This is a genomic window from Actinoplanes sp. DH11 (assembly GCF_020873875.1).
Classification (GTDB): Bacteria; Actinomycetota; Actinomycetes; order Mycobacteriales; family Micromonosporaceae; genus Actinoplanes.
Map to the genome: position 1 here is coordinate 228,608 of NZ_JAHWGU010000010.1, position 81,605 is coordinate 310,212.

Below are 81,605 nucleotides of genomic sequence, written 5' to 3' on the forward strand. Positions count from 1 at the left end.
CTCCGTCAGATACCACATCAGCTCGTGCAGCTGCCGCATCACCGGCAACGCGGCGAACATGTCACCGGCGATCCCCGGCTCCGACCGCCAGTCGCGGCCACCGAACGTCTCCTGGGTCAGTCGCTGCCCCGCACCGAAACAGTCGAACACCACGCAGCCCGGGAAGCCGCGCCTCGGCAACTCCTCGTGGATGCCGCAGCTGAAATCGTCACGCAGGTTGCGGCAGGCCTGACCGGCCGGCTTGTCGACGGCGAAATCGGAGGACTTGGCGAACGCGGGGGCCACGCAACAGAGTGCGGCACAGCGGGAACAGTCGGCGGCGAGCTTCATCGCGGTCCATCGTACCGGCCGGTCGAGCGCTCCCAACTGGGCGAACAGGCCGTCCGGCCGCGGCACGCCACGTAACGTCGAGACATGGGCGCCCCGGATCCGACCGCCGCGCCACGCGACAACCTGACCGCCCGCACCTTCGCGGCGATCACCGCGCCGATCAACCAGAACCCGGGCGGCGGCAGCCGCTTCTGGTTCACGCTGCCCCAGCCCTCGCACTGACGCGGCCGGTACCCTGTCCACGAAGAAGGGCCGCGGCTCGCATCGCGAACCACGGCCCTTCTCACTCGTAGCGGGGACAGGATTTGAACCTGCGACCTCTGGGTTATGAGCCCAGCGAGCTACCGAGCTGCTCCACCCCGCGTCGGTAGATAAAGCTTAGCCGGTGCCGTTCCAGGCGACTTCACCGCCCCCTCCCCAAGAGCCGCAACACCAAGAAACCCCAGCTCAAGACGGTCGGCCGTCAGCAACAGGACCCCCGACCACCGCGCCCACCCGAGCCCAACCGGTGCCCCACACCCAACCGGTGCCCGCCACGCCCGAACCGGTGTCCCCACACGCCCGAACCGGTGTCCCCACGCCCGAACCGGTGTCCCCCACGCCTGAACCGGTGTCCCCCGCTCCGCCCCGGTGGCACCGAGAAAGCCGCCCACGTCGAGATGTTGATCTGCTAGCGATGCGAAATCGCGGTCAAAGCCCCTTGATCACCGCGATTTCGTAGCGCTAGCAGATCAACATCTCAAAAGGACGCGCTGGCCGAGGCGGATCGCCGCCGGCCCAGGGAGCGCGGACGGGTGGCGGTTTCCTTCTCGGGTACGGGGTCATCATCAGGGTGCCGGCCCAGAGCGGCAGGGTGCGGCCCAGAGCGGCAGGGTGCCGGCCCAGAGCTGCGGCCCGGCTGGACGCAACGCAGAGGGACATCTCAGGCGGCCGGGGCGGGCCGGCGATATCGCACGAGCCCGAGGGCCGGGCGTACCGTGGCAGCCCGGCGCCCCCGGACGGCGGCCGCAGGCTGGTTGAGCCTCAGCCCATCCCGGAATGATCGACGACCGCAGGACCCCGGGCTGCGGACGAGAAAGCCCCGGGACGACAAGGGCCGCAGGAACAAGAGGGCCGCAGGAAGGAGAAAGGCCGCAGAACGAGAAAGGCCGCAGAACGAGAAAGGCCGCAGAACGAGAAAGGCCGTGGTTCGCGATGCGAACCACGGCCTTTTCCACTCGTAGCGGGGACAGGATTTGAACCTGCGACCTCTGGGTTATGAGCCCAGCGAGCTACCGAGCTGCTCCACCCCGCGTCGGCTCGTTAACACTAGCGCACCGTCTCCGGGAGCTGCAAAACGGCTCCCGGAGACGGTGGACACATCAGCTTCCGGCGCTTGCCGTCGGCGCCACGGAAGGCGGCGCCGAGGTGCCGTTGCCGCCGCCCTCGGCGGCCTGCAACTGCTGGAAACGGGTCACCGCGTCGTCGAGGGCCTTGAGGGCCTCGCCCTGCTTCACGAAGTCGCCGGCCTGCTGTGCGGCACGGAGGTTCTCGATGGCCTGGTCGACGGCTGCCGCGGCCTCACCCAGGTCGCCGGTGGGCGGTGGCGGCGGGGTCGCGGGCGTGCTCGGTGTGGCGCCCGGCGTGGTGGGCCCGGGTGTTCCGGGTGTGCCGGTGCTGGGTGTGCCGCCGGTCTGGCCGAGCTTGGCGAGGGCTTCGAGGCCCTGGGTCAGGTTGTCCTCCAGGACGACGTAGGTGCCGCCGTCACCGTAGGACATCAGGACCTTCTGCAGCAGCGGGGCCGCGTTGGCCTGGCTGTTGCTTCGCACGTAGACCGGTTCGACGTAGAGGATGTCCTTCTCCAGCGGCAACGAGATGAGGTTGCCGTAAAGCACCGTGGCCTGCCCCTGCCGGCTGAGCAGTGCCAGCTCGGACGCGACGTTCGAGTTGTTGACCATCCGCTGGTGCACCTGGACCGGTCCGGACACGACCGTGTCGTCGGGCAGTTCCAGGATTTCCAGCTTGGGTTGCCCGTCGATGTAGGAGCCGGACACCAGGGCGGACATGTTCTCCCGGTTTGCCGGTGTGAGTCCCGCGGTCAGCTGGAACCGCGTGTCGTCCTGCTCGGGCAGCTTCACGTTCAGGTAGAACGGTGGCTGCTTGACGCCGTTCTGCGGCGCGTCAGGCGCGTTGGGCACCTGCCAGAAGTCGTCGCCGGAGAAGAACGTCCGCGGGTCGGTGACGTGGAACTTGGTCAGCAGGTTCCGCTGGACCTTGAACATGTCGGCCGGGTAGCGGAAGTGCGACGCCAGGTCGGCCGGGATCTCCGCCTTCGGCACGACGAGGTCGCCACCGAACGCCTTGTTCCACGCCTTGAGGACCGGGTCCTTCTCGTCGAACTCGTAAAGCGTGACGGTGCCGTCGTAGGCGTCGACGGTCGCCTTCACCGAGTTGCGCATGTAGTTGACGTCGTCCCGGGCCAGGGCGAAAGACCCCTGACCGGTCAGTTCGTCGCGGGTTTCCGTCGCCAAGTTGATCTTCTGGGCGTACGGGTACGTCTGCGCGGTCGTGTAACCGTCCAGAATCCAGACGATTCTCCCGTCCACGACGGCCGGGTAGGGGTCGCCGTCGACGGTGAGGAACGGGGCCACCTTCTCCACCCGGGCCCGCGGTTCGCGGATGTACATCAGCCGGGAGTTGTCGTTGACCGCGTCGGAGAGCAGGAAGTTGCTCTCAGTGTTCTTGATCGCGAAGACCGCGCGCTTGAAGAACGAGCCCATCGGCACGCCACCCTTGCCGGTGTACGTGTAGAGCTCGGAGGCGTCGCTGTTCTGCTCCTGCGGCCGGTCGAACTCGACGTTCTTGTTCTTGTCGACCTGGCCGACGATCGCGTACTCGGAGGACTGTTCGCCGTAGTAGATCCGCGGCTGGTCGGCCTCGAGGGCGTCGGTCGACGTGACGCACTTGCGCGTGGTCTCGTTCTGGGCGTCGGCGGCGATGGAGCCGGACACGAAGTACGGCAGGCCGGTCTCGCAGACCTGGTTGGCCGGCGCCGCCACCAGACCGTAGCCGTGGGTGTAGACGGTGTGCCGGTTGAGCCAGTTGCGCTGCTGCGCGGTCAGCTTCTCGTCGTTGATCTCACGGGCGCCGACCACGTAGTCCTGGGTCTTGCCGTCGACCGTGTACCGGTCGACGTCCAGCTTCTCGCCGAAGTCGTAGAAGCCGCGGGACTGCTGGGACTGGGTGAAGCCTTCCGAGACCAGCTGCGGGTCGATGACCCGGACGTTCTGCGCACTGGAGTCCCCGGCCAGGTTCGGCGGTGGGCTGCCGGTGCTCGCCCGGTACTGGGTGATCTCGGTCGTGTCCAGCGCGAACGCTCCGCGGGTGGCGTCGATCGACCGTTTGATGTACGGCGCTTCCTTCTCCGACAGGCTCGGCTTGACCTGGAAGTTCTGCACCGCGAGCGGGTAGATGCCGCCGATCGCGACGGCCGAGATGGCCAGCAGCGCCAGCGAGACGCCCGGCCAGACCAGGTTCCGCATCACCGCGTTGGAGAACACGATGATCGCGATCGCCACCACCACGGAGATGTAGGCGAGGATCTCCTTGGCCGGCAGCAACGCGTTCACGTCGGTGTAGCCGGCGCCGTAGAGCCCCGGCGAGACGTGCTGCTCGAGCAGCAGCGCGCGGCGGTCAAGGATGTAGGCCACGGCTTTGAGCAGCACGAAGACCGCCACCAGGGTGGTCAGGTGTGCGCGGGCCGCGGCGGTCATCCGGTCGCCGACGCCCTGCAGCCGGACGCCACCGAACACGTAGTGCACGGCGAGCGCGCCCAGCAACGACAGCACCACAGCGGTGAAGCCGACGCCGAGCAGGTAGCGCAGGAGCGGGAAATCGAAGATGTAGAAGGAGATGTCCACCTTGTGTTCCGGGTCCTGGACGCCGAACGATCCGCCGTTGCGGAACAGCATCCAGTCGGCCCAGCGGGCCTGCGCGGAAAGGCCGGCGAAGAAGCCGACGATGAGGCCCACCACGGCGATCCAGGTGCCCAGGCGGGGCGCCAGGATCATCCGGTAGCGCTCCAGGGTGGCCTGTTCCGCGGAGTGCGGACGCAGGAGGGGACGCAGCCGGTACGCCAGATAGAGGTTGCCGGCCACCACGAGGGCCATCAATGCACCGATCACCAGGAACAGCATCAGCTTGGTGAGCAGAACTCCGGAGAAGACCTGGGTGAAGGAGACCTCGGAGAACCACAGGTAGTCGGTGTACGCGTCGATGCCCCATCCGAGCAGCGTGAAAAGAATGAAGACCCCGACCAGGACGCCGACGGTGACGCGACCGCGCCGGCTCATCCTCGGTAGAGGACTGTTACGCATGACCAACGTTGGCTCCACACTTCGTCTGGCCGGTGATTCACCTTACGATGTCGCATCCGACTTCTATACGCGGCAGAACTGACTCGTCACCACCGGCGCGGGGTTCACGATGCCGTACAGGGCTTGGGAGTCCCGCCGGCGGTGAAGCTGGTGAGCGCGGCGAGGGCGTCGTCCACCGTGGCGACCTCGGCCATGGGCAGGCCGGGCACCGCGCTGCGAAGCGCCTCCGCGCAGTTGTCCTTGGGCACCAGGAACAGATCGGCGCCGGCTTTCTCGGCTCCCACGAGTTTCTGCGGGATTCCGCCGATGGGTCCAACGTTACCGTCGTCGTCGATGGTTCCGGTGCCCGCGATGACCTTGCCGCCGGTCAGGTCCTCCGGCTTGAGCTTGTCGATGATGCCGAGCGAGAACATCAGACCGGCGCTCGGCCCGCCGATCTTGTCGAGGTCGATCTCGATGTCGAACGGGTTCGGCTGCTTGGTCTCGATCTCGATGCCGAGCCGCGGGGTGTCGTCACCGTCGGTGGCCTTCGTGGTGATCTCGGTGCTGCCGGCCTTGTCGCCCCGCAGGTAGCCGACGGCCATCGTGGTGCCGGCGGGCTTGGCCCGGACCAGGTCGGTGACCTGGGACGGCCGCTCGATCGTCGTGCCGTCGACGGAGGTGATCCGGTCGCCGGCCTGCAGCTTGCCGTCGGCCGCGCCACCGTCGGTGACCTTGAGCACGTAGGTCAGCACCGGGTAGCCCAGCTCGCGCAGCGCGACTGTCTCGGCGCTGGTCTGCGACTGCTTCCACTCCTGCGCGTTCTGCTCCTGGACCTGCTTCTCGCTCTGGTCCGGCGGGTAGATCAGCTCACGGGGGACGACCGCGTCGGACCCGCTCAGCCAGCCCTGGATCGCCCAGACCAGCTCCACGTGCGACTGCACGTTGACGGTGGTGAGACGCAACTCCCCGGTGGACGTCGAGGTGTCACCCTTCTTGACCTGGATGACCTCGGTACCCTGTTCGGAGCCGAGGGTGTTGACCGTCGGCCCGGGCTTGAGCACCACGTAGGGCAGGGGTGCGACCATGACACCGGCTGCCAGCAGAGCGGTGATCAGGGCGCCGAGGATGACAGTGACTCCGCGACGTCTCATGCGCGTGAGCGTACCCACCGACCCTGAGTTCTCTCTGAGCTGATACCTCCCTCGGTCCGCTGGGAGCTTTTCGCGCGTACCGTTGGGGGCGTGCCTGATATCCCGTTCGGCTTCTCCCTGCCGGGCGCTCAGCCGCCCGACCCCTCCGACCCGCAGCAGATGCAGCAGTTCATGGCGCAGCTGCAGCAGATGTTCGCCGCGCCCGGCAGTGGCCCGGTCAACTGGGACCTGGCCCGGCAGGTCGCCGCCAGCCAGCTCTCCGCGACCGGCGACCCCTCGGTGAACATGCTGGAACGCCACCAGGTCGAGGAGGCTCTGCGGCTCGCCGACCTCTGGCTCGACCCGGTCACCGCCCTTCCGAGCGGCATCCACAAGGCCGTCGCGTGGAACCGCAACGAGTGGATCTACAACACCCTCGACGTGTGGAAGAAGCTGTGCGAGCCGATCGCCGGCCGCATGGTGGGCGCGATGGGCGACCTCGTTCCCGAGGAGGCCCGCGCCCAGCTCGGCCCGATGCAGTCGATGGTCGCCACCCTCGGCGGCGCCCTCTTCGGCGGTCAGCTCGGCCAGGCCTTCGGCCAGCTCGCCGCAGAGGTGCTCTCCGCCGGTGACATCGGGCTCCCGCTCGGACCGGCCGGCACGGCCGCGCTGGTGCCGGCCAACATCAAGGCGTACGGGTCCGGCCTCGAGCTGCCCGAGGACCAGGTCCGCCTCTACGTGGCTTTGCGCGAGGCCGCCCACCAGCGGCTCTTCGGGCACGTCCCGTGGCTGCGGGCGCACGTGCTGAGCGCTGTCGAAACCTACGCGAACGGCATCACCGTGAACCGCGAGGCGATCGAGGACGCGATGAGCCGCGTCGACCCGAGCGATCCCGAGTCGATGCAGCAGATGGCGCTCGAGGGCATCTTCACCCCCGAGGACACGCCGCAGCAGAAGGCCAGCCTGGCCCGCCTCGAGACCGCGCTCGCGCTGGTCGAGGGCTGGGTCGGCCACGTGGTCGACGCGGCGGCGGGCGACCGGCTGCCGTCGGTGGCCGCGCTGGGTGAGGCGTTCCGGCGCCGCCGGGCCGCCGGTGGCCCCGCGGAGCAGACCTTCGCCGCCCTGGTCGGCCTGGAGCTGCGGCCACGCCGGCTGCGCGAGGCCGGCGCGCTCTGGACGGCGGTCGCCGCCGACCGGGGCACCGCGGGTCGCGACGCGCTCTGGGACCACCCCGACCTGCTGCCCACCGACGAGGACTTCGCCGACCCGGCGGCGTTCGCCCGCGGCCGGACCGATTGGGACATCAGCGAGCTGGACAACCTCGGCGACGCCCCGAAGGAGAGTGGCGACACACCGCCGGAGACCGGCGAGACGCCGACGGAGAAGTAAACGCCGGCGTCGGCGTCAACCGCCCAGGAGGGCTCGGGTGTTCTCCCAGCCCTCCAGGGCGAGGTCCAGCGTGGCCAGCTCGGCCGGGCCGCGCAGCCGCCGCCACGGTGCGGTCGAGGTCACGTCGCCCGGTGCCGGGGCGGTCCGGCGCAGCCGCTGCGGTGTCGCGGTGTCCAGGTCGTGGTCGGCGAGCCAGTCCGGGGCGGGCAGGGTCGTGGCGACACCGAGCAGCCCGCCGCCCGGCCCGCCGGACGCCACCGCCACCGGCCGGCTGTCCAGCGGCTGGAGCAGCTTGCCGAGTGTCATGCCGGGCACGTCCGGCGCGTCCGCGGCGATCACCGCCGCCTGGTCGTAACCGTCCGCCGCGGCGGCGGCCAGCACCGGCAGCACGGTGGGCGCCGGCACGTCGTAGATCTTCATCCCGGGCCAGGCGATCTCCTCGGCCAGCTGCCGGTCTCCGGGCGCCGCCGCGATCGCGGCATCGGCCGCGGAGAGACGCGCGAGCAGATCCACCACGTCCTCGGCGAGGGCCGCGCGCCAGGCGCTCAGCTCCACGCCGGGCGGGCTCCACGGAACCGGGACGAGCAGGGTCACCACCACACGGCGCAGCACGAGCTCGAGCTTAGTGCTCGGCCATCTCCAGGTTGCCGGCCGCCGAGACGCCCTCGAGGTATCCCCTGGCGCGCTCCGCCTTGGGGAACCGGCTCACCAGCTCCCAGAAACGGGCGTTGTGGCTGGGAACGACCAGGTGGGCCAGCTCGTGCAGCACCACGTAGTCGACGACCCAGTCGGGCATCTCCTGGATCCGATGGGAGATCCGGATGGTCGCGTCGTCGGGAGTGCACGAGCCCCAGCGCCCGTTCTGGTTGGTCACCCACCGGACGCTCGCCGGGAGTACCAGGTCGGCGTGGTCGGCGAGGTAGCGCGCCGTGAGGCGGCGGGCGCGGGCCAGCAACTCGTCGTCGGTGGAACGCAGCCGTTCCTCGCGGGCGGCCAGCCGGGCGAGCATCCGCTCGACCCACTCGGTCTCCTCGGCCCGCGAGAAGCGGTCCGGGATGAGCACCACGACTCGCTCGCCGTCGCGATACGCGGACACTGTCCGGCGCCGGCGCTGACTACGCCGCACCTCAACGACAGGCTTGCGCGTGCGGGCGGCCATTACCGGCTCGCGCAGCCCAGATTCGGGTTCACGTTGAGACGCTAATCCGCCAGCCCCTGGTCACCGCAAGAGTACGGGCAATGACCGTCTCCGAAAATGCGCGCTTCCGCCGCATATACCCGAAAAAATTTTCCTCACCGGTAACACCTGAGACATCCGTCAACCTAGACCATCTTCAACTCAGCCACTCAGGGACCCGGTTGTCCGTTTCATGCCTTTCTGAAGGGAATCGTCGGCGTGTCCCGGCAAATCTGGCCCAAAAGGACCTTTCGCACCGGCACACTCACGACGTCGGCGACACCGCCGACACTGCGTTGACATGGAACCGACCTGACCTGGGTAAGTGACCGCCCCGGACGGGTGGCCACATCCGCGTGGCCGCGAGCGGTCCAGCGCCGCAGAAAGGTTCGCACCCGTAGCCGCGAACAAGGCACCGGGCTGAGCGGCCGACGACACGACGAGGAGGAACCGTGGCCGACACCACTTACAACGGCTACTGCGTGAAGTGCAAGGAAAAGCGCGACTTCCAGGGCGAAGTGGCAGTTTCCAAGACCGGCATGAACATGGCGAAGGGCAAGTGCCCGGTCTGCGGGACCACCATGAACCGGATCCTGGGCAAGGCCAAGGCGTGACCCGCCCGTCCGGGGAGGCCGGCCGCACGGTCGTCCTCCCCGGCGGTTTCGCCGGCACAGCCGTAACCGTGTCCGCGCGACCACGTTGAGTAGACCGGACCGGTCTCCACCTACCTGTGGATAACTCGCCTCAGGCTGTGGACAACCCTGCACCGTGACCTTGCCCGCCTGTGGATAACATCACCGCTCCGCATCGTGCCGATGACACCCTGTCAGGATGTCCCGGATACCGCTCCCCCGCCCGACCCTCATCCCCGGGCTCCCGCGCATCTGGCGGACCCCGGAGGAGCTGCAGCTCGGCCTCGATCCCGCGCACGCCGTCCTGCTTCGGCTGCCCGATCCCAAGGCCGCCCAGCTCCTCGATCTTCTCGACGGCGCACGCTCCGAGCGTCTGGTCCTGCTGCGCGCGGCCGAACTGGGCGTCCCGCCCGCGGAGGCCCGCGAGATCCTCGACCTGCTCTACCAGTCCGGCCTCGTACTTCCCGCCGGAACCCTGCTGCCCACCGCCCTCCCGGCGTCGTCCCGTGCCCGGCTGACCGGCGAGGCCGCCGCGCTGGCCCTGTGTGCGGCCGGTCCACCGGGCCCGGTCACCGGCGACGCACCCTCGCCCGCCCGGTTGCTGCGCCGGCGGCAGTCCGCCCGGGTGGTGCTCAACGGCCGCGGGCGACTCGGCGCCCCGATCGCGGTGGCGCTGGCCGAGGCCGGCGTCGGTCACGTCCAGCCGGACCTGACCGGTTCCGTCGCACCCGGCGAGGTCACCGGCGGCCCGCTCGGCACCGGCGACGTCGGCAGCCCACGCCGCGCCGCGGTCACCGCCGCCATTCTGCGCGCCGCGCCCGGCACGGAGGTGCACGGCGCCCGCCGGGCCGCCGCCACCCTGGTCGTCCAGCTGGCACACGACGAGCCCACCGCCCTGGTCGCCGCCGGTCATGCCGGCCGGCGCCAGCCGCACCTCGCGGTCACCATCCGGGACGGCGCCGCGGTGATCGGTCCCCTGGTCCCGGCCACCGGAGCACCGTGCCTGCACTGCCTCGACCTGCACCGGCAGGACCGGGACGCCGGCTGGCCGGGCTCCTTGGGCGCGGCCGGCACGGATGCCGAGCCGTGCGCCGTCGCCACCCTGCTGGCCGCCACGGCGTACGCGACGGCCGAGATCCTGGCGTATCTGGACGGCCGGATCCCGGACACCCTCGGTGTCGCCGTCGAGATCTCGGCAGCCGGCCGGTTCCGGCGCCGCACCTGGCCACCGCATCCGGCCTGTGACTGTCAGCGGCACACGGGAACCTTCACCCGACCTTCACCGCATAAGCCCAAAACCACCAGACGACGGGCAGAGTAGCGGCCCGGCGTCGGTCACAATGATCTGGTGACCGACATACCCCGCCGTGCGGCTTCCCGGACCGCCAAGCTGGCCGCACTGCCGCTCGGCTTCGCCGGGCGGACCGCGCTCGGCCTGGGCAAGCGCGCCGTCGGCATCGCCTCCGACGTGATCTCCGCGGACATCCAGCAACGTACCGCCGAACAATTGTTCAGTGTCCTGGGCCAGCTCAAGGGCGGCGCGATGAAGTTCGGCCAAGCGCTGTCGGTCTTCGAGGCGGCCCTGCCCGACGAGATGGCCGGGCCGTACCGGCAGGCCCTGACCAAGTTGCAGGAAGCAGCGCCGCCGATGCCGGTGGCGAACGTGCACAAGGCCCTGGCCGAGCAGCTCGGCCCGGACTGGCGGGACAAGTTCGCCGAGTTCGACGACAGCCCGGCTGCCGCGGCCAGCATCGGCCAGGTGCACCGCGCGGTCTGGAAACTGCCGCCGGCCCGCCGCAACGCGAAACCCAAGCTGCTGCCGGTCGCCGTGAAGGTGCAGTACCCGGGCGCCGGCGACGCGCTGATCGCCGACCTCAAACAGCTCTCCCGGCTGGCCGGCATGTTCAAGATCATTCAGCCGGGCATTGACGTGAAACCGCTGCTCGCCGAGCTCCGTGACCGGATCACCGAGGAGCTCGACTACGAGATGGAGGCGCAGACCCAGCAGGCCTTCGCCGAGGCGTTCCACGACGACCCGGACATCTACGTGCCGCGGGTGGTGGCGTCCGCGCCGCGGGTGCTGGTCACCGAGTGGGTGGACGGCAGGCCGCTGGCCGACGTGATCGCCTCCGGCACCGTCCAGGAGCGCGACGAGGCCGGCCGCCTCATGGCGATCCTGCACTTCTCGGCGCCGGCCCGGGCCGGGCTGCTGCACGCCGATCCGCACCCCGGCAACTTCCGGATCCTTGCCGACGGGCGGCTCGGAGTGATCGATTTCGGCGCGGTCGCCCGGCTGCCCGACGGCCATCCGGAGCCGATCGGCCGGCTGGTCCGGCTGGCCCTGGACGGCCAGGCGCAGGCGGTGGTCGACGGGCTGAAGGACGAGGGTTTCATCAAGCCGGACGAGGAGATCGACGCGGAGGCGGTCCTGACGTTCCTGCTGCCGATGATCGAGCCGGTCGCGGTGGACCGGTTCCGGTTCACGCGTGCTTGGCTGCGCGGTGAGGCTACCCGGCTGGCCAGCCCGAAATCGCCCGCCTACCAGCTCAGCCGCAAGCTCAACCTGCCGCCGTCCTACCTGCTGATCCACCGGGTGACGCTGGGCTCGATCGGCGTGCTCAGCCAGCTCGAGGCCGAGGCGGCCTACCGCGAGATCCTCGAGGAGTGGCTGCCGGGATTTGCCCCGGCCGAGGAGAAGTAGGGCCGGGGAGAAGCCCCGGCCGAGGAGAAGTAAGGGCTGGGAGAAGCACCAGCCGAAAGAAGTAAGGCCGGGAAGAAGCACCGGCAGGGCGCGGCGGGATGGAACCGGAGAAGGCCCGTCCGCAACGGCGGACGGGCCTTCTGTTCAGTGCGGTTCAGAGTCCGCCGAGTTCGCGAGCTGCCCGCTTGCGGGCCTCCATGGCGACACGACGGGCGGAGCGGTAAGCCTCAGGTGCACGGTCACTCTGAGGCTGAGGCATTCGAGCCCTCGAGAGCGCTTCGTGGATGAGTCTCATCTTGTTACTTACGTTCGACGTCATTTCGGAACTCGGCTTTCGCTGATCGATCACGGTCAGGGACAGGGTGGTCATTTCTCAGGCCGCCAGGCGGACCGAATTGCGGGTCTCCAGGCCGTTCGCGGCGAGCCGCTCCTCGACCTCGACGGCGAGCTCGGCGTCACGGGCGACGTCGGCCTTGCGCGGACGGCCACGGGGCCGCTTGCGCGGGACCACGGCGCCACGCTCGAAGATCTCGCCACCCCAGACACCCCAGGGCTCACTCCGCTCGACCGCGCCGGCGAGGCACTCGACGCGCAGCGGGCAGTCCCCGCAGAGCGACTTGGCCAGCTCCAGCTGAGCCGGGGCGTCGGAGAACCAGAGGTCAGGGTCGAACTTCCGGCAGGGCAGGTTCGCCTCGATCTCGACGGTCACGTCGATCGGGGCCAGCGCCAGACTCATAAAGCCCGGTCACCTCTCTCTTTTCTCGATCTTCTGGATCGCATTACGGGTGGAACACCGGCCGGTGAGCCGGCAAAAAAATTAGGCCGCGGATCCCGGGTTAGCGGGTTCCGCGGCCTCGAAGTAAGCCGGTGGTCTACTAGACCGGCCTTCCTCGAGGCGGGACACCGCTGCCACCATCCGTGTAGCGCTTACGGGAGATGGCGTTGCCACTGAAGCCAGTGGTCCCCTTGTTTCCGTCGACGAGCACCAGAACGGCTTTGCCCAGCTCGGTCTGGGTCGGGGCCTGGTGCGCCCACGGAGCCACGGTCCGCTCGGCCGCCAGCAGAGCCAGCGGAGCGGTCGGGACAACAGTGGCGGGCAGAGCGCAGGCAGCGGCCGGCAGCATCGACGGAATCGTCATGTTGAGCTCCATTTCGGCCACCCCCTCCATCTGCATGCACTCGTGTCCTGATCTCGGCGAGCGGGGTCGCTCGCTGAGGTGTGTTCTGAGGCTATGCCTGCCCTACAGCGGAGGGCAAACGAATTAACGGACTAGTTTTCGAAGTTTTTCCGGGCGAGATCATCGGGGTCCGCTCCGGCCACCAGAGCGAAGACGGCGTCGCCGTACTGGCCCAGCTTGCGCGGGCCGATCCCGGCGATCGCCAGCAACTGTGCGGGCTCCGCCGGGCGGCGCTCCGCCACAGCCACCAGAGTGGCGTCGGTGAATACCACGTAAGCAGGGACTTTCAGTTCCGCGGCGGTGTTCGCGCGCCACACCTGGAGACGCTGGTGCAGGTCCTCGTCGAGGTCCGACGGACAGGTCTGGCAGCGGCCGAGCTTGCGGTCCGCACCGGCCAGCAGGGTGGCGCCGCAGATCCGGCAGGAGGACACCTGCGGGCGGCGGCGGTCGGGTTTCCGACTGCCCCGCTCACCCCGGTCGACGGTGGACGAGGACCCGCCCGAGCGTTCCAGCTGCGGCAGGAACCGGCACGGGCGGCGCTGCCGGCCGCCGGGGGCGCGGGACTGCCCGTACGACAGCCACAGCCACTGGCGCGCCCTGGTCACTCCCACGTAGAGCAGCCGGCGCTCCTCCTCGAGCTGGTCGGGCGTCTTCGCGTACGTCGTCGGCAGTGTCCCGTCGGCGAGACCGACCAGGAAGACCGCGTCCCATTCCAGGCCCTTGGCCGAGTGCAGCGAGGCCAGGGTGACCCCGGCGACCGTCGGCGCGTGCTGCTGCTCGGCTCGGCGGGCCAGCTCGTCGTTGAAGGCGGCGAGCGACACGTCCCGCTGCACCCGGCCCGCCTCGCCGATCGGCAGCAGGTCGGGCGAGGCCGCGTACTCCTCGGCGAGGGTGACAAGCGCGGCGAGCGCCTCCCACTGCTCGCGTGCCGCACCGCCCGGCGGGGGCTGGGTACGGCTCCAGCCGGTTGCGGCAAGCGCCTCCACGACCGCCTCGACCAGCGGCGTCTCACCCGGGATCGAGCGCACCGCGGCGCGCAGGGCGATCATCGCCTGACGGACCTCGGGCCGCTCGAAGAACCGTTCGCCGCCCCGGACCACGTAGGGCACCTCGGCCTCGGCGAGCGCCTCCTCGTACGCCTCGGACTGCGCGTTCGTCCGGAAGAGCACCGCGATCTCCGCCGCCGGTGTGCCCGCCGCGATGAGTTCCCGGCAGCGTCTCGCCACCGCGGCGGCCTCCCCCGGCTCGTCCGGGAAGATCTTGAGTTCCGGCTCCGGCCCGGCCGGCCGCTGGCCGACCAGCTCCAGGCGCAGCTTCGCCTCGGTGCCGCGGGCCTGCCGGATCACCGCGTTGGCAAGCCCCACCACCTGCGGCGTGGAGCGGTAGTCGCGGACCAGCCGGACCACCACGGCGTCGCGGCGCCGCCGCGGGAAGTCGATCAGGTAACCGGCCGTCGCACCGGTGAACGAGTAGATCGTCTGGCTGGCATCGCCGACCACCGTGACGTCGTCGCGGCCGCCCAGCCAGGCCTCCAGCAACCGCTGCTGCAGCGGGTTGACGTCCTGGTACTCGTCGACGACGAAGTGCCGGTACTGCGCGCGGATCTGTTCCGCCACGTCCGGGTGCTCCTCGATGCCCCAGACCGCGGCGCGCAGCAGGTCCTCGAAGTCGATCACGCCCTGGCGGCGCTTGAGCGACTCGTAGGCGGCGAACACCTCGGCCACCCGGGCCGGCTCGAACGGCGGCTCGCGGAGGGCCTTGGCCGCGGCGACCGCGTACTCCGCGGGTTCCACCAGCGACGACTTGGCCCACTCGATCTCGCTCGCCAGGTCGCGGGCGGCGGCGCGGTCGGCGCGCACGCCGGCCCGCGCGGCCGCCAGACCCACCACGCGGATCTTGCTCTCCATCAGCTCCGGCATGCCCCGGCCCTCGAGCAGCCGGGGCGCGAAGTAGCGGACCTGCCGCAGTGCGGCGGCGTGGAACGTCCGGGCCTGCACGCCACCAGCGCCCAGCGCGGTGAGCCGGGCCCGCATCTCGGCGGCGGCCCGGGCCGTGAAGGTCACGGCGAGCACATGCCGGGGGCTGATCTCGCCGGTCGACGTCCGGTACGCCACCCGGTGGGTGATCGCCCGGGTCTTCCCGGTGCCGGCGCCGGCCAGGATGCAGACCGGGCCGGCGGGGGCGGTCACCGCCGTCCGCTGTTCCGGATCGAGCCCGGCCAGCACCGCATCAGTCAGCACGGTAGGGAATCATGACACCCCGTGCGGGCGTTGTGCTTCTCAGCCGCACCGACGTGTGACCTGGATCGAAGGAGCCTGACCGATGCTGACCATGTACTCGACGTCCTGGTGTGGGTACTGCCACCGCCTGAAGAGCCAGCTCGATCGGGAGGGCATCGCCTACGACGTCGTGGACATCGAGCAGGACGAGGCCTCGGCCGCGTTCGTGCGCAGCGTGAACGGTGGCAACCAGACCGTGCCCACGATCCGCATCGTTCCCACCAACGGCGGCGACGAGATCGTAATGACTAACCCCTCGATCGTGCAGGTCAAGGAGGCCCTCACCGGGGCAGGCGCTCTGTAGCTGATAGACCTCACGTTGATGAAGTGACTGCTTCAAGCCAGACAGAGCCCCGGCCACCGCCGGGGCTTTTCTGCTCTCGCCTTCAGTAAGAGACACGCTCAGCGATGCTCGCCATCCGTGCAGCTTGGGCGTATGACGTAGAGATCTGTAGCCGGCAGGCCCGGCAAGCAGCACAGCCAGCGCGAGGTGAAGTCACCTACGCTCGACGCGAGGAGGCCTGCTGGACATGCCAGGTAGATCAGGGCCGCCGCACCTAGCGGATGCGACGGATGTAGAACGCTGGGCAGACCAACGCTCTGCGCAAGCCGATCTTCCGAGACTCATCCGCCGCCTGGTGCGTCACGAGAACGACCAGGTACAGCGCGTAGAAATGCGCGGCGGCGAGGGGGTGGGGCTACCGGGCTACGACGGCGTCGTCCAGGCAGGCCGGGCCACCCCTTTCGTGCCAGAGGGCCTCAGCGTCTGGGAAATGGGCACAAGCGAAGATCCTGCCGGGAAAGCAACCGACGACTACAAGACGCGCACGGCGGATCCGCTAGGAATCGAGAAGAGCACAACAACCTTCGTCTTTGTGACGCCCCGCCGCTGGCGGAAGAAGAAGGATTGGGAGCAGAAACGGCGGAAAGAGGGCGTCTGGGCTGACGTGCGCGTGCTTGACGCGGACGACATTGAGCAAGCCCTTGAAGAATCCGCAGCGGTCCGCGTTTGGCTCTCCGAGCTGCTTGGCATGCCCGCTCACGATGTGGCGACCATCGAAGACTGGTGGCGTCGGTTCTCTAATACTTTCGACCCAAGGTTAACAGAAGCTATTGTGCTCGCTGGCCGTGAAGATCAGGCGGCCCTCCTGCTCCGACGTCTATCCGTGGATGTGGGCAGCACCTTAATCAAAGCTGCCAGCGTCGATGACGGGCTCGCCTTTGCCGCATGCGCAATGATGGCTCAGGCCAAGGACGCCTCGGAGCCCATGCTCTCCCGTTCCCTCCTCGTTCACGAGAGCATCGCCCTTAGACGGCTAGACGGGTCAACAAGCTTGCTGATCTTGCTCCCGTATGAGGAGCACCTGTATCGCGAAGCCCAACTGGTAGAGAACCATCACGTTGTATTTATTATCACTGACGGCGACGCGCATATCGAACTACCGTCGCTCGAACATAGGGCGCTTCAAGAGGCCCTTCGCCACGCCGGCGTTCTCGAAGCGGACCTCCCGCGCTTTTCTCGCGCAGGAAACAAGAGTTTGCTAGCTCTGCGACGAGTTGCCACAAAGTTCGCCCTACCTGACCCTGAGCAGTGGTCGAGCGACCTCTCGGACCGCATTGTGCGTCGAGCATGGCTCGCCGGAGCCTGGAGCCGTCTGAGAAGCGGCGACGTAGAGGTCCTGGAAGGCCTCACGGAAGGCCCCCGCGACCTGCTAGAGGAGAGGCTCGATCTGGTCATACGCCAGCCCGATCCCCTCTTCACCCGTGTCGGTGCAACGTGGGCTGTTGCCGCTCCCGGCGAGTCATGGCGCAGTGCAAGGTACGCGGTCAAAGACATCGACCTAGTACGTCTTGAGCTAGCGGTTCAGACCGTGCTTGGCTCCATTGACCCGCGGCTGGAGCTTCCCGTAAGCGAACGCTGGCGGGCTGCGATCCACGGGAAGTCCCGGGTGCATTCAACCGACCTCCGTAGAGGACTCGCTCGTTCCATCGCTTTGCTGGGAGCACGAGGTGACGATATCCGCCTACCAGGTGGGCGCACGGCGCGTCAGTGGGCGGAGCGGGTCGTCTGGAATCTTCTCGGACGCGCGAACGAGGACGGCTCAGCCGATCTTTGGGTGTCCATCGAAGACGTGATGCCTTCACTGGCAGAAGCAGCGCCGGACGTCTTCCTTCGGGCCGTAGCCCAAGGAGCTACGGGAGCACGACCAATCCTCCGCGCGCTCTTCCAGGATCATGATTCTGAGTGGAGCGCCGGGAGTCCTCATACGGGACTGCTGTGGGCGCTTGAGGGCGTGGCATGGTCCAACCAACATGTGGGCTACGCCGCTGAACTTTTAGCTCAACTGGCGGAAATCGATCCCGGAGGCAGACTCAGCAACCGCCCCGCCGCGAGCCTCAGAGATATCTTTCGCCCTTGGCATCCGCGAACCTCCGCACCCAACGACACCCGCATAAAGACAATCGACGCGATGCTTCTTCGTCACAGAGAGGTTGTCTGGAGGCTGCTCCTTGACCTGCTGCCGGGCCCTTCTGAAGTTGGCATGGAGACCCATAAACCACACTTTCGTGAATGGGCAGCAGATTCCGACAGGTCCGTTACTTACAGCGAGCTTTCGGATATGGTTGACGCTCTCTCAGAAAGAGTTATCCGGCTCGCTAAGCAGGAGCCAACGCGTTGGATCGAAGTCGTACCGCTATTCGATCGCATGCCGAATCGATGGCGACTTGAATTAATCTCGGCTCTTGGAGAGCTCGATCATAAAGAAATAGCCCCCGACGCTCGGGCGAGGCTCTGGGATGCGATCGAAGAATTCGTTCGCAGACATCGCCGCCACCCGCAAGCCAAGTGGTCTCTGACAGAACAGTGGCTGGACCCTTTGGCGGCAATCGCCGAACGCTTCCGGCCGGCGCGTGACAAGGATGTGTACCGCTGGCTATTTGACGACTGGACTCCAGACATCGGCGTCTCAGTACGTGAAGACTTCGGAGCTTACCAACGGGCCGTAAAGCAAGCCCGCGAAAGCGCAATCACTCAAGTCCTAGAGGACGAAGGGTTCGCCGGAGTTACCAGCCTTGCAAGCACGGTAGAACTTCCACAAGCAGTCGGCTCTGCACTTGCATATATCACTCTGTCCCATGACTACGAGGCGCTTTCACACCTCGACAACGAAAACGAACGTCTCGCTCGTTTCGGAGAAGGCTTCGCACGTGTTCGAGGGGAAGGCGACCTTGCGAAGATTCGACCCTGGATGGAAAGATTCGCCGGACGCCCACTCACGCAGGCACGGCTCCTCCAAACCGTCATCAACCCCGCAGAAGCTTGGAATCTCCTTTCCACTCTAGACACTGAGGTTGATGATGCATACTGGAAAGAATTTCTTCCATACGGACACGGCGCCGACTTCGCAGATATCAGCGAGGCAGCGAGGCAGTTGATCCTCCATGGCCGCACCGCAGCTGCAGTGGATGCATTGAGCATGTATGCCGACACTAATGAAGTTAGTGTCGAGGTCGACGTAGTCATTCAAGCCTTGGAACGCTTCGGAACGACAGAAGATCCCGAGGTAAGTCGAGTTTCTGGGCACGACCTTGCGCGACTCTTGGAGTTCTTGAGGGTCCGTAGGGTAGACGAAGATAAGGTCGCCACCCTCGAATGGAAGTACCTGCCGGCACTTCAGTTCGATACCAGAACACCGTCTCTCGAACGGCTGATCTCACGTGACCCGGGCTCCTTCGTGCAACTCGTCGAGCTGGCCTTCAAACCCGCGAACTCGACAAGCTCTGACGTTCCTCGCGTCGCCCAGGATCTCGCGACGAAGGCTTACCGCCTTCTCCACGATTGGCAGACGATACCTGGCACTCAGGAGGACGGCGTCGTCAACGCAGACGCGCTTCGTGAGTGGCTCGATCAAGCGCGGTCCTTGCTGGTCGCTTCCGACCGCCTTGAAGTTGGTGAGTTACAAATCGGCGGAGTCTTCGCCCACTCGCCAGAGGACCCTGACGGCACATTTCCTACCCTGGCCGTGCGCGAGATTCTAGAAACCGCCTCTAGCGATCGGCTAGAACGTGGCTTCACGATCGGCTTGTACAACAAACGAGGCGTTACTTGGCGTGGCCTAACAGACGGCGGAGTACAGGAATACGATCTGGCGGAAACTTACGATCAATGGGCAGAAGCTATACAGGCATCGCATCCTCGAACAGCTAGTGCCTTGAGGTCAGTTGCGGAGTCCTACCGCGAAGATGGTCGACGTAACGATGAGGAAGCGAGGCGCTTCTTAGAAGGACTTGACGGTTAGCCCGCTAGATCGATCAAACCGAGTTGGAGTCAGCTCCCGCCAAGTGCCGGTGCAGGGTCGCCCTAGAGATGCCGAGCGCCTTGGCGATCGAGTTGACGCTCTCGCCCTTGGCTTGCCGAGCGCGGGCAACAACAAGGATGTCGTCGTTCATAACCGACGGCCGGCCACCTGTTCGCCCCTGGGCCCTGGCCGCCTCAAGCCCAGCCCGCGTCCTTTCGCGGATGATGTCGCGCTCTAGCTCGGCGAACGCGGCCATCATCGTGAAAAAGAACTTGCCCTCACCCGTCGGCGTGTAGTTGCCCGCGAGTTTGCCCGTGAGGATACGGAGCCCCACGCCACGCCCGTGCAAATCGTCCGCGATCGTCAGCACGTCCTTGACCGATCGTCCAAGGCGGTCGAGCTTCCAGACACACAGGGTGTCCCCGGACCGCGCGTAGTCAAGAGCAGCGGTCAAGCCCGCGCGGTCGGCGTTCTTTCCGCTGGCCTTGTCCTCGAACAGCCTGGCGCAGCCAACCTCGTTGAACGCATGCCGCTGCAGCTGGGCGTCCTGCGAGTCGGTGGAGACTCTGGCGTAACCGATGAGCTGGCCATTCGCGTGGTTCTTGATCATGAAAAAACTGTCTCATAACTCGTCTCAAAACAACAAGCGTCTGAGACAGCTTTTGAGACGGGTTTTGGTTAACACTTGGGCACCGAACCCGGCTCCGCGCTTGCCATCTCAGAACCCTTCGTTTTTGAGCAAGCCAAGGATGGCTCACGTCTGAGATCGCTTGTGCTCGCCTCGTTGTCCAGACATGTGTTCAAGAGGGAAGAGTGGATCAAGCGCCAGCTGGCAAAAGCCCCGACGCTGACCGTAGACCGATGGTTTGCAGCCAACCTCTGCCTCGGCATCGAGGTTCCACCCCACGCCGTTCAACACATGAAGCGTGCAGAGCTGCCAGGCAAGCCGGAAGGCGCCCCGCCGCCGAAGCAGGAGGGGGATATGACCCCCTGAGCATCGAATTGAGAACCGGCGGGTGATAGCACCCAAAATCTTGCCACGGTTTAAGAGCCGTCTGGAGACCACACGGCGAAGACTTGATCACCGCCCGAGCGAAGGTCGGTAGAACCAGTCCCACGCGCAAGCAAATTCCGACCCCTTGACTCCGTGAATCCGCCAGACCTACTTTTACTTCAAATCTCGCAGCCTCGCAGCTCCGCTGACGCCTCCATCGGCTTTCATCGGGAAGGGATCGCGTGGCGAATGAAGATCAACATCTTCTCTGTTCCCCCTGATAATCTCGCGGCGCTTGAAGAGAAGTTCGAAACGGTAGGCCTTGAAGTACTGGCCCAGGACCAACAAGACGGATGGGAAGCGAAATTCTACTTCTCGCAAAACGAAGAGCCGAACCCGATTCCTTGGGTTGAGACCTTCAGCGACTTCTTCAAAGGGAAGGAACCCAGCAACCTCATCTACTTTGCGGCTTACGTGTTCTCTAAGAGCGATCACTGCTTCGTGCTGACGTATGGCAAGAGCCACTTCTATGTTCGCCAACACTGTGACCACGACTTTGGCATCGAGATGGCCAAAAGGATCGGCACCGAAGGCGACATCAAGCAGACTGGGTCAAAGAGATTCGCCGGCCGAAAGCGCAAGGAGATCAGAAGCTACACGCGCAACTCACCGCTCGACATAGAAAGCGGGGAGTCTGTCGACTACCTTCGAACGACAATCCACGGAGAAGCAAGGAAGAGATTCGGCCAGGTTGGAAAGTTTGGCTCGTCAGCCCTTCTCAATGTCCCGATGACCAAGGATCAGATCGGCTCGCTCCTCAACGAGGTTGTCGAATTGTTGAAGCAGGACGAGAACTTCAAGCTTCCGCGCACCACAGTGATCCGCGATGAAGAAGAGTTACGCACCTACAACGAAGCGCTGCTTGACGCCATCCTTGACGATGACAGTGCAGCAGAGTTCTCGCACGACATGCATGATCTAGTGGGTGTTGACTTTGTATTCACTGGACACGAGCGCTACACGTTATCGCTTCGCGGTAAGAAGCGTGAGTTTCTCGGCGAGCGCGAACTCGATGTCGCCGACCTGCGGCAGTACATAACCTCTGAACGAATCCCTCGTGAGGACGTACTTGACATCAAAATCAAGGTTGAGGCGGAAGATCGCAAGCCATACACCAAGGCACTTGGAGACGCGATCGAGTTCGTGGTGGATGGCGAGAACGTCATGCTCGCGCAAGGAAGATGGGTGCGTTTCAATGAAGATTACGTTGACCAATTAGATTCCTCCATCGATTCAATCACTATCGAGGCAACCGAACTAGACCTTCAAAGTATCGCGAAAACCGAGGGCGAGTTCAACGACTCAGATGTCGTCAAGAATCACGGCTATCTAAACGCCGACAAGGATTTTACTAAGATCGTGACGTTAATGTCCGTACCGGTCGAGGCGTGGGATCTCTACAGAAGCGGCGTGGTGTATGCAGTAAAGTTCGGCACCGCGCAGAAGCTTGGTTATGTTTGCGATCAAGCTAGCAATGTCTTAGAGATTTTGCGCAACAACGCAAATATCAAGAAGCTCGATCAAGAGGTAATGAGTTATTGCCTATGGTTTGGATTTAAGACAGTAAGCGTTCCTACTCGAATATCTCAAACCGGCTCTATCATCTTGAAGCAAAAGATCGATGCTTGGGCACGAAGGTGTCGCGACTTGAAGATTGAGCCGAAGCTGAAGTTTTCCCTGCGTGTCTAAGATCGGCGCTAGATCGCCTGGCTGGTGAGAGCGTTCGACTACGCAGACGTGTAAGAGATGAACCAAGGCGCCCCAGCCCTAGGAACCACGCGGGCTCGTCAACACATGCCGCAGGCTACATCTCTGATCTCGGCTACTTTTTTTTCGCCGAACTAGATATAAGAGAGAATCTGCGTTTCCCCAGGTAGATGGGCATGCAGCTTGCTCTAAGAGCGAAACAGCTTTGCGCTCCCGTCGAAAAACTGCACACGGGGCGCCCGCTTACATCCTTCCTACCCCATGTGTCCGACACGCCCTGCCGCCTCGACCACCGCTTCGCTGGAACTGGTTCTCAGGAAGCACCAAGCACCGAGCGCCCGACTCGTCGTGCAGCAAGCCAAGTTCCTTGGCTCGCCTGATGGCCTGGGACACGCCCGTCGCGCTCGCCGGCTTGCCGTCCTTATCCGCCAGCATCCACTCGAGCCGACCACTGCTGAACTCCGCATGCCCGATCAAGTTCGCGTAGCCCATGGCCAGGTAGTGCAACCGAACCGGACGCTGATGGTTCGGGTCTTGGCCAAACCGCTGAAACTCGTTCTGGGCGACACCAGCCCACGTAACGCCATCACCAAAGTAGATCGCCAACCTCGCGCTCACCCTCCTATGACTCTCAGGCATCCCCTACGGCCCGTAGAAGCAGCCAACGCCACGGCGCAGGCTCGGACCAAAGGCACCGAAAAGGCGGCTGAGCATGGCTCTCAGCCGCCTTACGATGCCGGTAGTTGATCTAGGTCAACTCATGCGTCCTCAGCCGCATTTCCGGCTGCCCTGGAGTGTGGTCCTCGTCATGAACCTTCGTGTCGAGGGATCCATAGGTTGTCGCTCAACTCTGCAATAGCACGAGGTGCACCGGCCGGGACATCTCCGAAGAATCGGGAGAAGAAGCCCGAGGCGTAGAGCTTCGCCTTCGCCTCTTCGACATCCTCGTGATCGCCTCGGTCCCACCAGACCTGTGGCTTGCCGAAGGCTTCGGCGGGCAAGCCACCGAAGCTGATCGCTTGACGTTCCTGGAGGTATCCGAGCAAGTCGCCAGGGGTGATCACGAGCAAGCCCATTCCGGCGAAAACCTTAACTCCACGCCTGATCAGGAACTCCCTGCGTTCCTCCACCGTCGAGCGGTTCCACCATGCGCTGTAGGTTTCGCCGGTCGGGATCCACTCGGTCACAGGCTTGGCTTCGCCCGACTTCAGAACCAGTTCCCTGTCGCTTGCCAGTCTGGTGACCTGCGAGCTGAAGGCGACCGCTTCGAGGCGACCAGCCTGCAGTTCCTTCGTCAGCTGGTTCATCTCCCCATCGATGATGGCCAGCTTCCTGGAGCGCTCATCGTCGGCGACCCTGGTCACCGACTCCATGACCTCCATGTCCCCGATCTGGAGAAGAAGCACCTCCTCCAACCATGGGTACAGGCGCTCTGCGGTCACCGCCGTGCCCTTGCAGGGCGGCTGTCCGATGCTCTTGTTCCCATGGCACCGATACCGGGCCTTCCTGCTACGGGCCGGCTCCTCCTTCGTGAAGTAGAGGGGGCTTCCACACGTGAGGCAGAACGTGACGCCCAACAGCGGCGAGGATGACCCTCGCGGCTTCTTGTACTTCACGGAGTTCACAGCGTCCTGGAGAATCGCCCACTCTTCAGGCTCAAGGACCGGTCGTGACCTCATGATGGAGGAGCCGTCGTCACCGCGAAGAACGGAGCCGTCTGCCGTCTGGTACTCGCCAAGCAAGGATCGGTTGGTGAGGACCGACTGCACCGCAGTCGGGAGCCACTTCCTCCCCCTCGCTTCAGGAGCCACCAAACGCGTTGTGCTCTCGCCCTTGGCCGACCGCATGCGGGCGATGTCCTGGACGGTGGGCATTCCCTGGTCGTTGAGCCACTGCGCCACCCCGGAAAAGCTGGGCTTCTCGATGAACCGTCGGATCATCTCCTTGAGGACAGGTCCGTACTCGGGATCCAGCTCCAGTCTGAAACCGTCCGAGCCCTTGACGGCTCGTCGGCCGAAGGGGACCAGGCCACCAGGCCAACGCCCCTGTCTCCGCATGGCCTCGCGTGACGCCCTGATTCGAGCGGTGATCGCATCCAGCTCAGCTTCTGCCACAACGGCGAGAATCTGGACGACCACCTTGCCCCACGGCTTGGAGAGATCGAAGCCCTCCTCGCACGAGATCAGGCCCTTCCCGTTGGCCTCGCACCACTCCATCAGCTCAGTGAGGTGACGAACCGACCGAGCGATCCGGTCGATCTTCAAGACGATGATGTGGTCGAACTCGTCCCGACGGTTTGTGAGCCAGTCACCGAGCGAAGGACGCATCCACGGCGACGTAGAGCCGGACACGTCGATGTCGGTCGCCCAACCGACCAGTTCCATCTCCTCGCTGTCGGCGCGCTTGGCGATACGCTTCCGCTGCGTCTCTTCACCTGTCTGGTTCTCGTTCGAGACTGAGAGCCGGACGACACCCAAGGCCCTGGGTTGGTTCATCGGTTCCTCCCCCATGCCTGGCTGATCCACTCAATCAACCAGAGGGGGCAACTCTACAGACCGTGCCCACGCTGAAGTTCGCCGACGGGTCGGCGCTGACCAACCCGTCGATCGTGCAGGTCAAACAGCACCTGGCCGCCATCTCCGCCTGACCTTGTCCGGGCAGGGACGAAAGGGCCGTCCCGCTCGGGGCGGCCCTTTCTCCTCGTCAGGGAATCACGTCAGGGAATCGTCAGGGAATCAGTGCCGGGATGCTCGAGTCGAGCAGGCCCCGCTCCTTGAGCGCGCCGTAGAGCGGCGTCGACTCCGGGTAGTGCCCCCACTGGTGGTCGCCGTCGCCCTTGCCGAACCCGCCGAGCAGCTGCTGCTGCACCGGGTTCAGGTCGTTCCAGAACGGCTTCTCCGGCAGGTCGGCGACCTCGTCCCGGATCGCGATCCAACGCGGGGTGTACCCGAAGAACGCGCCGACCCGGGTGATGTCGGAGTAGTTGTCCGACCGCGCGTGCCAGATGCGGCGGTCGAAGACGACCAGGTCACCAGCGTTCGCGGTGATCTGGGTCGCGCCCTCCGGCTGCGGCCACGACACGCCGCGGCTCGGCGGTCCGGGCAGCCAGTTGGTCTTGTGGCTGCCGGGCAGCACGGTGAAGTTGCCGCGCCCGGTCTCGCTGACGTCGGAGAACCAGTACGCCAGCTTCACTGACAGCATCGGCCGCGGGTCGGTCTCGATCTCCCGGTTCTGCCGGCCGCCGTCCTGGTGCCAGTGCCACCAGTCCTTCTGCTTCTCGTGGATCTGCGGGTGCACGTCGATGTGCGAGTGGTACACGTGAATGTTCCACCCCAGCAGCGACCAGATGTACTTGAACGCTTTCGGGTGATCCAGCAGGAACGCCAGCTCCGGAACCCCGGCGATCGGCGAGAGTTGGTGCAGAGCCCCCGTAGGCCCGAGCGTCCCGTTCCGCTTGCCGTTCTCGTACGCACCGAGGATCGCGGCCCGGCCGGCCTCGACCTCGCTCTCACTCAGCACCGACGGGACGACGATGTAGCCGTCACGATCGAACGCCTCCCGCTCCTGGGCGGTCATCGGCGTCCACGCCGGGGCTTCCACCTGGGTCATCGGTTCTCCCTACTCGTCTTTGTATCCAAGACGCGGTGGGACACCGGATTGGTTGCCGGCCGATCAGAGGAATTTTCTTTTTCCCGGCGGTCTACCCGTTCGTCGCCCGGCGGCTAACCGTGCAGCCAATTTTCGATCAGGTAGAAGGCGATCGAGGACCGCATCGGCAGGCTCATCGGCACGCCGCTGTCCGGGTCGACGTAACCACCGGCGATCATCTTGGCGATCGCGTCCCGGGAGAACCAGTGCGCCTCGTCGATCTCCTCCGGATCGAGCACCAGCGGCTGGGCGGCGTCGGCAACAGCGTGAAAACCGAGCATCAACGAGCCGGGGTACGGCCAGGACTGGCTCCCCTCGTACCGCAGCGCACTCAGCCGGATGCCGACCTCCTCCTGCACCTCGCGGACCACCGCGGCCTCGGCCGACTCGCCCGGCTCCACGTAACCGGCCAGGCAGGAGAAGCGCCGGACCCCGTCCGCGCCGGGACCCCAGGCCGCGTTGTGCCCGAGCAGGCAGCGACCGGCCGGCCCGGCGACGCCGTCGTGCACCAGCACGATCATCGCCGGGTCGGTGCGCGGCCACATCAGCTGACCGTTGCCGTCGGCACGCGCCCAGCCGGCCTCCACCGTCGTGGTGGCCTGGCCGGTTCGCGGCGAGAACCCGTGGCTGCGGTGCCAGTTGCCGAGCGCGGCGGCCGCGGTGAACAGGCCGGCGTCGCGGTCGTCGAGCAGGTGACCGATGTCGCGCAGGGTTGCCGCCCGCTCGTCGCCGGACGCCTCGACCGGCGCGTCCATGGTCCAGAGTGGGGTGCCGTCGGCGTCGACGCCGAGGAACCAGCGCTCGGCCTCGGGCGCCTCGGCCGACGGCAGCAGGACCAGGGCCGCGCCGCCGTCCGGCCGATCGGTGACCAGGGCACGGCCGCCCTTGTCGAGGTCGACGACCAGCACCCGGCCGCGCGGCCAGGCCTCGGCCAGCCAGGCCTCGTCCTTGCGCCGGTGCGCGGCACGGTCCAGGGTGGTACGGGCCAGCGGCGGGGTGCCGGGTTGCTCCCCGAGGTCTGGCTGTTCTGCTTCGGTCACTCTGTGCTGCGCTCCACGGCTGTCAGGACGGACAACTGCGACTCGATCTTCTCGGCGTCGCCCAGGACCACGGTAACCGCCCGGGAGGGTGCGAGGTACTTGGTGCCGGCCGCGAAGACCTCCTCACGAGTGACCGCGGACAGGGCCGCCGAGTGCTCGCGCAGGTGGTCGAGGCGCAGGCCGAAGCCCGCGTAAATGCTGGCCAGCCCGGCCAGGCCGGCCTGGGTGGACATGCCGAGACGCAGGGTGCCCAGCGCGTACCGCCGGGCCTGCTCCAGCTCCTCCTCGCCGGGCGGGAGGCTGGAGATGCGGCCGAGCTCGTAGAGCGTCTCGAGCAGCGACGGGCCGGTCACCTCGGTGGCCACCTCGGCCACGCCGACCCAGGCGGACCCGGCCACGAAGTGCTCGATCGCCGAGTGCGAGCCGTACGTGTAGCCCTTGTCCTCCCGGATGTTCTCCACCCAGCGGGACGAGAAGTAGCCACCGAAGATCAGGTTGGCCACCGTGACGGCGGCGTAGTCCGGATCGGTACGGGTGACGCCCGGCATCGCCAGCCGCAGCGACGACTGCACCGAGCCGGGCCGGTCGACGAGCAGCAGCGGGCCGGTCTCGATCGCCGGGGTGGGCGGGATGACGCCGTCCGGCGCGGAACCGGTCCAGCCGCTCAGCACCTTCTCCGCGACGTCGATCGCCTGGTCCGGGTCGATGTCGCCGACCAGCACCAGGGTGGCGCCGGCCGGGCGGACCCGCTGGGCGTGCAGGTCGCGCAGCGCCGCCGGCTCGACGGTGCGGACCTCGTCGGGCGTGGGGGTCTGCACCGCGTACGGATGGGTGTCGAAGATCCGCTTGAGCAGGGCGACCCGGGCCAGGTGTGCGGGCTGGCTGAGCGCGACCTGGATCTGGTCGACGAGGCGCTCCCGCTCGGTGGCGACCTCCTCGGCCGGGTACGTCGCGTCGGTAAGCACACCGGCGAGCAGCTCCAGCGTCCGGTCCAGGCCGGCGGCGAGGGCGTTGCCGCTGATCAGGAGCCGGTCCGGGTCGAGACCAGCGGCCAGGCTGCCGCCGACCGCCTGGAGCTCGGCCGCGAGCTCGATGCTCGACAGGGTGCCGGTGCCGGTGAACAGTGCCTGGGACAGCACCGTGGCCGGGGCCAGCGGGGCCCGGCCGAACGGGATGCGCAACCGCAGCTCGACGAGCGGCACCGCGGAACGGCGGATGGCGATCACGGTCAGCCCGTTGGGCAGCCGGCGCTCGGCCTCGTGCGGCAGGTGCAGTTCGGCGTCCGGAACCAGGTCCGGCAGGGTGGTGACGCTCATGCGGAAGCTCCCGGGATGACCTCGACACTGGCACGGTTCTCCGGCCGCAGGGTGGCCGCGGCGGCGACGATCTGCTCGGCGGTCACCTCACTGACCAGCTTGGGCAAGTCGTTGAGCAGGCCCGGGCGGCCGCGTTGCAGCTCGAGAACGGCCATCGGCTGTGCCCGGCCGAGGACGTCGTCGGTGCCCTGGAGCAGGCGGGTCGCCATCCGGGCCTGTGTCCGGTCGAGTTCGCCGGGCTTGAGGCCGTCGGTGACCAGCCGGTCGAGTTCCTCGTCGATGGTCTGCAGCACCTTGCCGGCGTCGCCGCCGGGCGGCAGGAAAGCCTGCAGGAGCAGCGCGGTGGGGTTGCGCACCTGGTACTCGTCGCCCATGAACCCGAGGTACCCGCCGAGGTTGGTGGCCGTCCGGTCGCGCTGGACCAGCCGCTCCACGAGCCGGGAGGCGTCGCCGTCGGTGAGCACCTCGGCGAGGACCGAGTACGGCAGGTAGCCGTCGAAGTCGCCGATCGGGTCCGGCACACCCCAACCCGCCGCCACGGCGGGCAGCGGGGCGATCCGGTCGATGTAGGTCTCCCGCTTCTCCGCGGTGAGGCCGGGCTCGGCGAAGTCCGGCAGCGCCGGCGCGGGCCGGGCCGGCACGTCGCCGAAGTGCCGTTCGATCATCGCGGTGGCCTCGGCCACGTCGAAGTCGCCGGCCACCGAGAGCACCGCGTTGCCGCAGGCGTAGTAGCGGTCGAAGAAGCCCTGTGCGTCCTCGACGGTGGCGCTCTCCAGGTCCTCGAAGGAGCCGTAGCCGTCGTGGGCGTTGGCGAACGTCTCGAACATCACCGGTGGCAGCTTGAGCCAGGGGAACCCGCCGTACGGCCGGTTCAGCACATTTACCCGGATCTCCTCCTTGACCACGTCCACCTGGTTGCGCAGGTTCTCCTCGGTGAGCCGGGGGCCGCGCATCCGGTCCGCCTCGAGGAAGAGCGCGCGCTCGAGGCCGCCGGCCGGCAGCTCCTCGTAGTAGTCCGTGTAGTCGAGGTGGGTGGATCCGTTGAAGGTGCCGCCGGCGCCCTGCACGTGCCGGAAGTGGGCAAGCTTCTCCAGGTTCGCCGAGCCCTGGAACATCAGGTGCTCGAAGAGGTGGGCGAAGCCGGTCCGGCCTTCCGGTTCGCTGCGGATGCCGACGTCGTAGACGACGGCCACGCCGACCACCGGGGCGCTGCGATCCGGGGAGAGGACCACGCGCAGACCATTGCCGAGGGTGAATCGCTCGACCGGATATTTCGTCGCGGGGATCTTGATTCTGGGCGCCACGGTACGAATCTAGCGTGTCGGCACGGATCCGCGCGGTAGTCGCCTGCCGGACAGGGCGGTAGCGGGCCGATGACGCGGAGTAAATGCGTCGATGTCCGATCTGCCGATCTTTTCGCGCCGCGGCCGGGCGGTAACGCCGATCACCCGGCCGGGGGCGGGCTTGACGCAGTACGCCCGCATGACCCACTATTCCCATCCAACAGATAGGTGAAGGGGGTGTGCGTCGTGTTCGTCTCGGCCCGCACGGACTATGCCGTACGCGCGATGCTGACCGTCACCGCCGAGGACCCCGACCTGGTCAAAGCCGCCGTCCTGGCGGCCGCCCAGGACATCCCGCTCAGCTTTCTCCAGGGCATTCTGCTGGACCTGCGCCGCGCCGGGCTGCTGCACAGCCACCGCGGCGTGGACGGCGGTTACTCCCTGGCCCGCCCCGCCGAGGAGATCACCATCGGCGACGTGGTCCGCGCCGTCGGGGGCGCACTCACCACGGTCCGGGGACTGCCCACCGCCACGACGACCTACCACGGTGCGGCAACGGCGCTGCACGACGTGTGGATCGCCGTCGAGGCGGCCATCGAAGGCGTCGTCGACCACCGGACCCTCGCCGAGCTCTCTCAACAATCAGTGAAGACGACCTAGGAGTGAGCATGACCTCCCGCACCAGACGTGCGCTCGTCCTTGTCACCGCCGCCGTCGCGGCCTCCACCCTGCTGGCCGCCTGCGGCTCGGCGGACGAGAACACCGCGGCGGGCACCAGCGGCGCCACCGCCGAGGCCAAGAAGATCAACCTGGGCTACTTCCCCAACATCACCCACGCCCCGGCCCTGGTGGGCGTGAACAAGGGCCTGTTCGCCGAGGCCCTGGGCAGCGGCACCGAGCTCTCCACGAAGACCTTCAACGCCGGCCCGGCCGCGATCGAGGCGCTGCTCTCCGGAGCGATCGACGCCACGTACATCGGCCCCAACCCGGCGATCAACGGCTGGTCCACCTCCAAGGGCACCGCCCTGAAGATCATCGCGGGCAGCACCTCGGGCGGCGCCGGCCTGGTCGTCCGGGACGGCATAAACGCACCGGCCGATCTCAAGGGCAAGAAGATCGCCACCCCGCAGCTCGGCAACACCCAGGACGTCGCGCTGCGTGCCTGGTTGAAGGAGAACGGCCTGGCTGCCGACACCAACGGCGGCGGGGACGTCTCGGTGCTGCCGCAGGACAACGCCACCGCGGTGCAGGCCTTCGCGCAGGGCACCATCGACGGCGCCTGGGTGCCCGAGCCCAACTTCAGCAAACTGATCCTGGAGTCGAAGGCCAAGGTCCTGGTCGACGAGAAGACCCTGTGGCCGAACCAGGAGTTCGTGACCACCCACCTGATCGTCAGCCAGAAGTTCCTGACGGAGTACCCCGGCACGGTCAAGAAGCTCCTGCAGGGCCACGTCGCGTCGGTCAAGTACGTCAACGCCGACAACGCCGAGGCGCAGAAGGCCGCGAACGCCCAGATCGAGGCGCTCACCGGCAAGCCACTGAAGGACGAGATCCTCGCCGCCGCGTTCAAGAACCTGAAGTTCACCCACGACCCGGTCGCGTCCTCGCTCTACACCAGCGCGAAGCACGCGGAGGACGTCGGACTGCTCAAGCCGGTCGACCTGAACGGGATCTACGACCTCGGGCCGCTGAACGAGCTGCTGAAGGCAGACGGTCAGCCCGAGGTCAGCGACGCCGCGGCGGCCTGAACCATGAGCACGGTGGTACGGATCGACGACGTCTCCAAGCAGTACGGCACCGGCAGCAGCGCCCTACTCGCGCTGGACCACATCTCGCTCGACGTCCGGCAGGGCGAGTTCGTCTGCCTGCTGGGCGCGTCCGGCTGCGGCAAGAGCACCCTGCTCTCGCTGGTGGCCGGCCTCGACCGGATCACCAGCGGCACCCTGGACATCGGCGGGCGCCACGTCGCGCTGATGTTCCAGGAGGCCGCGCTCTTCCCGTGGCTCTCGGTGGCCGGCAACGTCGAGTTGCCGCTGCGGTTGCAGGGCGCCGGCCGGGCCGAGCGCCGGGAGCGTGCCCGGGAGCTCCTCGAGGTCGTCCGGCTGGGCGATTTCGCCGACAAGCGGCCGCACGAACTCTCCGGCGGCATGCGGCAGCGCGTCGCGCTGGCCCGGGCCCTCGCCCAGAAGGCCGACGTGCTGCTGATGGACGAGCCGTTCGGTGCCCTCGACGCGATGACCCGCGACATCCTGCACGACGAACTGGAACGGGTCTGGCGCGAGCAGCGGCTGACCGTCCTGTTCGTGACGCACAACGTCCGCGAGGCGGTCCGGCTCGGCGACCGGGTGATCCTGCTCAGCAGCCGCCCGGGCCGGGTGATCGAGGACTACGCGATCACCCATCCGCGTCCTCGTCGCATCGACTCCCCCGAGGTCTCCGGCCAAGCCGCCGAGATCACCGATCGGCTCCGTGCGGAGGTGGCCCGTCATGCCGGCTGAGACCGTCACACAGGATCGTTCGGCAGCCGAGGTCAGCGGGCTCGACGCACTCGAACTGGGCCCGCGGACGCAGAAGACCCGGCGGATCTGGAACAGCGCCTGGCCGAAGCTGCTCGCCGTCGCGATCGTCGTCGCGATCTGGCAGGCCGCGGTGCTGGCCGAGTGGAAACCGGTCTACGTGCTGCCCCCGCCGGCCGACGTGTTCACGGTGCTCCGGGACCTGGTCATCACCGCGGACTTCTGGGACGGTGTCCGGCTGACCATGACCCGGGCGATCACCGGCTTCCTGCTGGCCGTGCTGATCGGCACGATCATCGGCGCCGCGGTCTCCCGGTTCCGGCCGCTGCGGGCGGCGATCGGCTCGCTGATCACCGGCCTGCAGACGATGCCGTCGATCATGTGGTTCCCGCTCGCCATCCTGCTCTTCCAGCTGGGTGAGAGCGCCATCCTGTTCGTGGTGGTGCTGGGCGCCGCCCCCTCGGTGGCGAACGGCCTGATCAGCGGCATCGACTACGTGCCGCGAACCTGGCTGCGGGTGGGCCGGGTGATGGGCATGCGCGGCCTGGCGGAGTACCGGCACCTGATCCTGCCGGCCTCGCTGCCGTCCTTCGTCTCCGGCCTCAAACAGGGCTGGGCCTTCTCCTGGCGCAGCCTGATGGCCGGTGAGCTGCTGGTCATCGTGCCCGGCACGGTCTCCATCGGGGTGCGCATGCAGAACGCCCGGGACCTCTTCGACAGCGCCCTGGTGATCAGTTACATCATCGTCGTGCTGATCATCGGCATCCTGATCGACCAGCTGTTCAACGCCGCCGACAACCGGCTGCGCCGCCGCTGGGGTCTCACAGAGGCCTGACCGACTCCAGCACCTCACCGACCACGCGGTCGAACTGCCGGTGCGTGCCCGGGATGGAGACGTACAGGATCGCGGCCGTCGGCTTGCCGACGTCGATGACCGCCACCGCGGAAAGTTCCTCGGTGGCGGTCAGCCCGCTCGAGGAGAAGCTCAGCCGGAACTCGCTCACCCAGGCCGGCCGGCCGCCCAGCGTGGTGACCTCGTCCCGGATCGGCTTCATGGTGTTGGGCTGGGGGTAGTACTCGGCGCGCACGTCCGCCGCCACCTGCCGGCCCACGCACTCCAGGTCCAGCGAGACCGCGTCGTTGTCCGCCGCCGGCACCGCCGCCGACAGGATCGACGCGTGGTACTCCCCGCCGCTGTACACCTCGGTCACGAAGTGCTGACCCATCCGGTACGGCACCTCGAGCGTGCCGGCCTTCCACACCTCGTCCCAGTCCTGCCACGGCGCACCGTACTTACGGTAGGAGATGCCGGCCTCCTCGTCGACGGTCCGCTCCCCGGTCACCGGCGGCACCGAGGCCGGCGGGCGGGACGGCGCCGCACTCGGTGCCCCGGTCGGCGCCGGGCAGGCCTGCGCCAGCGGCGGCCGCAGGTCGGCGGGACCGCTCTCGTCATCGTCGAACGGGTTGCCCGCACCGCCGAAGAGCACGATCAGCAGCACGCAGAGGCCGACGGCCAGGATGCCCCCGGCCACCCCGCCGAAAATCATCAACTGCCGCCGGCGCTGTCGTGGTCCGTCCGGCGGAGGCGCCCCGGGCGGCGCGGGCGGTGGCGGCGGGATCAGTGGGGGTACGCCCGAAACGGTGACCGCCCCCGACGCCCAGGCACCGCCGGGCCGGTGGGACGCGTTCGGTTCCGACATCCCCCAAGTGAACACCCTCGGCGGTTCCCGGAGCGGTACCGGTGCCCGGATCGTCCGGAGCCCGTCGCACGCGATTTCCAGGAAGTTCGGTTACCGTGCTGCCATGGAACTGGTGTATCCCCCGGTCGTCGGCCTAGCGAAGACGATGTTCCGCGTACTCGACAACAAGATCGAGATCGACGGCGCCGAGCACATCCCGGCCAGTGGCGGGGCGGTGCTTGCCAGCAATCATTCGAGCTACCTGGATTTCATCTACTGCGGCCTCGGCGCACAGCCCGCCAAGCGGCTGGTCCGGTTCATGGCGAAGAAGGCGGTCTTCGACCACAAGATCAGCGGCCCGCTGATGCGCGGCATGAAGCACATCCCGGTCGACCGCAAGGCCGGCACCGCGGCGTTCCGCGAGGCGATCGAGGCGCTGCGCCGCGGTGAGATCGTCGGCGTCTTCCCGGAGGCGACGATCAGCGAGTCGTTCACCGTCAAGGCGCTCAAGTCGGGCGCGGCCCGGATGGCGCAGGACGCCGCCGTCCCGCTCATCCCGATGGCGGTCTGGGGTCCGCACCGGCTCTGGACCAAGGGCCGCAAGAAGGAACTGACGAAGCGGCACGTGCCGGTCCTCATCAAGATCGGCGAGCCGATCCCGCGGCCGGAGGGCGCCACCCCCGAGGCGGTGACCGCGCTGCTCAAGGAGCGGCTGTCGGTCCTGCTGGACGCCGTCCAGCGGGCATACCCGGAGAAGCCGGCCGGCCCGGACGACCGCTGGTGGCTACCCGCCCACCTCGGCGGCACCGCACCGCTGCCGCACCCTTCCGCCGCCGTCTGACCGAAACCGATCAGCAAGGCCCTCGGCGCGCCGCGCCGGGGGCCTTTCCCGTCGGCCCTCACGCCGGCTTTTCTCCTCAGCCGAGCTACGCCGCGTTCCCGCGCGGCGACCAGGGGACCGCTCCCGCACCGCGAGCCGGCCGGCCGGCCGGGAACGACAACGGCGTCGCACCCGGAAGGGCACGACGCCGAAGTACTCAGGCGACATTCACGGCTGCTGGAGGCAGCCGATCATCGGCTCAAATCAGACAGAGCGGATGTTGGCGGCCTGCGGGCCCTTCTGGCCCTGGGTCACCTCGAACTCCACCCGCTGGTTCTCCTCCAGGCTGCGGTAGCCCGACATCTGGATTGCGGAGAAGTGGGCGAAGACGTCGGCGCCGCCGTCGTCCGGGGTGATGAACCCGAAGCCCTTGTCCGCGTTGAACCACTTCACAACGCCGGTAACCATGCTCGTCTCCTCGACGGTCGATCGTTCCCGACCATTATGGACGGGAACGAGGTGGTAAGTCCCGCACTCTGCGGGGCTCGTGTCGCCGTACTGATCGCCCGTACCGGAGAAACCCGGGTTACGACAAAGAGCGCCTGGGGCAGACTTCCCCACAGGCGCTCCTGAGTACTTGGGAACCAAACTGACAACGCTCGTGAGCGTATCACGACGAGAGGGGACTTCGAAGTGCTCGGCGTACACATGGCGCAGCACCTGAAAACCGCCGGACTGACCTGGAAACCACGGCTCGGCGACCGGTTCTCGGTGCCCGACCGCGACCTCGACGACGAGGTGTTCGTGCTGAGCAACATGACGATTCAGGTGCACGAGCGGCCGGACGGGCGGATCATCGGATTCAACGGGACGACGGAGTGGGCGCTCGACGATGTGGATCTCGACGAGGCACTCTGGCTGCCCCGTGAGGATCAACTGCGGGAACTCCTCGGCGGCACGTTCCGGGAACTGCGGCGCGAGCCGGGCGGCTTCCGGGTACGCGTCGACGTGCTCGGTCAGGAGCACGAATTCGGTGCGGGCACGGCCGAGGAGGCGTACGCCCAGGCCCTGATCCATCTTCTCGCCGCCGCAGGCGTTTTCCACCCGTCAGAGTGACACCTCCGGCACCTGCGCGATGAGCGCGGCCAACTCGGCGGCGCCCAGCAGATCCGCCGGACGCACCGTGACCTGCTCCCGGACGTAGTGGAACCCGGCCCGCACCCGGTTGACCGGCACGCCGGCCAGGGCCGCCCAGGCGAGTCTGTACGCCGAAAGCTGAACCGCCGCGGCCTCCGCCTCCACCCCGGACGGCCGCCGCCCGGTCTTCCAGTCGATCACGTCGAACCGGCCGCCGGGATCGGCGAAGACCGCGTCCATCCGGCCACGCACCACCACCCCGGCAACGGTCGTCGCGAACGGCACCTCCACCTCGACCGGGGTGCGGTCCGCCCACTCCCCGGTCAGGAACGCCTCCTGGAGGGCGGCCAGTTCCTCGTCACCGGCCGCGCTGTCGTCGGCCGCACCCGGCAGCTCGTCGATGTCGATCAGGCGCGCCGCGCCGAACCGCTGCTCCAGCCACGCGTGGAACGCGGTACCGCGGCGAGCCTGCGGCGCCGGCCGGTGCGGCAGCGGCCGGCGCAGCGACCGGGCCAGCGCCTGCGGGTCGCGCCGGAGCACGACCAGCTGCGAGACCGACAGGTGCGGCGGCAGCGCCACGTCGGCCGGTCCGTCGCTGCTGTTGCGCTCGGCACGCTCGGCCAGCAGCAGCGACGCCTCCCGCCGCCACCGCGCGATGTCCGGATCCGCATCGCCGGCATCCCCGGCGCCCGCCGCATCCGCCTCCGAAACGGGAGCCACCGCCGACGCGGGAGCCGCCGCCGACGCGGGAGCCGCCGCCGACGCGGGAGCCGCCTCGGACGTGGGAGCCGCCTCGGCCAGACCGGCCGCGTCGGCGGCGAGGCCCGCCCGGGCCGCCACCTCCGGGTCGCCCGCCGCCAGGTCGGCGAACGCCTCGGCCGTCGCCGCGTCCGGGTTCGCTATCATCCGGCGGATCAGGTCGGCGGCCGCCGCCATCGCCGGCCGGCGCAGACCCAGCGGGTCCGACGGCCACTCCGCGCTCGCCGCCGCCTGCTCGCCGGGATTCGACTCACCCGGCGCCGGTTCCGGCGTCCAGCGATCCACCACACCGGACCCGTCCGCGCACACCGCCCGGATCTCGTCCAGGAAGACCGACGGCCCGCGCGGCCGCTTCACGCCCTCACCCCACCAGTACCCGGAGCAGAGCAGCAGGCGCCGCGGCCGGGTCACCGCCACGTATGCCAGGCGCCGCTCCTCCCGCTCGTCGTGTTCCCGCCAGGCCCGGCCGAACGCACTGAGCGCCGCCGCCACGTCCTTCTGCTCGACCGCGTCGGACAGGTCCAGGTCCGGTAGCCCGGACGCGTCACCCCGCAGCGGGAACGGCAGCACCCCGATCCCGCCGAGATAGTGGTCGGACGCGCGGGACTGACCCGGCCAGACGCCCTTGCTGAGGCCCGCCACCGACACCACGTCCCACTCCAGGCCCTTCGCGGCGTGCGCGGTCAAGATCTGCACCGCGCCCTCGACCACGTCGACCTGGCCCGGTTCCAGCCCGCGCTCCTCCTCCTCGGCCGCCGTCAGGAACGCGAGGAAACCAGCCAGGGTGCCGCTCTCGTTCTCACCGGCATAGCGGGTGGCGGCCTCGCCGAGCGCGTCCAGGTGCCCGCGCGCCAGACCGGCGTCACCGGCCGCCCAGCCGCGGACCGCGACCTCCACGTCCAGGCCGATGGTCCGTTCGATGTCGGCGAGCAGGTCGGGCAGCGGCTGGTCGAGCCGCTGCCGCAGCGCGCTCAGCTCCTGACCGTACGCGCGAAGCCGCGCGTACCCCTCCGCCGAGTACTGCGCGGCGATGCCCAGGTCGGCCATCGCCTCCACCAGGGTCGCGTCGTCGAGCCGGTCGGCGGTCACGTCCTCCGCCTCCTCCGGGCTGCGCGCCGAAACCCGGGCCGACGCGATCGTGCGGGCCCGCCGGTGCAGCGCCACCAGGTCGCGGGGGCCGATCCGCCAGCGGGCGCCGGTGAGCAGCCGGAGCAGCGAGGCCCCGTCGGCCGGGTCGGCCAGCACACGCAGGGTGCAGACGACGTCGCGTACCTCCGGGGTGTCCAGCAGACCGCCCAGGCCGACCACCTCCACCGGTAGCCCTCGCGCCCGCAACGCCTCCTCCAGCACCGGGATCTGGCTGCGGACCCGGACCAGGACGGCGCTGGTGGGCCGGCGCTCCAGCGGGATCTCACCGGCCGGCGCGTCAGGCGTCCCCGCCGCCAGGCGCCATGCGGTGAGCATCGAATCGGCGATCCAGCCGGCCTCGTCGGCGAACGTCGGCAGCAGCGCACACGTCACCGTTCGCCCGCCGACCGCCTCGGCCACCCGCTCCGCCGAGGTCAGCTCGGTCACGCCGGCCCGCAGCGGCGCGGAAATCGCGTTGGCCACGGCGAGGATCTCCGGCCGGTTGCGCCAGCTCTTGGAAAGGCTCTGGACCCAGGCCGGATGCCCCTTCCGATCGGTGAACTCGGCGGGGAAACGTTCCAGCGTGCCGGCCGACGCGCCCCGCCAGCCGTAGATCGACTGGCACGGGTCACCGACCGCGGTCACCGCGTGCCCACCCCCGAAGAGGTTGTTCAGCATCATCACCTGGGCGTGGCTGGTGTCCTGGTACTCGTCCAGCAGCACGATCCGGAACCGGCCGCGCTCCACCTCGCCGACCTCGGGATGATCCCGGGCCACGATCGCGGCGCGGGCCAACTGGTCACCGAAGTCCATCGCCTCCAGGTCCAGTTTGCGCTGCTCGTAGAGGCGCACCAGGGGCAGCAGCGTGAGCCGCTGCTGCTGGCGGCGCAACACGTCCGCCACGTCCTTGTAGACCCGGCCCGGGAACTCGGTGAGCTCGGCGTAGAACCCGCCCGTCCAGGCGGCCACGTCGTCCGGGGTCTTCAGATGCTCGGCGATCTCCGCGGACAGGGCCAGCACGTCGTCGGTGACCGTGCCGGGCGCCCGGTTCAAGCCGGTCATCTCCCCGGTGTACGCCCGGACCAGCGAATCCACGATCTGCCAGCGGGCGGCCTCGGTGAGCAGCCGGGCCGACGGCTCGTAACCGGCGCGCAGGCCGTGCTCGGTGACGATCCGGGCCGCGTACGCGTGGTAGGTCGAAATGGTGGCCTCGCCGGCGAACGCGTCGTCCCGGCCGAACCGGCGGACCAGCTGGCCGACCCGGGTCCGGACCCGGTGCGCCAGCTCGCCGGCCGCCTTGCGGGTGAACGTGAGGCCGAGGATCTCGCCGGGGTGCGCGTACCCGTTGGCGACAAGCCACACCACCCGCGACGCCATCGTCTCGGTCTTGCCGGACCCGGCGCCCGCCACCACCAGCAGCGGCGCCACCGGCGCGGCGATGATCGCCTCCTGCTCGGCGGTCGGCGGCGGCAGGCGCAGCATCCGGGCCAGCTCACGCGGCGTGTACCGGGGACCGGAATCGGCGCGGCGCCGCGGCCGCGACTGATCGGGGAAGAGCGTCGGCTGACTCATGTCGGTTCGACGACCTGCCGCCCCTTGCCGGAGATCGGGCAACTGGTACGGACGGGACAGACCCGGCATCGGCTGTTCGCCACCGCGGAGAACGTCGAGGCCGCCATGGTCTCGGCGGTGCGACGAACCATCTCGTACGCCCACTGCGGATCCGTGGCCTCGTTCAGCGGCACCTGCATCTGCTCCCGGGCCTCCTTGCCCGGACCGAGCTGCACCAGCGCCGCACCGCCACTGCTGCTCCCGTAATCCGCGAAAGCCCCCGAGTCCACCGCCGCCTGATAGCCGCCGAGCTGCGGGTTCTCCGCCAGATCACCGGCCGACACCGCGGTCGTCTTCCCCGTCTTCAAATCGATCACCACGAGTCGGCCGTCCTCGTCGATCTCCAGCCGGTCGACGCGCCCGGTCAGCTGGATCGGCCGCCGCTCGTCCTCCAGCCGCACCGTGAACTCGTGCTCGATCGCCAGCAACCGCCGCGGGTTCACCGCCAGCCACCGCAACAACTTGTCCACCATGCCCTGGGCCCGCTCCTGCTCCGGCCCGGCCAGCCACCGCGCCGCCAGCTCGATGGAATCGAACCGGGCACTGACGTACTCGACAAGTTTCTCCCGATCCGCGTTGGCATCCTCGGCCAGCATCGCCGCCGCGTGCACCAGGTTCCCGATCCCCTGCGCCGGCCCGGCCGGTGCCGCGCCGCCGTGCCGTTCCAGCAGCCACCGCAGGCTGCACCGCAACGCGCTCTCCATCGACGACGGCGTCACCTTGACCAGGTCACCCTCCTCGACGAGCGGCCGGTCGTCGGAGAGCGGCCGCAACCCCCACCACTCGTCCGGATGCGCCCCCGGCACACCTGCGGCGGCCAGCCGGGCGAGCTCCGCCGCCGCCGCGCGCCGCCGGCCAGGCGTCTGGACGGCGGCGACCACGACGGTACGGAGTTCCGCCACGAGCGACGCCAGGGTCAGCGCCCGAGGCGCCCGCCCCACCGGAAGCTCAGCCTCCCCGTCGTCCGCCCCCTCTCCCGCATCGCCCGGCGCCCCCTCAACCGCCACCGGCTCACCCGGTTCGCCCTCGACCGACTCGGGCAGCGACCCGCCGTCACCGTCCGACTCGGGCACCGACCCGCCATCACCGTCCGACTCAGGCAGCGACCCGCCGTCGGCATCCGTGTCCGCGAGCGGCCCGCCGCCCGCATCCGGGCCGGTGGGTGGGCCGGTGTCCCACGGATCCGGCTCCGGCGGGCCGTCCGGGGATGGCGTGTCCGGGCCGGCGGCCGGGGGGCGTCCCGGGCCGGGGCCGCCCGCGGCCAGCTCGGTGAGGAAGCGGCTCGGTTGTTCCTCGCCGCCGATGCCGCCGGAACCGGCCGACGCGACAGCGGTGACCACCAGTCGGCGCCGGGCGCGGGTGATCGCCACGTAGAAGAGCCGTCGTTCCTCGTCGAGCAGTGCCGACGTCTCGGCGGCGACCGCGGCCGGGCCTGCGGCGGGGCGGCCGGCGAGCACGTCGACGAGGCGTTCCGAGCCGAGCAGGCTGCCGCGCAGGCGCAGGTCGGGCCAGATGCCTTCCTGCACGTCGGCCAGGACCACGACGTCCCATTCCAGGCCCTTGGCGGCGTGGGCGGTGAGCAGCCGGACCGCTTCGCCACGGTCGGCGCTCGGTGCGATCGAGTCGGCCGGGAGGTCCTGGCCGAGGACGTGTTCGAGGAAGGTCTCGGTGCGCGCGCCGGGCAGCCGGTCGACGAAGCGGGCGGCCGCGTCGAAGAGCACCACCATCGCGTCGAGGTCGCGGTCGGCGGCCTCGGCACGCCAGCGGCGGGCACGGCCGGCTTCACGGTGGTCGGGGAGGGGGGCGGTGCCGGTGCTCATCGCGTACCACCGGTCGGCCAGACCACTGGCCCGCCACACCTCCCAGAGCACGTCCTCCGCGCTGGCGCCGGGCTCGGCCGCGGCTTTCCGCACCACGTCGACCAGGTGGGCGACGGCTTTGGCGGGGCGGGCCCAGCGGCGCTCGACCAGGTCGAGCCCGGCCGGGTCGCGGAGCGCGTCGACGAGCAGTTCGCCGGAGGGCCGCCGGTCGCCGGCGGCGAGGGCGAGCGCGCGCAGCCCCTGCCGCAGCCGCCGCTCGGCGAGCGGGTCGGCGCCGCCCAGCGGTGAGTGCAGCAGGGCGACGGCGGCTTCCTCGTCGAGCGCCTCCGGGTCGAGGGCACAGCGCAGGAGCAGCAGGAACGGGGCGACCGCGGGTTGCAGGTGCAGCGGCAGGTCCTCGGCGTGGGTCACGGTCGGCACCCCGGCGGCCGTGAGTGCCCGCTGCACCGACGGCTGCTGCAACGTGGTGGACCGCATCACCACTGCCATCCGCGACCACGGGATCCCGTGCAGCAGGTGCGCCTCCCGCAGGGCGTGTGCGATGAAAGCGGTCTCGGCGGCGGGTGACCGGAATGTCCGGACCACCGACTCCGAGACCAGAGCGCCGATGCCGCTCTCCGCCGGGACACCGGGCGCGGCGGACGGCTCCGGCCCGGGAGGCGCAAAAGGCTCAGCGGGCGCAGAAGGCCCGGCTGGCGCGGAAGGCCCGGCTGGCGCGGAAGGTCCAGCGTGCGCAGAAGGCCCAGCAGGCGCAGGGCCGGCGGGTACAGAACGCCCGGCGGGAGCGGAAGGGCCGGCGGGAGCGGAAGGGCCGGCGGAGCTGGCCGGCACGGCGGGGGGCTGGGGCGGGAACATCAGGCGGTGCGTGATCGCGCCGCGCATGCGGCGGGCGACCCGGCCGGTGGCGGCCAGCAGTGGGGGCGCGAGGCGATGGTTGGTGTGCAGGGTGATGGTTGGCGCGGGGGCGCCGGTGGGTGTGCGGAACCGGCCCGGGAACGCGGCGACCTGGGTGGGGTCGGCGCCGCGGAAGCCGTAGACCGAGGAGTCGGGGTCGGCGAAGGCGACCAGGGGCTTGCCGCCGCCGGCGACCTGGGCGAGCAGGTCGAGCTGGGCGGGGTCGGCCTCGGCGAGCTCGTCGACGTAGACGTAGGCCAGGCGGCGGCGCTCGGCGGCCAGCAGCTCGGGTTCGTCGGCGAGCAGGCCGGAGGCGGCGCGGACCAGCTCGGCGGGGTCGTAGGCGGTGGAACCGCGGGTGGTCACGTCGCGCAGGGCGAGGACCGACACGTACTGCCGGAGGAAGCGGGCGGCGGCCGGCCAGTCGTCGCGGCCGAGCCGCTCGCCGAGGCGGGCCAGCTCGACCGGGCCGACACCGCGCTCGGCGGCGCGCTGCATGAGGTCGCGCAGCTGCTGCGCGAAGGCGCGGGTGGGCAGGGCCGGGCGCAGCGCCTCCGGCCAGCCGATGTCGTCGGTCGCCTCCTGGTCACCGACGACGGCGAGCAGCTCCCGGATGATCAGATCCTGCTCGGGCCCGGTGAGCAGGCGCGGCGAGGGCTCACCGCGGTCGGCGGCGGCGCGGCGGAGGAGCCCGAAAGCGTACGCATGGAAGGTGCGCACCAGCGGCTCGTGCACGATCCGCCCGGCGTCACCGGCGATGCGCGCCTCGATCCGGTCGCGGAGCGCCGCCGCTCCCCGGCGCCCGAAGGTGAGCACCAGGATCCGTTCCGGGTCGGTGCCCGCGGCGATCCGGGCGGCGACCGACTCGACGAGGACTGTGGTCTTGCCCGTGCCCGGCCCGCCGATCACCAGGAGGGGGCCACCGTCATGGGCGACGACCCGGCTCTGCACCTCGTCGGGACGCAGCTCGGGCACGGCCGGACGGGGGCGCCGGACCAGGCGATAGGCGGGCCGGCGCACCGGAGATCGGGGGGCCGGCGTGCTCACGGCATCAAGGAAAGCACGAGGGTACGACGATTACGCACCTCAGGCGGCGAGCGTCTCCTCGATCAGGTCGATCGCGGCCGGCACCGTCCGGGCCACCAGGATCATCTCCATCGCCGCCGGCCGGACGAACTTGTCGTCGACCAGTTGCCCCAGCCAGCGCCACAACCCGTCGTAGAAGCCGTCCGGGTCGAGCAGCACCATGGGTTTGCGGTGCACGCCGAGGGTCGCGGTGGTCCACACCTCGAAGAGCTCGTCGAGGGTGCCGAGGCCGCCGGGCAGGGTGATGAACGCGTCGGACCGCTCGATCATCAGGTTTTTCCGGGAACTCATGTCGTCGGTGACCACGAGTTCGTCGGACGTGAGGTCGGCCACCTCCAGGTCCATCAGGCACTGCGGGATGATCCCGAGGGTGGGCCCGCCGCCGGCCCGGGCACCGTCGGCGACCGCGCCCATCATGCCGACGCAGCCGCCGCCGGAGACCAGGGTGTGCCCGCGCTCGGCGAGGACCCGGCCGGTTTCTTCGGCCAGGTCGAGCCAGCGCTGTTCGAGAGAGGTCGAGGAGGCGCAGAAAACGCAGACGGCAGCCACGTCACCGGTCCCCGTCGGCGAGGTCGGCCAGGGCCGCGTCGGCGTCCACGATGATCCGGACGGCTTCGTCGACGTCGTCGGTGACCTGGAGAAGTTCGAGATCCATGGCACTGATTTTGCCTTCGTCGAGCATCCGGCGCTTCATCCAGTCGAGGAGACCGCCCCAGTACTCGGTGCCCATCAGGATCACCGGGAACCGGGTCACCTTCTTCGTCTGCACGAGAGTTATCGCCTCGAAGAGCTCGTCCAGCGTGCCGAAGCCGCCGGGCAGCACCACGAAGGCCTGCGCGTACTTCACGAACATGGTCTTGCGGACGAAGAAGTAGCGGAAGTCGATGCCGACGTCGACCCAGTCGTTGAGGCCCTGCTCGAACGGCAGCTCGATGCCGAGGCCGACGGACATGCCACCGGCCTCGGTGGCACCGCGGTTGGCCGCCTCCATCACGCCGGGACCGCCGCCGGTGATGACCGCGTACCCCGCCTCGGCGAGGGCCGCTCCCAAGCTCTCGGCCAGCTCGCACTCGTAGCTGCCGGCGCCGCTGCGGGCCGACCCGAAGACGCTCACCGCCGGCGGCAGGTCGGCCAGGGTGTCGAATCCTTCGACGAACTCGGAGAGGATGCGCAGTGCTCGCCAGGCGTCCTTGGTCTTCCACTCGCCACGGTGGTGTGAATCGAGAAGTTTTTCGTCGGCGGTGCTCGGCGGAACCGAGTCACGGCGCAGAGTGACACCGCCGCGGTGACGCTCCGGTCCTGGTGGCGGTCGCTCGTTGGTGCTCTCCGTCATGCCACCAAGGTAGTGCGGACGGTCAGTACCCGGTGAATAACCGGCTGCGTTTCGGTAAGGGCATTGCGACCGGCAGACCTTTTTGCCAGATTGAAGCAACCGACGGTAGCCCTGCGACGTCTGTACAGTTACCTACCTCGACCACACGGCAGGCTCGGCGCCCGGCATCGGGTGCCCGGCGAAGGAGCAGCCACCGTGACGAACCGATACGAGCGACTGAAGATGCAGCGCCGCATGCAACGCCGGATCCGCCTGGTGGTGGAGGAACGGCGGATGGCTTTCGCGGCCCGAGAGGCCGAGCCGGCCGTGGACCCGGAGGCCACGATGGAGATTCCGCCACCGGCGCTGCCGCAGCGCGCCGTCGGACGCGTGGCCGTCCGGCCGGCCTGAGGAAGGTCCGGGCCCGGGAAGGAGCAGCCGGGCCCGGCTCCGAGACCCGGGTCAGGGGGCCAGCCAGCGATAGAGGGTGGCGGCGCCGTCCCGGATCTTGCCGATTTCGACGTGCTCGTCCGGCGCGTGCGCGAGCCCCGGGTCACCGGGACCGTAGTTGAGGGCCGGGATGCCGAGCGCCGCGAACCGGGCCACGTCGGTCCAGCCGAGCTTCGCGGCCGGCTCGATGCCGATGGCGTTCAGGAAGTCCCGGGCCGGTGCGGCGTCCAGGCCGGGCAGGGCGCCGGGTGCCGAGTCGGTGACCTCGAGGTCGTACCCCTCGAAGACCTCGTGCAGATGCTCCAGCGCCTGCTCCTCGCTGCGGTCGGGCGCGAAGCGCAGGTTGACGTCGATCCAGCACTCGTCGGGCACCACGTTGCCGGCGATGCCACCGGAGATCCGGACCGCGCTCAGCCCTTCCCGGTAGGTGCAGCCGTCGATCGTCACGGTCCGCGCGTGGTAGTTCTCGAGCCGCCGCAGCACCTCGGCCATCCCGTGGATCGCGTTGACGCCGCGCCAGGCCCGCGCGGTGTGCGCGCGCCGGCCGTGCGTGTGCAACCGGACCCGCATGGTGCCCTGGCAGCCGGCCTCGACCGCGCCGAACGTCGGTTCGAGCAGCACCGCGAAGTCGGCCCGCAGCCACTCCGGATGCGCCGCGGCGACCAGGTTCAGGCCGTTGAACTCGGACTCGATCTCCTCGGCCTCGTAGAAGAGGTAGGTGATGTCGTAGGCCGGGTCGGGCAGGGTGGCCGCCAGGTGCAGGGCGAGGGCCACACCGGACTTCATGTCGGAGGTGCCGCAGCCGTAGATGAGATCCTCGGCGACAGTGGACGGCCAGTTGTCGTTGATCGGCACGGTGTCCAGGTGCCCGGCCAGCACCACCCGTTGCGCGCGCCCGAGATCGGTGCGCGCCATGACGGTGTGACCGAGCCGGTCCACGGTGAGATGTCCGACCTGCCGCAGGGCGTCCTCCACACAGTCGGCGATCGCCTTCTCGTTGCGGGAGACGGACTCGATGTCGACCAGGGCGCGGGTCAGCTCGACCGGGTCTACCAGCACGTCCGGGGTAAGCGGGTTGGCCATGTGCGCACCATACCGGGGCGTCATGAGGCAACCGCCGGGTCGTTGCGGGTCCGGTAGGGTGCGTCTCGTGGAAACAGCGATCTCGACTTCGCCCGCCTGGGGCATCGGCCTCGCCACCGTGACCGCCGAGGGTCAGGTGCTCGACACCTGGTACCCCGCGGGATACCTCGGTCTGGGCGAGGAGCCCGCCGACGCGCCGGCGCTCCCGGCCGGGCAGACCGGCACCAAGTTGCTTCCGGGCCTCTCGACCGTCGAGGTCCGTACGGTGATCAAGTCGCTGGCCGACCCGATCACCGACGCCTCCGACGCGTACCTGCGGCTGCACCTGCTCTCGCACCGCATGGTCCGGCCGAACGCCCTCAACCTGGACGGCATCTTCGGCAAGCTGGCGAACGTGGCCTGGACCTCGGCCGGCCCGTGCCCGCCGGAGCGGGTCGACGAGCTCCGGTTCCTGGAGCGTGCCGCGGGACGGCAGCTCGCCGTGTACGGCATCGACAAGTTCCCGCGGATGACCGATTACGTCGTCCCGGCCGGCGTCCGGATCGCCGACGCGGACCGGGTGCGGCTGGGCGCCTACCTGGCACCGGGGACGACGATCATGCAGGAGGGATTCGTCAACTTCAACGCCGGTACGCTCGGCACCTCGATGGTCGAGGGCCGGATCGTGCAGGGTGTGGTGGTCGGCGACGGCTCGGACATCGGCGGCGGTTCGTCGATCATGGGCACCCTCTCCGGCGGCGGCAAGGCGAAGATCCGCATCGGGGAGCGCAGCCTGCTCGGCGCGAACGCCGGTGTCGGCATCTCGCTCGGCGACGACTGCGTGGTGGAGGCGGGCGTCTACATCACCGCATCCTCGAAGGTCACGCTCCCCGACGGCCGTGTGGTGAAGGCCATCGAGCTGTCCGGCGTGAACAACCTTCTCTTCTGGCGCAACTCGGTCTCCGGCGCCCTGGAGGCGAAGCCCCGCAAGGGTACGGGCATCGAGCTGAACAGCGCCCTGCACGCGAACGACTGATCAGGGCCCCAAGCGCGTCCGATCAGTCGACGCAGCGAGTCTGATCAGGGACGCAGCGCGTCGACGGCCGCCGTGCGCACGGCGGCCGTCAGCGTCTCCAGGGCCGTTGATTCGATCCGCCAGCACTGCCAGTACAGCGGCACGTCGAGGTGCCGCCCGGGAGCGATCTCGACGTAGTCGCCGGCCGCCAGATGCGGCCGGGCGTTCTGCTCCGGCACCATGCCCCAGCCGAGGCCCCGCCGGATCGACTCCTCGTACGCGGCCGCGGCCGGCACGTAGTGGGCCGGCGGCAGCGGCCGGCCGCGCAGGAACCGCTGCTGGAGCTCGTCCTTGCGGTTGAACACGACGACCGGCGCGGTGCTCAGGTCGGTGACGTCCAGGCCGGGTGCGGCGACCGCGAGGAACCGCATGACGCCGAGCCGTTCCACCCGGCAGCCCTGCACCGGCACCCGGTCGGCGGTGACCGCGGCCATCGCCGTGCCGGAGCGCAGCAGCCCGGCGGTGTGTTCCTCGTCCTCCAGGTGCAGCTCGAACCGGACGCCGGGCACCGCGGTCAGCACCGGCAGGAACCAGGTGTTCAGCGAGTCGGCGTTGACCACGACGGAGAGCCGGGTGCCGTCCCGGGCCTGTGCCAGCGCCTCCCGTTCGAGGAGGGCGACCTGCCCGGCGAACCGGACCAGGGCCTGCCCGGCCGTGGTGGCCACGCACGGTTTGCCCCGGCGCACCAGCACCTGACCGACGGACTGTTCGAGCGCCTTGATCCGCTGGCTGACCGCGGAGGGCGTGACGTGCAGCGCCCGGGCTGCCGCTTCGAAACTGCCCCGCTCCACGACCGCCTGGAACGTGACGAGCTGCACCTGATCCACATAAGCAACGCTAATGCATCCTCAGAATCTTTAGCTGGAATGCGCGAGTCGGCGGCCGTAGCGTCGAAGCATGCTCACCTCCGCGCTCGCCGGCTTCGCCGCGTCCGCAGTGCTCATCATCGCCATCGGCGCGCAGAACGCGTTCGTGCTGCGCCAGGGTCTGCGCCGCGAACACGTACTCCCGGTGGTCCTGACCTGTGCCCTCTCCGATCTCGCGCTGATCTGTGCCGGCATCGCCGGCCTCGGCGCGGTCCTCACCGCCCGACCGGAACTGGTCACCGCGATCCGCTGGGCCGGCGCCGTTTTCCTGCTCGGCTACGCGGTGCTCGCCGCCCGCCGGGCACTGCGCCCGCAGCGGCTGGAGACGACCGGTCAGGCGCCGGCGACGCTCGGTGCGACGCTGCTCACCTGCCTGGCGCTCACCTACCTCAACCCGCACGTCTACCTGGACACCGTGCTGCTGCTCGGCTCGGTGGCCCAGCAGCACCCGCACCGCTGGCTCTTCGCGCTGGGCGCCTGCACGGCCAGCCTGGCCTGGTTCACCGTGCTCGGCACCGGCGCGCACCGGCTGGCCCCGCTGCTGGCCCGCCCCTCCGCCTGGCGGGTGCTGGACGGCCTGATCGCCGTGGTGATGACCACCCTCGGCATCACCCTCATCGTGCAGGCTTGACTCTCCAGCAGGTCGAGACACCAGGGTGGGTCGTCGTGGAGAGCAACACACGAGGCATCGGCGAGGCAGCCCAGGCGAGCGGCCTGAGCGTCAGCGCCCTGCGGTTCTACGACGGCGCGGGCGTGCTGGTCCCGGCCGTCGTCGACCCGTCGACCGGTTACCGCCGTTACACGCCCGCGCAGATCAAGGCGGCCCGGCTCATCGCCGGGTTGCGGCGGGTGGGCATGCCGGTGGCGGACATCGCGCAGGCGGTGCGAGACCTGGCTGCCGACCCCGCGGGTGTACGGGCGAAGCTGGACGACCACCTGGTCCGCCTGGAAACCGGCCTGGCCGACGCCCGTCGTGAGCTCCTCCGCCTGCATGCCCTGCTCGACCTGGAGGAGAACCTGATGACCCGGCTGACCATGACCACGGCCGACCTGACCGCCGCCCTCGACGCGGTCCGCTTCGCCGCCGCCGGCGCCACCGAGCCGATCCCGGCCGGCGTGCTGCTGGAAACCGGCGACGGGACGGTGACGCTCGTGGCGACCGACCGCTACCGGCTCGCCGTCGCCTCCGCCCCGGCCGGCGTCGAGGGCCCGCCGGTCCGGCCGTTCCTTCCCCTCGATCTCGCCGACGACCTGCGCGGACTGCCCGCCGGCCCGGTCACCGTGGACGTCACCGCGGACCGGGTGCACGCCCAGGCCGGCGGCACCAGCGTCGAGGGCAAGCCGTTCGCCTTCGACTTCCCCGACTACCGGCGGCTGCTGCCCGCGGCCGGCGAGGAGACCCGCCGGGTGCCCGTGGACGCGGCCGCGCTGCGCGAGCTGCTGGCCGCCGCGCCCGTGGTGGACCGGGAGCACGACGGTGAGGCGTACCGTGTCTCGATCCTGGGCCTGGACCCCGCCGGAAGCCTGCGCCTGGCCACCGAGGACGAGTGGACGGGTGACGGGGGCCCGCACGTCGCGGTGAACCGGGAGTTCCTGCTCCAGGCACTCGACGCCGGCGGCTCCGGGCAGCTGCTGCTGGAACTGGACGGCCCGGTCCGTCCGCTGGTGGTCCGCGTGCCCGGGGACGGTGCCCGATTCAGCCTGCTGATGCCCGTTCGTCCCTGAGCCCGGCCGGTCTGGTAACCGTTCAGACACAGTCCGGCACCGGTACCGCATGGAGCGCGGAATGGAGTCGCCCTTCCGGCGGGCACCCGGCTACGTTTCCCGGGTGCGCAGCAACCGGCAGGGGGAAGAGCTCAACGCCGCGGCTACCGGCGCCTCCATGACCGGGTGGGAATTCGCCTGGCTGGACGGCCTGGCCATGGAGTCCGAGCCGTCCTGGTCGTACCCCGGCCTCGCCCGCCCCCTGGTGCGCCGCTCGGCAAGCGTCCTCGACCTGGACACCGGCGGCGGCGAGTTGCTGGCCGAGCTGGCGCCGCTGCCGCCGCACACCATGGCGGTGGAGAGCTGGGCCCGCAACACCCCGGCCGCCCGCGAGCGGCTCGGCCCGTTCGGCGTGCCGGTGCTGACCGAGCTGCCCGCCGGCGAGAACGAGTTCGACCTGGTGCTGAGCCGGCACGGCCGGCTACCCGCACCGGACATCGCCCGCCTGCTCAAACCGGGCGGCGTGCTGCTCACCCAGCAGGTCGGCAGCGACGACCTGGCCGACCTGAACGTCGCCCTCGGCGCACCGCCTCCGCATCCCCGGCGCTGGGACGCGGAGGTCGCGGTGGCGGCACTGCGCGCGGCCGGTCTGCACGTGACGGACGTCCGCGAGGAGCACCCGCCGGTGACGTTCCGCGACATCACCGCGGTGGTCCATCAGCTGCGCACGGTGCCCTGGCAGATCCGGGACTTCACCCCGCAGCGGTACGAGCGCGCCCTCGCCCGCCTCGCCGCGGCGATCCGGTCCCGTGGCGAGTTCACCGCGCGAGCGCACCGCTTCCTCGTGCAGGCCGAACGGCCGACAGAGGCGTAAGGCGCAAGCCTCTTTCAGGGGAATGGCCGTTAATCCGTTGGTGTCAGCCGGCCGGAAATAATCGCCGCCACATTCCGCGATTCACATTTCCGCTTCACGTTTCACCCGCCGCGGGGGCCGATCCGGTGACGTTCCGCCGAGGCCCCGCCTTGCCTGTGACGGCCCGGCGTGCGTAGCGGCGGATGCCCTGCTCCGGTGTGGTCGAGCCGATCTCGCTGAGCGTGGGCTGAGAGCCACCTGAACGGGATCTTCACACCTGCGGGTTACGCGGATCGGCCCGGACCAGCGACCGATGTGAACGTAACAGGAAGTCGATATGGCCTATCGCCGGGAGCGGGCGGTTCCGCCATCTTTGTCGCAGCACCGGGAAGCCTCCGCGGCTCCCGGGACAACCGATTAACGACGCTCACCCCGGTTGGTCGCTCGGCGATCTCCTCCGGGGCGTAGGCGCACGCTGACCCGTTCCAGGAGGAACATTCCCATGCGCAAGCTCACCAAGCGTTCCACCGCTGTCATCGCCGGCACCGCCGCTGTCGTCATCGGCGGGGGTGCGGCTTGGGCGACCGTCAACGGCTGGGAGATCGGCGGCTCGGGCACGGCGGAGGCCGACACCGCGTCGATCACTCCGCTCACCGCGACGGCACAGATCAACGGCAAGATCTTCCCGGGCAAGGTCACCACGATCACCACTTCGGTGAACAACCCCAACGAGTTCAAGGTCCAGCTCACTGGGACGCTCACCCCGACCGGCGCCGAAGTCATTCCGGCAACCCCGGCCTGCCTGAGCGCGCTGCCCAACGCGAGCGTCCTCAGCACCACGTTCCCCGGCACCCCGGAAGTCCCGGCCGGCGCTCAGGGCTTCTCGGTCAACTCGAACCTGACGGTCGGCAACATCCCGCAGGCCTGCGCGGGCAAGAAGATCAAGGTCACGTACACGTTCACCAGCGTGAGCAAGGCCTGATCCGGATGCCGCGGCGGGGTGGCCCGGCCGCCCCGCCTCCTGCGACCTCGGGACAGTTCATGGTGAAGAAGTGGTGGGCCGCGACCGCCTCGGCCGCGGCCCTGGGCGTCGCCCTCGTGGCCGCGGTCTCCGGCCCGCCGGAGGGACCACAGGACGAGACCCTCGTCCTGGTCGGCCGCGGCGGTGACCGGAGTGGCGGCCGGATGCACTTCGAGTTGACGGGCACGCCGGTGCGCGGCCTCTACCCGGGAGCGGTCAAGCGAATGCGGATCACGGTGGACAACCCGCTGGGCTTCCGGCTGAGTGTGCGGAGCCTGAGCGCCCGGGTGACCTCGTCGTCGCGGCGCGGCTGCCCGGCGACGCCGGCGAACCTGGAGGTCCGGGACTTCACCGGCGCCCTGCCGGCGATGGTCGCGGCGCGCGGCCGCACCGATCTGGCCGGGTCCATCCCGGTCGCCATGCCGCTCGGCGCGACCGAGAAGTGCGCGGGCGCCCGGTTCACCATCGCCGTCAGCGGCGTCGGCGACCGGGTGGCCCGATGAGATCCGCCGGCAAGGCATTGCTGGTGGCCGGTGTGGTCGCGGCGCTCGGCGTGGCCGGGACGGTGTACGCCTACGCGGACGGCTGGACCATCGAGGGGCGGACCAGCCTCACCGTACGGGTGGCGAAGATGCCGCGCGGTGTCGAACCCAGCGTCGCCCGGCAGAGCGGCCGGGCCGTGGTGAGCTGGAGCGCGCAGGAGTTGGCACCGGGCGTGCGGATGGATCACTACGTGGTGACCGCGCACAGCGTGAGCGAACCGCCCCGGCCGGATGTCACGCACACCGTGGCCGCTGCGGGCGCCGCCACCGAGTCGGTCACGTTCCCGGCGCCCGAGGTGGCCGGGGGCGGCTGGCGCTGGTCGGTGGTCCCCCGCTACCTGAATTGGGCCGGCGAACCGGGCCGGCTCAGCGGCCGGGTCACCTTCCCGGCCCTGTCCGCCGCGGCCGCATCGGCCGGCCCGTCCGCGGCGCCCGGCCTGCCGCCGGAACAGGCACCCCAGCCGCCGCCCGCGTCCGCATCTTCGCCGCCGCCGCCCGCACCACAGCAGTCACGGCCGGCACCGTCCCCGTCGACGGAAGTCCCGTCCAAGGCCGTCCCACCCAAGGCCGTCCCGTCCAAGGCCGTCCCACCCAAGGCCGTCCCGGAGAAAGCTGCCCCGGACCGGACCACCGACGACCCCGGCCCGGCCTCGTCGCCACCGGCAGCATCTGATCCGACACAGCCCGGCACGGATGCTGCCGCGACGGATTAGCCCGTGCCACCGCCACCGCGCCCCAGTTTGCCGCCGTCCGATCGGGCCGATTCACGGTCCGGCGGGCGGCGCGGCCGTTCGAGCCCTCGGTGCGTGGCTCCACATGCCGAGGGCTCGACCGGTTCCCTCGACGGGGGCGGATTTGAGGGTGGCGCCTGGTGGGGCTACGCGGATGTCCGGGCAGCAAGGTGCCGTTGCCGGCGATCAGTGCGAGGGCCGGGAGGCAGCGGCGTAGCACGATGTCATCACTCGGGCGGGTTAAACCGGATAGGCACACCTGTCCGATTTATGCACTGGAAGGGCGAACGGAAAACCGATCACATCGGACATCTCTATCGGAGAACGTTGTATGAGCGCCGAACACGGCATCATTCCCATCGGCCTTCGAGGAGGAGCGAGCCGCATGCCCCACCTGAACGACTCACCGGCGGCCGCCGGCGCGGAGGCCGTCTCGTGAATCGGCGCGACGTCCTGACAGGCCTCGGTGAGGGCGGCGCCCAGCGGAATCCGGGCACCGGCGAGGCACGCGGGGGCCGGTCCAGCGGGAAGGCGCCGGACGTGAACATCGAACTTGACCCCGGCGACCACGAGGAACCCACCTGGGAGGTCTACCGGCCGGGCACCCCGCGCCGGCGGTTCGACCGGCGGGCGCGGACGATCCTGACCGCGGCGGCGATCGCGGCGGTGCTGGCGAACGCGGGGGCCGCCTGGGCGTACTGGCGGTTCACCGGCTCGGACGAGGCGAAACCCGAGGTGCAACCGGCCGCGGCGGGCACGCCGTTCGAGCTGGTGCTGAACGGGACCACCGAACCGAACCGGCCGGGCGCCACCGGCAACCTCACCGTCACCGTCACCAACCAGCATCCGGTGCCGATCCGGATCACCGCGGTGCGGGCGGGCGCCGGGCCGGCCGTGGCGGACGACACCCACCGCGACGCCGGCTGCTCGGCGCCACCGGTGGAGCTGAACCGGCAGGCCTTCCCGGTCTCCTGGGAGGTTCCGAAGAACACCATCGGGGCGTTCGTGGTCCCGGACGCAGTGTCGTTCGGGACGGGCGGTCCCGCCGCGTGCCGCGGTGCGACATTCAGTCTGCCGATGCGGGCTCAGGCCGTACGCCCGTGAGATCGTCTCCGAGCGCGACCGGACCGCCCGCCGCGACCAGGCAGGTTTCCGCCGCCCCGATCCGGTCAATGAGAATTCCATGACCCGGATCTCGGTGGTGACCGGCGCGAGCGCCGGAATCGGGCGGGCGGTGGCCCGCAGGCTTGCCGCGCGCGGCGACGCGGTCGCGCTTCTGGCGCGTGGCGAGGAAGGCCTGGAGGCGGCGGCCGAGGAGGTACGCCGGGCCGGCGGCACCGCCCTGCCGATCCCCGTGGACGTGGCCGACCATGCCGCGGTGGACGCCGCCGCCGATCAGGTGGAGAAGGAACTCGGCCCGATCGACCTCTGGGTCAACGACGCGTTCTCCAGCGTGTTCGCCCCGTTCCTGGAGATCGGGATGGACGAGTTCACCCGGACCACGGAGGTCACCTACCTCGGTTACGTGTACGGCACCCGCGCCGCGCTGTCCCGGATGATCCCGCGCGACCGCGGCGTGGTCGTGCAGATCGGCTCGGCCCTGGCCTACCGGGGTATTCCGTTGCAGAGCGCGTACTGCGGGGCCAAGCACGCCATCCAGGGGTTCACCGAGTCGGTCCGCGTCGAGTTGCTGCACGACAAGCGCAACGTGCACGTGACGATGGTGCAGATGCCGGCCGTCAACACCCCGCAGTTCCGCTGGGTGCTGTCCCGCCTGCCGCGCAACGCGCAGCCGGTGCCGCCCATCTACCAGCCGGATCTCGCTGCCCGGGCCGTGGAGTTCGCGGCCGACCACCCGAAGCGCCGGGAGTACTGGGTCGGCGGCTCCACCGCGCTCACCCTCGCCGCGAACGCCGTCGCGCCCGGGCTGCTCGACCGGTACCTGGCCCGCAGCGGCTACGACAGCCAGCAGACGCCGGACCCGCGCCCCGAGGACCAGCCGGCGAACCTGTGGTCGCCGGCCGACGGGCCCGGCGGCCAGGACTTCGGCGCGCACGGCGACTTCGGCGACGAGGCGAAGAACCGCAGCCTGCAGATGTGGGCCTCACAGCACCACGGGCTGCTGGCCGGTGTCGCCGGCGGGCTGCTGGCCGGCGCGGCCTGGGCGGCGCTCAGGCGCTGACCCGCCGTTCGCCGTCCTCGTTCACGGAGCTCAGAGCACCGGCCCGGCGGCGCGGGGCCGGGCTCTCGATCGTGGCCGGGTCGACCACCACGGCGGTGTGCAGCACCGCCCGCGCGTGCTCGGTCGCGGCCCGGACCAGCCCGTCGTCGTGGCTGGCCGCCTCGATCCCGTCGGCGATCACCTTGGCGGTCACGTCACCGTAGGTGCGGGCGTCGTGCACCTCCCGCTCATGGATCAGCGACGCCTCGTGCTCCCGCAGCCGGGCCGCCCGCGCCTCGGACCGCTCATAGGCGTTGCCCCGGGACGCGAACTTGAGCCCGATCGCCGCGCAGTCCAGCGCCACGAGCAGCAGCGCCACACCGAAGTAGAAGAGGCCGACACCCCAGAAATCGGCTTTGATCAAGTGCCACATCGCAGCGGTACGCGCACCGAACCCGGCGTCCGCCCGCACCACCGCGACGTTCGCGGCGTGCTCGGCCGTGATCCGCTCGGTCAGGCCGGCCTGTTCGGCGGCGCGGGCGGCCCGGACGGCCCGCAGGTCCCGTTGCAGCGCGGCCGCCTGCCGGTCCAGCGCGACGGCCTGGTCGTCGAGGGCCCGGGACCGCTGCACGAGCTGATGGCAGTACCCGCCGCGCGGGCAGCCGCTCCGGCCTGTCACACCACGACCGGCCGAGTCGGCGAGCGCCTGCCGGTAGAGCAGCCGGGCGTCGGCACGTTTGCCGGCGGCGGCACCGGTCAGGGCCCGTACCTCGGAATCCTCCCGCGCGGTGTCCTCGCGCAAGGCGGCCAGCCGGGCGGTGTACCCGGCGACCGGCCCGCCCGCGTCCAGCTCGCTCAGCTGGGAGCCGTGCACCTGGGCCAGACGGGCGTCGATCTCGCCCTGGTACCGGGAGAGCATCAGCGGCTCGGTGACCACCACCGCGAACAGCAGCGCCAGGCCGAGCCGGCCCAGGTAGAGACCTGCCGTCGGCGGGCGCAGCAGGTGCCGGGGGTCGGTCGAGTCGAGCCGCTCGAAGTTGACCGCGACCCGGCCCACCACGGCCCGGTCGTACGCCACCACGCCGATCCCGACGAGCGGGCCCACCAGCCACTGGTACCAGGGGTGCGCGTAACCGGTGCTGGCGTCGATGAACGCGGCACCGCCGACTGTCGCATAGACGAAGTACAGGAGGATGAAGACGCCGATCGAGCGGTACAGGACGCGATCCGAGTGCGTGGTGACACTGCGCGGATTCACGTTCGCCACTCTCAGCAGCAGGTGCCCGAGGCCCGTGCGCATGGTGCCGAGTCTTGCCGAATTGCCGTCCGGTCGTTCAGGAAATGACGGGATCGGTGATGGTGACCTTGAGGCGGACCCGGGCCGTCACAACCTGCGTCACCGGGGCCAGATCGAAGCCGGCGTCGGCCGCCTCGAACGTGGCGGCACGCATCATCGGGTGCGGGCCGTCGGTCTCGGCGTCGGCGATCTCGACGATCCGGCTCAGGGTGGAACCGACCGCCGAGGCGTACTCCCGGGCGCGGTCCAGCGCGTCGGTGACGGCCTCGCGGCGTACGTCGGCTCCCGCCCGGCTGCCCGGCCGCAGCTGCCACCAGGGTCCGGAGACGGAGACCAGGTCGCCGGCGGCGAGTTGCGCCAGCAGCCCACCGAGCCGGTCGAAGCCGCTGCCGACGCTGGGCTCACTGCCGGCTCCGGGATCACTGCCGGTGCTCGTTGCGCTGTCGGTGACGGTGACCGTCGAGGTGACCGTGCCGGAGTAGCGCACGGCTCGCTCGCCGCGCCGGTCGAACTCGGGGTGCAGCTGGATGCCGGTGCTCTCGGCGGTGACGTCGTGGCGCTCCAAGATCTCGCCCACCTCCGCGGCGCGCCGGGTGAGGCGCGACAGCACGGTGGCCTTGTCCCGGTCGGCCGCGGACACCGTCACCGAGAAGACGGCCTGCTCCGGCGGCACCTCACGGCGGGCCTCGCCGTGCACGACGACGACTGTCGCGTCCACGGCCGTCACACCTGCCACCCGCCCGAAGCCATCCCGGCTCTCACCAGGACGCGAGCCGGTCGGCGGCCGCCGCGACCCGCTCGTCGGTGGCGGTCAGGGCGATCCGCACATACCGGGCCGCCGCGGGGCCGTAGAAGGCGCCCGGCGCGGCCAGGACGCCGAGGCCGGCCAGGGCTCGCACGGTCGCCCAGCAGTCCTCGTCCCGGGTGGCCCAGAGGTAGAGCCCGGCCTCCGAGAAGGAGATCTCGAAGCCGGCCTTCACCAGGGCCTGGCGAAGCGTCTCGCGGCGGGCGGCGTACCGGGCGCGCTGCTCGGCGACGTGCGCCTCGTCCTCCAGCGCCGCCACCATGGCCGCCTGCACCGGCGCCGGCACGATCATGCCGCCGTGCTTGCGGACCGCCAGCAGCTCGCCGACCAGGGCCGGGTCGCCGCCGACGAACCCGGCACGGTAACCGGCCAGGTTGGAGCGTTTGGAGAGCGAGTGGACGGCGAGCACGCCGGTGTAGTCGCCGGCGGTCACCGCGTCGTCGAGCACCGAGACGGGTGTGGTCTCCCAGCCCAGCGAGACGTAACACTCGTCGCTGACCACGATCACGTCCCGCTCGCGGGCCCAGGAGACCACCTTGCGCAGGTGCTCGGCGGGGAGCACCCGGCCGGTCGGGTTCGACGGCGAGTTGATCCAGATCATCCTGACCCGCCGGTCCGGCCCGAGGGCGGTCAGCGAATCCGAGCGGACCACCTCGGCACCGGCCAGGCGCGCGCCGACCTCATAGGTCGGATAGCAGACCGACGGGATCACCACCACGTCGCCGCGGCCCACCCCGAGCAGCGTGGGGAGCCACGCGACAAGCTCCTTCGAGCCGATCGTGGGCAGCACACCGAGCTCTCCGGACGCGTGGCACTCACGGGCCAGCCAGCTCGCGATCGCGGCACGCAGCCGCGGCGTGCCGGCGGTCAGTGGATAGCCGGGCGCGTCGGAGGCGTCCGCGAGGGCCTGCTGGACGGCCGGTGGCACCGGGTCGACCGGGGTGCCGACCGACAGGTCCACGATGCCGTCCGGGTGCGCCGCGGCGATCGCCTTGGCCGGCTCCAGCAGGTCCCAGGGGAAGTCCGGCAGGGCCGACGACAGAGCGCTCAGTGCCCTTCTCCACGCGGCGGCTGAGCGATCACGAAAGCGGTGTCCTTGTCGATCTTGCCGACCTTGGAGGCGCCACCGGGCGAACCGAGATCCTCGAAGAACTCGTAGTTCGCGTTGGTGTAGTCCTTCCACTGGTCCGGGACGTCGTCCTCGTAGAAGATCGCCTCGACCGGGCAGACCGGCTCACAGGCCCCGCAGTCGACGCACTCATCGGGGTGGATGTAGAGCATCCGATTGCCCTCGTAGATGCAGTCGACCGGGCATTCCTCGATGCATGCCTTGTCGAGAACATCGACGCAGGGCTCAGCGATGATGTAGGTCACGGGTCTTTCCCTTCAAAGCCGCGCCGCGGAACCGCCGACGACGAATTGCAGAGCCTAGTATTCCCGCCGAGGGAGGTATTGCGTGCTCCGACAACAGGATGTGGGACACCGGGTGGTGGTACGCCGAATTGTAGGCGTAACCGGAGACCGCACGCTCTTCACGGATGCCCTCGGTGAGCTCGTTGACCTGACGGAGACCGATCTCACACTCGCCACCGCCAAGGGGACAGTCCGTGTGCCGCTGCGTGAGGTGCACCGTGCGAAGCGCGTACCGCCTGCTCGCCGCCCCGCAGCCGCCGAGGTGACGGCACTGGAACTCGCGGCCGACGAGGCGTGGCCCGCACCCGCCCGGTCCCGGCTCGGCGGCTGGATCCTGCGTGCCGCGGACAACTGGACCGGCCGCGCCAACTCGGCGCTCGCCGTCGGCGACCCGGACCGCACTCTTGAGGAAGCCGTCGACGCGGTCATCCGGTGGTACGCGGACCGGGGCCAGCAACCGCTGATCAACGCGCCGATGCCGCTGGCCGCCCCGGTGAACGCGGCCCTCGACGAGCGCGGCTGGACCGCCCGGCCACTCACCCTGGTGCAGACCACTCCCCTGACGCCGCTGCTCGCCGCGCCGGCCCGGCCCGGCCTGCCGCCGGTGGACCTGGCGGACGCCGCCTCCGACGACTGGTACGCGATGGTGGCTGAGCACAAGGGTGCTCTACCCGCAACGGCGCTGCGCATTCTCAACGGCCCGCCGGAACGGGTCTTCGCCCACGTCCGGGACGCGGGCGGCGAACTCCTGGCGGTGGCCCGCGGCGCGGTGACCGGCCCGGATCGCTGGCTCGGTGTCTCGCTGCTGCAGACCGCGCCCGCGGCACGCCGCCAGGGTCTCGGCGCGCACGTGACGCGGGCGCTCGCGCAGTGGGGTGCGCAGCGCGGGGCAACCCGCGCCTACCTGCAGGTGGAGGAACGCAACGCGGCGGCTGTCGCGCTCTACCACCGGCTGGGCTTCAGCACCCACCACACCTATCTGACCCGGGAAGCACCCCAGCCCCAGGGCCGCTGAGCGGCGGCGGACCAGCCGGGGCGAGCACAACGGCCGCGCCACTCAGCGGCGGCGGACCAGCCGGGGCACGCACACCAACCGGGCCGCTCAGCGGCGGCGGACCACCCGGCGGGGCCGTGCGACGCGGGCCTGGGTGTAGGCGGCCAGCGACCTGGACCGGTAGTCCCGGCCGAGCAGCACTGCGACGCCGTAACCGAGCGCCGCACCGAGGATCGCGCAGCCCGCGTAGATCCAGATCTGGGTGAAGAAGTCGCCCGCGCCGTTCGCGAACGGCGTGCTGCCGCTCAGGAACGGTCCGGCCAGGACGGTCAGCAGCATGCCGCCGAGGGCGCCGGACGCGATGTCGGGCAGCCAGGAGGCGAGGCGCACCCGCTGCGAGCGGACGAAGACGCAGGCACCGAGGATCAGCGCGATCAGGGTGAACATCACGATCGACGCACGGTTCTGCGCGGTGTCCGAACCGTCGAAACCGAACCGGACCACGAGCCGGGCGACCGCGTTGATCACGAACAGACCGACCGCCAGCGCCGCGATCCGGAACCAGCGTTGCTGCCTCATCCCGTCCTCCTCCACAGACGAATGCCATTGACAAGCAGACATCTTGGCGGATGCGGCACGGTGATTCCTAGACGCCAGCTGAAAGTCCGCTGTCAGTTGACCTCGGCCTGGGCGGGCGGGCGGCGGTCCGGCGCCGCCACCGGCTTCAGGATCATCTTGTACGAGTAGACGGCATAGGTCAGGCTGCCGGTCAGAATCATCACGAGCGCCACCCAGTTGTCCCCGCCGAGCAGGTAGTCGCCCTCGGCGGTCCGGGTGCCGGCGGCGGCCAGCATGAGGAGCGTCCACAACGCCCACGGGGGCCCCAGCGCCCATCGCCGGCCGGTGGTCGTCACCGCGAACCACGCGATCGCCAGGTTCGCCCCGATCGCCACCGGGATCGCGAGCGGGATCACCGCGCCACCGCCGGCCCACGGTGACTTCCCACCGACCAGGTCGGCCAGGCCACCGGCACGCAGGGTGGTGAGTTCCAGCTCGATCAGCGCGGTGACCAGGGTGGCGACGAGCGCGACGACCAGGCCGGCGACGCGGAGCACGACGTCCCACCCGGCCCACGGCTCGCGGCGGGCGGGCGGCGGCTGCTCGCCGGTCTCGGCGACGGCTTCCTCGGTCATCATCGCCGCCCCTCCGAAGCGCTCCGCTCGACCCCGGCCTGCTCGACCCCGGACGGCTCGACCCCGGACGGCTCGGCATCGGACGACTCGGCCCCGGACGGCTCGATCTCCAGGCCGGCGAAAAGGTCGTTCTCCCACCGGTAGGGCCCGGAGCCCGGCCCGCGCTCGCCCTTGACGAGGGTGTAGTACTCCACGCCCATGAACTCGCCGCCGAAGTCGCCGGCGATGCCGTAGAGCCACGAGTTGTCCGGGATCTGGGTGGCGTGCGCGCGCATCGCCGCGGTCTTCTTCGCGTAGTGGTCGGTACCGTCGATGCAGGCGGCGATCTCCGCGTCCGGCGTGCCGAACGGCAGGTCCTCGGCCTTCTCCACCGCGGCGAACGGGTTGCCCTCGGACTCCCGGAACGCCTCCATGCCCTCGAGCAGCACGCTCAGCGGCATCGCGCTCCAGTAGATCTTCTGCGGCCCGTCCGCACCGGCCAGCTCGGCCGCGCGCATCGCCACCCGGTGCGCCTGGATGTGGTCCGGGTGACCGTAGAACCCGTTCTCGTCGTAAGTGATCATCACCTGTGGGCGTACCTCCCGGATGATCTCGACCAGGTGCCCGGCCGCCTCATCCAGGTCCGCGCCCCAGAAGGCCCGCGGGTGCTCGTTCGTCGCCAGGCCCATCATCCCGGAGTCGCGGTAGCGGCCCGGGCCGCCGAGCATCCGGTGATCGGTCACGCCGAGCGCGACGCAGGCCCGCTCCCACTCCACCAGCCGGTACCCGCCGAGCTGGTCGGCGTGCGCGGCGCCGAGCTGGGCCAGCTCCGGCACGTGGATCTCGCCCTCCTCGCCGAGCGTGCACGTCACCAGGGTCACGTGGGCACCCAGCGCGGCATAGTGCGCCATGGTCGCGCCGGTGCCGATGACCTCGTCGTCGGGGTGCGCGTGGACCAGCAGCAGGCGGCGGGCGGGCAGGGTCTCGTCACTCACGGCCGATACTGTACTGGCGGCCGGCGGCGAACTCCGCGCACCAGCCCGCGGTTTGCCCCGCGCGAGACCCCCTGATCAGCGATGCTGGGACCGTGGAGTACCCGGGACTCGCCGAGCGCACCGGCGCATTCGGTCACGGCGCGCCGCATCGCGTCACCGTCGGCGGCGACGCCGCCCGCATAGTCTTCCTGCGCTCGGCCGGTCCGGACGACCCGGACGCCGCGCTCTGGGTGTTCGACCGGGACAGCCGCACCGAGCGCCGGGTGGCGCCCGGCCCGATCGGCTCGTACGCGATCGACCGCGACGCCCGGGTGGCCGCCTTCGCCCGCGACGGCGAGCTGTTCCGCGCCGACCTGATCGCCGGGACCGTCACCGCGATACCGACCGCCGAGGCGGCGTACGACCCGCGGCCGGCGCCGTCCGGCCGGGACATCGGCTACGTCACCGACCCGGGCGGTTCGGCCTCGCTGCGGGTGGTCGGCCCGGACGGCGACCGCCTGCTCGCCGGTGAGCCGGGCAACGCCTGGCGGGAGCACGGCGGCGCCATCGCGTGGGGCATGCCCGGTGCCGGCGCCGCCGCGTTCGGCCGTACTCGCGGCTGGTGGTGGTCGCCGGAGAGCGGCCAGATCCTCGCGGTCCGTACCGCCAAGGCGACCAGCCTGCACCTGCTCGACCTGGACGGCGGCTGGGTGGACGCGCACTGGGACCGGGAGACCTATCCCTACCTGGCCCAGGTGCGGTGGGAGACCGGCGGGCCGCTGATCACGGTGCTGCGCCGGTTGCAGCAGCACGGCCTGGTCCTCTCAGTCGACCCGCGGACCGGCGAGACCCAGGTGCACGCCGAACTCGCCGACGCCCGCTGGGTGGAACCGGTGCCGGGCACGCCGCGCCACCTGCCGGACGGGCGGGTGCTGGTCGGCGGCGAGCTGGCCCACGACGGGTTCGACGCCCGCTGCCTCTTCGCCGACGGGAGCCTGCTCACGCCGCCCGGCCTCTACGTGCGCCGGGTCGCCGGCACGCTGCCCCGCGACGGCGGCCCGGCCGGCTCACCCGACCTGGTGGTGGAGGGCAACCTCGGCGACCCGGCTGTGCGTGAGGTGTTCCGGGTGCGCACCGCGGTCGGCGGCGGCGGGCCGGAGGTGACCCGGATCGGCGGGCTGACCGGGCAGGACGGCGTCGTGGTCGGCGGGGATCTGCTGGTCGCCGGCGGGCAGGTGTGGTGCGGGGAGGAACGCGTGGCGACGCTGCGGTCGCTGGCGGCCCGGCTGCCGTACCGGCCGGAGCCGGTTCTCCAGCGCGTCACCGACCGGCGGTTGCCGGCGGCCGTGCTCTACCCCACCGGGCACATCGCCGGCTCCCGGTTGCCGGTCCTGGTCGACCTGGGCGCGGGGCCGGGACACCAGCGGGTGCGTGCGGACGCCGTGGCGTGGCAGGAGCGGCAGTGGTGGGCGGACGCCGGCTTCGCCGTCGTGAGCATCGACCCCAGGGGTACGCCCGGAATCGCGCCGAGTTTCGAGAAAGCGGTGCACCGGCGGCTCGCCGACGTGCTGCCGGCCGACCTGGCGGACGCGTTGCACAGTCTGCTCGGCAAGCACCCAGACCTGGACCTGGGCCGGGTGGCGCTGCGCGGGCACGGCCTCGGCGGCTGGCTGGCGGCGACGGCCGTGCTGCGCCGGCCGGAGGTCTTCCACCGCGCGGTCGCCCGCGACCCGGTCCTCGACTGGACCGACCTGCCGGCCCCGATCGCGGAGCGCTACCTGGGCGACCGGACCGACGCGGCGGACGTGTACGCGCACCACAGCCTGCGCGACGCCGGGTCGTCACCGGCGGTCCTGCTGATCGGCGCGGAGCTGCCGGGACTGCCGTCGCGGCCGGCCGCCGGGCCCGCCGACGAGCTCGCCTTCCTCCGGGCGGGCGCCTGAGCGCATAGGGTCGGTTCATGACCCACTTCGATGAAGCCGGCGCGGCGGTGCAGGCCGCGCTCGATGCGGGAGCCCGCTATGCGGACGCCCGCGTCATGGTGCGGCGCACCGAGGCGATGTCCGCCCGTGACGGCGACGTCGAGGACCTGGGCTTCGACGAGAGCGCGGGCCTCGGTGTCCGGGCGCTCGTCGGTTCCGGCTGGGGCTTCTACGCCGTACCCGAGCTCTCCGGTCCGGCCGCCCGGTTGGCCGGCCGGCGCGCCGCCCGGATCGCCGCCGCCAGCGCCTCCGTCGCCGGGTCCCCGGTCGGCCTGGTCCCGGCCGGAGCCGTCGAGGCGAGCTGGGCCAACGAGTGCGTGCGGGACCCGCTCGGTGTGCCGCTGGCCGAGAAGGGCGACCTGCTGGTCCGGGCGACCGCCGCGGCCAAGGAGGCCGGCGCCGACCTGGCCGAGGCGAACTACTCCGTCTGGGACACCCGCAAATGGTTCGTCTCCAGCGAGGGGCACCGGATCGACCAGCACATCCGGGAGTGCGGCGCCGGTGTGAGCGCCAGCGCGTTCGGCGACGGTGAGATCCAGCGGCGGTCCTGGCCGTCCTGGCGGGGCCAGTTCGGCACCCGCGGCTGGGAGCTGGTCGAGGAGTTGGACCTGGTCGGCAACGCGCCGCGGATGGCGCAGGAGGCGCGGGCGCTGCTCACCGCACCGCTCTGCCCGACCGGCGAGACCACGCTGGTGCTCGGTGGCGAGCAACTCGCCCTGCAGATCCACGAGTCGGTCGGGCACGCCATCGAGCTCGACCGGATCCTCGGCTGGGAGGCGGCGTTCGCGGGCACCAGCTGGCTCGACCTGAGCCGGCTCGGCTCGCTGCGCTACGGCTCCGAGCTGATGAACATCACCGTCGACCCGTCGTTCCCGGGTGCCCTCGGCAGCTTCGGCTTCGACGACGAGGGCACCCCGGCGGCGAAGCGGCACGCGGTGCGCGACGGCATCTGGGTGGGTGTGCTGGCGGGGCGCGACTCGGCCGCGGTCGCCGGGCTCGACTACGCCGGCAGCGTCCGCTCCGACGGCTGGTCCCGGCTGCCGATGGTCCGGATGACGAACGTCGGCCTGGAACCCGGCCCGCACACCCTGGACGAGATCGTCGCGGAGACCGCCGACGGCGTGTTCATGGACGTCAACCGGTCCTGGTCGATCGACGACCGGCGGCTGAACTTCCAGTTCGGCTGCGAGATCGGCTACGAGATCAAGAACGGGAGACTGGGCCGGATGGTGCGCAACCCGACCTACACCGGGATCGGTCCCCGGTTCTGGCAGTCGATGGACATGCTCTCCTCCGAGACCGTCGCCTGGGGCACGCCGAACTGCGGGAAGGGTCAGCCCGGCCAGATCGGGCACACCGGGCATCCGGCGGCTCCGGCACGCTTCACCGGCGTACGGGTGGGTGTCCGCGGATGAGCGCCGAGTCGCACGTGGCGGCGCAGGTCGTCGACCTGGTCCGGGAGCTGGCGGGCCGGTCGGCGGAGGTCGAGGTGCTGGTCCGGCACGACGCCGAGGCGCTGACCCGGTTCGCCAACTCGGCGATCCACCAGAACGTGGCGGACGCGACCACCGGGGTGCGGCTGCGGTTGCACGTCGACGGGCGTACCACCGGGGGCTCCACCACCGTGACCGGCCCGGACGGCCTGCGGGCGCTCGTCGAGCGGACCCTTGCCGCGGCCCGGGTGAGCCCCGCCGACCCGGCCTGGCCGGGACTTACCCCACCGGCGGCGCTGCACCTCTCGGCCGGTCACCACGGCTCCGGCGAGACCTCCGGCCTGGAGTTCGGCTTCGACGAGGCGACCGCCCGCGCCGACCCCGCGGAGCGGGCCGCCCGGGTCCGCGACTTCGTGGACGCGGCCGGCGGGCTGGAGACGGCCGGGTACTGCCGGACCGTCTACACCTCGGCCGCGTTCGCCAACAGCGCCGGGCAGTCCGCCGAGGGCCGCACCGTGGAGGCCGCGATGGACGGCATCGCCCGGTCCGGCGGCGCCGACGGGGTGGCCCGCCTGGCCTCGTCCCGGCTGTCCGGCATCGACGGCGCGGTGCTCGGCGCCCGGGCCGCGGCGAAGGCCCGGGCCGCCCGTGCGCCGGTCGAGCTGCCGGCCGGGCACTACGAGGTGGTGCTGGAACCGGACGCGGTGAAGGATCTGCTGGAGAACCTGGCCACGTTCGGGTTCAACGGCAAGGCGTTCGCGCAGCGGCAGAGCTTCGCCGAACTGGGCCGGCAGCAGTTCGACCCGTCCGTGACCATCGTGGACGAGCCGCTCGGCAGCCGCGGCGAACCGGCGCCCGGCCTGCCCTTCGACGACGAGGGCACGCCGTGCCGCTCGCTGGTCCTGGTCCGGGACGGTGTGACGACCGCGGTGACCCACGACCGCACCTCGGCCGCGCAGGCCGGCACCGGGTCGACCGGGCACGCGTCGCCGGCCTCCCGTTCGTGGGGTCCGACCGCGGGCCATCTGCGCCTGGAGGCCGCCGATGCGACGCCGGCCGGTGGTGCGGCGCCGGCCGGCCCGATCGCCGAGTCGGCCCGGCCGCTCGTCGGCCGGGTCACCCGCGGCCTGCTGATCACCGATTTCTGGTACACCCGGGTGCTCGACGCGAAGAGCCTCGTGGTCACCGGGCTGACCCGCAACGGCGTCTGGCTGATCGAGGGCGGCGAGATCGTCGCGGCGGTGGGCAATCTCCGCTTCACCCAGTCCTACCCGCAGGCGCTCGGCCCGGGCCGGGTGCTGGGCATCGGCCGCGAGTCGGTGCTGCTGCCGGAGTCCTGGGGCCGCGCCCGGTACGCCGCGCCCGCCCTGCACCTGGCCGGCTGGCACGTGACCGGGAACGCCTCCGGCTGATCGCTTATCCCATCAGTGATCATCTAAGTGATCCGGGATGGACTGGTTGTGGTCCACTTCGCATCCCCGCCCAGCGAAGTGTCGGACCTTCGGCGTAACGTGTGCCCCACATCACTGTCGCCTCGCGACGGCTGAGGTGGGGCACCGCTGTGTCCGATCCCGGCCGTCCGCGATCTGAATGGCACCTTCAGGAGATGGAATGACGACGACGGCAACGCAGCCGGGCGGCGGCGGGCGGGCCCGCGCGGCGATCACGGCGCGCACGCTGCGCACCGACCGATGGTGGCTCGCCCCCCTGATCACTTTCGTCGGCCTCAGCGCCTGGGTCACCTACGCGACGGTCCGCGTCTTCATGCACAAGTGGTTCTTCGTGGAGGAGTTCCACTACCTCACACCGTTCTATTCGCCCTGCCTCACGGACAGGTGCGGCCCGGCGGCCGAGTTCGGCACCCCGCTGCCCGATTTCTGGCTGGTGCCGGAGGCGGCGCTGTCCCTGCCGTTCCTGCTGCTCTTCCGGCTGACCTGCTACTACTACCGGAAGGCCTACTACCGGTCGTTCTGGCTGTCACCGCCGGCCTGCGCCGTGCCGGACGGGCACAAGAACTACTCGGGCGAGACCCGGTTCCCGCTGATCTTCCAGAACGCCCATCGGTACGCGTTCTACGCCGCCGTGCTGATCTCACTGCTCAACACGTGGGACGCGGTGGTGGCGCAGACGACAGGTCTCGGACTCGGCAACGTGATCCTCTGGGTCAACGTGATCATGCTCTGGGCGTACACATTGTCCTGTCATTCCTGCCGGCACATCGCCGGCGGCCGCCTCAAGCACTTCTCCAAGCATCCCGTGCGTTACCAGGTGTGGACGTTCGTCTCGAAGCTCAACACCCGGCACATGCAGCTGGCCTGGATCACGCTCGCCACCCTCGCGCTGACCGACTTCTACATCATGGGTCTCGCCGCCGGGTGGTACTCCGACCTGCGCATCATCAACTGAGGGGCCCGCGATGACCACCGCGATCGAACGACACCTGTACGACGTCGTCGTGATCGGCGCCGGCGGCGCCGGCCTGCGTGCGGCGATCGAGGCACGGCTGGCCGGCAAACGCACCGCGATCATCTCCAAGTCGCTGTTCGGCAAGGCACACACGGTGATGGCCGAGGGCGGGGCCGCCGCCGCGATGGGCAACGCCAACTCGCGCGACAACTGGATGGTCCACTTCCGGGACACCATGCGCGGCGGCAAGTTCCTCAACAACTTCCGGATGGCGGAGCTGCACGCCAAGGAGGCGCCGGAGCGGATCTGGGAGCTGGAGACGTACGGCGCCCTCTTCGACCGGACCAAGGACGGCAAGATCTCGCAGCGCAACTTCGGCGGCCACGAGTACCCGCGGCTGGCGCACGTCGGCGACCGGACCGGCCTGGAACTGATCCGCACCCTCCAGCAGAAGATCGTCTCGCTGCAGCAGGAGGACTACGCCGAGACCGGCAGCTACGACGCGCGGATCCGGGTCTTCCAGGAGACCACCGTCACCGAGCTGCTGCTCGACGGCGACCGGGTGGCTGGCGCGTTCGGCTACTACCGCGAGTCCGGCGAGTTCGTGCTCTTCGAAGCGCCCGCGGTGGTGCTGGCGACCGGTGGGGTGGGCCGCAGCTACAAGGTCACCTCCAACTCCTGGGAGTACACCGGCGACGGCCACGCCCTCGCCCTGCGCGCCGGCGGCACCCTGATCAACATGGAGTTCCTCCAGTTCCACCCGACCGGCATGGTCTGGCCGCCGAGTGTCAAAGGCATCCTGGTCACCGAGTCGGTCCGCGGCGACGGCGGCGTGCTGCGCAACTCCGACGGCAAGCGCTTCATGTTCGACTACGTCCCCGACGTCTTCCGCAAGCAGTACGCGGAGACCGAGGACGAGGCCGACCGGTGGTACGAGGACCCCGACAACAACCGCCGCCCGCCCGAACTGCTGCCCCGTGACGAGGTGGCCCGGGCCATCAACAGCGAGGTCAAGGCGGGCCGGGGCAGTCCGGCCGGTGGCGTCCTGCTGGACATCGCCAGCCGCCTACCGGCCGAGCAGATCGTCCGGCGGCTCCCGTCGATGTACCACCAGTTCAAGGAGCTGGCCGACGTCGACATCACCAAGGAGCCGATGGAGGTCGGTCCCACCTGCCACTACGTGATGGGCGGCGTCGAGGTCGACCCCGACTCGGGTGCGGCTGCCGGCCACGTCCAGGGCCTGTTCGCGGCCGGTGAGGTCTCCGGCGGGATGCACGGTTCCAACCGGCTCGGCGGCAACTCCCTCTCCGACCTGCTTGTCTTCGGCAAACGGGCCGGCGAGCACGCCTCGGCCTACGTCGACGCGCTGGACAAACGGCCCAAGCCGGCGAAAGTGGACGTGGCGGCCGCCGTCGAGGTGGCCCTCGCCCCTCTGGCGCGGACTGCGGGCGAGAACCCGTACACCTTGCAGCAAGATCTTCAAGCGGTGATGGGCGACCTCGTCGGCATCATCCGCCGCGCGGGCGAACTGACCGACGCGCTGAAACGGTTGCACGAGCTGCGGCTGCGCGTGGCCAACGTGGCAGCCGAGGGCGGCCGCCGCTACAACCCGGGCTGGCACCTCGCCCTCGACCTGCGCAACATGCTCGTCGTCTCGGAGTGCACGGCCAAGGCGGCCCTCGAACGCGAGGAGTCCCGTGGCGGGCACACCCGCGAGGACTTCCCGAAGATGGACCCGCTGTGGCGCCGGATCAACCTGATCTGCTCGATCGACGAGACCGGCGAAGTGCACCTGGAACGCAAACCGGTCCCCCGGATGCGCAGCGAGCTGCTCGACCTCTTCGACCGCTCCGAGCTCTCGAAATACCTGACCGACGAGGAACTGGCCGAGTTGGAGGCAGAATGAAACGCCACTTCCGCGTCTGGCGCGGTGACGCGACCGGCGGCGACCTGCGCGACTTCGAGGTCGAGGTGAACGAGGGCGAGGTCGTCCTCGACATCATCCACCGGTTGCAGGCCACCCAGACACCCGACCTGGCCTGCCGGTGGAACTGCAAGGCCGGCAAGTGCGGCTCCTGCTCCATGGAGATCAACGGCAAGCCGCGGCTGGGCTGCATGACCCGGATGTCGACGTTCACCGAGAACGAGACCATCACGATCACGCCGCTGCGCACCTTCCCGGTCATCCGGGACCTGGTCACCGACGTGTCGTTCAACTACGAGAAGGCCCGGGAGACGCCCGCCTTCGCCCCGCCTGCCGGCGTCGCCCCCGGCGACTACCGGATGCAGCAGATCGACGTGGAACGCAGCCAGGAGTTCCGCAAGTGCATCGAGTGCTTCCTCTGCCAGAACACCTGCCACGTGGTCCGCGACCACGAGGACAACAAGGAGGCGTTCGCCGGCCCGCGCTACTTCATCCGCGCGGCCGAGCTCGACATGCACCCGCTTGACGCACGCGGTGACCGCAAGGAACACGCGCAGGCCCACCAGGGCCTCGGCTACTGCAACATCACCAAGTGCTGCACCGAGGTCTGCCCCGAACACATCAAGATCACTGACAACGCGATCATCCCGATGAAGGAACGCGTCGTCGACCGCCGCTACGACCCCCTGACCTGGCTCGGCCGCAAAATCTTCCGCCGCGACCAGCTCGAATCCTCCGAATCCATGGCACCCACCTCCTCGGTCGGCGTCACCGGCGTCGCCGCCGGCACCCCGTTCTCCAGCGCCCGCCTGCCCGAGAACGCCCCCGTCGGCCCGGACGGCCACATGGACGTCGCCGAGCTGTCCGCCCCCATCCAGGGCGGCCCCTCCCCCTTCGGCGAAGACATCACCTTCCCCCTGCCGCCGGAGGAAATCGTCTACAACCATCCATCACCGGAGAAGGACCGCTGATCGAACGCCTGTACTAGCATGGCCCCATGAGCAGCAGCTACCAGCCCTCCATGCTCGACCTGCTTGCCGCCCCGGCCGGCGCCGCGGTGCGGGATGCCTCGGGCGGCACTGCGGCGCGGGATGCCTCGAGGGACTTCGGGGTTAGGGCCGCCTCGGGCGACGCCGAGGCTTGGGCAGCCTCGGGCGGCGCGGGGGCGCGAGACATATCGGGCGACGCGGGACTGCGGGTCGCGTCAGGTCACGCGGGGGCAGGGTCGCCGCCCTCGCCTCCCCTGCGCGACTTGCCCCCTTACCGCGATTCGCCTGCTTACCGCGATTCATCTGCTTCTGACTATTCGCGTTCTTCCGGCGATTCGTCCGGTGGGCCTGGCGGGTGGCCGGGAGACCATGCCGGCTTGGTGTCCGTGCTTCCGGGCCCGTCTCTGCTGGCCGGGCCGGACCGGCCGGCCGTGACACTCGCCCCGCTCGACGGCCTGACCCGGCACCGGCTGACCGCGGGCGCCTGGGTGGACGTGCTGCCCGGCTGGATGCGCGGATCCGACTCCGTCTTCGAAACCCTTCTCGGCATCGACTGGCGGGCCGAACGACGCAAGATGTACGACGGCGTCGTGGACGTGCCTCGCCTGCTGCGCTGGTACGGCGGCGGCGACACCCTGCCCCACCCCGCGCTCACCGAGGCGAAATCGCTGCTGAACGCCCACTATGCGAGCGAACTGGGCGAAGAGTTCGTCACCGCGGGCATGTGCCTCTACCGCGACGGCCGGGACAGCGTCGCCTGGCACGGCGACACCCACGGCCGCTCCAGCCGCCACGACACCATGGTCGCTATCGTCTCCTTCGGTTCCCCGCGCAACCTGACCCTGCGCCCCCGAGCCGGCGGCCACGAAACCCTGCGGTTCCCCCTCGGCCACGGCGACCTCATCGTCATGGGCGGCTCCTGCCAGCGAACCTGGGAACACGCCATCCCCAAGACAGCCCGCCCGGTCGGCCCGCGGGTCAGCGTCCAGTTCCGCCCCAGCGGCGTCGCCTAATGGGAGCTACCGGGTCAACCGCTGGCAGACTCGGTGCCCGGTAGCCGCCAGCAAACTCAGTGCCCGGTAGCCGCCGGCAAACTCAGTGCCCGGTAGCCGCCGGCAAACTCAGTGCCCGGTAGCCGCCGGCAAACTCAGTGCCCGGTAGCCGCCGGCAGACTCGGTGCCCGGTAGCCGCCGGCAGACTCGGTGCCTGGTAGCCGCCGGCAAACTCAGTGCCCGGTAGCCGCCGGCAGACTCGGTGCCCGGTAGCCGCCAGCAGGTGAGCGCTCCCCGTCTCCGGCTTCCCCAGCCGCACCCTCGGCGACTCCACAGAGTGCACACGATCTTGTGCCTGTCGACCTTCCGGACAAATCGGCCCCATCCACCTGCACTCGAGACGCGCCGCGCGAGGCGGACGGGCGCGGCGTGGTGTTCCGCGCTCCCGGCCCCTTGTGATCGGTGGATGACCAGCCGCGACCCGCTGCGGTGGGTCCGCGCGGCGTTGTTGATCTGCACGCGATGCGAAATTGCGGTTTCAGGTCCATGATCACAGCGATTTCGTAGCGCTAGCAGATCAACATTTCGGTATCGACGGCCCGTCCGGGTGCCGCCGGGGTCGGATCCGAGGGGACGCCGCGTTGATGCGCAGGCAGTATCGCCTGGGTGGCGATCCGAGGTGCAGCGGCCCGGGGCGGCGGCCGGGGCGGCGATCGGGGCGATCTCGTTCGCGTCACCTCGCGCCATGCCGGTAACTCGCGGTGGGCCGAGGGCGCCCGGATGGGGTGGCGGCGATGCCCACGATGCTCGAGACCCGCACACCGAGGCCGGCGGGAGGCCTCGGTGGCCGGACGACTTCAGCGTCGCGCCCGGCTGAAGCGGGAGACCGCTGCGGCGGACAGGGCGACCTCAGCCCGCGCCCGGCGCCAGGGCATGAACGTCAGCGGCCGGCGGCGCAGAGCTTGACGCGGGCGAGCGTGGGTCGGGCTGCGGGGAGCGTGCCGGGCGGGGAGCGGCGAGAGGGCCAGGTGGGTGGGAACGGCGAAGGGGCGGCTGCGGAAGGTTGCGGGGTGCCATGGCGGCCGGTGTGGGTGGGAGGGGGTTTGAGCTGCGGGGAAATCCTGCGGTAACAGGGGCATTGCAAGTGGTTGACGCGGACGGCGAGAAAGTTACACTCCTAGTGTAAATAGTTGACCATCACTCCACACAGGACTTTTACCGGTCCGGGAGGTGTCCATGGCAACAGACGATCTCGCCCTGCACAACATCACTGTCCGCTTCGGCGGTCTGGTTGCTCTTGACGATGTCTCCCTGCGCGTGGCGCCGGGGCGGATCGTGGGGGTTATTGGGCCGAACGGGGCCGGCAAGACCACGCTTTTCAATGTCATCTGTGGCTTCGTGCCGCCGTCGGAGGGGTCCCTCACACTGGACGGGCGGCCTTGGCGGCCTCGGCCGCACCAGCTGAGCCGGCTCGGGATCACGCGGACCCTGCAGGGTGTCGGGCAGTTCGCCGGCATGACCGTGCTGGAGAACGTGATGGTCGGCGTCCATGGGCGCCGCGCCGAGGAAGAGGCTTTCGCGGCGCTGGAGAGGTGCGGTGTGGCGCGGTATGCGCCGACCTTTCCGGGCGCTCTGCCCTATGCGATCCGGAAGCGGATCGAGCTGGCACGGGCGCTTGTCGCCAAGCCGCGCATCCTGATGCTTGACGAACCGGCGGGCGGGCTGGACGCCGACGAGATCCAGTGGCTCGGCGGCCTGATCAAAGAGGTCGGCACCACGGTGCTGCTGGTGGAGCACCACATGGACTTGGTCATGTCGGTCTGCGACGAGATCCTGGTCCTTGATTTCGGGAAGCCGATCGCGCTCGGCACCCCGGATGAGATCCGCCAGAACGAACGGGTCACCGAGGCATACCTCGGCACCCCCGCATAAAGGCGAGGCACCCCGCGAAACGCGAGGCACCCCGCGAAACACGAGGCACCCCGTACGAACGCGAGGCACCCCGCGGGGCTCCGCGCAAAACCTGACGACCAAACCGCAAGCCGGGCCACCTGCGCCGGCTTCGTTCGCCATACCCGAAATTTCGTGAAAACCCTGGAGGAGACGTCGATGGCAGGAGACACGACATGAGCAGCGCACTGCTGCGGGTCGAAGGCCTCACCGCCGGGTACGGCGCGGCGCCCGTCCTGCACGACGTGAACCTCACCGTCCAACCCGGAGAGATCGTGGCCGTGCTCGGCGCCAACGGGGCCGGCAAGACGACGCTGCTGCGTACCCTTTCCGGCCTGGTCCGCAGCACCGGAGGCCAGGTCGTCTTCGACGGCGCGGACCTGCGGACCACCAAGGTCGAGCAGATGGTGCGTCGCGGGATCGCGCACGTCCCGGAGGGGCGTGGCGTGGTCACCGAACTGACCGTCGACGAGAACCTGCGGCTCGGCGGTCTCTGGCGGCGCGATCAAGCCGACGCGAGACGTGCCCTCGATGAGGTGTACGAGTTGTTCCCGGCGTTGGCACAACGGCGTGCCTTCGCCGGGCACCAGCTGTCCGGCGGCGAGCGGCAGATGCTGGCGCTGGGCCGGGCCCTGGTCGGCCGGCCGCGGCTGCTGCTGCTCGACGAGCCGTCGCTGGGTCTGGCTCCGAAGATCACCGCGCAGATCATGGCGCTCCTGCGTGACCTGCGGGAACGTACCGGTCTCGCGGTTCTGCTCGTGGAGCAGAACGTCCGCAGCGCGCTCTCCGTCGCCGATGAGGGCGTGGTTCTCGCCCTCGGCCGGGTGGTGACCCGCAACCGGGCCGCGGCGCTGCGCGACGACGCCGATCTCCGTCACGCATATCTGGGGTTCTGATGAGCCAGTTCATCTATCTGACCTTCGACGGGCTGAGCCGGGGCGCGGTCTACGCGGCGTTCGCACTGTCCCTGGTGTTGATCTGGCGTGCCGCGCGAATCGTGAACTTCGCGCAGGGCGCGATGGCTGTCGCGGCCGTCTACGCGGCGTACTCGATCACGTCGGCGACCGGGTCCTACTGGCTCGGTTTCGGTGTCGCGCTGCTGGCCGGCCTGGTGCTCGGCGTCACGGTGGAGCGGGTGGTGATGCGCTTCGTCGATCATTCGTCGCCACTGAACGGCGTGGTCGTGGCGCTCGGCCTGGTCCTGGTGATCCAGGGCGTGCTCGGCATCATCTACGGCAACGAGTTCCGGCCGGTGGAGACGCCGTTCAGCCGGGACGCGTTCGAGGTCGGTGGCGTCGCGATGCTCTCCCGGTACGACCTGTTCGTCTTCGCCGCGGTGGGCGCGGTGGTCTTGGTTCTCACGCTTCTCTTCACGCGTACGGCCATCGGCCTGCGCATGCGGGCGGCGGCGTTCGCGCCGGACGTCTCGCGGCTGCTGGGGGTCTCGGTCGGCGGGATGCTGACCCTGGGCTGGGCGCTCGCCGCGGCGGTGGGTTCGCTCGCCGGGATGCTCGTCGTGCCCACCGAGCTGGGCCTGCACCCGACCGCGATGGACGTCGTCTTCGTCTCCGCGTTCACCGCCGCGGTGGTGGGCGGCCTGGACAGCCCGATCGGTGCGGTCACCGGCGGGCTCGTGGTGGGGCTGCTGCTGTCGTACGTCAGCGGCTATGTGGAGCCGACGGTCGCGCCGATGGCCGTACTCCTGCTGCTCGTCGTGGTTCTGCTCGGGAAGCCGGGCGGGCTCTTCTCCAGTTCGAGAGCGAGGGTGGCATGACCGACATGAAGACGAAGGTGGGCACGGATCCCGTACCCGCGAGCGTCTCGCAGAAGACGCGTAGCGGGCGCCGCCTCGCCCCGGTCCTGATCGTCGTGGCCGGCGCGATCCTGATCCTGATCTTGAGCTACACGCTCCCGCCGTTCCGGAACTACCAGCTCGCGACGGTCGGCGCCTATCTCTGCGTGACCGCCGGCCTGACCGTCCTGACTGGACTGAACGGGCAGCTCTCGCTGGGGCACGGCGCGCTGATGGCGACCGGCGCCTACGCGTTCACGCTGGCGCAGAACAAGTGGCTCAGCATGCCCGTCAGCTTCGTCACGGCGATCGTGGTGACCACGCTGGCCGGCGCGGTGATCGGGCTGGCGGCGGCCCGGTTGCGCGGTCCCTACCTGGCCGGTCTCACGCTCGCGGTGGCGATCGTGGTCCCGTCGGTGACCAGCACGTTCGACGGGACCTTCAACAGCGATCAGGGCCTGTCGGTGATGCTCGACCCGCCGCCGGGCACGATCCCGATGGAACGCTGGCAGGTCTGGGTCTGCTGGGCGGGTGCGCTGCTCACGGTGCTGACGCTGGCGCTGCTCGTGCGGGGCCGGTTCGGGCGGCAGCTGCGGGCGGTCCGCGACGACGAGACCGCCGCGAAGCTGGCCGGCATCAACATCGCCCGTACCCAGGTGCTGGCGTTCGTGGTGAGCGCGGTCGGCGCCGGCCTTTCCGGCGCCCTGTTCGCCGTGCTCGCGCAGAGCGTCTCGCCGGGCGCGTTCCCGCTGACGCTCTCCCTCTTCCTGGTCATGGCCATCGTGATCGGCGGGCTGGGCAGCCTGTTCGGCGCGCTCTGGGGCGCGGTCCTGCTGGTCGCCCTGCCCACGTTCGCCCAGTCGATCGCCGAGCAGACCGGCTCGCACCGGCTGGAGGGCAACCTCGCCCTGGTCGTCTTCGGCGTGGTGCTCATCGTCGTCATGCTCGCCGCCCCGGGCGGCATCGCATCAACCGGCAACACCCTCATCCGCAGATTCAGGAGGACACGATGAAACGCACCGCGACGACGTTTGTCGCCGCCATGGTGCTGCTGGCCGCGGGCTGCAGCAGCAGTGACGGCGACGGCGGTACCGGTGGCGCCGATGTTCCGGGCGTGACCGACTCGGAGGTCGTGATCGGCACCCACATGCCGCTGACCGGCCCGGCCGCGGCCGGGTACGCGAGCATCTCGCCGGCCACCAAGGCCTATTTCGACTTCGTCAACGCCAACGGCGGCGTCCACGGCCGGAAGATCACCTACAAGGTCAAGGACGACGGCTACAACCCGGCGAACACCCAGCAGGTGGTGCGCGAGCTCGTCCTGCAGGACAAGGTGTTCGCGCTGATCAACGGCCTGGGCACGCCGACGCACACCGGCGTCCTGGACTTCCTCAAGACCAACCGGGTGCCGGACCTGTTCGTCGCCAGTGGCAGCCGCAGCTGGAACCAGCCGGAGAAGTATCCGAACACGTTCGGCTTCAACCCGGACTACACGGTCGAGGGCAAGATCCTCGGGACGTACGTGAAGGACGAGCACGCCGGCAAGAAGGTGTGCTTCCTGGGTCAGGACGACGACTTCGGCCGGGACGCCCTGGTCGGCCTGGAGCAGGTCGTCGGCGCGGTCGCCGCGAAGCAGACCTACGTGACGAGCAACCCGAACGTCGGGCCGCAGATGGGCGCGCTCAAGGGCGCCGGCTGCGAGGTCGTCGTGCTGGCGACCATCCCCGGGTTCACCGCGCTCTCCATCGGGACGGCCGCGAAGATCGCTTTCAAGCCGCAGTTCGTGGTGAGCAACGTGGGCGCCGACCCGACCACCGTCGGCAAGGCCCTCGGTGCTGCCGCCCCGCTGATGGAGGGCCTGGTGGCGGCGAACTACCTGCCGCTGAGCACGGACGAGGCCAACCCGTGGATCCAGCTGTTCAAGAAGGTGAACACGGAACACAACGGTGGCGCCGAGTTCGACAACAACGTCGTCTACGGCATGTCGGTGGCGTACCTGTTCGTGCAGTCGTTGCAGGCCGCCGGCAAGGACCTGACCCGCGACGGCATCGTCGAGGCGGTCAAGAAGAACGGCTTCCAGGGGCCGGGTCTGGTTCCGCTGCGCTTCTCAGCGACGGATCACGCGGGGTACGGCGGCACGCAGCTCACCAGGATCGAAGGCGGTAAGGCGGTCTTCTTCGGGAGCGCCTACACCACCGACGACAAGGACGGCCCGGTCGCGCCGCACACGGCCACCGCCGTGACACCTCCGTCCAACGGTGTGCCGGCCGCGTAATATCTGCACTTGCTCTGCAAATACAACACTTCCAGGAGGTCGGACGATGGCGGACCAGGTAGCGATCGTGACCGGAGCCAGCCGGGGAATCGGGTTCGCCATCGCGCAACGCTTCGTCGCCCAAGGCGCGAAAGTCGCCGTGACCGGCCGCGACGCCGACGCCCTCGAAGCCGCCGTGAAGGAGCTCGGCGGCTCCGAGGTGGCGATCGGCGTCGCCGGCAAGGGCGACGACCCGGCACATCGGACCGCCGTGATCGACGCGGTCCGGGACCGGTTCGGCCCGGTCACCACGCTGATCAACAACATCGGGATCAACCCGGCGTACGGGCCGCTCGCCACCCTCGACCTGAACGCCGCCCGCAAGATGGCCGAGGTCAACCTGATCGGCACGCTGGGCTGGGTGCAGGAAGCGCTGCGCGGTGGACTCGCCGACACCGGCGGCTCGATCGTCAACATCTCCTCGGTGTCCGGGGTGCGCCCGGCGCCGGGCATCGCGTTCTACGGCACCACCAAGGCGGCCCTGATCCACCTCACCGAGGAACTCGCCCTCGAACTGGCCCCGAAGATCCGGGTCAACGCGGTCGCCCCGGCGGTCGTGAAGACCCGCTTCGCGACCGCGCTCTACGAGGGGCGCGAGGAACAGGTGGCCGCCACGTACCCGCTGGGCCGGCTCGGCACCACCGACGACGTGGCCGGCACGGTCGCGTTCCTCTGCTCGCCGGACGCCGCCTGGATCACCGGGCAGACCATCGTCCTCGACGGCGGCATCACCCTCACCGGGAGCGTGCAGTGAAACGGATCGTCGTCACCGGCGCCGGTGGGGGCATCGGCGCCGCCCTGGCCCGCCGGTTCGCCGCGGACGGCGCCCGGGTCGTGGTCAACGACCTGGACGCGGACGCGGCGAACCGGGTGGCCGATGAGATCGGCGGCCTCGCCGTGCCCGGCGACGCGGCGGACGAGGACCACGTCCGCAACCTGGTCGAGACGGCCTGGACCGAACTGGGCGGGATCGACCTGTTCTGCTCCAACGCCGGCGTGCTGTCCTCCGGCGACGAGAACACCCCCGACGCGCAGTGGCAGCGCGACTTCGGCGTGAACGTGATGTCACACGTCTACGTCACCCGGGCCCTGCTGCCCCGCTGGCTGGACACCGGGGAACCGAAGCGCCTGCTGATCACGGTCAGCGCCGCCGGTCTGCTGTCCCTGCTGGGCAGCGCGACCTACTCGGTGACGAAACACGCCGCCCTGGCCTATGCCGAGTGGCTGCGGGCCACGTACGCCCATCGGGGGTTGATCGTGCAGGCCCTCTGCCCGCAGGGCGTGCGCACCGACATGCTGACCCGCGGCAACGCCGACGGAAGTGGCAGTGCCGCGCTGCTGGCCCAGGGCGCGCTGGCGCCCGAGGAGGTGGCCGACAAGGTCGCCGCGGCACTCGGCGGCACCGGGTTCCTGATCCTGCCGCACGAGGAGGTCGCCGAGTTCTACCGCTTGCGCGCGACCGATCCGGACCGTTGGCTGGGTGGCATGAACAAGATGCAGCGTGGTTTCGAAGGCGCCAAGTGAAGGGCCTGGACCTGACGGCCCTGCAGGCCTACCTGGACAGTCCGCCGCTGACCGGCACGATGTTCGCCGGCGGGCGGTCGAACCTGACCTATGCGGTCACCGACGGGACGAACCGGTGGGTGCTGCGGCGTCCGCCGCTGGGGCACGTGCTGCCGACCGCGCACGACATGACCCGGGAGCACCGGGTGCTGTCCGCCCTGTCGTCCGCCGGGTTCCCGGTGCCGCGGCCCGTACTGCTCTGCACGGACACCACGGTTCTCGGCGCGCCCTTCTACTTGATGGAACACGTGGACGGGACGATCTACCGGGACGCCGCCCAACTCGAATCGGTGGATCTCCGCGCGCTGACGCTGCGGCTTGTCGACACCCTGGCCGACCTGCACTCCCTCGACCCGGAGAAGATCGGCCTCGGCGACTTCGGCAGGCCGGAGGGCTTCAACGCCCGCCAGGTGCGCCGCTGGAAGCAGCAGCTCGACGCGTCGCGCAGCCGGGAACTCATCGGCATCGAGGAGTTGCACGCCCGGCTCGCGACCGACATCCCGGCCGGTGGACCGGGCGCGGTCGTGCACGGCGACTTCCGCCTGGACAACGTGCTGATCGGCGACGACCTGGCGGTCCGGGCCGTCCTCGACTGGGAGATGTCCACCCTCGGCGACCCGCTCAGCGACCTGGCCCTGATGCTGGTCTACGCCGGCCGGCCGCTGCTGTTCCGGGACGGCCGGCCGATCGCACCCACCGACCTGGCCGGGCATCCGAGTCTCGACGAGATGGCCGCCCGCTACGCCGAGCGCAGCGGCCGGGACGTCGGTGACCTGCACTGGTACATCGGCTTCGCCGCGTTCAAGCTCGCCGTCATCCTCGAGGGCGTGCACTACCGATACACCAAGGGTCAGACCGTCGGCGCCGGCTTCGACACGGTGGGCGCCATGGTGCCCGAGCTCGTCGAGCAGGGCCACCGAGCGCTGGAAGGACACTGATGGACTTCGAGTTCGACGCGAAGACCGAGGACTACCGCAAACGGCTGCTCGCCTTCATGGACGAGTACGTCTACCCCCTCGAGTCCTCGTTCCACACCGACGGCTGGGAACCGCCCGCCGCCCTCGCCCCGGTGCAGGCCGCCGCGAAGGAGGCCGGTCTCTGGAACCTCTTCCTCCCCGGCGAACACGGTGCCGGTCTGACGAACCTCCAGTACGCGCCGCTCGCCGAGATCACCGGCCGCAGCCCGGGCATCGCACCGGCCGCGCTGAACTGCGCCGCACCGGACACCGGCAACATGGAGGTGCTTGCCGAGTTCGGCACCCCCGAGCAGCAGGAGACATGGCTGAAGCCACTGCTGGCCGGCGAGATCCGGTCCGCGTTCGCGATGACCGAGCCGCAGGTCGCGTCCTCCGACGCCACGAACATCGGCACCCGCATCGAGCGCGACGGCGACGAGTACGTCATCAACGGGCGCAAGTTCTACATCACCGGCGCGATGAACCCGAACTGCAAGATCTTCATCGTGATGGGCAAGACCGACCCGGACGCCGCGCGGCACGTGCAGCAGAGCCAGATCCTGGTCCCGCGGGACACCCCCGGTGTCACCGTCAAACGCGGCATGACGGTCTTCGGTTACACCGACGGGGACCACGGCGGGCACGCCGAGATCCTTTTCGAGAACGTACGCGTACCGGCGACCAACCTGATCGGCGAGGAAGGCGGCGGTTTCGCCATCTCCCAGGCCCGCCTCGGCCCCGGCCGGATCCACCACTGCATGCGGCTGATCGGCATGGCCGAACGCGCCCTGGAACTGCTCTGCACCCGGGCGCTGACCCGCAGCCCGTTCGGCAAACCGCTGGCCGAGCAGGGCGTCGTCCAGGACTGGATCGCCGAGTCCCGCGTCCGGATCGAACAGGCCCGGCTGCTGGTGCTCAAGGCGGCCTGGCTGATGGACACGGTCGGCAACCGGGGCGCGCACACCGAGATCCAAGCCATCAAAATCGTGGTGCCATCCACCGTGGAATGGATCATCGACAAGGCGATCCAGGCGCACGGCGCGGCCGGGACCAGCCAGGACACGCCGCTCGCGGCGCTCTGGGCGTCCGCGCGTACGCTACGACTCGCCGACGGTCCGGACGAGGTCCACAAACGGTCACTGGCGCACCGCGAGCTGAAGCGATACCGGAGTTCTTCGTGACCACACCACCCCGCGTCGACGGTCGCACCGCGCGCTCCGAACGGACCCGCAACGCGATCGTCGACGCCCACCTCCGGCTGATCAGCGAAGGCGACCTGCGGCCCACCGCCGACCGGATCGCCAAGCTGGCCGGAGTCTCGCTGCGCGCGCTGTGGAGCCACTTCGCGGACATGGAAGCGCTGATGACCGCGAGTGGTCAGCGCGTCCTGGAGCAGCGGGACACGTCGTACCGTCCGATCCCGGCCGGCCTGCCGCTGGCCGACCGGATCGCCGCGTACTGCGAGCAACGCGCCCGGCTGCTGGAGGAGATCGGTCCGGCGGCACGGGCCTCGGCACTGAAGGAACCCTTCTCGGCCGGGCTCCAGCACTACCGCAGGATGCACGTGGCCCGGGTCCGCGACGAACTCACCGAGACGTTCGCGACCGAGATCGGTCAGGACGAGGAACTGCTGAACGCCCTCACCTCGATCAGCCAGTGGCCGACCTGGTCGACCTGGCGTGACGTGATGGAGATGTCGGTGGAGGCCTCCCGGGCGGCGCTGCAACGGGCCGTCACGGCACTGCTGACCCCGGCCTGACCGGCCCCGGTCCGCCCTGGCGAGATGTTGATCTGCTAGTGTCCTGCGCCACAAATTCGCCTGATAAGTGGTGTAGCGTGGTGAGATGCCAAGGACTGGGCGCCCTGTCGCACCGTTGACGCTGTCAGACGAGGAACGCGCGACGTTGCTGCGCTGGGCCC

72 protein-coding genes, 2 tRNA genes and 1 pseudogene (1 of these 75 cut by a window edge) are annotated in these 81,605 nt (G+C 69.8%); 44 read left to right on the forward strand and 31 right to left on the reverse strand.

All coding sequences use genetic code 11. The features are described from left to right. Positions 1–396 carry the 5' end (the start) of a pentapeptide repeat-containing protein gene (locus LPA41_RS42720; protein ID WP_229071418.1) on the reverse strand. The gene continues 429 nt to the left of window position 1, outside the view, so only the first 396 of its 825 coding nucleotides appear in the window; the start codon lies at positions 394–396; its stop codon lies off the left edge, out of view. A gap of 18 nt (positions 397–414) precedes the next feature. Between LPA41_RS42720 and LPA41_RS17200 the strand changes: the two genes are divergently transcribed. Continuing rightward, a complete protein-coding gene (locus LPA41_RS17200) occupies positions 415–552 on the forward strand; it encodes a hypothetical protein (RefSeq protein WP_229071420.1) in 138 nt (45 codons plus the stop codon). A gap of 68 nt (positions 553–620) precedes the next feature. On the opposite strand, the gene LPA41_RS17205 is transcribed toward LPA41_RS17200, so the two are convergent. The 4 genes from LPA41_RS17205 to LPA41_RS17220 all read right to left on the reverse strand — a co-directional run bounded on the left by LPA41_RS17205 (position 621) and on the right by LPA41_RS17220 (position 5,818). Then, positions 621–694: transfer RNA gene (locus tag LPA41_RS17205), tRNA-Met, on the reverse strand. Between the two features lie 856 nt (positions 695–1,550). After that, positions 1,551–1,624: transfer RNA gene (locus LPA41_RS17210), tRNA-Met, on the reverse strand. Positions 1,625–1,691: 67 nt separating this feature from the next. Next, on the reverse strand, positions 1,692–4,685 hold the full coding sequence (locus LPA41_RS17215; RefSeq protein ID WP_229071422.1) for a UPF0182 family protein: 2,994 nt from the start codon (positions 4,683–4,685) through the stop codon (positions 1,692–1,694). Between the two features lie 104 nt (positions 4,686–4,789). Next, positions 4,790–5,818, reverse strand: coding sequence for a PDZ domain-containing protein (locus tag LPA41_RS17220; protein WP_229071425.1), 1,029 nt, complete (start codon positions 5,816–5,818; stop codon positions 4,790–4,792). Positions 5,819–5,908: 90 nt separating this feature from the next. Here LPA41_RS17220 and LPA41_RS17225 point away from each other — a divergent pair, with 90 nt between their 5' ends. After that, positions 5,909–7,186, forward strand: a complete 1,278-nt coding sequence (locus LPA41_RS17225; RefSeq protein WP_229071427.1) for a zinc-dependent metalloprotease — start codon at positions 5,909–5,911, stop codon at positions 7,184–7,186. A gap of 15 nt (positions 7,187–7,201) precedes the next feature. On the opposite strand, the gene LPA41_RS17230 is transcribed toward LPA41_RS17225, so the two are convergent. Then, positions 7,202–7,798, reverse strand: a complete 597-nt coding sequence (locus LPA41_RS17230; protein WP_229071429.1) for a hypothetical protein — start codon at positions 7,796–7,798, stop codon at positions 7,202–7,204. Positions 7,799–7,808: 10 nt separating this feature from the next. Then, on the reverse strand, positions 7,809–8,345 hold the full coding sequence (locus LPA41_RS17235; RefSeq protein ID WP_229071431.1) for a M48 family metallopeptidase: 537 nt from the start codon (positions 8,343–8,345) through the stop codon (positions 7,809–7,811). Between the two features lie 470 nt (positions 8,346–8,815). Between LPA41_RS17235 and LPA41_RS17240 the strand changes: the two genes are divergently transcribed. The 3 genes from LPA41_RS17240 (at position 8,816) to LPA41_RS17250 (ending at position 11,696) form a co-directional block, all read left to right on the forward strand. After that, the gene (locus LPA41_RS17240) at positions 8,816–8,977 is read left to right on the forward strand and encodes a DUF5679 domain-containing protein (RefSeq protein WP_172890699.1); all 162 of its coding nucleotides are present in this window, start codon (positions 8,816–8,818) and stop codon (positions 8,975–8,977) included. A gap of 217 nt (positions 8,978–9,194) precedes the next feature. Beyond that, positions 9,195–10,316: a hypothetical protein gene (locus LPA41_RS17245; RefSeq protein ID WP_229071433.1), complete on the forward strand. Its 1,122-nt coding sequence runs from the start codon at positions 9,195–9,197 to the stop codon at positions 10,314–10,316. 27 nt (positions 10,317–10,343) lie between these two features. Further along, positions 10,344–11,696 (forward strand): AarF/ABC1/UbiB kinase family protein, encoded by a 1,353-nt coding sequence (locus tag LPA41_RS17250; RefSeq protein ID WP_229071435.1) that lies wholly within the window; start codon positions 10,344–10,346, stop codon positions 11,694–11,696. 373 nt (positions 11,697–12,069) lie between these two features. On the opposite strand, the gene LPA41_RS17255 is transcribed toward LPA41_RS17250, so the two are convergent. The 3 genes from LPA41_RS17255 to LPA41_RS17265 form a co-directional block, all read right to left on the reverse strand. Next, complete coding sequence (locus tag LPA41_RS17255) at positions 12,070–12,432, reverse strand: WhiB family transcriptional regulator (RefSeq protein WP_229071437.1); 363 nt, start codon at positions 12,430–12,432, stop codon at positions 12,070–12,072. A gap of 139 nt (positions 12,433–12,571) precedes the next feature. After that, the gene (locus LPA41_RS17260; protein ID WP_229071439.1) at positions 12,572–12,835 is read right to left on the reverse strand and encodes a hypothetical protein; all 264 of its coding nucleotides are present in this window, start codon (positions 12,833–12,835) and stop codon (positions 12,572–12,574) included. 131 nt (positions 12,836–12,966) lie between these two features. Continuing rightward, positions 12,967–15,114, reverse strand: a complete 2,148-nt coding sequence (locus LPA41_RS17265; RefSeq protein WP_229071441.1) for an ATP-dependent DNA helicase UvrD2 — start codon at positions 15,112–15,114, stop codon at positions 12,967–12,969. 82 nt (positions 15,115–15,196) lie between these two features. On the opposite strand from LPA41_RS17265, the gene LPA41_RS17270 reads away from it, so the two are divergent. Next, the gene (locus LPA41_RS17270; protein WP_229071442.1) at positions 15,197–15,457 is read left to right on the forward strand and encodes a mycoredoxin; all 261 of its coding nucleotides are present in this window, start codon (positions 15,197–15,199) and stop codon (positions 15,455–15,457) included. A 334-nt stretch (positions 15,458–15,791) separates the two neighbouring features. Further along, positions 15,792–19,454: a hypothetical protein gene (locus LPA41_RS17275; RefSeq protein ID WP_229071443.1), complete on the forward strand. Its 3,663-nt coding sequence runs from the start codon at positions 15,792–15,794 to the stop codon at positions 19,452–19,454. A 13-nt stretch (positions 19,455–19,467) separates the two neighbouring features. On the opposite strand, the gene LPA41_RS17280 is transcribed toward LPA41_RS17275, so the two are convergent. After that, complete coding sequence (locus LPA41_RS17280; protein ID WP_229071444.1) at positions 19,468–20,064, reverse strand: recombinase family protein; 597 nt, start codon at positions 20,062–20,064, stop codon at positions 19,468–19,470. A gap of 75 nt (positions 20,065–20,139) precedes the next feature. On the opposite strand from LPA41_RS17280, the gene LPA41_RS17285 reads away from it, so the two are divergent. Then, positions 20,140–20,448, forward strand: a complete 309-nt coding sequence (locus tag LPA41_RS17285) for a hypothetical protein (protein ID WP_229071445.1) — start codon at positions 20,140–20,142, stop codon at positions 20,446–20,448. Between the two features lie 249 nt (positions 20,449–20,697). Further along, positions 20,698–22,197 (forward strand): DUF6119 family protein, encoded by a 1,500-nt coding sequence (locus LPA41_RS17290; RefSeq protein WP_229071446.1) that lies wholly within the window; start codon positions 20,698–20,700, stop codon positions 22,195–22,197. Positions 22,198–23,021: 824 nt separating this feature from the next. Here LPA41_RS17290 and LPA41_RS17295 read toward each other — a convergent pair. Next, positions 23,022–24,710, reverse strand: coding sequence for a recombinase family protein (locus LPA41_RS17295; protein ID WP_229071449.1), 1,689 nt, complete (start codon positions 24,708–24,710; stop codon positions 23,022–23,024). A 56-nt stretch (positions 24,711–24,766) separates the two neighbouring features. Here LPA41_RS17295 and LPA41_RS17300 point away from each other — a divergent pair. Then, a pseudogene (locus LPA41_RS17300) lies at positions 24,767–24,862 on the forward strand (NrdH-redoxin); the annotation flags it as partial. A gap of 80 nt (positions 24,863–24,942) precedes the next feature. Here LPA41_RS17300 and LPA41_RS17305 read toward each other — a convergent pair. The 4 genes from LPA41_RS17305 to LPA41_RS17320 form a co-directional block, all read right to left on the reverse strand. Continuing rightward, entirely contained in the window at positions 24,943–25,824 is an 882-nt protein-coding gene (locus tag LPA41_RS17305; RefSeq protein ID WP_229071451.1) for a phytanoyl-CoA dioxygenase family protein, read from the reverse strand. Between the two features lie 113 nt (positions 25,825–25,937). Beyond that, complete coding sequence (gene nudC, locus LPA41_RS17310) at positions 25,938–26,903, reverse strand: NAD(+) diphosphatase (protein WP_229071453.1); 966 nt, start codon at positions 26,901–26,903, stop codon at positions 25,938–25,940. After that, on the reverse strand, positions 26,900–28,219 hold the full coding sequence (locus LPA41_RS17315) for a pitrilysin family protein (RefSeq protein ID WP_229071455.1): 1,320 nt from the start codon (positions 28,217–28,219) through the stop codon (positions 26,900–26,902). The genes nudC and LPA41_RS17315 overlap by 4 nt, the downstream gene beginning before the upstream one ends. Further along, positions 28,216–29,523: a pitrilysin family protein gene (locus LPA41_RS17320; protein ID WP_229071457.1), complete on the reverse strand. Its 1,308-nt coding sequence runs from the start codon at positions 29,521–29,523 to the stop codon at positions 28,216–28,218. Before LPA41_RS17320 ends, LPA41_RS17315 begins: the two co-directional genes overlap by 4 nt. Positions 29,524–29,748: 225 nt before the next feature. On the opposite strand from LPA41_RS17320, the gene LPA41_RS17325 reads away from it, so the two are divergent. Genes LPA41_RS17325 through LPA41_RS17340 form a run of 4 tightly spaced genes read left to right on the forward strand, consistent with a single transcriptional unit; the run spans position 29,749 to position 32,853 of the window. Continuing rightward, positions 29,749–30,162 carry an Rrf2 family transcriptional regulator gene (locus LPA41_RS17325; protein ID WP_229071459.1) on the forward strand — a complete coding sequence of 138 codons (414 nt, stop codon included), beginning with the start codon at positions 29,749–29,751 and terminating at the stop codon, positions 30,160–30,162. Positions 30,163–30,170: 8 nt separating this feature from the next. After that, the gene (locus tag LPA41_RS17330) at positions 30,171–31,250 is read left to right on the forward strand and encodes an ABC transporter substrate-binding protein (protein ID WP_229071461.1); all 1,080 of its coding nucleotides are present in this window, start codon (positions 30,171–30,173) and stop codon (positions 31,248–31,250) included. A 3-nt stretch (positions 31,251–31,253) separates the two neighbouring features. Continuing rightward, positions 31,254–32,000, forward strand: coding sequence for an ABC transporter ATP-binding protein (locus LPA41_RS17335; protein WP_229071463.1), 747 nt, complete (start codon positions 31,254–31,256; stop codon positions 31,998–32,000). Beyond that, the gene (locus tag LPA41_RS17340) at positions 31,990–32,853 is read left to right on the forward strand and encodes an ABC transporter permease (protein WP_229071465.1); all 864 of its coding nucleotides are present in this window, start codon (positions 31,990–31,992) and stop codon (positions 32,851–32,853) included. Before LPA41_RS17335 ends, LPA41_RS17340 begins: the two co-directional genes overlap by 11 nt. Here LPA41_RS17340 and LPA41_RS17345 read toward each other — a convergent pair. Further along, positions 32,840–33,718 carry a hypothetical protein gene (locus tag LPA41_RS17345; RefSeq protein ID WP_229071467.1) on the reverse strand — a complete coding sequence of 293 codons (879 nt, stop codon included), beginning with the start codon at positions 33,716–33,718 and terminating at the stop codon, positions 32,840–32,842. The genes LPA41_RS17340 and LPA41_RS17345 overlap by 14 nt on opposite strands. A gap of 103 nt (positions 33,719–33,821) precedes the next feature. Between LPA41_RS17345 and LPA41_RS17350 the strand changes: the two genes are divergently transcribed. Continuing rightward, positions 33,822–34,538, forward strand: a complete 717-nt coding sequence (locus tag LPA41_RS17350) for a 1-acyl-sn-glycerol-3-phosphate acyltransferase (RefSeq protein ID WP_229071469.1) — start codon at positions 33,822–33,824, stop codon at positions 34,536–34,538. Between the two features lie 243 nt (positions 34,539–34,781). On the opposite strand, the gene LPA41_RS17355 is transcribed toward LPA41_RS17350, so the two are convergent. Next, the gene (locus tag LPA41_RS17355) at positions 34,782–34,985 is read right to left on the reverse strand and encodes a cold-shock protein (protein WP_014447450.1); all 204 of its coding nucleotides are present in this window, start codon (positions 34,983–34,985) and stop codon (positions 34,782–34,784) included. Between the two features lie 225 nt (positions 34,986–35,210). On the opposite strand from LPA41_RS17355, the gene LPA41_RS17360 reads away from it, so the two are divergent. Further along, positions 35,211–35,633, forward strand: a complete 423-nt coding sequence (locus tag LPA41_RS17360; RefSeq protein WP_229071472.1) for a pilus assembly protein CpaE — start codon at positions 35,211–35,213, stop codon at positions 35,631–35,633. On the opposite strand, the gene LPA41_RS17365 is transcribed toward LPA41_RS17360, so the two are convergent. From LPA41_RS17365 to LPA41_RS17380, 4 genes are read right to left on the reverse strand one after another with little or no spacing between them, the layout of a single operon-like run. Then, positions 35,625–39,113, reverse strand: a complete 3,489-nt coding sequence (locus LPA41_RS17365) for an ATP-dependent DNA helicase (protein WP_229071474.1) — start codon at positions 39,111–39,113, stop codon at positions 35,625–35,627. The two genes, LPA41_RS17360 and LPA41_RS17365, sit on opposite strands and share 9 nt — an antisense overlap. Next, on the reverse strand, positions 39,110–42,913 hold the full coding sequence (locus LPA41_RS17370; RefSeq protein WP_229071476.1) for an ATP-dependent helicase: 3,804 nt from the start codon (positions 42,911–42,913) through the stop codon (positions 39,110–39,112). The genes LPA41_RS17365 and LPA41_RS17370 overlap by 4 nt, the downstream gene beginning before the upstream one ends. A gap of 39 nt (positions 42,914–42,952) precedes the next feature. Then, entirely contained in the window at positions 42,953–43,501 is a 549-nt protein-coding gene (locus LPA41_RS17375) for a TIGR00730 family Rossman fold protein (protein ID WP_229071478.1), read from the reverse strand. Between the two features lies 1 nt (position 43,502). Next, positions 43,503–44,285 carry a TIGR00730 family Rossman fold protein gene (locus LPA41_RS17380; RefSeq protein ID WP_229071480.1) on the reverse strand — a complete coding sequence of 261 codons (783 nt, stop codon included), beginning with the start codon at positions 44,283–44,285 and terminating at the stop codon, positions 43,503–43,505. 195 nt (positions 44,286–44,480) lie between these two features. On the opposite strand from LPA41_RS17380, the gene LPA41_RS17385 reads away from it, so the two are divergent. Further along, complete coding sequence (locus tag LPA41_RS17385) at positions 44,481–44,675, forward strand: hypothetical protein (protein ID WP_229071482.1); 195 nt, start codon at positions 44,481–44,483, stop codon at positions 44,673–44,675. Positions 44,676–44,726: 51 nt separating this feature from the next. Here LPA41_RS17385 and dapE read toward each other — a convergent pair whose 3' ends face one another. Then, the gene (dapE, locus tag LPA41_RS17390) at positions 44,727–45,797 is read right to left on the reverse strand and encodes a succinyl-diaminopimelate desuccinylase (protein WP_229071485.1); all 1,071 of its coding nucleotides are present in this window, start codon (positions 45,795–45,797) and stop codon (positions 44,727–44,729) included. A 22-nt stretch (positions 45,798–45,819) separates the two neighbouring features. Between dapE and dapD the strand changes: the two genes are divergently transcribed. Next, positions 45,820–46,812, forward strand: coding sequence for a 2,3,4,5-tetrahydropyridine-2,6-dicarboxylate N-succinyltransferase (gene dapD / locus LPA41_RS17395; RefSeq protein WP_229071487.1), 993 nt, complete (start codon positions 45,820–45,822; stop codon positions 46,810–46,812). Positions 46,813–46,856: 44 nt separating this feature from the next. On the opposite strand, the gene LPA41_RS17400 is transcribed toward dapD, so the two are convergent. Continuing rightward, complete coding sequence (locus LPA41_RS17400; RefSeq protein WP_229071488.1) at positions 46,857–47,678, reverse strand: LysR family transcriptional regulator ArgP; 822 nt, start codon at positions 47,676–47,678, stop codon at positions 46,857–46,859. Positions 47,679–47,748: 70 nt separating this feature from the next. Here LPA41_RS17400 and LPA41_RS17405 point away from each other — a divergent pair, with 70 nt between their 5' ends. The 8 genes from LPA41_RS17405 to LPA41_RS17440 all read left to right on the forward strand — a co-directional run bounded on the left by LPA41_RS17405 (position 47,749) and on the right by LPA41_RS17440 (position 54,750). Beyond that, positions 47,749–48,348, forward strand: coding sequence for a LysE/ArgO family amino acid transporter (locus LPA41_RS17405; protein WP_229071490.1), 600 nt, complete (start codon positions 47,749–47,751; stop codon positions 48,346–48,348). Continuing rightward, positions 48,345–49,442, forward strand: a complete 1,098-nt coding sequence (locus tag LPA41_RS17410; RefSeq protein WP_229071492.1) for a MerR family transcriptional regulator — start codon at positions 48,345–48,347, stop codon at positions 49,440–49,442. Before LPA41_RS17405 ends, LPA41_RS17410 begins: the two co-directional genes overlap by 4 nt. Before the next feature lie 61 nt (positions 49,443–49,503). After that, positions 49,504–50,295 (forward strand): class I SAM-dependent methyltransferase, encoded by a 792-nt coding sequence (locus tag LPA41_RS17415; RefSeq protein ID WP_229071494.1) that lies wholly within the window; start codon positions 49,504–49,506, stop codon positions 50,293–50,295. A gap of 481 nt (positions 50,296–50,776) precedes the next feature. After that, positions 50,777–51,256, forward strand: a complete 480-nt coding sequence (locus tag LPA41_RS17420) for a hypothetical protein (protein WP_229071496.1) — start codon at positions 50,777–50,779, stop codon at positions 51,254–51,256. A gap of 59 nt (positions 51,257–51,315) precedes the next feature. After that, the gene (locus LPA41_RS17425; RefSeq protein ID WP_229071498.1) at positions 51,316–51,798 is read left to right on the forward strand and encodes a hypothetical protein; all 483 of its coding nucleotides are present in this window, start codon (positions 51,316–51,318) and stop codon (positions 51,796–51,798) included. Then, positions 51,795–52,550, forward strand: coding sequence for a hypothetical protein (locus tag LPA41_RS17430; protein WP_229071500.1), 756 nt, complete (start codon positions 51,795–51,797; stop codon positions 52,548–52,550). Before LPA41_RS17425 ends, LPA41_RS17430 begins: the two co-directional genes overlap by 4 nt. Before the next feature lie 558 nt (positions 52,551–53,108). Then, entirely contained in the window at positions 53,109–53,672 is a 564-nt protein-coding gene (locus tag LPA41_RS17435; protein WP_229071502.1) for a hypothetical protein, read from the forward strand. Positions 53,673–53,751: 79 nt separating this feature from the next. Beyond that, complete coding sequence (locus LPA41_RS17440; RefSeq protein ID WP_229071504.1) at positions 53,752–54,750, forward strand: SDR family oxidoreductase; 999 nt, start codon at positions 53,752–53,754, stop codon at positions 54,748–54,750. Here LPA41_RS17440 and LPA41_RS17445 read toward each other — a convergent pair. From LPA41_RS17445 to fdxA, 4 genes are read right to left on the reverse strand one after another with little or no spacing between them, the layout of a single operon-like run. Further along, the gene (locus LPA41_RS17445) at positions 54,740–56,029 is read right to left on the reverse strand and encodes a DUF4407 domain-containing protein (protein ID WP_229071506.1); all 1,290 of its coding nucleotides are present in this window, start codon (positions 56,027–56,029) and stop codon (positions 54,740–54,742) included. The genes LPA41_RS17440 and LPA41_RS17445 overlap by 11 nt on opposite strands. A gap of 34 nt (positions 56,030–56,063) precedes the next feature. Beyond that, complete coding sequence (locus LPA41_RS17450; RefSeq protein ID WP_229071508.1) at positions 56,064–56,753, reverse strand: SIMPL domain-containing protein; 690 nt, start codon at positions 56,751–56,753, stop codon at positions 56,064–56,066. 31 nt (positions 56,754–56,784) lie between these two features. Beyond that, a complete protein-coding gene (gene dapC / locus LPA41_RS17455) occupies positions 56,785–57,882 on the reverse strand; it encodes a succinyldiaminopimelate transaminase (RefSeq protein ID WP_229071581.1) in 1,098 nt (365 codons plus the stop codon). Beyond that, complete coding sequence (gene fdxA, locus LPA41_RS17460; RefSeq protein ID WP_174262351.1) at positions 57,879–58,205, reverse strand: ferredoxin; 327 nt, start codon at positions 58,203–58,205, stop codon at positions 57,879–57,881. The genes dapC and fdxA overlap by 4 nt, the downstream gene beginning before the upstream one ends. An 82-nt stretch (positions 58,206–58,287) precedes the next feature. On the opposite strand from fdxA, the gene LPA41_RS17465 reads away from it, so the two are divergent. After that, positions 58,288–59,259 carry a GNAT family N-acetyltransferase gene (locus LPA41_RS17465; RefSeq protein ID WP_229071510.1) on the forward strand — a complete coding sequence of 324 codons (972 nt, stop codon included), beginning with the start codon at positions 58,288–58,290 and terminating at the stop codon, positions 59,257–59,259. Positions 59,260–59,346: 87 nt separating this feature from the next. On the opposite strand, the gene LPA41_RS17470 is transcribed toward LPA41_RS17465, so the two are convergent. From LPA41_RS17470 to mshB, 3 genes are all read right to left on the reverse strand, one after another. Then, positions 59,347–59,817 (reverse strand): hypothetical protein, encoded by a 471-nt coding sequence (locus LPA41_RS17470; protein ID WP_229071512.1) that lies wholly within the window; start codon positions 59,815–59,817, stop codon positions 59,347–59,349. 92 nt (positions 59,818–59,909) lie between these two features. Continuing rightward, complete coding sequence (locus LPA41_RS17475) at positions 59,910–60,434, reverse strand: hypothetical protein (RefSeq protein ID WP_229071513.1); 525 nt, start codon at positions 60,432–60,434, stop codon at positions 59,910–59,912. Beyond that, complete coding sequence (mshB, locus tag LPA41_RS17480) at positions 60,431–61,405, reverse strand: N-acetyl-1-D-myo-inositol-2-amino-2-deoxy-alpha-D-glucopyranoside deacetylase (RefSeq protein WP_229071515.1); 975 nt, start codon at positions 61,403–61,405, stop codon at positions 60,431–60,433. Before mshB ends, LPA41_RS17475 begins: the two co-directional genes overlap by 4 nt. Positions 61,406–61,584: 179 nt before the next feature. Here mshB and LPA41_RS17485 point away from each other — a divergent pair, with 179 nt between their 5' ends. The 17 genes from LPA41_RS17485 to LPA41_RS17565 all read left to right on the forward strand — a co-directional run bounded on the left by LPA41_RS17485 (position 61,585) and on the right by LPA41_RS17565 (position 81,444). Next, positions 61,585–63,327, forward strand: a complete 1,743-nt coding sequence (locus LPA41_RS17485; RefSeq protein ID WP_374238170.1) for a prolyl oligopeptidase family serine peptidase — start codon at positions 61,585–61,587, stop codon at positions 63,325–63,327. A 17-nt stretch (positions 63,328–63,344) separates the two neighbouring features. Then, positions 63,345–64,781, forward strand: a complete 1,437-nt coding sequence (locus tag LPA41_RS17490) for a TldD/PmbA family protein (protein WP_229071519.1) — start codon at positions 63,345–63,347, stop codon at positions 64,779–64,781. After that, a complete protein-coding gene (locus LPA41_RS17495; RefSeq protein ID WP_229071521.1) occupies positions 64,778–66,211 on the forward strand; it encodes a TldD/PmbA family protein in 1,434 nt (477 codons plus the stop codon). The genes LPA41_RS17490 and LPA41_RS17495 overlap by 4 nt, the downstream gene beginning before the upstream one ends. Before the next feature lie 199 nt (positions 66,212–66,410). Then, positions 66,411–67,205 (forward strand): hypothetical protein, encoded by a 795-nt coding sequence (locus LPA41_RS17500; protein ID WP_229071523.1) that lies wholly within the window; start codon positions 66,411–66,413, stop codon positions 67,203–67,205. A 10-nt stretch (positions 67,206–67,215) separates the two neighbouring features. Further along, on the forward strand, positions 67,216–69,111 hold the full coding sequence (locus tag LPA41_RS17505; protein ID WP_229071525.1) for a fumarate reductase/succinate dehydrogenase flavoprotein subunit: 1,896 nt from the start codon (positions 67,216–67,218) through the stop codon (positions 69,109–69,111). Continuing rightward, positions 69,108–70,100: a succinate dehydrogenase/fumarate reductase iron-sulfur subunit gene (locus LPA41_RS17510; protein WP_229071526.1), complete on the forward strand. Its 993-nt coding sequence runs from the start codon at positions 69,108–69,110 to the stop codon at positions 70,098–70,100. Before LPA41_RS17505 ends, LPA41_RS17510 begins: the two co-directional genes overlap by 4 nt. A gap of 404 nt (positions 70,101–70,504) precedes the next feature. Continuing rightward, entirely contained in the window at positions 70,505–71,131 is a 627-nt protein-coding gene (locus LPA41_RS17515) for an alpha-ketoglutarate-dependent dioxygenase AlkB (protein WP_374238171.1), read from the forward strand. Between the two features lie 1,215 nt (positions 71,132–72,346). After that, entirely contained in the window at positions 72,347–73,042 is a 696-nt protein-coding gene (locus LPA41_RS17520) for an ABC transporter ATP-binding protein (RefSeq protein WP_229071531.1), read from the forward strand. A 194-nt stretch (positions 73,043–73,236) separates the two neighbouring features. After that, on the forward strand, positions 73,237–73,956 hold the full coding sequence (locus LPA41_RS17525) for an ABC transporter ATP-binding protein (RefSeq protein ID WP_229071533.1): 720 nt from the start codon (positions 73,237–73,239) through the stop codon (positions 73,954–73,956). Next, positions 73,956–74,834: a branched-chain amino acid ABC transporter permease gene (locus LPA41_RS17530; protein WP_229071535.1), complete on the forward strand. Its 879-nt coding sequence runs from the start codon at positions 73,956–73,958 to the stop codon at positions 74,832–74,834. Before LPA41_RS17525 ends, LPA41_RS17530 begins: the two co-directional genes overlap by 1 nt. Beyond that, positions 74,831–75,865 (forward strand): branched-chain amino acid ABC transporter permease, encoded by a 1,035-nt coding sequence (locus LPA41_RS17535; RefSeq protein ID WP_229071537.1) that lies wholly within the window; start codon positions 74,831–74,833, stop codon positions 75,863–75,865. Before LPA41_RS17530 ends, LPA41_RS17535 begins: the two co-directional genes overlap by 4 nt. Further along, positions 75,862–77,127 (forward strand): ABC transporter substrate-binding protein, encoded by a 1,266-nt coding sequence (locus LPA41_RS17540; protein WP_229071539.1) that lies wholly within the window; start codon positions 75,862–75,864, stop codon positions 77,125–77,127. The genes LPA41_RS17535 and LPA41_RS17540 overlap by 4 nt, the downstream gene beginning before the upstream one ends. Positions 77,128–77,173: 46 nt before the next feature. After that, on the forward strand, positions 77,174–77,920 hold the full coding sequence (locus LPA41_RS17545; RefSeq protein ID WP_229071541.1) for an SDR family oxidoreductase: 747 nt from the start codon (positions 77,174–77,176) through the stop codon (positions 77,918–77,920). Then, the gene (locus LPA41_RS17550) at positions 77,917–78,690 is read left to right on the forward strand and encodes an SDR family oxidoreductase (RefSeq protein WP_229071543.1); all 774 of its coding nucleotides are present in this window, start codon (positions 77,917–77,919) and stop codon (positions 78,688–78,690) included. Before LPA41_RS17545 ends, LPA41_RS17550 begins: the two co-directional genes overlap by 4 nt. Continuing rightward, positions 78,687–79,667, forward strand: coding sequence for a phosphotransferase family protein (locus LPA41_RS17555; protein ID WP_229071546.1), 981 nt, complete (start codon positions 78,687–78,689; stop codon positions 79,665–79,667). The genes LPA41_RS17550 and LPA41_RS17555 overlap by 4 nt, the downstream gene beginning before the upstream one ends. After that, positions 79,667–80,866 carry an acyl-CoA dehydrogenase family protein gene (locus LPA41_RS17560; protein WP_229071548.1) on the forward strand — a complete coding sequence of 400 codons (1,200 nt, stop codon included), beginning with the start codon at positions 79,667–79,669 and terminating at the stop codon, positions 80,864–80,866. The genes LPA41_RS17555 and LPA41_RS17560 overlap by 1 nt, the downstream gene beginning before the upstream one ends. Beyond that, positions 80,863–81,444: a TetR/AcrR family transcriptional regulator gene (locus LPA41_RS17565; RefSeq protein ID WP_229071550.1), complete on the forward strand. Its 582-nt coding sequence runs from the start codon at positions 80,863–80,865 to the stop codon at positions 81,442–81,444. Before LPA41_RS17560 ends, LPA41_RS17565 begins: the two co-directional genes overlap by 4 nt. Positions 81,445–81,605 lie beyond the last annotated feature (161 nt).

Bases quoted from the DNA above. Each gene is read 5' to 3' on its own strand.
- LPA41_RS17440 (WP_229071504.1), top strand. From the start codon at position 53,752: ATGACCCGGATCTCGGTGGTGACCGGCGCGAGCGCCGGAATCGGGCGG.
- dapE (WP_229071485.1), bottom strand. From the start codon at position 45,797: ATGGCCAACCCGCTTACCCCGGACGTGCTGGTAGACCCGGTCGAGCTG.
- LPA41_RS17340 (WP_229071465.1), top strand. From the start codon at position 31,990: ATGCCGGCTGAGACCGTCACACAGGATCGTTCGGCAGCCGAGGTCAGC.
- LPA41_RS17335 (WP_229071463.1), top strand. From the start codon at position 31,254: ATGAGCACGGTGGTACGGATCGACGACGTCTCCAAGCAGTACGGCACC.
- LPA41_RS17220 (WP_229071425.1), bottom strand. From the start codon at position 5,818: ATGAGACGTCGCGGAGTCACTGTCATCCTCGGCGCCCTGATCACCGCT.
- LPA41_RS17495 (WP_229071521.1), top strand. From the start codon at position 64,778: ATGAGCGCCGAGTCGCACGTGGCGGCGCAGGTCGTCGACCTGGTCCGG.
- LPA41_RS17535 (WP_229071537.1), top strand. From the start codon at position 74,831: ATGACCGACATGAAGACGAAGGTGGGCACGGATCCCGTACCCGCGAGC.
- LPA41_RS17290 (WP_229071446.1), top strand. From the start codon at position 20,698: ATGAAGATCAACATCTTCTCTGTTCCCCCTGATAATCTCGCGGCGCTT.
- LPA41_RS17330 (WP_229071461.1), top strand. From the start codon at position 30,171: ATGACCTCCCGCACCAGACGTGCGCTCGTCCTTGTCACCGCCGCCGTC.
- LPA41_RS17525 (WP_229071533.1), top strand. From the start codon at position 73,237: ATGAGCAGCGCACTGCTGCGGGTCGAAGGCCTCACCGCCGGGTACGGC.
- LPA41_RS17350 (WP_229071469.1), top strand. From the start codon at position 33,822: ATGGAACTGGTGTATCCCCCGGTCGTCGGCCTAGCGAAGACGATGTTC.
- LPA41_RS17355 (WP_014447450.1), bottom strand. From the start codon at position 34,985: ATGGTTACCGGCGTTGTGAAGTGGTTCAACGCGGACAAGGGCTTCGGG.
- LPA41_RS17445 (WP_229071506.1), bottom strand. From the start codon at position 56,029: ATGCGCACGGGCCTCGGGCACCTGCTGCTGAGAGTGGCGAACGTGAAT.
- LPA41_RS17505 (WP_229071525.1), top strand. From the start codon at position 67,216: ATGACCACCGCGATCGAACGACACCTGTACGACGTCGTCGTGATCGGC.
- LPA41_RS17200 (WP_229071420.1), top strand. From the start codon at position 415: ATGGGCGCCCCGGATCCGACCGCCGCGCCACGCGACAACCTGACCGCC.
- LPA41_RS17510 (WP_229071526.1), top strand. From the start codon at position 69,108: ATGAAACGCCACTTCCGCGTCTGGCGCGGTGACGCGACCGGCGGCGAC.
- LPA41_RS17235 (WP_229071431.1), bottom strand. From the start codon at position 8,345: ATGGCCGCCCGCACGCGCAAGCCTGTCGTTGAGGTGCGGCGTAGTCAG.
- LPA41_RS17345 (WP_229071467.1), bottom strand. From the start codon at position 33,718: ATGTCGGAACCGAACGCGTCCCACCGGCCCGGCGGTGCCTGGGCGTCG.
- LPA41_RS17490 (WP_229071519.1), top strand. From the start codon at position 63,345: ATGACCCACTTCGATGAAGCCGGCGCGGCGGTGCAGGCCGCGCTCGAT.
- LPA41_RS17475 (WP_229071513.1), bottom strand. From the start codon at position 60,434: ATGATGACCGAGGAAGCCGTCGCCGAGACCGGCGAGCAGCCGCCGCCC.
- LPA41_RS17260 (WP_229071439.1), bottom strand. From the start codon at position 12,835: ATGACGATTCCGTCGATGCTGCCGGCCGCTGCCTGCGCTCTGCCCGCC.
- LPA41_RS17420 (WP_229071496.1), top strand. From the start codon at position 50,777: ATGCGCAAGCTCACCAAGCGTTCCACCGCTGTCATCGCCGGCACCGCC.
- dapD (WP_229071487.1), top strand. From the start codon at position 45,820: ATGAGGCAACCGCCGGGTCGTTGCGGGTCCGGTAGGGTGCGTCTCGTG.
- LPA41_RS17380 (WP_229071480.1), bottom strand. From the start codon at position 44,285: ATGACGGAGAGCACCAACGAGCGACCGCCACCAGGACCGGAGCGTCAC.
- LPA41_RS17280 (WP_229071444.1), bottom strand. From the start codon at position 20,064: ATGATCAAGAACCACGCGAATGGCCAGCTCATCGGTTACGCCAGAGTC.
- LPA41_RS17470 (WP_229071512.1), bottom strand. From the start codon at position 59,817: ATGAGGCAGCAACGCTGGTTCCGGATCGCGGCGCTGGCGGTCGGTCTG.
- LPA41_RS17530 (WP_229071535.1), top strand. From the start codon at position 73,956: ATGAGCCAGTTCATCTATCTGACCTTCGACGGGCTGAGCCGGGGCGCG.
- LPA41_RS17425 (WP_229071498.1), top strand. From the start codon at position 51,316: ATGGTGAAGAAGTGGTGGGCCGCGACCGCCTCGGCCGCGGCCCTGGGC.
- LPA41_RS17295 (WP_229071449.1), bottom strand. From the start codon at position 24,710: ATGAACCAACCCAGGGCCTTGGGTGTCGTCCGGCTCTCAGTCTCGAAC.
- LPA41_RS17520 (WP_229071531.1), top strand. From the start codon at position 72,347: ATGGCAACAGACGATCTCGCCCTGCACAACATCACTGTCCGCTTCGGC.
- LPA41_RS17405 (WP_229071490.1), top strand. From the start codon at position 47,749: ATGCTCACCTCCGCGCTCGCCGGCTTCGCCGCGTCCGCAGTGCTCATC.
- LPA41_RS17365 (WP_229071474.1), bottom strand. From the start codon at position 39,113: ATGAGTCAGCCGACGCTCTTCCCCGATCAGTCGCGGCCGCGGCGCCGC.
- LPA41_RS17255 (WP_229071437.1), bottom strand. From the start codon at position 12,432: ATGAGTCTGGCGCTGGCCCCGATCGACGTGACCGTCGAGATCGAGGCG.
- LPA41_RS17245 (WP_229071433.1), top strand. From the start codon at position 9,195: ATGTCCCGGATACCGCTCCCCCGCCCGACCCTCATCCCCGGGCTCCCG.
- LPA41_RS17430 (WP_229071500.1), top strand. From the start codon at position 51,795: ATGAGATCCGCCGGCAAGGCATTGCTGGTGGCCGGTGTGGTCGCGGCG.
- LPA41_RS17215 (WP_229071422.1), bottom strand. From the start codon at position 4,685: ATGCGTAACAGTCCTCTACCGAGGATGAGCCGGCGCGGTCGCGTCACC.
- LPA41_RS17545 (WP_229071541.1), top strand. From the start codon at position 77,174: ATGGCGGACCAGGTAGCGATCGTGACCGGAGCCAGCCGGGGAATCGGG.
- LPA41_RS17415 (WP_229071494.1), top strand. From the start codon at position 49,504: ATGGAGTCGCCCTTCCGGCGGGCACCCGGCTACGTTTCCCGGGTGCGC.
- LPA41_RS17500 (WP_229071523.1), top strand. From the start codon at position 66,411: ATGACGACGACGGCAACGCAGCCGGGCGGCGGCGGGCGGGCCCGCGCG.
- LPA41_RS17540 (WP_229071539.1), top strand. From the start codon at position 75,862: ATGAAACGCACCGCGACGACGTTTGTCGCCGCCATGGTGCTGCTGGCC.
- LPA41_RS17560 (WP_229071548.1), top strand. From the start codon at position 79,667: ATGGACTTCGAGTTCGACGCGAAGACCGAGGACTACCGCAAACGGCTG.
- LPA41_RS17305 (WP_229071451.1), bottom strand. From the start codon at position 25,824: ATGACCCAGGTGGAAGCCCCGGCGTGGACGCCGATGACCGCCCAGGAG.
- LPA41_RS17270 (WP_229071442.1), top strand. From the start codon at position 15,197: ATGCTGACCATGTACTCGACGTCCTGGTGTGGGTACTGCCACCGCCTG.
- LPA41_RS17315 (WP_229071455.1), bottom strand. From the start codon at position 28,219: ATGAGCGTCACCACCCTGCCGGACCTGGTTCCGGACGCCGAACTGCAC.